101 protein-coding genes are annotated in these 114258 nt (G+C 64.3%); 81 read left to right on the plus strand and 20 right to left on the minus strand.

Translation table 11 applies throughout. The features are described 5' to 3' along the window. The first annotated feature begins 16 nt into the window (after positions 1 to 16). Together AC5WNJ_RS03940 and AC5WNJ_RS03945 are read left to right on the plus strand one after the other, a co-directional pair. The gene (locus tag AC5WNJ_RS03940) at positions 17 to 1744 is read left to right on the plus strand and encodes a bifunctional protein-serine/threonine kinase/phosphatase (protein ID WP_175088252.1); all 1728 of its coding nucleotides are present in this window, start codon (positions 17 to 19) and stop codon (positions 1742 to 1744) included. A 47-nt stretch (positions 1745 to 1791) separates the two neighbouring features. After that, the gene (locus tag AC5WNJ_RS03945; RefSeq protein WP_495930437.1) at positions 1792 to 2454 is read left to right on the plus strand and encodes an NAD-dependent epimerase/dehydratase family protein; all 663 of its coding nucleotides are present in this window, start codon (positions 1792 to 1794) and stop codon (positions 2452 to 2454) included. 98 nt (positions 2455 to 2552) lie between these two features. Here AC5WNJ_RS03945 and AC5WNJ_RS03950 read toward each other — a convergent pair whose 3' ends face one another. Further along, a complete protein-coding gene (locus AC5WNJ_RS03950) occupies positions 2553 to 3815 on the minus strand; it encodes a 6-phosphofructokinase (protein ID WP_176676376.1) in 1263 nt (420 codons plus the stop codon). Between the two features lie 194 nt (positions 3816 to 4009). Here AC5WNJ_RS03950 and mpl point away from each other — a divergent pair, with 194 nt between their 5' ends. The 3 genes from mpl (at position 4010) to AC5WNJ_RS03965 (ending at position 6817) form a co-directional block, all read left to right on the plus strand. Then, positions 4010 to 5452: a UDP-N-acetylmuramate:L-alanyl-gamma-D-glutamyl-meso-diaminopimelate ligase gene (mpl, locus tag AC5WNJ_RS03955; protein WP_495930438.1), complete on the plus strand. Its 1443-nt coding sequence runs from the start codon at positions 4010 to 4012 to the stop codon at positions 5450 to 5452. Then, the gene (locus tag AC5WNJ_RS03960; protein WP_495930439.1) at positions 5449 to 6102 is read left to right on the plus strand and encodes a flavin prenyltransferase UbiX; all 654 of its coding nucleotides are present in this window, start codon (positions 5449 to 5451) and stop codon (positions 6100 to 6102) included. The genes mpl and AC5WNJ_RS03960 overlap by 4 nt, the downstream gene beginning before the upstream one ends. An 85-nt stretch (positions 6103 to 6187) precedes the next feature. Further along, on the plus strand, positions 6188 to 6817 hold the full coding sequence (locus AC5WNJ_RS03965) for a LysE family translocator (protein ID WP_495930440.1): 630 nt from the start codon (positions 6188 to 6190) through the stop codon (positions 6815 to 6817). Between the two features lie 96 nt (positions 6818 to 6913). On the opposite strand, the gene AC5WNJ_RS03970 is transcribed toward AC5WNJ_RS03965, so the two are convergent. From AC5WNJ_RS03970 to AC5WNJ_RS03985, 4 genes are all read right to left on the minus strand, one after another. After that, entirely contained in the window at positions 6914 to 7792 is an 879-nt protein-coding gene (locus tag AC5WNJ_RS03970; RefSeq protein WP_495930441.1) for a DMT family transporter, read from the minus strand. Between the two features lie 123 nt (positions 7793 to 7915). Then, complete coding sequence (locus tag AC5WNJ_RS03975; protein ID WP_495930442.1) at positions 7916 to 9388, minus strand: bifunctional DedA family/phosphatase PAP2 family protein; 1473 nt, start codon at positions 9386 to 9388, stop codon at positions 7916 to 7918. Next, positions 9385 to 10344 carry a diguanylate cyclase domain-containing protein gene (locus AC5WNJ_RS03980; RefSeq protein ID WP_253062456.1) on the minus strand — a complete coding sequence of 320 codons (960 nt, stop codon included), beginning with the start codon at positions 10342 to 10344 and terminating at the stop codon, positions 9385 to 9387. Before AC5WNJ_RS03980 ends, AC5WNJ_RS03975 begins: the two co-directional genes overlap by 4 nt. Further along, positions 10344 to 11360, minus strand: a complete 1017-nt coding sequence (locus AC5WNJ_RS03985) for a hypothetical protein (RefSeq protein ID WP_253062458.1) — start codon at positions 11358 to 11360, stop codon at positions 10344 to 10346. The genes AC5WNJ_RS03980 and AC5WNJ_RS03985 overlap by 1 nt, the downstream gene beginning before the upstream one ends. A gap of 310 nt (positions 11361 to 11670) precedes the next feature. Here AC5WNJ_RS03985 and AC5WNJ_RS03990 point away from each other — a divergent pair, with 310 nt between their 5' ends. The 12 genes from AC5WNJ_RS03990 (at position 11671) to lipA (ending at position 23838) form a co-directional block, all read left to right on the plus strand. Beyond that, complete coding sequence (locus AC5WNJ_RS03990) at positions 11671 to 12954, plus strand: glutamate-5-semialdehyde dehydrogenase (RefSeq protein WP_495930443.1); 1284 nt, start codon at positions 11671 to 11673, stop codon at positions 12952 to 12954. Between the two features lie 239 nt (positions 12955 to 13193). Further along, positions 13194 to 13829 (plus strand): nicotinate-nucleotide adenylyltransferase, encoded by a 636-nt coding sequence (gene nadD, locus AC5WNJ_RS03995; RefSeq protein ID WP_107336631.1) that lies wholly within the window; start codon positions 13194 to 13196, stop codon positions 13827 to 13829. Positions 13830 to 14031: 202 nt separating this feature from the next. Beyond that, positions 14032 to 14391: a ribosome silencing factor gene (gene rsfS / locus AC5WNJ_RS04000; protein WP_176676385.1), complete on the plus strand. Its 360-nt coding sequence runs from the start codon at positions 14032 to 14034 to the stop codon at positions 14389 to 14391. A 145-nt stretch (positions 14392 to 14536) separates the two neighbouring features. Then, on the plus strand, positions 14537 to 15004 hold the full coding sequence (gene rlmH, locus AC5WNJ_RS04005) for a 23S rRNA (pseudouridine(1915)-N(3))-methyltransferase RlmH (protein ID WP_253062462.1): 468 nt from the start codon (positions 14537 to 14539) through the stop codon (positions 15002 to 15004). A gap of 42 nt (positions 15005 to 15046) precedes the next feature. Next, the gene (mrdA, locus tag AC5WNJ_RS04010; protein WP_176676386.1) at positions 15047 to 16993 is read left to right on the plus strand and encodes a penicillin-binding protein 2; all 1947 of its coding nucleotides are present in this window, start codon (positions 15047 to 15049) and stop codon (positions 16991 to 16993) included. Next, positions 16983 to 18131 carry a rod shape-determining protein RodA gene (gene rodA, locus AC5WNJ_RS04015; protein ID WP_175088240.1) on the plus strand — a complete coding sequence of 383 codons (1149 nt, stop codon included), beginning with the start codon at positions 16983 to 16985 and terminating at the stop codon, positions 18129 to 18131. Before mrdA ends, rodA begins: the two co-directional genes overlap by 11 nt. A gap of 71 nt (positions 18132 to 18202) precedes the next feature. Continuing rightward, positions 18203 to 19246 carry a lytic murein transglycosylase B gene (gene mltB / locus AC5WNJ_RS04020; protein ID WP_176676387.1) on the plus strand — a complete coding sequence of 348 codons (1044 nt, stop codon included), beginning with the start codon at positions 18203 to 18205 and terminating at the stop codon, positions 19244 to 19246. Continuing rightward, a complete protein-coding gene (locus AC5WNJ_RS04025; protein ID WP_253062466.1) occupies positions 19243 to 20274 on the plus strand; it encodes a septal ring lytic transglycosylase RlpA family protein in 1032 nt (343 codons plus the stop codon). Before mltB ends, AC5WNJ_RS04025 begins: the two co-directional genes overlap by 4 nt. A 102-nt stretch (positions 20275 to 20376) precedes the next feature. After that, positions 20377 to 21579, plus strand: a complete 1203-nt coding sequence (locus AC5WNJ_RS04030; RefSeq protein WP_253062468.1) for a D-alanyl-D-alanine carboxypeptidase family protein — start codon at positions 20377 to 20379, stop codon at positions 21577 to 21579. A gap of 196 nt (positions 21580 to 21775) precedes the next feature. Beyond that, on the plus strand, positions 21776 to 22063 hold the full coding sequence (locus AC5WNJ_RS04035) for an HP0495 family protein (RefSeq protein WP_043331948.1): 288 nt from the start codon (positions 21776 to 21778) through the stop codon (positions 22061 to 22063). A gap of 57 nt (positions 22064 to 22120) precedes the next feature. Continuing rightward, positions 22121 to 22846 (plus strand): lipoyl(octanoyl) transferase LipB, encoded by a 726-nt coding sequence (gene lipB, locus AC5WNJ_RS04040; RefSeq protein ID WP_253062470.1) that lies wholly within the window; start codon positions 22121 to 22123, stop codon positions 22844 to 22846. Further along, entirely contained in the window at positions 22846 to 23838 is a 993-nt protein-coding gene (gene lipA / locus AC5WNJ_RS04045) for a lipoyl synthase (RefSeq protein ID WP_052384342.1), read from the plus strand. The genes lipB and lipA overlap by 1 nt, the downstream gene beginning before the upstream one ends. Before the next feature lie 112 nt (positions 23839 to 23950). On the opposite strand, the gene AC5WNJ_RS04050 is transcribed toward lipA, so the two are convergent. Beyond that, entirely contained in the window at positions 23951 to 24940 is a 990-nt protein-coding gene (locus AC5WNJ_RS04050; RefSeq protein WP_043331946.1) for a LysR family transcriptional regulator, read from the minus strand. Positions 24941 to 25133: 193 nt separating this feature from the next. Between AC5WNJ_RS04050 and AC5WNJ_RS04055 the strand changes: the two genes are divergently transcribed. The 6 genes from AC5WNJ_RS04055 (at position 25134) to AC5WNJ_RS04080 (ending at position 31796) form a co-directional block, all read left to right on the plus strand. Further along, positions 25134 to 26549 (plus strand): acetyl-CoA carboxylase biotin carboxylase subunit, encoded by a 1416-nt coding sequence (locus AC5WNJ_RS04055; protein WP_253062472.1) that lies wholly within the window; start codon positions 25134 to 25136, stop codon positions 26547 to 26549. 83 nt (positions 26550 to 26632) lie between these two features. Beyond that, a complete protein-coding gene (gene oadA / locus AC5WNJ_RS04060) occupies positions 26633 to 28465 on the plus strand; it encodes a sodium-extruding oxaloacetate decarboxylase subunit alpha (RefSeq protein WP_495930444.1) in 1833 nt (610 codons plus the stop codon). Positions 28466 to 28583: 118 nt separating this feature from the next. Continuing rightward, positions 28584 to 29135 (plus strand): lactoylglutathione lyase, encoded by a 552-nt coding sequence (gene gloA / locus AC5WNJ_RS04065; RefSeq protein WP_176676392.1) that lies wholly within the window; start codon positions 28584 to 28586, stop codon positions 29133 to 29135. A 196-nt stretch (positions 29136 to 29331) separates the two neighbouring features. Continuing rightward, entirely contained in the window at positions 29332 to 30084 is a 753-nt protein-coding gene (locus AC5WNJ_RS04070; RefSeq protein WP_495930445.1) for an SDR family oxidoreductase, read from the plus strand. A 95-nt stretch (positions 30085 to 30179) separates the two neighbouring features. Then, entirely contained in the window at positions 30180 to 30887 is a 708-nt protein-coding gene (locus AC5WNJ_RS04075) for a prephenate dehydratase domain-containing protein (RefSeq protein WP_495930446.1), read from the plus strand. 150 nt (positions 30888 to 31037) lie between these two features. Then, entirely contained in the window at positions 31038 to 31796 is a 759-nt protein-coding gene (locus AC5WNJ_RS04080) for an isochorismatase family protein (RefSeq protein WP_495930447.1), read from the plus strand. Between the two features lie 200 nt (positions 31797 to 31996). Here AC5WNJ_RS04080 and AC5WNJ_RS04085 read toward each other — a convergent pair whose 3' ends face one another. Next, positions 31997 to 32470 carry a methylglyoxal synthase gene (locus tag AC5WNJ_RS04085; protein WP_495930448.1) on the minus strand — a complete coding sequence of 158 codons (474 nt, stop codon included), beginning with the start codon at positions 32468 to 32470 and terminating at the stop codon, positions 31997 to 31999. 79 nt (positions 32471 to 32549) lie between these two features. Then, on the minus strand, positions 32550 to 34019 hold the full coding sequence (pyk, locus tag AC5WNJ_RS04090) for a pyruvate kinase (RefSeq protein WP_495930449.1): 1470 nt from the start codon (positions 34017 to 34019) through the stop codon (positions 32550 to 32552). A gap of 773 nt (positions 34020 to 34792) precedes the next feature. On the opposite strand from pyk, the gene topA reads away from it, so the two are divergent. The 3 genes from topA (at position 34793) to AC5WNJ_RS04105 (ending at position 38406) form a co-directional block, all read left to right on the plus strand. Further along, on the plus strand, positions 34793 to 37435 hold the full coding sequence (gene topA, locus AC5WNJ_RS04095; protein WP_176676397.1) for a type I DNA topoisomerase: 2643 nt from the start codon (positions 34793 to 34795) through the stop codon (positions 37433 to 37435). Continuing rightward, positions 37435 to 37914 (plus strand): DUF6586 family protein, encoded by a 480-nt coding sequence (locus AC5WNJ_RS04100; RefSeq protein ID WP_176676398.1) that lies wholly within the window; start codon positions 37435 to 37437, stop codon positions 37912 to 37914. The genes topA and AC5WNJ_RS04100 overlap by 1 nt, the downstream gene beginning before the upstream one ends. 252 nt (positions 37915 to 38166) lie before the next feature. Next, positions 38167 to 38406 carry a hypothetical protein gene (locus AC5WNJ_RS04105; RefSeq protein WP_052384340.1) on the plus strand — a complete coding sequence of 80 codons (240 nt, stop codon included), beginning with the start codon at positions 38167 to 38169 and terminating at the stop codon, positions 38404 to 38406. Positions 38407 to 38581: 175 nt separating this feature from the next. Here AC5WNJ_RS04105 and lexA read toward each other — a convergent pair whose 3' ends face one another. Beyond that, complete coding sequence (gene lexA, locus AC5WNJ_RS04110; protein WP_495930450.1) at positions 38582 to 39211, minus strand: transcriptional repressor LexA; 630 nt, start codon at positions 39209 to 39211, stop codon at positions 38582 to 38584. A 558-nt stretch (positions 39212 to 39769) separates the two neighbouring features. On the opposite strand from lexA, the gene AC5WNJ_RS04115 reads away from it, so the two are divergent. From AC5WNJ_RS04115 to AC5WNJ_RS04140, 6 genes are all read left to right on the plus strand, one after another. Then, on the plus strand, positions 39770 to 40447 hold the full coding sequence (locus AC5WNJ_RS04115; RefSeq protein ID WP_495930451.1) for a TetR/AcrR family transcriptional regulator: 678 nt from the start codon (positions 39770 to 39772) through the stop codon (positions 40445 to 40447). Next, a complete protein-coding gene (locus AC5WNJ_RS04120; RefSeq protein ID WP_495930452.1) occupies positions 40447 to 40989 on the plus strand; it encodes a L,D-transpeptidase family protein in 543 nt (180 codons plus the stop codon). Before AC5WNJ_RS04115 ends, AC5WNJ_RS04120 begins: the two co-directional genes overlap by 1 nt. A gap of 259 nt (positions 40990 to 41248) precedes the next feature. Next, positions 41249 to 42403, plus strand: coding sequence for a beta-N-acetylhexosaminidase (gene nagZ, locus AC5WNJ_RS04125; protein ID WP_495930453.1), 1155 nt, complete (start codon positions 41249 to 41251; stop codon positions 42401 to 42403). 48 nt (positions 42404 to 42451) lie between these two features. After that, entirely contained in the window at positions 42452 to 43798 is a 1347-nt protein-coding gene (locus tag AC5WNJ_RS04130; protein ID WP_253062496.1) for a mechanosensitive ion channel family protein, read from the plus strand. Beyond that, positions 43779 to 44360 (plus strand): hypoxanthine-guanine phosphoribosyltransferase, encoded by a 582-nt coding sequence (locus AC5WNJ_RS04135; RefSeq protein ID WP_253062498.1) that lies wholly within the window; start codon positions 43779 to 43781, stop codon positions 44358 to 44360. Before AC5WNJ_RS04130 ends, AC5WNJ_RS04135 begins: the two co-directional genes overlap by 20 nt. Positions 44361 to 44581: 221 nt before the next feature. Further along, entirely contained in the window at positions 44582 to 45340 is a 759-nt protein-coding gene (locus tag AC5WNJ_RS04140; RefSeq protein WP_495930454.1) for an S-methyl-5'-thioinosine phosphorylase, read from the plus strand. Between the two features lie 117 nt (positions 45341 to 45457). Here AC5WNJ_RS04140 and mfd read toward each other — a convergent pair whose 3' ends face one another. Then, a complete protein-coding gene (gene mfd / locus AC5WNJ_RS04145; RefSeq protein ID WP_495930455.1) occupies positions 45458 to 48985 on the minus strand; it encodes a transcription-repair coupling factor in 3528 nt (1175 codons plus the stop codon). 594 nt (positions 48986 to 49579) lie between these two features. On the opposite strand from mfd, the gene AC5WNJ_RS04150 reads away from it, so the two are divergent. From AC5WNJ_RS04150 to AC5WNJ_RS04200, 11 genes are all read left to right on the plus strand, one after another. After that, positions 49580 to 51028 carry a glyceraldehyde-3-phosphate dehydrogenase gene (locus tag AC5WNJ_RS04150; protein ID WP_043331922.1) on the plus strand — a complete coding sequence of 483 codons (1449 nt, stop codon included), beginning with the start codon at positions 49580 to 49582 and terminating at the stop codon, positions 51026 to 51028. A 341-nt stretch (positions 51029 to 51369) separates the two neighbouring features. Beyond that, positions 51370 to 52719, plus strand: a complete 1350-nt coding sequence (locus AC5WNJ_RS04155) for a Na(+)-translocating NADH-quinone reductase subunit A (RefSeq protein WP_495930456.1) — start codon at positions 51370 to 51372, stop codon at positions 52717 to 52719. Beyond that, positions 52719 to 53951: an NADH:ubiquinone reductase (Na(+)-transporting) subunit B gene (locus AC5WNJ_RS04160; protein ID WP_176676407.1), complete on the plus strand. Its 1233-nt coding sequence runs from the start codon at positions 52719 to 52721 to the stop codon at positions 53949 to 53951. Before AC5WNJ_RS04155 ends, AC5WNJ_RS04160 begins: the two co-directional genes overlap by 1 nt. A gap of 1 nt (position 53952) precedes the next feature. Then, complete coding sequence (locus AC5WNJ_RS04165) at positions 53953 to 54735, plus strand: Na(+)-translocating NADH-quinone reductase subunit C (RefSeq protein ID WP_176676408.1); 783 nt, start codon at positions 53953 to 53955, stop codon at positions 54733 to 54735. A 2-nt stretch (positions 54736 to 54737) separates the two neighbouring features. Beyond that, positions 54738 to 55406 carry an NADH:ubiquinone reductase (Na(+)-transporting) subunit D gene (locus AC5WNJ_RS04170; protein ID WP_043331917.1) on the plus strand — a complete coding sequence of 223 codons (669 nt, stop codon included), beginning with the start codon at positions 54738 to 54740 and terminating at the stop codon, positions 55404 to 55406. Position 55407: 1 nt separating this feature from the next. Next, positions 55408 to 56028 carry an NADH:ubiquinone reductase (Na(+)-transporting) subunit E gene (gene nqrE / locus AC5WNJ_RS04175; protein ID WP_043331916.1) on the plus strand — a complete coding sequence of 207 codons (621 nt, stop codon included), beginning with the start codon at positions 55408 to 55410 and terminating at the stop codon, positions 56026 to 56028. A 25-nt stretch (positions 56029 to 56053) separates the two neighbouring features. Next, positions 56054 to 57286, plus strand: coding sequence for an NADH:ubiquinone reductase (Na(+)-transporting) subunit F (nqrF, locus tag AC5WNJ_RS04180; RefSeq protein ID WP_043331915.1), 1233 nt, complete (start codon positions 56054 to 56056; stop codon positions 57284 to 57286). Positions 57287 to 57289: 3 nt separating this feature from the next. Beyond that, a complete protein-coding gene (locus AC5WNJ_RS04185) occupies positions 57290 to 58363 on the plus strand; it encodes an FAD:protein FMN transferase (protein WP_495930457.1) in 1074 nt (357 codons plus the stop codon). Positions 58364 to 58596: 233 nt separating this feature from the next. Beyond that, positions 58597 to 58848 carry a (Na+)-NQR maturation NqrM gene (nqrM, locus tag AC5WNJ_RS04190; RefSeq protein ID WP_495930458.1) on the plus strand — a complete coding sequence of 84 codons (252 nt, stop codon included), beginning with the start codon at positions 58597 to 58599 and terminating at the stop codon, positions 58846 to 58848. A gap of 132 nt (positions 58849 to 58980) precedes the next feature. Continuing rightward, positions 58981 to 60372, plus strand: coding sequence for a Si-specific NAD(P)(+) transhydrogenase (gene sthA / locus AC5WNJ_RS04195; RefSeq protein WP_495930459.1), 1392 nt, complete (start codon positions 58981 to 58983; stop codon positions 60370 to 60372). Positions 60373 to 60501: 129 nt separating this feature from the next. Further along, complete coding sequence (locus AC5WNJ_RS04200) at positions 60502 to 60834, plus strand: YrhK family protein (RefSeq protein WP_495930460.1); 333 nt, start codon at positions 60502 to 60504, stop codon at positions 60832 to 60834. A gap of 57 nt (positions 60835 to 60891) precedes the next feature. On the opposite strand, the gene AC5WNJ_RS04205 is transcribed toward AC5WNJ_RS04200, so the two are convergent. The 3 genes from AC5WNJ_RS04205 to AC5WNJ_RS04215 form a co-directional block, all read right to left on the minus strand. Continuing rightward, a complete protein-coding gene (locus AC5WNJ_RS04205; protein WP_495930461.1) occupies positions 60892 to 61761 on the minus strand; it encodes a DNA replication terminus site-binding protein in 870 nt (289 codons plus the stop codon). 284 nt (positions 61762 to 62045) lie between these two features. Continuing rightward, positions 62046 to 62966 carry a carbon-nitrogen hydrolase gene (locus AC5WNJ_RS04210; RefSeq protein WP_253062521.1) on the minus strand — a complete coding sequence of 307 codons (921 nt, stop codon included), beginning with the start codon at positions 62964 to 62966 and terminating at the stop codon, positions 62046 to 62048. Beyond that, the gene (locus tag AC5WNJ_RS04215; RefSeq protein ID WP_495930462.1) at positions 62966 to 64027 is read right to left on the minus strand and encodes an agmatine deiminase family protein; all 1062 of its coding nucleotides are present in this window, start codon (positions 64025 to 64027) and stop codon (positions 62966 to 62968) included. The genes AC5WNJ_RS04210 and AC5WNJ_RS04215 overlap by 1 nt, the downstream gene beginning before the upstream one ends. A gap of 253 nt (positions 64028 to 64280) precedes the next feature. Here AC5WNJ_RS04215 and AC5WNJ_RS04220 point away from each other — a divergent pair, with 253 nt between their 5' ends. Continuing rightward, positions 64281 to 65525 carry a lipoprotein-releasing ABC transporter permease subunit gene (locus AC5WNJ_RS04220; RefSeq protein ID WP_175088376.1) on the plus strand — a complete coding sequence of 415 codons (1245 nt, stop codon included), beginning with the start codon at positions 64281 to 64283 and terminating at the stop codon, positions 65523 to 65525. Between the two features lie 52 nt (positions 65526 to 65577). Continuing rightward, entirely contained in the window at positions 65578 to 66300 is a 723-nt protein-coding gene (locus AC5WNJ_RS04225; protein WP_253062525.1) for an ABC transporter ATP-binding protein, read from the plus strand. A 95-nt stretch (positions 66301 to 66395) separates the two neighbouring features. On the opposite strand, the gene AC5WNJ_RS04230 is transcribed toward AC5WNJ_RS04225, so the two are convergent. After that, a complete protein-coding gene (locus tag AC5WNJ_RS04230) occupies positions 66396 to 66977 on the minus strand; it encodes a DUF2062 domain-containing protein (protein ID WP_253062527.1) in 582 nt (193 codons plus the stop codon). 201 nt (positions 66978 to 67178) lie between these two features. On the opposite strand from AC5WNJ_RS04230, the gene AC5WNJ_RS04235 reads away from it, so the two are divergent. From AC5WNJ_RS04235 to murB, 9 genes are all read left to right on the plus strand, one after another. Next, positions 67179 to 70067 (plus strand): ComEC/Rec2 family competence protein, encoded by a 2889-nt coding sequence (locus AC5WNJ_RS04235; protein ID WP_495930463.1) that lies wholly within the window; start codon positions 67179 to 67181, stop codon positions 70065 to 70067. Between the two features lie 107 nt (positions 70068 to 70174). Beyond that, complete coding sequence (locus AC5WNJ_RS04240) at positions 70175 to 70954, plus strand: MotA/TolQ/ExbB proton channel family protein (protein ID WP_306424383.1); 780 nt, start codon at positions 70175 to 70177, stop codon at positions 70952 to 70954. Further along, positions 70951 to 71376, plus strand: a complete 426-nt coding sequence (locus tag AC5WNJ_RS04245) for an ExbD/TolR family protein (protein WP_253062531.1) — start codon at positions 70951 to 70953, stop codon at positions 71374 to 71376. The genes AC5WNJ_RS04240 and AC5WNJ_RS04245 overlap by 4 nt, the downstream gene beginning before the upstream one ends. A gap of 28 nt (positions 71377 to 71404) precedes the next feature. Then, complete coding sequence (msbA, locus tag AC5WNJ_RS04250) at positions 71405 to 73153, plus strand: lipid A export permease/ATP-binding protein MsbA (RefSeq protein ID WP_495930464.1); 1749 nt, start codon at positions 71405 to 71407, stop codon at positions 73151 to 73153. Further along, the gene (gene lpxK / locus AC5WNJ_RS04255; protein WP_176676420.1) at positions 73150 to 74139 is read left to right on the plus strand and encodes a tetraacyldisaccharide 4'-kinase; all 990 of its coding nucleotides are present in this window, start codon (positions 73150 to 73152) and stop codon (positions 74137 to 74139) included. Before msbA ends, lpxK begins: the two co-directional genes overlap by 4 nt. 54 nt (positions 74140 to 74193) lie before the next feature. After that, positions 74194 to 74388, plus strand: a complete 195-nt coding sequence (locus AC5WNJ_RS04260) for a Trm112 family protein (RefSeq protein ID WP_043331901.1) — start codon at positions 74194 to 74196, stop codon at positions 74386 to 74388. Then, complete coding sequence (gene kdsB, locus AC5WNJ_RS04265) at positions 74388 to 75227, plus strand: 3-deoxy-manno-octulosonate cytidylyltransferase (RefSeq protein WP_495930465.1); 840 nt, start codon at positions 74388 to 74390, stop codon at positions 75225 to 75227. Before AC5WNJ_RS04260 ends, kdsB begins: the two co-directional genes overlap by 1 nt. Further along, a complete protein-coding gene (locus AC5WNJ_RS04270; protein WP_253062537.1) occupies positions 75227 to 75784 on the plus strand; it encodes a low molecular weight protein-tyrosine-phosphatase in 558 nt (185 codons plus the stop codon). Before kdsB ends, AC5WNJ_RS04270 begins: the two co-directional genes overlap by 1 nt. Continuing rightward, positions 75781 to 76860, plus strand: coding sequence for a UDP-N-acetylmuramate dehydrogenase (gene murB, locus AC5WNJ_RS04275; protein WP_495930466.1), 1080 nt, complete (start codon positions 75781 to 75783; stop codon positions 76858 to 76860). Before AC5WNJ_RS04270 ends, murB begins: the two co-directional genes overlap by 4 nt. Before the next feature lie 226 nt (positions 76861 to 77086). On the opposite strand, the gene rne is transcribed toward murB, so the two are convergent. After that, the gene (rne, locus tag AC5WNJ_RS04280) at positions 77087 to 81103 is read right to left on the minus strand and encodes a ribonuclease E (protein ID WP_495930467.1); all 4017 of its coding nucleotides are present in this window, start codon (positions 81101 to 81103) and stop codon (positions 77087 to 77089) included. A gap of 1036 nt (positions 81104 to 82139) precedes the next feature. Here rne and AC5WNJ_RS04285 point away from each other — a divergent pair. Genes AC5WNJ_RS04285 through AC5WNJ_RS04295 form a run of 3 tightly spaced genes read left to right on the plus strand, consistent with a single transcriptional unit; the run spans position 82140 to position 84901 of the window. After that, positions 82140 to 83099 (plus strand): RluA family pseudouridine synthase, encoded by a 960-nt coding sequence (locus AC5WNJ_RS04285; protein ID WP_495930468.1) that lies wholly within the window; start codon positions 82140 to 82142, stop codon positions 83097 to 83099. Then, positions 83092 to 83778 (plus strand): HAD-IA family hydrolase, encoded by a 687-nt coding sequence (locus AC5WNJ_RS04290; RefSeq protein ID WP_166019280.1) that lies wholly within the window; start codon positions 83092 to 83094, stop codon positions 83776 to 83778. The genes AC5WNJ_RS04285 and AC5WNJ_RS04290 overlap by 8 nt, the downstream gene beginning before the upstream one ends. Before the next feature lie 34 nt (positions 83779 to 83812). Beyond that, complete coding sequence (locus AC5WNJ_RS04295) at positions 83813 to 84901, plus strand: S49 family peptidase (RefSeq protein WP_495930469.1); 1089 nt, start codon at positions 83813 to 83815, stop codon at positions 84899 to 84901. Between the two features lie 81 nt (positions 84902 to 84982). Here AC5WNJ_RS04295 and AC5WNJ_RS04300 read toward each other — a convergent pair whose 3' ends face one another. Next, positions 84983 to 85579 carry a Maf family protein gene (locus AC5WNJ_RS04300; RefSeq protein WP_200019186.1) on the minus strand — a complete coding sequence of 199 codons (597 nt, stop codon included), beginning with the start codon at positions 85577 to 85579 and terminating at the stop codon, positions 84983 to 84985. A gap of 257 nt (positions 85580 to 85836) precedes the next feature. Here AC5WNJ_RS04300 and AC5WNJ_RS04305 point away from each other — a divergent pair, with 257 nt between their 5' ends. The 16 genes from AC5WNJ_RS04305 (at position 85837) to AC5WNJ_RS04380 (ending at position 101518) form a co-directional block, all read left to right on the plus strand. Continuing rightward, positions 85837 to 86367, plus strand: a complete 531-nt coding sequence (locus AC5WNJ_RS04305; protein ID WP_107335333.1) for a YceD family protein — start codon at positions 85837 to 85839, stop codon at positions 86365 to 86367. 33 nt (positions 86368 to 86400) lie between these two features. Then, complete coding sequence (gene rpmF, locus AC5WNJ_RS04310) at positions 86401 to 86571, plus strand: 50S ribosomal protein L32 (protein WP_065392644.1); 171 nt, start codon at positions 86401 to 86403, stop codon at positions 86569 to 86571. Between the two features lie 29 nt (positions 86572 to 86600). Further along, positions 86601 to 87623: a phosphate acyltransferase PlsX gene (plsX, locus tag AC5WNJ_RS04315; RefSeq protein ID WP_495930470.1), complete on the plus strand. Its 1023-nt coding sequence runs from the start codon at positions 86601 to 86603 to the stop codon at positions 87621 to 87623. A gap of 286 nt (positions 87624 to 87909) precedes the next feature. Continuing rightward, positions 87910 to 88872, plus strand: coding sequence for an ACP S-malonyltransferase (fabD, locus tag AC5WNJ_RS04320; protein ID WP_043331894.1), 963 nt, complete (start codon positions 87910 to 87912; stop codon positions 88870 to 88872). Between the two features lie 60 nt (positions 88873 to 88932). Beyond that, positions 88933 to 89676 (plus strand): 3-oxoacyl-ACP reductase FabG, encoded by a 744-nt coding sequence (gene fabG / locus AC5WNJ_RS04325; RefSeq protein WP_043331893.1) that lies wholly within the window; start codon positions 88933 to 88935, stop codon positions 89674 to 89676. Between the two features lie 100 nt (positions 89677 to 89776). Continuing rightward, the gene (gene acpP, locus AC5WNJ_RS04330; RefSeq protein WP_024950601.1) at positions 89777 to 90010 is read left to right on the plus strand and encodes an acyl carrier protein; all 234 of its coding nucleotides are present in this window, start codon (positions 89777 to 89779) and stop codon (positions 90008 to 90010) included. A gap of 339 nt (positions 90011 to 90349) precedes the next feature. Next, positions 90350 to 91594 carry a beta-ketoacyl-ACP synthase II gene (gene fabF / locus AC5WNJ_RS04335; protein WP_175088199.1) on the plus strand — a complete coding sequence of 415 codons (1245 nt, stop codon included), beginning with the start codon at positions 90350 to 90352 and terminating at the stop codon, positions 91592 to 91594. A gap of 119 nt (positions 91595 to 91713) precedes the next feature. After that, entirely contained in the window at positions 91714 to 92604 is an 891-nt protein-coding gene (pabC, locus tag AC5WNJ_RS04340) for an aminodeoxychorismate lyase (protein ID WP_495930471.1), read from the plus strand. Positions 92605 to 92676: 72 nt separating this feature from the next. Further along, entirely contained in the window at positions 92677 to 93678 is a 1002-nt protein-coding gene (gene mltG, locus AC5WNJ_RS04345) for an endolytic transglycosylase MltG (protein WP_495930472.1), read from the plus strand. Positions 93679 to 93864: 186 nt separating this feature from the next. Beyond that, positions 93865 to 94554: a dTMP kinase gene (gene tmk / locus AC5WNJ_RS04350; protein WP_495931019.1), complete on the plus strand. Its 690-nt coding sequence runs from the start codon at positions 93865 to 93867 to the stop codon at positions 94552 to 94554. Continuing rightward, positions 94551 to 95576 carry a DNA polymerase III subunit delta' gene (locus tag AC5WNJ_RS04355; RefSeq protein ID WP_175088195.1) on the plus strand — a complete coding sequence of 342 codons (1026 nt, stop codon included), beginning with the start codon at positions 94551 to 94553 and terminating at the stop codon, positions 95574 to 95576. The genes tmk and AC5WNJ_RS04355 overlap by 4 nt, the downstream gene beginning before the upstream one ends. Positions 95577 to 95852: 276 nt before the next feature. Continuing rightward, positions 95853 to 96203, plus strand: a complete 351-nt coding sequence (locus AC5WNJ_RS04360) for a PilZ domain-containing protein (RefSeq protein WP_175088194.1) — start codon at positions 95853 to 95855, stop codon at positions 96201 to 96203. Between the two features lie 110 nt (positions 96204 to 96313). After that, a complete protein-coding gene (locus AC5WNJ_RS04365; protein ID WP_043331890.1) occupies positions 96314 to 97147 on the plus strand; it encodes a TatD family hydrolase in 834 nt (277 codons plus the stop codon). Between the two features lie 42 nt (positions 97148 to 97189). Next, a complete protein-coding gene (locus AC5WNJ_RS04370; RefSeq protein WP_495930473.1) occupies positions 97190 to 97789 on the plus strand; it encodes a DUF1285 domain-containing protein in 600 nt (199 codons plus the stop codon). A 106-nt stretch (positions 97790 to 97895) separates the two neighbouring features. Further along, positions 97896 to 100427, plus strand: a complete 2532-nt coding sequence (locus tag AC5WNJ_RS04375) for an ATP-dependent helicase (protein WP_495930474.1) — start codon at positions 97896 to 97898, stop codon at positions 100425 to 100427. Positions 100428 to 100558: 131 nt separating this feature from the next. Continuing rightward, positions 100559 to 101518, plus strand: coding sequence for a sulfurtransferase (locus AC5WNJ_RS04380; RefSeq protein ID WP_495930475.1), 960 nt, complete (start codon positions 100559 to 100561; stop codon positions 101516 to 101518). Positions 101519 to 101628: 110 nt separating this feature from the next. Here the strand turns inward: AC5WNJ_RS04380 and AC5WNJ_RS04385 are convergent, their stop codons facing one another. Together AC5WNJ_RS04385 and AC5WNJ_RS04390 are read right to left on the minus strand one after the other, a co-directional pair. Continuing rightward, on the minus strand, positions 101629 to 102864 hold the full coding sequence (locus tag AC5WNJ_RS04385; protein ID WP_495930476.1) for a dicarboxylate/amino acid:cation symporter: 1236 nt from the start codon (positions 102862 to 102864) through the stop codon (positions 101629 to 101631). 227 nt (positions 102865 to 103091) lie between these two features. Then, positions 103092 to 104735: an electron transfer flavoprotein-ubiquinone oxidoreductase gene (locus AC5WNJ_RS04390; protein WP_495930477.1), complete on the minus strand. Its 1644-nt coding sequence runs from the start codon at positions 104733 to 104735 to the stop codon at positions 103092 to 103094. Positions 104736 to 105328: 593 nt separating this feature from the next. Here AC5WNJ_RS04390 and AC5WNJ_RS04395 point away from each other — a divergent pair. From AC5WNJ_RS04395 to AC5WNJ_RS04430, 8 genes are all read left to right on the plus strand, one after another. Next, positions 105329 to 106081: an electron transfer flavoprotein subunit beta/FixA family protein gene (locus tag AC5WNJ_RS04395; RefSeq protein WP_495930478.1), complete on the plus strand. Its 753-nt coding sequence runs from the start codon at positions 105329 to 105331 to the stop codon at positions 106079 to 106081. Next, positions 106078 to 107004 (plus strand): electron transfer flavoprotein subunit alpha/FixB family protein, encoded by a 927-nt coding sequence (locus AC5WNJ_RS04400; protein WP_495930479.1) that lies wholly within the window; start codon positions 106078 to 106080, stop codon positions 107002 to 107004. The genes AC5WNJ_RS04395 and AC5WNJ_RS04400 overlap by 4 nt, the downstream gene beginning before the upstream one ends. Before the next feature lie 330 nt (positions 107005 to 107334). Further along, positions 107335 to 108246 (plus strand): DUF3450 domain-containing protein, encoded by a 912-nt coding sequence (locus AC5WNJ_RS04405; RefSeq protein ID WP_495930480.1) that lies wholly within the window; start codon positions 107335 to 107337, stop codon positions 108244 to 108246. Next, entirely contained in the window at positions 108246 to 109697 is a 1452-nt protein-coding gene (locus AC5WNJ_RS04410) for a MotA/TolQ/ExbB proton channel family protein (protein ID WP_495930481.1), read from the plus strand. Before AC5WNJ_RS04405 ends, AC5WNJ_RS04410 begins: the two co-directional genes overlap by 1 nt. Beyond that, positions 109690 to 110313, plus strand: coding sequence for a MotA/TolQ/ExbB proton channel family protein (locus AC5WNJ_RS04415; RefSeq protein WP_082388107.1), 624 nt, complete (start codon positions 109690 to 109692; stop codon positions 110311 to 110313). Before AC5WNJ_RS04410 ends, AC5WNJ_RS04415 begins: the two co-directional genes overlap by 8 nt. Beyond that, on the plus strand, positions 110306 to 110704 hold the full coding sequence (locus AC5WNJ_RS04420; RefSeq protein WP_495930482.1) for an ExbD/TolR family protein: 399 nt from the start codon (positions 110306 to 110308) through the stop codon (positions 110702 to 110704). Before AC5WNJ_RS04415 ends, AC5WNJ_RS04420 begins: the two co-directional genes overlap by 8 nt. 1 nt (position 110705) lies before the next feature. Next, positions 110706 to 111500, plus strand: coding sequence for an energy transducer TonB (locus AC5WNJ_RS04425; RefSeq protein WP_495930483.1), 795 nt, complete (start codon positions 110706 to 110708; stop codon positions 111498 to 111500). Positions 111501 to 111633: 133 nt separating this feature from the next. Then, entirely contained in the window at positions 111634 to 112929 is a 1296-nt protein-coding gene (locus AC5WNJ_RS04430) for a tetratricopeptide repeat protein (protein ID WP_495930484.1), read from the plus strand. Positions 112930 to 113066: 137 nt separating this feature from the next. On the opposite strand, the gene xthA is transcribed toward AC5WNJ_RS04430, so the two are convergent. Further along, positions 113067 to 113879: an exodeoxyribonuclease III gene (gene xthA / locus AC5WNJ_RS04435; RefSeq protein WP_176676441.1), complete on the minus strand. Its 813-nt coding sequence runs from the start codon at positions 113877 to 113879 to the stop codon at positions 113067 to 113069. Further along, the gene (locus AC5WNJ_RS04440) at positions 113879 to 114145 is read right to left on the minus strand and encodes a hypothetical protein (protein WP_495930485.1); all 267 of its coding nucleotides are present in this window, start codon (positions 114143 to 114145) and stop codon (positions 113879 to 113881) included. The genes xthA and AC5WNJ_RS04440 overlap by 1 nt, the downstream gene beginning before the upstream one ends. Positions 114146 to 114258: the final 113 nt, after the last annotated feature.

A 114258-nucleotide genomic window follows, 5' to 3' on the forward strand; every position in this document is an offset into this window, starting at 1 on the left:
ACGCAAGGAGACCGCCTTGGCGGATGCAGAGCTTTCACTCAGTTACGGTCAGGCCTTCGTGGCTCCCGACCGCAAGCGTCATCGCAGCTCGATGTCGCTGGAGATACCGCTGGAGCGCGGCCCGCTGGCGGCCAAGGGTGGCTGCGCGCTGATCGCCGACACCACCAGCAAGAATGCGATTGCCAAGCAGGCCGGCGACCTTGCCGTGCGTGGCTTTCTGGCCGACTACTTCGCCACGCCTGACAACTGGAGCGTCAAGTATTCCGCGACCCGCGTGCTGCGGGCATTGAACAGCTGGTGTTACAGCCAGAGTCGCTTCGTGCGGGGCGGCAGTTACGTGACCTCGATTTCCGCGGTCGTCTTCCGGGGCCAGTCGGCGCATCTGTTCCATGCCGGTGACACGGTGGTCTTCCGGCTGCGTGGCGGCGAATTCGAGCAGATCTCGCGTGATCATGTCACCGATCTCGGCGGCTATCGTTATCCGTCGCGGGCGCTGGGCATGGATGTCAGCCTCGACATCGACTACATCGAGCTGCCGCTCAAGCAGGGCGATATCTTCCTGTTCACCACCCAGGCGGTTCGCGGCACTCTGCTGCCTTCCGATTTCGTGTCACTGATCCGTGATGACGTCTCGGATCTCGACGCCGCCAGTGAGCGCCTGGCCCATGCCGCGGCGGACCGCGCCGATGAGCGCGGCTACACGGCCGATCAGTTCTGCTTCCAGCTGGTGCGCATTGACCGCCTGGCGACTGCCTCTGACGATACGCCGGGGCGCGTCTATGGCGACCTTCCGGTACCGCGTGAGCTGGAGCCGGGCGACCGCATCGATGGTCTGGAAGTGCTGGAAGTCATGTCACGCAGCGCGCGGGTACGCGTCTACAAGGTGCGTGACCTCAAGAGCCGACGCGTGATGGTGATGAAGGCGCCCAGCCCGGAGTTGTCGCTCAAGAACGCCTATCTGGAGCACTTCCTGCTCCAGCAGTGGGTGGTGGACCGTGTCAGCTCGCCCTTCGTGGTCAAGGTGGTGGAGCCGTCACGTCCGCGTGATCACCTCTACTACCTGCTCGAGCACCTTGAGGCGCAGACATTGACCGAATGGGCGCGCATGCACCCGCAGGCCAATCTCGAGCAGCGCCTCGACATCGCGCGCCAGCTCGGCAAGGCCGTGCATGCTCTCAATCGTCGTGAGGTGCTGCACCAGCTGATTCACCCCGACAACGTGATGATCGACCGGCATGGCAAGGTGGTGCTGGTCGATTTCGGCGCCTGCCATCTGCGTGAGGGGGATGGCCATGAGAGCGCCGGTCCGCTGGCGCGTCAGGTCGGCCTGACCGAGCACAGCGCGCCGGAATATGCCCTTGGCGCCGATGTCAGTCGGCGCAGCGATCAATACGGCCTGGCTTCGGTGATCTACTGGTTGCTGACTGGCATGCAGCCCTACGCCCAGTCGATGGAACAGCTGCGCACCCATACCGACCTCGAACTGCTGGAATATCAGCCAGCCCGCATGCGCAATCCCCAGGTGCCACAGATACTGGACGATGCCCTCAGGCGCGCCCTGGACCCGCAACGTACCCTGCGCTATCGCCGCCTGTCTGAACTGCTCTACGCGCTGCGGCTGCCGCAGCAGGACCCCGGCAAGGCGCTGACGCCCTCGGAGGCGATACGTGAACCGGCCAATTTCTGGCAGGGCGTCGCCGGCATCCTGTTGTTGCTGCTGGTGCTGTCCTGGCTGCTCAAATGAGCGCGGAGACTGATGGGGGGCAAGGCCATGGTAGGAGGAATAGGTGCATGGGCCAGACCGCGATCGTGATCGGGGCGACCGGCGTGGTCGGGCGCGAGGTGGTGACTGAACTCATCGCGTGCGAGGCCGTCGCCCGAGTCGTCACGCTGACGCGCCGGGCGGCGCCTTGCGACTCTGACAAGGTCGAGAACCATGTGGTCGACTTCGCGCGACTGGAAGACTGGGCCGATTGCTTCCAGGCTGACCTGCTGTTCTCGTGCCTGGGCACCACGCTCAAGCAGGCGGGGTCGCTCGAGGCGCAGCGGCGTGTCGACATCGATCATCAACTGAGTGCCGCCCGGCTGGCGGCCGCCCGGGGAGTGGCGTACTACCTGCTGGTCTCCTCCAGCGGCGCCAATCACGCGAGCCGCAATGACTATCTCAGGATGAAGGGCGAGCTGGAAGTGGCCATCAAGGCGCTGCCCTTTGCGCGTATCAGTGTCTTCCAGCCGTCATTGCTGGTGGGGGAGCGCAGCGAGTTCCGTCTGGGCGAGACGCTGGCACGCCATCTGTTGCCGGCGCTCACCCGCTTGCCGGGCCTGCAGCGCTATCGACCGATCCGTGGCGCTCAGGTGGCGGCGCGTATGGTCGAGGTCAGCCAGCGTCAGCAGCAGGCGCATGCGGTGTACCGGCTGGAGGAGGTGTTCCCCCGACTCCCGCATGACAACTGACAGTCATCAAAAAGCCCCGAACAGTCGCCTGTGCGGGGCTTTTTTACACTCGCTTCACTGTCAGCGACGGATCGCTCAGACGCGTCAACGCCAGGCGATCAGACCGTGAACGGTGTCAGCTTCTTCTCGACCTTGGCCAGCGTGAGCCTGGCGACCGCCGGCAGGCCATTGACGAACGGCGGGAAGTCCTCGCCCTGGATCAGCGGCGACAGATATTCGCGGCAGGCGTCGGTGATGTAGAAGCCATCTTCGCTGATGAACTCCAGCGGCATGAACTTCTCATGGTTGGCGATCTTCTCCAGCGGCGCCTCGATGATATCCCAGGCGTAGTCAGCGCCATCGCCGAGGCGACGGATCGCCGGCATCACGGCGTTCTTGCCGGCCAGGGCCATCTCGACGGCGGCACGACCCGTGGCGTAGGCCTGCTCGACGTCGGTCTTCGAGGCGATGTGACGCGCTGCGCGCTGCAGGTAATCGGCCACCGCCCAGTGGTACTTGTAGCCCAGGTCCTGCTTGACCATGCCGGCCAGTGTCGGCGCGACGCCGCCCAGCTGACGGTGGCCGAAGGCGTCGGTGTTGCCGGCATCGGCCAGGAAGGTGCCATCTTCGTAACGCGCACCTTCGGAGACCACCACCACGCAGTAGCCGTGTTCCTTGACGCAGGCATCGACGCGCGCCATGAATTCCTTGCGGTGGAAGGCGACTTCCGGGAAGACGACGATGTGCGGCGGCTGGGTGGCATCTTCACCGGCCAGAGCACCGGCAGCGGCGATCCAGCCGGCGTGACGGCCCATGACTTCAAGAATGAACACCTTGGTGGAGGTGGCGCACATCGAGGCGATGTCGAGGCCGGCCTCGCGGGTGGAGGTAGCGATGTACTTGGCCACGCTGCCGAAGCCCGGCGAGTTGTCGGTGATCGGCAGGTCGTTGTCCACGGTCTTCGGCACGTGGATGGCCTGGATCGGGTAGCCCATGGTCTCGGCCAGCTGGGAGACCTTCAGGCAGGTATCGGCGCTGTCGCCGCCACCGTTGTAGAAGAAGTAACGGATGTCGTGGGCCTTGAACACTTCGATCAGACGCTCGTACTGGGTACGGTGGTCCTCGATGCTCTTGAGCTTGTAGCGGCAGGAGCCGAAGGCACCGCCCGGCGTGTGGCGCAGCGCGGCGATGTTCTCGTCGCTTTCCTGGCTGACGTCGATCAGGTCTTCGGTCAGGGCACCGATGATGCCGTTGTGACCGGCATACAGCTTGCCGATCTGGTCGCCGTTTTCACGAGCGGCTTCAATGACGCCACAGGCACTGGCGTTGATGACGGCGGTAACGCCACCGGACTGGGCGTAGAAGGCATTGTGCTGGGGCATGGGCTTCTCGTCTCTGCTTCCTTGTCATGGTCTTGAACGGGCTGGCGCTTACCCGCCGCATCATATCCGAAAGACATGACCCCTGCACGACGCCCGAATGCCACCGGGGGTGTCGTCCATCCCTGACAGGTCGCGTGCTACTCGCCGCCTGACGGGCATGCTAGGCTGCTCGGGCTTCCGGATTGGAGAAACAGATGCACCTTCACGTCATCGGTATTTGCGGTACCTTCATGGGCTCTCTGGCGCTTCTGGCGCGCGCGCGCGGTCATCGCGTCACGGGGAGCGATGCCAACGTCTATCCGCCCATGAGCACACAGCTGGCCGAGGCCGGTATCACTTTGATGGAAGGCTATGCGGCCGACAATCTCGTCCCCGCGCCTGATCTTACGGTGGTCGGCAATGCCGTCTCGCGCGGCAACCCCGAAGTCGAGGCGCTGCTCGAGCGCGGCCTGGCCTATACCTCCGGCCCGCAATGGCTATGTGACGAGATGCTGACCGGCCGTCCGGTGATCGCCATCGCCGGCACCCACGGCAAGACCACCACCGCGACCATGACCGCCTGGATTCTCGAATGTGCGGGCCTCTCGCCGGGCTACCTGATCGGGGGAGTGCCGCCGCAGCTGGGGGATTCCGCGCGGATCGGCGACCCCGGCGCGCCCTTCGTGGTCGAAGCCGATGAGTACGATACGGCCTTCTTCGACAAGCGCTCCAAGTTCGTGCATTACCGCCCACGCATCGCCGTGCTCAACAATCTCGAATTCGATCATGCCGATATCTTCCCGGACCTCGCGGCCATCGAGCGTCAGTTCCATCATCTCGTGCGTACCGTGCCGGCGGGCGGCAAGCTGGTGGTCGCGGCGGACGCCGTCGCCGGTGCCGAGGCGCTGGAGCGCGTGCTGGAGCAGGGCTGCTGGACGCCGGTCACACGCTTCGGTGATGAAAGTGGCATCGAGAACGCCGGTGGCGACTGGCGCTACCGCCTGATCAGTGCCGACGGCAGCCACTTCGCGCTGGCAGCACCGGGTGAGGATTCAGGTGAGGCGGATCGCTTCGTCGAGTGCCAGTGGGCGATGCGCGGACGTCACAACGTGGCCAATGCCTGCGCCGCGGTGGCCGCAGCCGTCGAATGCGGCGTGAGCCTCGCGGTGGCGCTGGAGGCGCTGTCGCGCTTCGCGCCGCCCAGGCGTCGCCAGGAGCTGCGCGGTGAGGTGGCCGGCGTCAAGGTCATCGATGATTTCGCACACCACCCGACCGCCATCGCCACCACGCTCGAGGGGCTGGCGCCGGGCGTGGCGGCCGAGGGGCAGGGTGGCCGTCTGTGGGCGGTGATCGAGCCGCGCTCCAATACCATGAAACTTGGCACGATGAAGGCGCGTCTGCCGGCCTCGGTGACGGCGGCGGATCGCGTCAGCTGGTTCGCGGGCCCCAGCCTCGGCTGGTCATTGGAGGAAACGGTCAGCGAGTGCCGTGCGCTCGGTGTGGAAGCGGAGGTCGAGCAGGACCTCGACGCCCTGATCGCGAAGATCGCCCATCAATCCCGCGCCGGCGACTGGGTGGTGGTGATGTCCAATGGCGGCTTCGGCGGTATCCACGAGCGCCTTCTGGCGGCGCTGGCAGCACGTGAAGGTGAAGCATGAAAACGCAAGCGACAGCCCCGGAGGGCGAGTTCAAGTCGGCGGTCACCGTCGCGCTGACCGGGGCCTCCGGCGCCCAGTACGGTCTGCGTCTGATCGAGTGCCTGGTCGCGGCCGGTCATGAAGTGATGGTGATGGTCTCCAAGGCGGCGCACATGGTGATCGTCACCGAGACGGACGAGGAGCTGCCGGCGCGCCCGGCGCGTCTCACCGAGGTGCTCACGCAGCGCTACGCCGCCAGGTCCGGCCAGATTCGCTGCTTCGGGCGCGAGGACTGGATGGCCCCGGTGGCCTCCGGCTCCGGCGCGCCGAGCGCCATGGTGGTGTGCCCGTGTTCCACGGGCTCACTGTCCGCGATCGCGACCGGGGCCAGCAACAACCTGATCGAACGCGCGGCCGACGTGGCCCTCAAGGAACGCCGCACGCTGATTCTGGTACCGCGCGAGACGCCGTTCTCGGCCATCCATCTCGAACACATGCTGAGTCTGACGCGCATGGGCGCCGTCATCCTGCCCGCCGCACCCGGCTTCTATCATCGCCCGCAGTCCCTCGATGACATGATCGATTTCATCGTCGCGCGCATTCTCAACCAGCTGGGCATCACGCATGCGCTGATGCCGCGCTGGGGCGAGGGGCATGTCAGCGGCGATTGAAGGGCCGTCAGTCGATCCGTTCGGGTGAGAGCTTGTCAGAGGCACCCCTCTGGCACTGCATCAGACTGTGCAAGGAGAGCAGGGAATGCTGAATTGGTCATTGTTGTCGGTGTTCGTACCGACGTTCTTTCTGGTCTCGCTGACGCCGGGCATGTGCATGACGCTGGCGATGACTCTGGGCATGACCCAGGGCGTCAAGCGCACGCTGTGGATGATGGTGGGCGAACTGCTGGGCGTCGGGCTGGTGGCGGTGTCGGCGGTGATCGGCGTCGCGACCATCATGCTGCGCTATCCGATGGTGTTCTCGGCCTTCAAGCTGGCGGGTGGTGCTTACCTGGCCTGGCTGGGGATCCAGATGTGGCGCTCACGTGGTCGCCTGGCCCTGGGGGTAGCAGGGGAGGATGCGGAGGCACCGCGCGCCTCGCGCCGCGCGCTGGCGGCACAGGGCTTCGTTACCGCGATCGCCAACCCCAAGGGATGGGCGTTCTTCATTGCGCTGTTGCCGCCGTTTCTGGATGCCAGCCTGCCGCTGGCGCCGCAGCTGATCGCGCTGGTCGGCATCATCCTGACGCTGGAATTCACCTGCCTGCTGCTCTATGCCGGCGGTGGCAGCAGCCTGGCGCGTTGGCTGGGGCGTGGCTCGCGTGTGCGCCTGATGAACCGCGTGGCGGGCACGCTGATGATCGGCGTGGGAATCTGGCTCGCAACCGGTTGATGTCGGCTTGACCGAGCGAAGAATTTCATCTTGTGAACACACCAATAAGGCCCGCCATTGGCGGGCCTTATTGGTGTGTTCAGGGGTGGCGCTGATTCAGCTGCGGCGCAGGGTCTCAAGTGCTGCCGCCGCCACGATGAAGCTGCCGCCGACCAGTGTCAGCCAGGTGGGCACCTCACCGAGAATCAACCACGCCAGCAGCACGCCGTAGACGGGTTGCAGGCAGCCGATCATGCCGACGGTCTTGGCCTTGAGGCCACCGAGGGCGAAGGTCATCAGCGCATGCGGCGCAGCCGTGAAGACTATGGCCAGCACCAGCATGGCGATCCCCGTCGAGGGGCTGGCATCCATGATCTCACCGGAGACGAATGGCAGCGTCAGCACCACGACGCCCATCGCCTGCAGGCTCATCGACAGCGCCGGATTGAGGTGGCTGAGACGGTAGCGCACCAGCAGATTGCGCGCCGCGAACAACAGGCCCGAGAACACGCCCCATAGCACTCCCGCCAAACTGTCACCCTGCGCGCTGCTGTCGCCGCCGGGGACGAGCAGCCAGACGCCTACGCAGACCAGCCCCGCTGCCGCCAGGTCCTTCGCTTTCAGGCGCGTGCCTTCCACCCAGGGCTCCAGCAGCACGATGAAGATGGGATAGGTGAACAGCGCCAGCATGCCGGTGGCCACGGAAGACACCTGCATCGAGTGAAAGTAGCTCACCCAGTGTGCGGCCATCAGCGCGGCGGCGATGCCCAGCAAGGCCCAGTCGCGCCCGCTCAGGCGCAGCGAGACATGCCACTTCAGGCGCGCCAGCCACAGCAGGAACAGCCCCGCCAGCAGGCTGCGCCAGGTAGTGATGTCGAGCGCCGAGAGAGGCACGCCTTTCGAGAACAGCGCCGTACCGCCGAGCAGCGCGATGCCGAGATGAATCGACATCAGTGCCTGGGGCTGGTTGGCGGGAGGGGCAGCAGGGCCGGGCATGTGGTTCCTCGTCATCAGGGGGGGAGTGATAAAGCCGCCATCGCGGGCGGCTCATCGGTTTACCGCGTTATCACGGCAACGTTATCGCGACGGCCTGAGCGGCAGCAGTCTGATCGCGACAGCCTAGAGCGGCAGCCAGACGAAGCGTGCCGCCAACAGCAACAGGCTCGCCATACTCAACCACAGCAGCGGGGCCGGCGAGTCTAGGGGGGGCGAGGGCTGGCGCACGAAGGCGGGGTAGCTGATGCGCACCAGCGCACAGACCAGCAGACCCAGGCAGGCGCCGCCCAGCACATCGCTGAGGTAATGGACGCCAAGCGTGATGCGCGACAGGCCGATCAGCGTACAGGCGGCGATGGCTGCCCAGTAGATCCAACGGCGTCGCGAGGAGGGCTGGCGCTCGGCGATGAAGGCGGCGGCCAGTCCGAACACCGCTACGCTGCCGGCGGCGTGGGCGCTTGGGAATGACATCGACCCTTCCAGGAAGGCGGGGGTGTCCGGACGCGGGCGCTGAATCAGGTGCTTGAGCACGGTATTGGCGCTGGCGATGCCCAGCCAGGCCGCCGTCAGATGCAACCATACCGCGTGGCGACCCTTGAGCAGCAGCCATACCAGCCACGGAGCCACGAGCGCCGCCAGGCCGGTACCATCGGCGAGGCGAGACAGCCCGAGGCTTGCCTCGCGCAGCCAGTCCTGGGGCAACAGTGAGGAGAGGCTAGCGGCCAGCGAGGCGGCCACGCGGTCGATCCACCACGGCTCGGGATGGGCCAGCACCGCCAGACTCATGGCGGGCACGCTGATCACCGCGAAGATCAGCAGTGCCATCGAGGCGAGCGGGAATTCGCCCTCGGGGTCGGGATGGCGCAGCTGCCACCACAGACGCCGCCCGGAGGGGCTGCGACGCATGCGACGCGCCAGCCAATGATAGAGGCGGCCCTCACGGCCCAGCTGGCGGCGCAGGAAGGAGAAGGCGAAGGCACAGGCGATCAGGCCGCTGGCCAGTCCGACCAGCAGGCCGTCGGCCCCTTCCGGCAGGGTGAACAGTGACTGCCAGGTCTGGCCCAGCAGATAGCCCGGCAGCAGGTAGGCCGGTGCCCAGGCCAGCGCCGAGAGGCCATTGACCAAGAAGAAGCGCGCCGGCGGCATGTCGAGCATGCCGGCGACCAGCGGGATGATCGGGCGTACCGGGCCGACGAAGCGCCCGAAGGCGATCGACCAGCTGCCGTGGCGATGAAAGAACTGCTGACCATGCTCGATCCACTCGGGATGTCGCGAGAAGGGCCAGCGGCCGGGCAGTTGATCGCGATAGCGGATGCCCAGCCAGAAGCTCACGCCATCGCCGATGATGGCGCCCAGCGCACCGACAGCCAGCAATACCGGCAGCGATAGTTCGAGGTGGCCGGCCAGTGAGGCGCCGGCGGTGAGAATGACCACGCCCGGCACCAGCAGGCCGATGATGGCGAGCGATTCAAGCAGTGAGACCAGGCCGATGACGGCGACAAGGGCTGCCGGGTGATCGCTCAGCGTGGTCATCAGGATATCGATCATCACACTGGGGTTCAGCCAATGCAGCAGTGACGCAAGGGTGTCGCTCATTCATTGAGATCCATCAGGGCAAGCTGGCTGGCCAGCAGGCGTTGCTCGAGTTTCTGGGTGGTGTCATCGGCCTTGTACGTCACCAGGCGCGCGCGGGCAATGATGGAGCCGGTTTCCGGCTGCGTGGCCGCTGCCAGCGCCGCGGTCAGGCGCTCGCGCATGATCAGTGCTCCCGCCTCGCCGGTATTGGGCAGCATCAGCCAGAAGGAGGACTTGTCGCTGCGGCACAGCAGGTCGCCCTGGCGCGAGACCTCCTGCATCACGTTGCAGGCCATCGCCAGGCATTCGACGCGCCTGTCTTCGCCGAACTGCTCGCCAAGCATGTCCAGTTGCGGCAGATAGACGACCAGAATGCTGAACGGTTGGTCCAACGCCCGCGCACGTGCCGCCTCACTGATCAGTCGCTGCTGGCCGGTGCGGGCATTGAAGGCATTGCACTCGGTTTCCTCGCTGGCGGTCAGGCTCATGATCCCCGCCTGCAGGCTGTTGATGACGAACGGCTGGCTGGCCACCAGCAGCAGACACAGGTAGCGCAGTATCTCGCCGAAGTTGTCTTCCTGCTGACCCAATAGCCATAGCCACAGCGGTGCCAGCACCAGATTGAGCAGCATCGCCGGTGCCAGGGGCAGCAGCAGCAGCGTCAGCACGCTGGGCAGCCCCAGCCACAGCGACATGCCCGGATAGGTGCCCGGCGCTTCGAGTGCCAGCATCAGATAGCTGGCGATCAGCGTCAGGTAGGAAGGCAGCGGCTGCTCATCATCGAGGTGATTGAGGCCGGCGGCAATCGCCATCAGCAGGGTGGCCAGCACCGGCGTCAGGATATGCTCGAAATCGCCCACCAGGTAGCGCCACAGGGCGTAGGTGGCGATCACCGCGGCGGCCAGCAGCATGATCAGTGTCTTGCGATTGGCGAGTTCCCGACGCTCGCTGTGCGCCAGACTGTGCAGAGGAGACATCAGTGATCATTCCCCCGCGATGGTGCCACGGCGACCTTGTCTGCCGCGCTGGCCTGTTTCAGGGTGTCTCGTCCGTCGTCTGACCGGGCTTCGTCTGAAAAAGCATCAGCATCGGCAGGCTTGCGAGGCAGTGGCGGCAGCAAGGTGATCGGATGAGGTTCATCGCTCAAGTGGGCACTGAGGCGCTTGAGGTCCAGCGCGCCGGGATCACTGTCGTTGAGAGGCTGCACACGGGCGCGGACCGGCATCGCGAGATGCTCGATCAACTGGCGACGACGCAGGCTGGCCATGCGCTCGCCGCGGGTGACCAGCAAGACGGCCAGTGCCCCGTCATCGAGCTGGTAGCGGGTTTCATGCGGCAATGCGGCGCTGTCGAGGGTATTCATCAGGCGACGGTTGGCCAGGCGGCCGGTCTTGACCGGTGCGAGCAGGATCAATTCGATATGGATGTCCTCGCGATCGGCACGGGCAATTTCCCGCGGCAGGTCTCGCATCAGCTGGTACTGTGACCAGATCGCGCGGCTGGAATCACGCCGACCACGACGCTCCAGCTGCATCCAGACCTGCTGCTGGCGTCGCCCACCGATGGCACCGAGCGCCATCAGGGTCGCGGTGATACCGATGCCCAGGCTCAGCCAGTCACTGCCCAGCTGGCTGAGCGCCAGCCAGGTGGTGACCAGCCCGATCAGTGCGCAGGCCGGTGCCAGCCAGCGTGGGCGCGGATAAAGCAGCAGGACGGCAAAGCCCCACAGCCACATCAGGTGCTGTTGCGGGGCCAGCAGCACCAGTGCACTCATGATCAGCGCGACGCTGAGCATCACCAGCGTACGGAACCAGCGCAGGGTGAACAGCTCGTGGGCGAGAGAGACCACCAGCAACATCGTGCCGCCCACCGCCAGCAACAGGGCAGTGAGCGTCAGGCCGATACTGATCTGTCGTGCCGCTTCCAGCAGCAGCAATACAGAGCCGAGCAGACAGACGAACTGACTGAGACGGACTTTGAACTTGATCTCCATGGTGACTTATATTGGCACCTTTGCCGTGGATGGCGCGAAATCGGCCGAATTCCCTGGCCGAACGGTCTGTGACGTGGGTATTGCCTGCACGCTTGCAGGATGCGACGGTGCTCCGATCATGCAACGTCGTCTGCAATAATGGCAGCATACCCCAAACGGCGAGTGACAAAAGTGTCTACGCCTCTCGGGTCTTCACATAAGACCTTCACATCAGGTCTTCACGTCAGGGCTTCTCTGGGGAATGCCCTCGCGGGGCCCGGGCGATGATGAAATGAGTGCGTGGACACTGACAACCAGCGAGATTAGGCACATGAGTGAGCAGGGCAAGCACGACACCACGGACGTCGTGGCGTACATGAATCGTCTGGGGCACGCAGCGCGCGCGGCAAGCGTCGTGATGCGTCGCGTCGACAGCGGCATCAAGAATCGTGCTCTGCAGACCATGGCGCGTCTGATTGATGAGCGTCGCGAGGCACTGGCAGAGGCCAACGCCGAGGACCTGACGCGTGCACGCGCCAATGGGCTCTCGGAGGCGATGGTCGATCGTCTCGCGCTGACACCGGCGCGTATCGACGCCATGATCGAAGGGCTCGAGCAGGTCGCGGCGCTGCCGGACCCGGTCGGCGAGGTCGATGGTCTGCGCTCGCGTCCGAGCGGCATTCAGGTCGGCCACATGCGCGTGCCGCTGGGCGTGATCGGCATCATCTTCGAGTCACGCCCCAATGTAACCATCGAGGCGGCCAGTCTGTGCCTGAAGTCCGGCAATGCCTGCATTCTGCGCGGTGGCTCCGAGGCCGCGTCCAGCAACCGTGCGTTGAGCGAGATCATCAGCGAGGCGTTGGTGCTCTCCGAGCTGCCGGCCACGGCGGTGCAGGTCGTCGCCACCACCGACCGTGCCGCGGTCGGTGAGCTGATCGCGATGCCGGAATTCGTCGATGTGATCATCCCGCGTGGTGGCAAGAGCCTCATCTCGCGTATCTCGCGTGATGCGCGCGTGCCGGTCATCAAGCACCTCGATGGCATCTGCCACGTCTATATCGATGCCACGGCTGACCTGGCGATGGCGGTCCGGATCGCCGAGAACGCCAAGACCCATCGCTACGGCACCTGCAACACCATGGAGACCCTGCTGGTCGATGCGCCGGTTGCTGCCGAGGTCCTGCCGCGTATCGCCGAGCGTCTGGCGGCACATGAGGTCGAGATTCGCGGTTGCGAGCGTACCTGCGAAGTGCTGCCGCAGGCCGTGGCTGCCAGCGCGGAAGACTGGGATACCGAATACCTGGCGCCGATTCTGGCGATTCGCGTCGTGGATGGCGTCGATGAGGCGATGTCGCATATCGAGCGTCACAGCTCCGGGCACACCGAGGCCATCATCACCGAGAACTATGCGCTGGCGCGTCGCTTCATGGCGGAGGTCGATTCCAGCTCGGTGATGGTCAACGCCTCCACCCGCTTCGCCGATGGCTTCGAATATGGCCTGGGTGCCGAGATCGGCATCTCCACCGACAAGCTGCATGCGCGTGGCCCGGTCGGGCTTGAGGGCCTGACGACCCGCAAGTACATCGTGTTCGGTGATGGGCAGATTCGCCAGTGAAGGATCAGGTCTCACCCGCCGAGGATCAGGCCGCGCCCGCGCAGACCTTGACGAACGAGAAGGCCCTGTCGCCCGAGGCGCTGGAGGACACCCAGTGCCCCTTGAATGCCGATGGTCTCGCGCAGGAGCGTGAGGCCGTGCATCACGGCGCCGAGTCGGCACATGATTCGCGCTCAAGGACTGACACGGCAGCGGAGCCGAGTTTCGAGGGCTGCCTCGGCCCGGTACCGCGTGTCGCCATGCTCGGTGGTACCTTCGATCCCATCCATCACGGCCATCTGCGCAGTGCCATCGAGCTGCGCGAAGCGCTGGGGCTGGATCATGTGCTGCTGGTGCCTTCGCATCAGCCGCCGCATCGCGCCGCGCCCGGCGTCAGCAGTGACCAGCGGCTGGCGATGCTGGAAGCCGCGATAGAGGCAGAGCCGGGCCTCAAGGCCGATGGGCGTGAGCTGCTGCGCGATGGGCCTTCCTACAGTGCCGACACCTTGGCCAGTCTGCGCGCCGAATACGGCCCGCAGGCGCGGCTGGTGATGGCCATCGGCCATGACGCCTTCCTCAAGCTCGGGGAGTGGCATGCCGCCGATCGTCTGTTCGATGACGCCCATGTGGTGGTGATCGAGCGACCGGACCATGATGCACCGCTGCCCCGGGCGCTCGAAGCGTTGATCCAGGGGCGCGAGGTCGACTCGGTGGCGGCCTTGATGGCGCGCCCGGGTGGCCACCTGTTGCGCCTGTCGCTGCCGACACGCATGGCCATCAGCGCCACCTTCGTGCGTGAGCGTCTCGCGCTGGGCGACAGCGTGCGCTACCTGCTGCCGGAAGCGGTGATCCGTCATATCGAGGCGCATGGCCTCTACTGTCCGTCATCGACCTGAGCCCGAGCCCACTATCGAGCCGAGCGTTGTGGCTCTGAACGTCCTGTCGCGTGCGAGCGTGGCACCATGAGAGGGGCGTCACTGCCGCGATCCCTCATCGCCGTGCGTGGCGCTCCTTTGGCGAGTAAATGACGATGCCCATAGGCGCGCGCATCGCCAACGGGTAGAATGCGCCCCCTGCCGAACAAACTCCCGAGGAATCATGCAGACCGAAGCTCTTAAAAACCTGGTTGTCGACGCCCTTGAAGAACTCAAGGCCCAGGAAATCAGCGAGATCAATGTCTCCAAGCTGACCAGCGTCACCGATGTGATGGTGATCGCGACCGGTACGTCCAGCCGCCATATCTCCGCGCTGGCCAACAACGTGCAGGTCACCGTGAAAGAAGCCGGCGTCAAGCCGCTGGGCTGTGAAGGCGAAAACGGCTCCGACTGGGTGCTGCTGGATCTGGGCGATGTCGTCGTCCACGTCATGCTGGCCGAAACCCGTGCCCTGTACGACCTCGAGCGCCTGTGGAGCGATCTGCCCCGCGAGACGCGTGAAGAGTACGAGCAGAGCCATTGATCCTGCCAGCCTGACCCGACGGGTTGCTCGTCGGGGCATGCCAGGTGCGCGTTGCGACCTTGCCGGTCGCGATGTCGCGGGCAGGGAGTATCCGATGGAAGGACTGCGGGCTTGCCCGTCGTTCTGGCACAGCACGGGACAGGATATGAAGATCCGAGTTTTGGCGGTCGGGCAGAAGATGCCGGACTGGGTGGAGAAGGGTAGCCGGGAATATCTCAAGCGCATGCCGCGGGATTTTTCGCTTGAGTTCATCGAACTGGCGCCCGGCAATCGCGGCAAGAATGCGGACATCGCCCGTGCCATGGCCAGTGAAGGCGACCGGATGCTTGAAAAACTCAAGGGAAATGAACATGTTGTCGCCCTTGATGTCCTAGGTAAGGCTTGGAGTACCGAGCAGCTTGCCCAGCATGCCGATGATTGGCGGCAGGGAGGGCGAGACGTGGCCATCCTCATCGGTGGCCCGGATGGGCTCGACCCACGCCTGCTGGCACGTGCCGATCAGCGCTGGTCGCTCTCGGCACTGACGCTGCCGCACCCCCTGGTGCGCATCGTGCTGGCGGAACAGCTTTACCGCGCCTGGACATTGCTGGTCGGGCACCCCTATCACCGGTAAGCGCCTGCCGCTTGCGACACGACACTGGTTGCGAGACCCGCCATGCGCCAACGCCGGGCGACGATAAAGAATCCTCAACAGGAAGTGCGGATCTTTCGCCTTCGCAGCATCGTGGCTGCCGGCCTCGTGCTGGTGCTGGCCGGATGTCTGCTGGCGCGACTGCTCTTTCTGCAGGTCGTGGAACACGACATCTACACCACGCGCTCGGACAAGAACCGTGTGCGTGTCGAGCCCTTGCCGCCTACTCGCGGCCTGATATATGACCGCAACGGTCAGCTGCTCGCCGAGAATCGTCCCAACTACAATCTCACCATCGTGCGCGAACGCGCCGGTGATCTCGAGACGACGCTGGAACGCCTGGTCGAGATTCTCGATCTGCCGCCCGATGAAGTCGAAGACTTCAAGGAGCGCTCGCGTCAGCGTCAACGCCCCTATCAGCCCGCCCTGTTGATGAGTGAATTGAGCCAGGAGCAGATTGCGCGTCTGGCCGTCAATCGCTATCGCCTGCCCGGCGTCGAGGTCGAGGCGCAGCTGCTGCGCTATTACCCGGATGCCAAGCCGCTCTCGCACACCCTGGGCTATGTGGGGCGCATCAATCAGGCCGAGCTCAAGACCCTCGACAAGGGCAACTATTCGGGCACCCACTTCATCGGCAAGACCGGCATCGAGCGCTTCTATGAAGAGGAGCTGCACGGCCAGGCCGGCCTGCGCAAGGTGGAAACCAATGCGCGGGGTCGCGTGCTGCGTGAGCTGTCGCGGATCGACCCGGTGCCGGGCAAGGACCTGACGCTGACCATCGACCGCGGCCTGCAGGATCTCGCCTATCGGCTGCTCAAGGGGCGGCGTGGTGCCATCGTGGCCATCGAGCCCGAGACGGGTGACATCCTGGCGATGGCCTCCGTGCCGGGCTTCAACTCCAATGAGTTCGTCACCGGCATCAGTGTCAAGAGTTATCGCGCGCTGCAGAATGATATCGACCTGCCGCTGTTCAACCGTGCCATTCGCGGCCAGTACCCGCCGGCCTCGACCGTGAAGCCCTTCATGTCGCTGGCGGGGCTGGAGAACGGTGTCATCACCACCAGCACTTCCTTCTACGATCCCGGCTATTTCCAGCTGCCCAATGACAGCCACAAGTACCGCAACTGGCTGCGCTGGGGGCATGGGCGCGTCAACATGCGGCGTGGCATCGCGGTCTCCAATGACACCTTCTTCTACAACGTTGCCTATCGCCTGGGGATCGACCGCATCAGCGAGTACATGCACAAGTTCGGTTTCGGTGAGCAGACGGCGCTGGACGTGCAGGGCGCGCTGCCCGGTCTGATGCCGTCCAAGGAATGGAAGCGCAATCGCTACGACAAGCCCTGGTACCCCGGCGAGACCATCTCCATCGGTATCGGTCAGGGCTACTGGCTTGCCACACCGTTGCAGCTCGCCTCGGCGGAGGCCGTGCTGGCCAATCGCGGCAGGCACGTGACGCCTCACCTAGCCAAGCGCATCGGCGACGAGACGGTATTGCTGCCCAGAAGCGAGGAAAAACCGGATGTGGTGCTGGACAATCCGGCGTGGTGGGACGATGTCATCGCCGCGCTCGAGGACGTGGTCAGCGGGCGAGAAGGGACGGCGCGCAAGTATGTCGGGCCTGGCCTCAAGTACCGCATGGCCGGCAAGTCCGGTACCGCGCAGGTCTTCACCCTCGGACAGGACCAGAAATACAACGGCGAGGAGCTTGCGGAGCGTCTGCGTGACCACGCCCTGTTCGCCGCCTTTGCGCCGGTCGAGCACCCGGAGATAGCCGTCTCCGTGGTAATCGAGAACGGCCAGGGCGGCAGCTCCGTGGCGGGCCCGATGGCACGCGCCGTCACCGATTACTGGCTGTTGCCGCGCATTGACCCCGAAGCGCGTGAGGCGGCGCTCACGCTGGCTGCCGCTCTGGCACCGCCGGAGGCACCGGCGGGCGAGAGTGAGCAAGGAGAGAACGATGCCGACTGATTATCAGCGCTCGATGCGTGGTGTAGGTGGGGATCTCAGTCATCGCCGCCGCACCAGTCTATGGGAGCGTATCCACCTCGACCCCTGGCTGCTGCTGCTGTTGTTGGCCGTGCTCGGCTGCGGGCTGATCGTGCTCTATAGCGCCAGCGGTCAGGATATCGATTTCACGCTGCGCCAGGCCTCACGCCAGGCGCTGGCGCTGGTGATCATGATCGGGCTCGCCCAGTTGTCACCCGCGACGCTTTACCGTTGGGCGCCGGTCGCCTATGGCGCTGGCTTCCTGATGCTGGTGGCAGTGGAGGTGCTGGGGGATGTCGGCATGGGCGCCCAGCGCTGGCTGGTCATCCCCGGGGTGGTGCGCTTTCAGCCCTCTGAGCTGATGAAGCTGGCGATGCCGATGATGGTCGCCTGCTGGCTCGGGCAGCGCCCGTTGCCCCCTCGCTGGCGAGATCTGGTCATCTGCGCCGTGATCATCGTCGCGCCGGTGCTGCTGATCGCGCGCCAGCCGGACCTCGGCACCTCGTTGCTGGTCGCTGCGGCGGGCGTGTTCGTGATCCTGCTGGCAGGGCTTTCCTGGAAGCTGATCGCCTTCTTCGGTGCCTTGATCGCCTCGGCATTGCCGCTTCTGTGGATGGTGATGCACGACTATCAACGCCGCCGTGTGCTGACATTCCTCAACCCGGAGTCTGACCCGCTAGGCGCGGGCTGGAACATCATCCAGTCCAAGACGGCCATCGGCTCGGGCGGCATCTTCGGCAAGGGCTATACCCTGGGGACCCAGTCCCAGCTCGAGTTTCTGCCGGAACGCCATACCGACTTCATCGTCGCGGTCATCGGGGAGGAATTCGGCCTGATCGGCATGAGCTTCTTCCTGGGGCTCTACGTGTTGATCGTGCTGCGCGGGCTGGTGATGTCCAACAATGGCCAGGACAGTTTTGCACGGCTGACGGGGGGCGCGATCATCCTGACGTTCTTCGTCTACGTCTTCGTCAACATCGGCATGGTATCGGGTATCTTGCCGGTCGTTGGCGTCCCGTTGCCGCTGGTCAGTTATGGTGGGACCTCCAGCGTGACCTTGCTGGCAGGCTTCGGTATTCTCATGAGCATTCATACCCACCGGCGCCTATTGTCGCGATGACGTGGCGGCCAGTTGCCGAGTGGCAAGGACATTCGCGAGCCCAAGCTCGCAGACAGGCAAGGAGAGAGTCGATGACGGTGATCAATGCGTGTGGGCGACGTCTCAAGCACTGGGGCGCAGCCCTGGTAATGGTGGCACCGCTGCTGGGAATGTCAGGCGTGGCCAAGGCGGCGCCTGATGGCTTCGCCCCGGCGACTCACCCGGAAACGGCCAGGCTGGTCGACGAGCTGGTGGCCAAGGGGTTGGATCGCGATCGCGTGACCGAGCTGATGAATCAGGCCGATTACAGCCAGAAAGTGCTGGATGCCATGTCGCGTCCGGCGGAAGGTCATCTGCGCTGGGACCAGTACCGCGCCATCTTCATGAAGCAATCACGCATCGAGGCTGGGGTGAAATTCATCGCCGAGCATCGTGAGACCTTCGATCGCGCCCAGGCCGAGTATGGCGTGCCGCCGGAAGTCATCGCCGCCATCATCGGTGTCGAGACCTTCTTCGGCAAGCACACCGGGACTCACCGCGTGATCGATTCACTGTCCACGCTGGCCTTCGATCACCCGCGTCGCGGCAAGTTCTTCCGTGGTGAGCTGGCAGCCTTCCTGCAGCTGACGATAGAGCAGGGCATCGACCCGCTCTCCATCAAGGGCTCCTACGCCGGCGCGATGGGCTATCCGCAGTTCATCCCGACCAGCTATCAGGCCTATGCGGTCGATTTCGATGGCGATGGCGTGCGTGATCTGTGGCACAACCCGGTCGATGCCATCGGCAGCGTCGGCAACTACTTCGCGCGTCATGGCTGGAAGGCCGGTGCGCCGGTGGTCAGCGCCGCAGATGGTCCCGGGACGCCGCCGTCGTCCGTCACCTTCAACAAGACGAAAAAGCCGTACATGAGCGTTTCCGCGCTTGAGGCGGCCGGTGTCCAGGTGGCAGACGACGTGGCCGGCAATACCCAGGTGATTCCGTTGGCGCTGGACCTGAAACAGGGCTACCGCTATGCCGTCGGCTACGACAATTTCTACGTCATCACGCGCTACAACCACAGTCACATGTATGCGATGGCCGTGGATGAGCTTTCCCGTGCGATCAAGCGTCGTCTCGAGGACGGAGGTGCGGGTTGAACTGGTCACGCGCGCTACCGCTGACCCTCGCGCTTGCCCTGCTGGCTGGCTGTGCCAGCAGTGGGGGCGGCACCCAGGTCAGTGATGGTGCCTCGGCGAGCACCGGCAAGAAGGCGGGCAAGAACAGCCGCTACGAGTTGGACAGCGATGCCTATCCCGATGATGCGCCGGATGTCTCGGCGGTGCCCGATGAGGTACCACGTGTCGAACCCTATACCCGCAGCGGCAATCGCAGCGAGTATGAGGTATGGGGCAAGACCTATCGCGTAATGGATGATCCGCGCGGTTACGTGGCCGAGGGCACTGCTTCCTGGTATGGCAAGAAGTTTCATGGCTACGCCACCGCCAGTGGCGAGATCTATGACATGTACACCATGACGGCGGCTCACAAGTCGCTGCCATTGCCGACCTATGCGCGTGTCACCAATCTGGACAACGGCAAGCAGGTCATCGTCAAGGTCAACGACCGTGGCCCCTTCCATGAAGATCGCCTGATCGACCTGTCCTACAGCGCGGCGTGGCGCCTGGACATGCTGGACCACGGCACTGGGCACGTGCGTGTCGAGGCCCTCGATGCCACGACCTGGAAGCCGGGCCCGAGCCCGACCCAGGGCACGGCAGAGTCCGAGCGTCTGCTGGTGCGCAGTCAGGCGGTACGTCGCGAACAGGGCATTGCCGGACTCGACGCGATGCAGGCAACCGGCGGTTCCGTGGCCTCGAGCGCTTCCGGCGCGAGCGTTGCCGCCAAGCCCGTGGTAGCCTCTGCTGCGCCGAGCAGCACGCCCTCAGTGGCGAGCGGGGAAGCTACCTTCCTGCAGGTCGCGGCGGTCAGTGATCTGAGCAAGGCCGACAGCATTCGTGCCAGTGTCAGCTCCCGTCTTGGGAGACCGACTCGCGTGCTGGGTAGCGGCGACCTCTACAAGGTTCAGGTCGGTCCGCTGGAAGACAGTGTCCGTATTGAATCGCTCAAGTCGGCGCTGGCCGATGCTGGCTATGCCGGGGCTTTCAGTGTCACGGCAGAGCGATAAGGGCCGCAGGCCCGTTTTCATCCATCATGCGCTTCGTGAAGAGGCGCAACCTGGCCGAGGCGCAAGCCTCGGCTTATGCATGAGTGTCAAAGAGATTCCAACATGTCCCTGAAAGCCCGACTTCTTCCTCTTCGGCGTCGATTCTCCGCGCTGATGGCGGCCAGCGGCATTGCGCTGTTCGCAGGCGTTGCCGCCACCCCGGCCCATGCCATCGAGACGGATACCCTGATTCCGGCCGCGCCGCAGCTGGCGGCGTCTTCCTGGATCCTGATGGACGCCAATTCCGGGCGCATCCTGGTCGAGCACAACGCCGACAAGCGCCTGCCGCCGGCCAGCCTGACCAAGATGATGACGGCCTACCTGGTCGAGAGCGAGATCGACGACGGCAAGCTGAGTCCGGACGAAGACGTACGCATCAGCGTCAATGCCTGGAAGACGGGTGGCTCGCGCATGTTCATCCGCGAAGGCACCAGCGTCAGTGTCGATGACCTGCTGCACGGTGTCATCATCCAGTCCGGCAACGACGCCAGCGTCGCGCTGGCAGAGCGTATCGGCGGCAGCGAGGGCTCCTTTGCCGACCTGATGAACCAGCACGCCAAGCGTCTGGGCATGAAGAACACCCACTACATGAACGCCACTGGCCTGCCGCACGCGGAGCATTACTCCACGGCGCACGACCTGGCGATTCTGGCGCGTCGCATCATCAAGGATTACCCGGATCACTACGAGATCTATTCCCAGAAGTACTTCACCTGGAACGGTATCAAGCAGCCGAACCGCAACAAGCTGCTGTGGCGTGACAAGGACGTCGATGGCCTGAAGACCGGCCACACCGAAGAAGCCGGCTACTGCCTGGTGGCATCCGCCAGGAAGGAAGATACCCGCCTGATCAGTGTCGTGATGGGTACCAAGTCCGAAGAGGCGCGTGCGCAGGAATCCCAGAAGCTTCTGACCTACGGCTTCCGCTACTTCGAGAGCAAGAAGCTCTATGACAAGGGCGCGGTACTCAATCAGGCGCGTGTCTGGGGTGGCGAGAAGGACCAGGTACGTCTGGGCATGGCCCAGGACGTCTTCCTGACCGTACCGAGTGGCCAGGCTGACAAGCTGACCGCGCGTCTTGATCTCAAGGACACCATCAAGGCCCCGGTTCAGGCCGGCGAGCAGTACGGTACCCTGCAGATCAAGCTGGACGACAAGGTGCTGGCCGAAGAACCACTGGTCGCACTGGAACCGGTGGAGCAGGGCGGCCTGTTCAAGCGTCTGTGGGATGCCCTGATGCTGTTCTTCCACGGCCTGTTCAACTGAGACAGTCGTCTGGCTGTGTGACGTGACGCGGCCGATGACATGATTCAGTGATGGCAGTGGGGTGCGCGTGCTGGCGGTGCCAGGCGCGCGCCCCTGAATATCGCGGTCGTGTACTCAACAAAGGGCGATCCGGCTGACGGATCGCCCTTTGTTGAGTAGAATGGTCGGAAATAGAGTTACCTGAAGGGCTATCCCCATGGCCAAGACGCCAGCAGCTGGTGGGCAGACGCCCCCGAAGATTGAATTCCCGTGTGATTTCTCCCTCAAGATCGTCGGCACCGCCGCAGAAGATCTCGTCGAGGTGGTTTGCAATATCCTGGAAGTGCATGCGCCGGGCTTCGATGCGACGGCCATTACCTGGCAGGACAGCAAGAACGGCAACTACCGCAGTATCCGTGTGGTGATCCGTGCCACCGGTACCGATCAGCTGGATGCGCTGCACCGTGACCTCAAGGCCACCGGTCGCATCCACATGGTGCTGTGATCCAGGCATGAAACGCTGGATTTCCTTGTCTTGCGCCTTGATGACAGGAGCGCATGCATGAACACGATTCACGTCTACCACCTCGGCCTCAAGGCCTATGATGAGGTGTGGTCGGCCATGCGCCACTTCACCGATATGCGTGCGGCCGATGCGCCGGACGAGCTATGGGTGGTGGAGCACCCGCCGGTCTTTACCCAGGGCCAGGCGGGCAAGCCGGAGCATCTGTTGATGCCGGGCGACATTCCGGTGGTTCAGACCGACCGTGGCGGCCAGGTGACCTATCATGGGCCCGGCCAGCTGGTGCTCTACCCGCTGCTCAACGTCAAGCGAGGCAGCATCGGCGTTCGCCAGCTGGTGACGGCGCTGGAAGAGACGGTGGTGGCAGCGATGGCCGAGCACGGCATCGAGGCCTATCCGCGCCCGGACGCGCCAGGCGTCTATGTGAAGAAGGCGGCGCAGCGTGGTGATGACCCGCGTCGTTCGATGGAAGAGGCCAAGATCGCCTCGCTGGGACTGCGCATCCGGCGTGGTTGCAGCTTTCACGGCGTGGCGATCAATCTGGACATGGACCTCGCGCCCTTCGGGCGCATCAATCCCTGCGGCTATGCCGGCATGGCGATGACCCAGCTGCGCGATCTCGTTCGCGCACCGGTGGATCTCGCCAGCGAGCGTGACCGCCTGGTGCGTTGTCTGGGCGCAAGCCTGGGCGATGTGACCCTGACTCCGGTGAGCGGCCTGCCCGCGGCACTGGCTGACATTTCTCGAACAGCAGGACAGAACTGATGACCGAGACCATCGCTACCACGAAGCCCGCTCCCTCCGCTGCTCCTGCCCGCAAGGAGCGTGGCGTGAAGCTGCGCGGCGCCGAGAAGGTTGCCCGCATTCCGGTCAAGGTGATTCCCACCGAGACCTTGCCCAAGAAGCCGGACTGGCTGCGTGTGCGCATGCCGGCCTCGCCGGAAGTCACGCGCATCAAGCAGACGCTGCGCAAGCACGGTCTGCACACGGTCTGTGAGGAAGCCTCCTGCCCGAACCTGGGTGAGTGCTTCAGCGGCGGCACCGCCACCTTCATGATCATGGGGGATATCTGCACCCGTCGTTGCCCGTTCTGTGACGTGGCGCACGGTCGTCCCAATGCATTGAACGCCGACGAGCCGCGCGAGCTGGCCGAAGCCATCGCCGAGATGCGCCTGAATTACGTCGTCGTGACCTCCGTCGACCGTGACGACCTGCGCGATGGTGGCTCCAACCACATCGCCGAGTGCATCCGCGAGATTCGCGAGAAGTGCGACGGCACCGAGATCGAAGTGCTGGTGCCCGACTTCCGTGGCCGCATGCAGGTCGCGCTGGACGTGCTCGAGCAGACACCGCCGGATGTCTTCAACCACAACCTGGAAACCGTGCCGAGCCTTTACCGTCGCGTGCGCCCGGGTGCCGACTACCAGTGGTCACTTGATCTGCTCAAGGGCTACAAGGAGCGTCGTCCGGAAGTGAAGACCAAGTCCGGTCTGATGCTGGGGGTCGGCGAGACTGACGAGCAGGTGCTCGAGGTCATGCAGGACCTGCGCAACCACGGCGTCGACATGCTGACTCTGGGTCAGTACATGCAGCCGTCGCGCAACCACCTGCCCATCGATCGCTGGGTGCATCCGGACACCTTCGATTGGCTCGGCCAGAAGGCGCGCGAGATGGGCTTCTCGCATGTTGCCTCCGGCCCGCTGGTGCGCTCTTCCTACCACGCCGACAAACAGGCGCACGGTGTGGAAGTGAAGTAAGCCGCACTGCTGACATGCCGTCAGTAGCCTGAACGAAAAACCGCCATGGAGCTTGTTTCCATGGCGGTTTTTTCATGTTTTTCATGTGGTCTGTGTCATCAGGACGCTATGTTCATTGCTCGGTCGCCAGCGGCAGGCAGGCCACGCTGTGCCCGGGGATGGGCTCCATCGGCGCGCTGAAGTGCGCATTGAGCTCCGGCAGCAGCTCGCGCACGAAGCGCAGGAACAGCTCGGTGACCGGCGTGGGGTAGCGGTCCTTGGGGTAGACGGTGCACCAGCTGCGTCTGAGCGGGAAGCCCGGCAGCGATGGCGAGGCCAGCAGGCCTGAGGCCAGCTCGAGCTGAACCGACAGTCGCGGCAGGATCGCCACGCCCAGGTGTGCCATCACGCCTTGCTTGATGGCCTCATTGGAGCCCAACTCCAGCGTATGGCGCAGCGAGACACGCTCGCGTGCGGCGAACTCCTCGAAGGCGGTGCGCGTGCCCGAACCGGGTTCACGCATCAGCATGTAGTACTGCGCGAGGTCTTCCAGGGTGATGCCCTTGACCTCCAGCAGCGGATGACCGGGCCAGACGACGGGGATCAGCTCGTTGTCGAGAATCGGCATGAAGGCCAGATTGGCGTCATCCGGCACCATGCCCATGATCACGAGATCATCGCGCCGCTCGGCGAGGCGTTCGAGCGCCTGGCCGCGATTGCAGACGCGCAGGCGTACCGACACTTCCGGATACCGTGCCCGAAAGCGCGCCAGAATATGCGGCACCACGTACTGTGCGGTGGACACGGCCGCCAGGTTGAGCTCGCCGCGGATGGTGCCGGCGATCTCCGACAGCTCCATCTGCAGGCTCGAGACCTCGCCGAAGATCGACTGCACCGAGTTTGCCAGGGCATCAGCCGCCGGCAGGATATGTAGCGTCTTGCCGGCATATTTGAACAGCGATTGCTCGAGTGCCTGCTCCAATTGACGAATCTGGGCACTGACGGCGGGTTGCGTCAGGCCAAGTTGCTCGGCCGCACGGGAGTAGGACTGCTGGCGATGAACCGCTTGGAACACCTGTAACTGTCTGAAAGTTAAGCGATTCAACAAGTTTGGACGCGACATGACACACCCAGTCATAAGGTTTTACTTATAGATTGGCAAAAAAATATCAACTTTTCTATTGGTCTCTCGCTGGGTAGCGTGGAACGCATGCTACCTCGTGTCTTTCAGCGCCGTTGTCGCGTCTGGCGGTCAATGACAAGCGCACGACCGGAGCACCACAACAAGATCACGCGTCACGTCCGGGAGAGTCACCATGTTTCGCAAGTTGCTGATTGCCAACCGAGGGGAAATCGCAGTGCGCATTGTACGCGCCTGTGCCGAGATGGACATCCGCTCAGTCGCTGTCTACACCGAACCGGATCGTTTCTCCTTGCACGTCAAACGCGCCGATGAAGCGCATTTCATCGGCGAAGACCCGCTGGCCGGTTATCTGGACGCCCGCCGCCTGGTCGATCTCGCGCGCGAGACCGGCTGTGATGCCATCCATCCGGGCTACGGATTCCTGTCGGAGAACGCCGAATTCGCGGCCATCTGTGAAGCGGCGGGCATCGCCTTCGTGGGGCCGGCCAGCAGTGTCATCGCCCGCATGGGCGACAAGACCCAGGCCCGCGATGCCATGAAGGCGGCCGGCGTGCCGGTGACGCCGGGCTCGGCCGGCAATCTGGCCGATGTCGAGGAGGCGCTGAGTGTCGCCGAGCAGGTAGGCTACCCCGTCATGCTCAAGGCTACCTCAGGCGGTGGGGGGCGCGGTATCCGGCGTTGTGATGATGCTCATCAGCTCGAGCAGGCCTGGGAGCGCGTGATCTCGGAAGCTACCAAGGCCTTCGGCAGTGCCGATGTGTTCCTCGAGCGTTGCGTGGTCGACCCGCTGCATATCGAGGTGCAGATCTTGGCGGACCATCACGACAACGTGATTCATCTGTTCGAGCGTGACTGCTCCATCCAGCGTCGCAACCAGAAGCTGATCGAGATCGCCCCCAGTCCGCAGCTCACACCGGAGCAGCGCTCCTACGTCGGCGAGATGGCAGTGCGTGCCGCACGCGCCGTCGGCTATCGCAACGCCGGTACCGTGGAGTTTCTGGTCAAGGGCAACGAGATCTACTTCATGGAGATGAACACTCGCGTGCAGGTGGAGCACACCATCAGTGAGGCCATCACCGGCGTGGATATCGTGCGCGAGCAGATCCGCATCGCCTGGGGCCACAAGCTGGCCTTCCGCCAGGAAGACATCCGCCATCACGGCTATGCGATCCAGTTTCGCATCAACGCCGAGGACCCCAAGAACGACTTCCTGCCAAGCTTCGGGCGCATCACGCGCTACTATGCGCCGGGCGGGCCTGGCGTGCGCACCGATACCGCGATCTATACCGGCTACACCATCCCGCCGTATTTCGATTCCATGTGTCTGAAGCTCATCGTGTGGGGGCTGACCTGGGAAGAGGTCATCAATCGTGGTTCGCGGGCCCTCAGTGACATGCGCCTGCAGGGCGTCAAGACCACGGCGCCTTACTATCAGGAAATCCTCAAGCACCCTGATTTTCGCAATGCGCACTTCGATACCGGCTTCGTGGCCGCTCACCCGGAATTGACTCAGTACTCGGTCAAGCGTCTGCCGGAACAGACCGCGCTGGCGATCGCGGCGGCCATCGCGGCCCACGCCGGACTCTGATGCGCACCTGATGCCCCTGATGTCGTGAATCTCCCCTGATCTTCACCCGGTTCACGTAGCCAACAATGAGAAGGACCCCAGACATGACAGCTGCAACTCCCAACATCCCCGCCGTCGATCACTTTGATCGCGTCAAGGTCACCGAAGTCGTGCTGCGCGATGGCCACCAGTCGTTGATCGCGACCCGCATGCGCACCGAGGACATGCTGCCGATCGCCGCGCGCCTTGATCAAGCCGGTTTCTACAGTCTCGAAGTGTGGGGCGGTGCGACCTTCGATGCCTGCGTGCGTTTCTTGAAGGAAGACCCCTGGGCGCGTCTGAAGGCGCTCAAGGAAGCCATGCCCAACACTCCGCTGCAGATGCTGCTGCGCGGCCAGAATCTGCTCGGCTATCGCCACTACGCCGATGATGTGGTGGAGGCCTTCGTCGAGCGCGCTGCGGCAGGTGGCATCGATATCTTCCGTGTCTTCGATGCCTTGAATGACCTGCGCAACATGGAAACCGCCATGCGCGCGGTCAAGAAGGCCGGCAAGCACGCCCAGGGCACCATCTGCTACACCGTGAGCCCGGTGCATACGCTGGAAATGTACGTCGAGCAGGCGCGCAAGCTGGTCGCGATGGGGGCCGATTCCATCGCCATCAAGGACATGGCCGGCCTGCTGACGCCGTACGCCACCTATGATCTGGTCAGCGCGCTGGTCGAGGCGGTCGAGGTGCCGGTCCACCTGCACAGCCACGCCACGGCGGGCCTGGCGCCGCAATGCCAGCTCAAGGCCGTCGAGGCGGGCTGTCGCCATATCGACACCTGCATCTCGGCCTTCGCCGGCGGCACCAGCCATCCGGCCACCGAATCCTTCGTGGCCTCGCTGCGCGGCACCCAGTGGGATACCGGCCTTGAGCTGGAGTCGCTGCGTGAGATCGGCGATTACTTCCAGGAAGTGCGCAGCAAGTATGCGGCCTTCGAGAGCGAATTCACCCGCGAGGATGTCTCGGTCCAGATCAGTCAGATCCCCGGCGGCATGATGTCCAATCTGGCCAGCCAGCTGAAGGAGCAGAATGCCCTGGAGCGCATCCGCGAGGTGTTCGATGAGATTCCGCGTGTGCGTGCCGATCTCGGCTATCCGCCGCTGGTCACCCCGACTTCGCAGATCGTCGGCACCCAGGCGGTACTCAACGTGCTGACCGGCGAGCGCTACAAGAGCATCACCAACGAGGTGAAGCGCTATCTGCAGGGCGGCTATGGTCAGGCGCCGGCACCGGTCAACGAAGAGGTCCGCTCGCGTGCCATCGGTAACGCGCCTGTGGAAGTCGGGCGCCCAGCCGATCTGCTCGCGCCGGAGATGACGCGCCTCACCGAGGAGCTGGGCGAGCTGGCCGAGTCCCCAGAGGACGTGCTGACCTTCGCCATGTTCCCGGATCTGGGACGTGACTTCCTCAACGAACGCCGCGCCGGCACGCTCACACCGGAAATCATCCCCCAAGGCGAGGCGGAACGCCCGGTGACCTCTGGCGTGCCGACCGAGTTCGTCATCGACGTGCACGGCGAGTCCTACGCGGTGCAGATCACCGGCGTCGGCGGTGCCAAGGGCAGCAAGCGTCACGTCTACCTGACCCTGGACGGCATGCCGGAAGAGGTGGTGTTCGAGGCCAAGGACGATTACGTGGCGGGCGGCCAGAGCGGCGGACGTGCCAGCGCCTCGGCGCCGGGCCATGTCACCACCGCGATGCCGGGCAACATCGTCGAGGTGCTGGTCGCGGTCGGTGACAGCGTCACCGCGGGCCAGTCAGTGTTGATCAGTGAAGCGATGAAGATGGAGACCGAGATCGCCGCGCGTGTCGACGGTACCGTCAAGGCCATTCATGTCGCGCGTGGCGATCGCGTCACGCCGGGCGAAGTGCTGATCGAGATCGCATGAGGCCAGCGGCGGCGAGGTTGTAAAAACCGGCCGCCGTCACCATCTGCTAGGCATGAAATCACCAGGGGCGGCAGGGTATCTTCGATGTCTCGCCGCCCCTTCCTTGAAAGGGACTGACATGACAGCACATTTCGAACAGGCACCCGGCCTGAGTGAACAGATCGACCCGGCGACCCGTGGCTACGTCTTCAACCAGACCATGCTGCGCATCAAGGACCCCGAGCGCAGCCTTGATTTCTACACCCGCGTGATGGGCATGCGTCTGGTGCGCAAGCTCGACTTCCCGGAAATGCAGTTCAGTCTTTATTTCCTCGCCTATCTGGATGATGACCAAGCCAGTCAGGTGCCTGGTGATGATCTCAAGCGCACCACCTATACCTTCGGGCGTGAGGCGATGCTTGAACTGACCCATAACTGGGGCACCGAGAATGACCCGGACTTCGCTTATCATGACGGCAACGCCCAGCCGCAGGGCTTCGGTCATATCGGAGTGAGTGTGCCAGATGTCTACGCGGCCGCCGAACGCTTCGAGTCGCTGGGCGTCGAGTTCGTCAAGCGTCCTGATGATGGCAAGATGAAGGGACTGGCCTTCGTGAAGGACCCCGATGGCTACTGGATCGAGATCCTGCGCGCCGATACCTTCGAGCGTCAGGCCAACGGCGAAGCCTGAAGCAGGCCGCTGCCGTAAGAGAACCGCCACCATCGGCATGCCCGGGGTGGCGGTTTTTCGTTCATCCGAAACTCCGCGTTGCAGGGGTGTCAGCGGCATTCGCTTGCTGCAATGATGATGTCTGACTGACACTCGCAAGGCGCTCATTATTGATCGCCCTTGAGATCGATCGCCCATGATGAAAGAGGAGATAGCCATGTCTGAGAATGCACAGCGGTTGAGCGGCAAGGTGGCGGTAGTCAGTGGGGCTTCACGCGGGATCGGTGCCGGGATCGCGCAGCGCCTGGCGGCTGACGGCGCTCACGTCATCGTCAATTATCGCAGCGACAGTGATGGCGCCTTGCAGGTCGTGACGGATATCGAGTCGCGGGGCGGCAAGGCGATCGCCGTTCAGGCCGATGTCGGTGTCAGCAGCGACGCGGCACAATTGTTCACCGAAGCCCGGCGCGTGTACGGCGGCGTGGATATCCTGGTCAACAATGCCGGCATGAGCCTCTACAAGCTCATCGCCGATTTCACGGATGACGACTTCGCCAACCTGATGCAGGCCAATCTGACCGGTTCCTTCAATCTGATGCGTGAGGCGGCGCGGCATCTGCGTGATGGCGGACGCGTGATCAATATGTCCACCTCGGTGACGCGGCAGATGTTCGCGACCTATGGGCCCTATGCGGCTTCCAAGGCCGCGGTGGACCAGCTGACGCGGGTGCTGGCCAAGGAAGTCGGTGAGCGAGGCATCACGGTCAATGCCGTGGCGCCGGGCCCGACGGACACCGGCCTGTTTCGTCATGGCAAGAGTGAAGAGACCATCGAGCGTCTCAAGGGGATGGCGGCGCTGGGACGCATTGCAGATCCGCAGGATGTCGCGGCGGTGGTGGCCTGGCTTGCCAGCGAAGATGCCGGCTGGGTAAGTGGGCAGGTCATTGGCGCCAATGGCGGCTTTGCGTGAGATCACCGAGGTGGGTTTTGCCTAACACCGCCTCTGTTTACGGCTATGCTGTTGTCAGGATGAGGTTTGTTCAGACATCGGCATGAGGGGCTGGTATGAAGGTGACAGCTAGCGAAGTCCACGGCGATATCTCGCCGCAGGGCGTGATCCCGGATTCCGATGGTTCGTGCGTGGGTTATCCCGGGCGCCTTGGGGGGTACTCGCGCGAGTGTGCGCTCAAGCTCTATGCCAACGACGCCCAGCTCAAGGCCTACGCAGGTATCGAGGAGGTCATCAGGGCACTGGCGGAAGGCGAGATCGATACCGCCGTGGTGCCCTGGTCGCGTGGGCATCAGCGTCCAGTGCGTACCACGCATCAGGCCCTGGCCTTCTGGACGGGCATCTGCGTCGAGCGGCGGGTCTTCCGTGCCATCAGTCTCAGTCTACTCGGCCCCCCCGGGGCTTCGCCGTCGGCGGTGAGGCGTATCGTGGCACGGGAGGCTCTGTTCGAAGAGTGCGATGCCTGGCTGCAGCAGAACCTGCCGGAGGTCGAGCGGGTAGAGTGTCTGCACATGGCGGATGCACTGGACATGGCAGAGAGTCGCGGTGATACGCTGGCCATCGCGCCGCCATCACTGGCACGCCGTCCGGGGCTTGTGTGCCTCGCCCAGCGCATCGAGGATGACCCCGGTCGTGTGGCGCAATTCGCGGTGCTGAGGCGTGATCACGCGCGGGTGCGCGGCCAGTGCTTTTCCTGTGACGCCACGGTGGATGAAGGGCAGGGCAACGCCGTGCTGTCCGGTGCCAGCGAGCCCACCGTGTGAGGGTCGCCGCTCGGTCCTGGGTTCCGTTATGCTGAAGGCCATTCGTCATCAGAGGCCTTTTGCATGGTGTCTTCCGACCAGCGCTCATCCGCATCCTTTACACTAGAGACGCAAGACCCCGCGACTTCATCCGATGTCGCGGCGTCTTGCGTGGTGCAACGCATTCCTGCCACTCCCGCCGAGTGGAAGACCCCCGGCGAGCTTGATGCCCGCCTGCCGGTGCGGCCGGCCGTGGTGCCGGTCTCGCTGCCGACGGCCGGGCTGATCATCGTCGATGAGATCAATGGCTTCTGTCAGGTCGCAGGCGGTGCGCTGGCGCCTCAGGCGCCCAATGCTCAGGTCAGCAGGATGATCGCCCTCAGCGATACGCTGGCGCGGACCTTCAGTGAGCGCAGGCGCCCCTTGCTGGCCTTCATTGATTCCCACGCGCCGGGCAAGCCGGAGCCGCCTTATCCCGCCCATTGTGAGCAGGGCAGCGGCGAGGATGAGCTGGTGGCGGAACTTGCCTGGCTGGAAGAGGAGCCGCAGGCCACGCTGGTGCGCAAGGACTGCATCAATGGCTATGTCGGCGCGATTGATCCCCATACCCAGGTCAATGCGCTGCAGGAGTGGGTGAGCGACGAAGAGCTGGAAACCCTGGTCGTGGTCGGCATCTGCACCGATATCTGCGTGATGGACCTGGTATTGACGTTGCTGTCGGCGCGCAATCACGACCTGCTGAGCGAGGTGCGTGACATCGTGGTACTGGAGCCCGGCTGTGCCACCTACGACCTGCCGGCTGAAGTGGTTGAGCAGCTGGGGCTTCCCGTTACGGCGACGCATCCCCAGGCAGACAGTCATCACATCGGGCTTTACTGCATGGCGGCGCGCGGTGCGGTCATCGCCAGTCAGCTTGAGCTGATGTCCTGATCTGACGTTATGCAATGACGGCCCGTGACAAGCCCCCTGTGCGAGGTCGGCGCAAGAGTGTCACCAGAGGTTCGCAAGGCAGGTCGCTGGGTGCGCGCAAAAGGTAGTTTGATTACAACATCCGGTCATGAAAAGGAAAACGCCGCCTCTCTTGTGAGCAGGCGGCGTTTTCCTTTTCATGGGGCAACAGCCAGCGCCATTCAGGCGCGGGTGCTGACCCAGTCATTGGCATCCGGCACGGCCACTTCGACTTCCTCGGAGATCAACTTCGAGTGGAAGAGGAAGTCCGCGCTGGCCGCATTGCTGGCGACCGGCACGTTCCACAATGCCGCCAGGCGCAGCAACGCCTTGACGTCAGGATCATGCGGCATCGGCGCGAAGGGGTCCCACAGGAAGACCAGCAGGTCCAGATTGCCTTCGGCGATGCGCGTGCCGATCTGCTGATCACCGCCCAGCGGGCCGCTCAGCAAGCCCTCGACCTCGAGCCCCAGCTCCTTGCTGATGCGGCGGGCAGTCGTGCCCGTGCCCAGCAGCTGGTGGCGGGATAGTTCATCGCGCCAGCGATTGGCCCACGCCAGCATTTCATCCTTCTTGCCATCGTGCGCCACCAGCGCAATGCGCTTGCGTGCTGGCAGGGTGCGCCGTGCCTGGCGCCTGGGTCGTTGTTCGCTCATTCCCTGACCTCCTGAGGATGGGGCAATGTCGCTGGCCTCCCGCCTCGAGAGACCCGAGACGGGAGGCCAGCGAGGCCGATCAGTCGATGGTGCTGCCGACAGTGACGATCTTCATGGTGTTGGTGCCGCCATGTGCGTTCATCTGATCGCCACGGGTCAGGATCACCAGGTCACCGCGAGTCGCGATGCCGCGAGCTTCCAGCTCCGCGATGGCTCGGCGGTTGATTTCCGCCGCCGGCAATTCGCTGGAATCGAAGGGCAGTGACACCACGCCACGGTAGAGCGCCATGCGACGCTGGGTCTTCTGGTCCTGTGCCAGGCCGACGATGGGCAGGCCGGAGCGGATGCGTGAGGCGATCAGTGGGGTATAGCCGGATTCCGTCATGCACACGATGGCCACGACACCGGTCAGGTGGTTGGCGGCATACATCGCGGACAGCGCGATGGTCTCGTCGGTCTTGCTGAAGCCTTCGTGGATGCGGTGCTGGGATTCCTGCGCGGCACGCTCACGTTCGGCGCCCAGGCAGACGCGATCCATGGTCTCGATTGTCTCGACCGGGAAGTCGCCGGCGGCGGTCTCGGCCGACAGCATCACGGCGTCGGTGCCGTCGAGCACGGCATTGGCGACGTCGAAGACTTCGGCGCGGGTCGGCAGCGGCGCGCTGATCATGGATTCCATCATCTGGGTGGCTGTGATGACCACGCGGTTGAGGCTGCGCGCGCGGCGGATCATGCGCTTCTGCACACCGATCAGCTGAGCATCGCCAATCTCGACGCCCAGATCGCCACGCGCCACCATCACGCCTTCACTGGCGAGGATGATGCCATCCAGCACGGCGTCGTCGGCCACGGCTTCGGCGCGCTCGACCTTGGCGATCAGGCCGATGTCACGACCTTCCTCGCCCAGCAGCTCACGGGCCAGCTGCATGTCGGTGCCGCTGCGCGGGAAGGACACGGCCAGATAGTCGACGCCGATATCGATGGCGGTCTTCAGGTCAGCCTTGTCCTTGTCGGTCAGGGCTTCGGCAGACAGGCCGCCGCCTTGCTTGTTGATGCCCTTGTTGTTGGACAGCTTGCCGCCGACCTTGACGGTGGTGTGGATCTCGTTGCCCTTGAGCTCCTTGACCTCAAGCACCACGCGGCCATCGTCGAGCAGCAGCACGTCGCCCGCGGCCACGTCATCGGCCAGTTCCTGGTAGTCACAGCCGACACGCTCGGCGGTACCTTCATCGCGGCCCAGGCCGACATCGAGGATGAACGGCTGGCCTTCGCTCAGCTTGACGGCGGTATCCTTGAAGCGCGCGATGCGGATCTTCGGGCCCTGCAGGTCGCCCAGCACGGCGACGCTGCGGCCCTGGGCGGCTGCGGCCTGGCGTACGGCCTCGGCGCGCATGCGGTGATCTTCGGGGCTACCGTGGGAGAAGTTGAGGCGTACCACATCGACTCCGGCACGAATCATCGCGTCGAGCACACCCGGCTTGTCACTGGCAGGGCCGAGAGTGGCGACAATCTTGGTGCGGCGGATCGGGCCGTTGAACGCGTGCGGCATGAAAGCATACTCCTTGAACACTGGCGTGATGGACTGGCTGAAAACGCAAACCAGGTTGTTGTCATTTTACTACATTGAAGGCTGAAAGGGAGCCTGTCGAGTATCGTCGGCTGTCGTTGTCCATTCTCGTGATCACGATCGGGACTGCAAGGGGTGACGTGAAGTCTGCCGAGCGATTGTTGCGAATACGTTGTCGCGGGTACGCGGACATGGGCGGGGGCGTGAGGGTATGCAGCGCTGCGCCATGCGGGCGCGGCCCGTCATTTCGACGCCTGACGGCCAGGCATCGCATGTCCTTTGCATCAGTGTCGTGGTGACCGCCCCGTCACGCCAATGTCCGCCGGCTGGCTTTCACTGACAGCCATTCCAGTGCTACCTATATAGTGGCAATACCCTGCTGAGCGAAATTTCCGCTCATCGGTCCAGCTCAGCCCCTGCACCGGCCCCGTATACCGGGCCCGTTGATCGCTGCCATACGTCGATGACCTATGCTCAAACCCGGCTCGAAGGCCGGATTGCCCACGATCACACGCCTGGCGGCTGTCGATGTCATTCGGCGCATGCTGCATGCTGACGTGGCGGGTGGCAGGGCATGTCTCGAGGCTGTCGCAGAGGCGCCCTGTCGAGCCGCCCTGACGAGGCGTCATTCTCAACATTGCTGGTCAGCGCTGAAATGCTGGGGTAGGGTAGGCGCATTTTTCGGCTGGGACAAAACCCAGCGCGACGAGTCATTCGCCGGCGCAATCAGCGCTGGCCAGGAGATGCGAGCAACCATGGGCAAGTCACTGGTGATCGTCGAGTCGCCCGCCAAGGCCAAGACCATCAACAAGTATCTCGGCAACGATTTCGTGGTGAAGTCGAGTGTCGGGCACATCCGCGACCTTCCGACCAGCGGGAGCGGCAAGCAGGCCACCGACCCCAAGGAACGTGCCCGTCAGGCGGCGGAGACTCGCAAGATGTCGCCCGAGGCCAAGGCGGCTCACAAGGCACAGAAGGCCAAGATCCAGTTGATCCGCCGCATGGGGGTCGACCCGGAGAATGGCTGGGAGGCGCATTATGAGATCCTGCCCGGCAAGGAGAAGGTTGTCTCCGAACTGACGCGTCTGGCCGAGAAGGCCGACACCATCTATCTCGCGACGGATCTGGACCGCGAAGGTGAGGCGATTGCCTGGCACCTGCGCGAGACCATCGGTGGCGACGATTCGCGTTACAAGCGCGTGGTGTTCAACGAGATCACCAAGAAGGCGATCACGGCAGCCTTCGATGAGCCGGGTGAGCTGAAGATGGACCGCGTGCATGCCCAGCAGGCGCGCCGCTATCTGGATCGCGTCGTGGGTTTCATGGTCTCGCCGCTGCTGTGGGCCAAGGTCGCCCGTGGTCTGTCCGCCGGTCGTGTGCAGTCGGTCGCCGTGCGTCTGATCGTCGAGCGCGAGCGCGAGATCCGCGCCTTCATCCCCGAAGAGTTCTGGGATGTCCACGCCGAGCTGGCCGCCGCCAGTGGTGAGGCGATCCGTTTCGAGCTGGCACGTCAGGATGGCAAGGCCTTCCGTCCTACCAGCGAGAAGGAGACGATGGATCGTATCGCGGCGCTGCGCACGGCCAGACTCGCGATCACCAATCGTGAAGACAAGCCGACACGCTCCAAGCCGAATGCGCCGTTCATTACCTCGACCCTGCAGCAGGCGGCCAGTGGTCGTCTCGGCTTCTCGGTCAAGAAGACCATGATGATGGCCCAGCGTCTCTACGAAGCGGGTTACATCACCTACATGCGTACCGACTCGACCAACCTGTCGGCGGACGCGGTCGCCACGGCGCGTGACTTCATCAGCGAGGAATACGGCAGCAACTATCTGCCGGAAGCGGCCAACGTCTACTCCAGCAAGGAGGGCGCCCAGGAGGCGCACGAGGCGATTCGTCCTTCCGAGGTGACGCGTCGTGCCACCGACCTCGCCGGCATGGAGCGTGATGCCGAGCGTTTGTATGAGCTGATCTGGCGCCAATTCGTGGCCTGTCAGATGCTGCCGGCCGAATACCTGTCGTCCACGCTGACCATCGAAGTGGATGGCTATGAGCTGCGCGCCAAGGGCCGTGTGCTCAAGTTCGACGGCTACACGCGTGTCATGAAACCGATGGGCAAGAAGGAAGAGGACCAGTCGCTGCCGGATCTTGCCATCGGCGAGACGCTGGACCTGGTCGAGCTGCAGCCGCTGCAGCACTTCACCAAGCCCACGGCGCGTTACACCGAGGCCAGCCTGGTCAAGGAGCTGGAAAAGCGTGGTATCGGTCGTCCGTCCACCTATGCCGCCATCATCTCCACCATCCAGGACCGTGGCTACGTGGCGCTGGAAAACCGTCGCTTCTATGCCGAGAAATTGGGCGACATCGTCACCGATCGCCTCAGTGAGTCCTTCAAGGATTTGATGGACTTCGGCTTCACGGCGCGCATGGAAGACTACCTCGATGAGGTGGCCAACGGCGGGCGCAACTGGCGCGAGCTGCTGGACACCTTCTACGCCGAGTTCAAGGCCGAGCTGGACCACGCCCAGTCCGAAGAGGGCATGCGTCCGAACCAGCCGGTGCCGACGGACATCGCCTGCCCGACCTGCGGGCGTGAGATGCAGATTCGTACCGCCTCGACCGGGGTCTTCCTGGGCTGTTCCGGCTACAACCTTCCGCCCAAGGAGCGCTGCAAGACCACCATCGATCTGCTGCCGGGCGATGAAGCCGTGGCGGCCGATGCCGGTGAAGATGCCGAGACGGATGCGCTGCGCGCCAAGCGTCGCTGCCCGATCTGCGCCACCGCGATGGACAGCTACCTGATCGATGAGCAGCGCAAGCTGCACGTCTGCGGCAATAGCCCGGACTGTGTCGGTCACGAGGTCGAGGAAGGTCAGTTCCGCATCAAGGGCTACGATGGCCCGGTGATCGAGTGCGACAAGTGCGGCTCCGACATGCAGCTCAAGACCGGGCGTTTCGGCAAGTACTTCGGCTGCACCAACGAGAATTGCAAGAACACCCGCAAGCTGCTCAAGTCCGGTGAAGTGGCGCCGCCGAAGATGGACCCGATTCCGATGCCGGAACTTGCCTGCGTCAAGGTCGAGGACCACTACGTGCTGCGCGATGGCGCCAGTGGTCTGTTCCTGGCGGCCAGCCAGTTCCCCAAGAATCGCGAGACGCGTCCGCCGCTGGTCAAGGAGCTCAAGGCGCACGCCGACGAGTTGCCGGAGAAGTATCACTTCATTCTCGAGGCCCCGGATCAGGACCCGGATGGACGTCCGGCACAGATTCGCTTCTCGCGCAAGGTCAAGGCTCAGTACGTCATGACCGATGAGGAAGGCAAGGCGACCGGCTGGAAGGCGACCTACGACAACGGCCGCTGGGTCGTCGAGGACAAGCGCAAGGGAGCCAAGAGCTGATGAGCCAGCGTGCCCGTACCAATCAGCTGCTGTATCAGGCCGAGTTGCTGCTGGCCCAATCAGCGGTCTCTGGCGACGATGAGCATGCCGTGGCGCGTCGCATGGCCGGTGAAGAGGGCGCGCTCGCCCTGCTGGAGCTGGCGCTGGCGTCATTGCTGGAAGAGTGTGCCGTGACGGCGCGCTGGCCAGAGGGTAGCTGGCGCGAGCGCCTGGCCACACCACCGACGCCCATTGCCGAGGTCGAGCAGCTGCGCAGCCTGCTTGAGCGTCCTGACAGCTGGTTGTCTGAGCTGATCGCGGATGTGACCCGTCTGCATGAAGAGGGTGGCGTCGCTCGCCGCGAGGAATCGCGTTCGCGGGGTGATGGTCTGATCATCGCGGCAGCCTCGAGCGCCTCGCTGGCCGAGCGTCTCAGCGCCGCCATCACGGCATTCAAGGCGCTGCTGCCGCAGCTGCGCGAGTCGAGTGTCGAGTGGTAGGTCAAGGCGTTGATCTGGTGCTGCACGCTGGTGGTGACTGGCGCATGGCAATCGGGTGACGTTTCGCCTTCACGGGTGCTAGACTGATTGCATTGTGGCAAGCCCTGCATTCTCCGGTACGACCATGGCTCTGGCTGTGGTCGTACTTTTTTCTGCGTCGCTGATGGCAACGCGGTGACGGGCTTGCCAGCCGTCGCGCTGACGATTACAACGACGCCGGTATCTCGCGAGATGCCGTGCAGGAGGAATGACGTGTCCGATCCCGCCGTACTTGAAATTGTGCAAATGGAAGATGGTGAAGTGATTCTGCGCGCCGCGGAAAGCGAAGGTGAGCCGCTGCTCAGCATTCGCATTTCGGACGAGGCCGCTGATCTGCTGCGTGACAATCGTTTCGAGGTCGCGCGTGAGATGATCGACCACGCCATCACCCGGACTCGACTCTGGGATGGGGAAGAAGACGAGGATGAGCAGTCAGAAGGCATCGTGCACTGATTCATCGCTCGTGCTTCACGCACAAAAAAACCCGCCTTGAGGCGGGTTTTTTTGTGCGATGCGTGCGGCTTTTCCGTTGCTCAGGGCTCTGCGAGAAAAGCTCTGCGAGAAAAGCCCTGATGGAAAAGTGCTGCTGGGCAACGCTAGGTTGCTCAAGGCGCAGCTGGTCAAGGCCTCAGTGCAGGCCACCATCGCGGATGACGCCTACCCCGAGACCCTCGATCTCCAGGCTGTCCGTGCGCAGATCGACCTTGATCGGCGAGAAGTCCTCGTTCTCGGCTTCCAGCCACACGTAGTGCCCGTCACGGCGGAAGCGCTTGACGGTGACTTCATCTCCCAGGCGTGCCACCACGATCTGTCCGTCACGCACGCTGGTGGTGCGATGCACGGCCAGCAGGTCGCCTTCCAGAATTCCCACATCCTTCATCGACACGCCGCGCACACGCAGCAGGTAGTCGGCAGCCGGCGAGAAGTAGTCGCTCGGCAGCGGGCAGTGACGGTCGATATGCTCGCTGGCAAGAATCGGGCTGCCGGCGGCCACTTCCCCGATCACCGGCAGACCATCGTTGGCGCTGTCGTCGACTTCAGCCAGCGACGGCACGCGAATGCCGCGTGAGGTGCCCGGCACCATCTCGATGGCGCCCTTGCGCTTGAGGGCACGCAGATGCTCCTCGGCGGCATTCGGCGAGCGGAAGCCCAGCGCCTGGGCGATTTCGGCCCGCGTCGGCGGGTAGCCAGAGGACTTGATGGTCTTGATGATGAAGTCGAAGACATCCTGCTGGCGCGGAGTAAGCGGCTGGGTCATGGCATTGCCTTTGGCCTGGGCGGCATCTTGAGCTGACGGCACGGGGTGTGCATCCATACAACTGTCATTGTATCCAGTCATGGCAGTCATGCAAGGCATCCTGGCTTGTGTGGAGGCCTCAAAGGGCAGGTAGTCGTCGAGATATCGCCGTCTGCCGACTTGGCTTGTCGATATCCAAGGCAAGCTGTCGCGAGGTCAATCCGGTGTGGCCCTGCGGGGGGGGGGGCTGTCACCGAGCACGACGAGTCCTTGAATCGGCACGGTCTGCATTGAAGGAATATCAGGCTCAGCTAAACCTCTGGCGTTTGAAACGCGAGAGAATTGTCAGTCATGGCATGGCGCGCTAGAATCAAAGTGTTTCAAACGGATGTTCGCCGATGGCAGTGTTCGGATGTGTCGTACTCACTTGTGTCGTACTCACGTGTGTCGTGATCAAACGAGCCGATATCGTACGTGGCCTTCCGGTGAACCTGCACCACCTCATGAGAGAGTCGCCGCGCGGCGCTTGCGTCGTGACCTACGACTCCAGTCCTCTTCTACCTGACAAGGGTTCCGCCCATGGCCCAGACCGATACCGTTACCCGCATCCTCGATACTGCCGAGGTGCTGTTCGCCGAGCGTGGTTTCGCCGAGACCTCACTGCGCAACATCACCAGCAAGGCCAAGGTCAATCTGGCGGCGGTGAACTACCACTTCGGCTCCAAGAAATCGCTGATCCAGGCGGTCTTCGCGCGCTATCTCGATCCGTTCAGTGAGCGTTTCCACGCGGCACTCGACAGTGTCGAGAAGCAATACGCCGGGCGTCAGGTGCCGCTGGAGGTCCTGCTGGAGGTGATGGCGCGTACCGTGCTGGAGGTGCCGGCCGAGCGCAACAGCCTGCGTACCTTCATGCGCCTGCTCGGGCTTGCCTACACCCAGGGTCAGGGCCACATGCGGCGCTATATTCGCGAGCACTACGGCACGGTCTTCAGTCGCTTCGCCGAGCTTTTGAAGCTGGCGACGCCTGATCTGCCGGACAACGAGCGCTTCTGGCGCCTGCACTTCATGCTCGGCAGCGTGATCTTCACCTTCTCGGGCCTGGATGCACTGCGGGATATCGAGGAGGCCGAGTACGGCCATCACACCACGGTGCGTGAGCTGATCCAGCACATGCGTCCGGTGGTGGTAGCGGCGATGGCAGCGCCGTTGCCGGCCTCACTCGGGGATGGTGAGGCGGTCACCCAGGCGGCCAGCTGATGGCCTGCTGGGTAGCAGTGGATCTCGCGCGCCAGAGCCTTGAGATACGCAATGACGCGCCGAGTGGCAGTCGTGATGCGCCGCCCTCCGTGGCTGCCCCTGACGCGCTGGTATACGCCTGCGCGATCTCCAGCGGCCTCAACGGTATCGGCGAGCTCGATGGCAGCGGTTGCACGCCAAGCGGCTGGCATGTGATTCGTGCCGCCATCGGGGCAGGCAACCCGCGTGGCGCCGTCTATCGTGGACGGCGCTTCACGGGCGAGGTATTTACCCCCGAGCTTGCCTTGGAGCATCCAGAGCGTGACTGGATCCTGACGCGCATTCTATGGCTCAGTGGCCGCGAGCCGGGCATCAACCGCGGTCGCAATGCTCGCGGTGAGCGGGTCGATAGCCTGCGCCGTTATATCTATTTTCATGGCACGCCCAGCACGGAGCCCATGGGGGTAGCGGCGTCCCATGGCTGCATTCGCTTGCGCGATGATGACCTGCTGCGACTCTTTGCCGAGGCTGTGCCTGGCACTCCGGTGCTGCTGCATCCCTGAAGGCGCTGGGGCCCGAGTCTGATACCCTCCATGAGCTGTCACCGGAACTTGCGTGACAGCCCCTTGCCGGGGCGCAGCTGGCCGCGACTGTTCGATAGGGGTTCAGTCGGCTAGAATTGCGCCTTTCCTCGCGCTGGCAGCCTGATTCATCGCGTTTCTTCCAGGCTGCCGAGCCCCGTAAAAGACATGAAGTCCTGGCGGCCGTGATCTCTCTCTGCATGGGATATCACTGCCGCAGGCCATGGACAGGAAGGATGACATGACACAGCCACTGGGCTCCGTAATGGTCGATGTTGCGGGGCTGACTCTCGCCCGCGACGAACGTGAACTGCTGGCACGTCCTGCCGTCGGGGGCGTCATCCTGTTTGCGCGCAACTGTGCTTCTCCCGAGCAGGTGCTGGAGCTGAGCCGCGAGATTCGCAGCGTCAATCCCCACCTGCTGATCGCCATCGATCAGGAAGGCGGGCGCGTCCAGCGTCTGCGTGAGGGCGTGACACGCCTGCCGTCGATGCGCAGCCTGGCACAGTGCTGTCTCGGGCGTGACTGTGATGGCTGCGGCGAAGACGCCCAGGCCGCAGGCCTGGGGCTGGCACGCGATGCCGGCTGGCTGCTGGGCATGGAAATGGCAGCCATCGGCTGTGATATCACCTTTGCGCCGGTACTGGATATCGATGTGGCGGGCTCGACCATCATTGGCGATCGCAGCTTCGGCGCCACGCCGGAAGACGTCATCGCGGTGGGCGGCGCCTTCATCGACGGGCTGCAGGAGGCGGGCATGTCCGCCGTCGGCAAGCACTACCCGGGGCATGGTGGCATCTCGGCCGATACCCATCTGGAGCGCGTGGTCGATCCGCGTCCGTTCCGCGAGCTGCGCGAGCATGATCTCAAGCCCTTCGCGGCCCTCGCCGAGCGCCTGGGCGGCGTGATGCCGGCGCATGTGATCTATCCGGATTTTGATGCACGTCCCGCGGGCTTTTCGCCCAGCTGGTTGGGCCTGCTGCGCGAAGAGTTCGGCTTCAAGGGCGCCATCTTCTCCGATGATCTCGGCATGGCGGCGGCCGTCGCGGAAGGCAGCCCGGCAGAGCGTGCGCGCCTGGCGCTGGACGCCGGCTGCGACATGGCGCTGGTCTGCAATGACCCTGCCGCCGCGCGCGAAGTGCTCGACAGCCTCGATGACGATGAGCAGCGCCACCGTGGCAAGCGCCAGGCGCGTCTGCGCTATGCGCGGGCTCGCCCGACGCTTGATGGTCTGGTGGGGTTGGCACGCTGGCGGCGCACTCACGCGAGGCTCGAATCGATGGCGGCCAGTCAGGCATCACAGCAGGTCGCCATGCCTTCGGGCACGCCTGGTACCGCCGAGGCGTCTGACGCGTCTGATGCACGGTCGGCCTCTGAGTCCGGTAGCGCGCAATAATCAGGCACGCGGTGCCTTTTTCGAGTCGAAGACTGGCAAGGAATTCCCATGGCTGAGCAATCCGCCACCGAGGCTGCTGCCGACAAGCTGGCAGCGCCTGCCGAAGAGATGATCAATCAATGGGTCGAGCCGCTGCGCCAATGGGTCGAGCAGACCTTTGGCCTGCCGCTGTGGGGCATCAATCTCGCTCTGCTGCTGGTGGCGGTGCTGTTGCTGCATCTCATCGAGCGAGTGGTGCTCACCCGCCTGGCGACGCATGCCGAGAAGAGCCGCAACCTGTGGGATGACGCCCTGGTGCATGGTCTGCGTCATCCCGTGTCATTCTGGCTCTACAGCATGGGGGTGTTGCTGGCGCTCGGCATCATCGCCGGCCAGTTCAGCCTTGGCGGGGCCGAGAAATACCTCGGCACGGCGCGCCAGATCGTGACCCTGCTGGCGCTGGCCTGGGCGTTGATTCGCATGGTCAAGCGCTTCGAGGCGCTGCGCACCATGCCGCCGCCCGGCACCAATGTCAGTGCGATGGATGCCACCACGGCCTCGGCGATCAGCAAGTTGCTGCGTGCGGTCGTGGTCGTGCTGGTGGGGCTGGCCATCCTGCAGAATCTCGGCGTCTCGCTGTCCGGGGTGCTGGCCTTCGGCGGTGTCGGCGGTATCGCGGTCGGCTTTGCGGCGCGGGATCTGCTGGCCAACTTCTTCGGCGCCCTGATGATCCATCTCGATCGGCCCTTCAAGGTCGGCGACTGGATCCGATCACCGGACCGCGAGATCGAGGGCACCGTCGAGGATATCGGTTGGCGCCTGACGCGCATCCGCACCTTCGACATGCGGCCCCTCTACGTGCCGAACGCCATCTTCACCAGCATCTCGGTGGAGAATCCGTCACGCATGTACAATCGTCGCATCTTCGAGACCGTGGGGCTGCGCTATGAGGATGCCGCCCAGGTCGGCCCCATCGTTGCCGCGGTACGCGAGATGCTGGAAGGCCATGACGAGATCGACCAGACGCGCACCCAGATCGTGAACTTCACCACCTACGGTGAGCACTCGCTGAACTTCTTCGTCTATGTCTTCACGCGCACCACCGACTGGGTGAAGTACCACGCGATCAAGCAGGATGTCCTGCTCAAGGTGCACGACATCATTCGTGAGCATGATGCCCAGGTGGCACTGCCTGGTCAGCGTCTGCATTTTGCCGATGTGCTGTCCTTCGAAGGGCACAACCATGAACACGACGCCGAGGCAGAGCATGCCGCGGCGTCATCAGACACGCAGACGCGCGGGTCCCGCCGCCGTTCTGATTCAACCGCCGCTGCTACATCCTCCTCTGCGCCCGTCCGGCGTGGAGATGAGGCCAGTGACACCCAGGAAACTCCCGATGCTGACTCCGACGCCTGAGACTCTCACCGCCCTGCATGACGAAATGCGTGAGGTGATGGACAATGCCGATTGCCTGATCCCGCAAGCTGACCTTGAAGTGGCACTCGACCGCATGGCCGTTGAGCTGACGGAACGCCTCGGCGATCGCATGCCGATCTTCTATTGCGTGATGAACGGCGGCCTGATCACCGCCGGCCAGCTGTTGACCCGCCTCGACTTCCCGCTGGAAGTCGATTATCTGCACGCCACTCGCTACCGTGGCGCGATGCGTGGCGGCGAGCTGTTTTGGCGCGTCAATCCGGAGCTGCCGATGGCCGGTCGCGACGTGGTGATCGTCGATGACATTCTCGATGAGGGTGGCACCCTGGCCGCGATCCTCGAGTACTGTCGTGAAGCCGGTGCGCGCAGCGTGTCCAGCTGTGTGCTGGTCGACAAGAAGCACGATCGCAAGGCCTATCCGGGCTTCAAGGCCGATTTCTGTGGTCTCGATGTCGAAGACCGCTTCCTGTTCGGCTTCGGCATGGACTACAAGGGCTACTGGCGTAACGCGCCGGGCATCTTCGCGCCCAAGGGGCTTTAAGATCTGCGGATGGCAGCCGCCATCGCTCGATATGGTCGCCATTCACCACCCGCCCGGGCAACCGCGGCGGGTGGTGTCGTTTTCGGGGCCTCTTCTGTTCTCCTGACGCAGAGCGTGACGATTTTTCTTGTCGTCGTCGGTCGGCTCGGAGTAGCGTTCGCTGAGGGCCGGGGTGTCCGGTCCCGGGAGGTTCCTGCACATGGATGGCAAGGAGGCGGGCGATGCTGGCGGTGATCGGTGGCACGGGGTTCGGCAGTTGGTCAGGCATGGAAGTGCTCAGGCGCGGCGGGCAGGAAACGCCCCTGGGGGCGGCCTCCTGTGGCGTCGTGGAGGGGCGACTGAATGGGCAGTCGCTGCTGTTTCTGGCCCGTCATGGTCAACCGCACAAGGTGCCGCCCCATCGCATCAACTATCGCGCCAATCTGTGGGCGCTCAAGCAGGCGGGCGCGAGCCATGTGGTGGGAGTCAACTGCGTGTCCGGCATCGACCCGACGCTGGCCCCGGGCACGCTGGTGGTGCCGGACCAGCTGATCGATTACACCACCGGCCGCGAGGGTTCGTTCTTCGATGGGCGTTTCAAGCCGTTCCAGCATGTGTCGTTCGCCTGGCCGTATCATCGGGTCTGGCGTGAGGAGTTGCATACGGCCGCCGCCGAGGCGGGGCTGCCCCTCACGGCCGGTGGGGTGCTGGGCGTGGTGCAGGGGCCGCGGCTGGAGACGGCCGCCGAGATCCGCCTGATGGCGCGTGATGGCAATACGCTGGTCGGCATGACGGGAATGCCCGAGGCCGTGCTGGCGCGCGAGCTCGAGATGGAATACGCCAGCCTGTGTCTGGTGATCAGCCATGCTGCGGGCGTCGGCGAAGAGGAGCCGACCCGCGCAGGCACGGAATCCGTGATCGAGGCCGGAATGCCCAGGGTGCAGCGCTTGCTGGCGGCGCTGTTGGGGCGCCATGTCTCAGGCACCAGTTGCTCGGGTTGAGCGCGATCCTGTCACGGCATATCAAAGACGGCCTGCATTGATGATGCAGGCCGTCTTCATGTTCCGCTCAAGTTTATGCCCAAGTTCGAGCCCAGGCGCCTGGCAGCCCAGGGCGCGTCAGGCGGCCTTTGTCTTGGCGTTGAGCAGGTCCAGCAAGCTCTCGCAGAAGCTGAAGCGCTTCTCGGCGTCATCCATGTCGGTGGCGAAGCGCAGGGTATCGGCGCCTTCCAGCTTGTAGACATCCGACTGGCGCTGGATCAGGTTGACCAGCGTCAGTGGATCGACCGGCGTCTGGGCGCCGAAGATGATGCGACCACGCCCAGCGCCGGCCTCCAGCTTGATGATGCCCAGCGCCTGGGCGCGCTGGCGCAGCTGGGTCTGGCGGAACAGCGTCTTGACCGGTTCCGGCAGCAGGCCGAAGCGGTCGATCATCTCGACCTGCAGTTCGCGCAGGTCGCTTGCGTTCTCGGCGTTGCTGATGCGCTTGTACATCATCAGGCGCTGCTGGACGTCGTGCAGATAATCGGCCGGAATCAGTGCCGGCAGGTTCAGGCTGACTTCGACGCCTTCATCCAGCGGCGACTCGATATTGGGCGTCTTGCCCGCCTTGATGGCCTTCACGGCGCGATCCAGCATTTCCATGTACAGCGAGTAGCCGATGGTTTCCATCTGGCCGGACTGCTCGTCACCCAACAGCTCGCCCGCGCCGCGGATTTCCATGTCATGGGAGGCCAGCGTGAAGCCGGCGCCGAGGTCCTGGGATTCGCTGATCGCCTCCAGGCGCTTGACCGCATCGCGGGTCATCGCCTTGGGGTGCGGGGTCAGCAGGTAGGCATAGGCCTGGTGATGCGAGCGCCCGACGCGCCCACGCAGCTGGTGCAGCTGGGCCAGACCGAACTTGTCGGCGCGCTCGATGATGATGGTGTTGGCGCTCGGGATGTCGATGCCGGTCTCGATGATGGTCGAGCACACCAGCACGTTGAAGCGCTTGTGGTAGAAGTCCGACATGCGCCGCTCCAGGCTGCGCTCCGGCAGCTGGCCGTGGGCGACGCCGACATTGGCCTCCGGCACCAGCTCCGCGATGCGCGCGGCGCTCTCCTCGATGGTCTTGACCTCATTGTGCAGCACGTAGACCTGTCCGCCGCGCAGCAGTTCGCGCAGGATGGCTTCCTTGACCACGCCGTCGTTGCGTTGCTGGACGAAGGTCTTCACCGACAGGCGGCGCGCCGGCGGCGTGGCGATGATGGACAGGTCGCGGATGCCGCTCATCGCCATGTTCAGCGTGCGTGGTATCGGCGTGGCGGTCAGGGTCAGGATGTCGACCTCGGCGCGCAGGCTCTTGAGGCGCTCCTTCTGGGAGACGCCGAAGCGATGCTCCTCATCGATGATCAGCAGTCCCATGTTGGGCAGCTCCAGCGACCTGGAGAGCAGCTTGTGAGTGCCGATCACGATATCGGCCTGGCCGTTCCTGATGCGCTCGAGCGAGGCTTCCTGGCCCTTGCCGCTGGTGAAACGCGACAGCAGGGCAATCTCCACCGCGGTGTCGGCGAAGCGATCGCGGAAGTTGTCGTAGTGCTGCTGGGCGAGCAGGGTGGTGGGCACCAGCACCACTACCTGACGGCCGGCGTTGACGGCCAGGAAGGCAGCGCGCATCGCGACTTCCGTCTTGCCGAAGCCGACATCGCCACATACCACGCGGTCCATCGGCTGGGGGGCGCACATGTCCTGGATCACCGCGCCGATGGTCTGGGCCTGGTCAGGGGTTTCCTCAAAGGGGAAGCTGGCTGCGAAGCGTGCGTAGTCCTCGGCGGGGAAGTCACAGGCATGCCCGACACGCGCTTCGCGGCGTGCATAGACATCCAGCAGCTCGGCAGCGGTATCGCGAATCTTCTCGGCCGCCTTGCGCTTGGCCTTCTCCCACTGCTCGGAGCCCAGCTTGTGCAGCGGCGCCAGCTCGTCACTGGCCCCGGAATAGCGCGAGATCAGATGCAGGCTGTCCACCGGCACGTAGAGCTTGGCGCCATCGGCGTATTCGAGGGCGAGGAACTCGGTCTCCTGACCGCCGGCGTTGATGGTCTCCAGCCCCAGGTAGCGGCCGACGCCATGGGTGTGGTGCACTACCGGCGCGCCTTCACGCAGCTCCGAGAGATGGCGCACGGCCAGCTCGTTGTCATCGGTGGCGCGCGCCTGGCGGCGGCTCTGCCGTACCACCTCGCCGTAGAGCTCGGTCTCGGTGATGACCACCAGCCCCTTGTGGCTGTCGGTGTCATTGCTGGACAGCGCATCTTCTGCCTGCGCGCTGGCCACCCAGGTGCCATGCGTCAGGCCACCGACGGTCAGGCCGACGGCGGCTGGACTGTCCACGAAGTGCTCGAAACTTGCGAAGTCATCCAGGCTACGCAGCCCGAAGCCACGCAGCAGCGAGGTGAGCTGCTCCTCGACGACTTCGCGGCGACCCTGGGTCTCGGCGACGAACAGTACGCGCTGGGCATGTTCGCCGTTCAGGCGTTGCTTCAGGAAGCTGGCCAGGGCCTGAGTCGGGTCGGCGCTGCGCGCATCGATGGCCAGGCTCGGCAGTGTCTGGTGGCCGAATTCGATGGCGTGGGCATTGGGCTCGCGTAGCAGCTCGATGCGTTCGTGCTGCTTGAACTGGCCCAGCAGCTCATTGACCGGCACGAAGGCGCGGTGCGGTGGCAGCAGCGGGCGTGTCGGATCGACGCCCAGATTGGCATAGCGGGTGGTGATGGCATCCCAGTGGCTCTCGGCCGCCTCGCGGACGCCGGGCAGCATGGCGATGCGCAGTTCATCGCCCATGTGATCGAACAGCGTCGCGGTCTCGTCGAAGAACAGTGGCAGATACTGCTCGAGCCCCGGCGAAGGGATGCCCTTGATGGCGTCGTTGTAGAGAATGCACTGGCGCGGGTCGACATCGAACAGCGTCTCGAAGCCCTCGCGGAAGCAGGCGATGGCGCCACGCGTCAGCGGGTATTCATGCGCGGGCAGAATCTCGATCGCCTCGACCTTGTCGCCACTGCGCTGGGTGTCAGGATCGAAGGCACGCAGGGTGTCGATCTCGTCATCGAACAGGTCGATGCGCAGTGGTTGCTCGCTGCCCATGGGATACAGGTCGATCAGCGCGCCGCGCAGGGCGTATTCGCCTGGCTCGTAGACTGTCTCCACGGCACGATAACCGGCCCGCGACAGGCGTGAGCGGAAGTCTTCACGATCGAGGGTGTCCCCCTTGGCAAGACGGAAGACCTGGCCTGCGATGTAATCCACCGGTGCGAGGCGCTGCATCAATGTGTTGACCGGTACCGGCACGATGGCGCGGCGGCTGGTCTGCAGGGTGCGCAGGGTACGCAGCCGCTCCGAGACGATGTCCTGGTGCGGCGAGAAGCTGTCGTAGGGCAGCGTTTCCCAATCGGGGAAGGGCAGCAGGCGCTCGGGGTGGCGCGTATAGAAGCGCAGGTCGGCTTCCAGGCGCTGGGCGCTGGCAGTGTCCGGTGTGATGACCATCAGCGGCGCTTCATCGGCATCGGCCAGGCGCGCCAGCGCCAGCGCCGCTGCGCTTGGGTCATTGAGCATCCAGAAGGTGGTTTCGCGGCGTGAGCGCGGCAACGGGGGCGTCAGCGGGGTCTCGAACATGGGCTCTGGTGTCTTGTGTCCTGGGCTTGGGCGCAACGCCTTGTGGCGTTCACGGCACGGGATGACGTCACGGGCAGGACCCGAGTGAATAAGGTGCTGGGTCAGTCGCTCTCGGTGAGCGGCCCACGCAGGCAGATGACGCTGAGCGACGCATGGGTGCAAGGTAGTCTCTCGAGTGCTTGGCACACCGGTGAGCACACGGCGCGCACATGAGTGCACGACACGCTCAAGAGGGCGACAAGGCAGGCGCGATGCCTCGGCTTGCAGGCGAGCTTCACCGCAAGCTGTCGCAGCGCAAGGTGCTGAAGCGTCATTCCTCGCCATGAAAGGAGTTGTGCTTGATCATAGCAAGTCAGTCGCTACATGGGGGCAAGTGATCCTCTTTTCAGCACCGTGGACACCGATGGCCGAGCGCGGGATGGGGGAGGGCTTTTGTAGTCAAATCGTTGATTCTGTAGCACTACTACCCTGCGTGCGACCATCCTTTCATTGTGGTGCATAGCCGCGTTACGCATACTCAGCTGGCCTTGTCCGGCGTCGCCAGACGATCGGTGACGACCATCATCATTTGCCCGCACGTGAGAGGATGCACCCGTGAGCCAAGAGAATCTCGAAGCCTGTTTCAAGCAGTGGCAGGACAATGAAGCCCTCGCGGAGCAGATGATCCCGCTGTTGGGAGATCTCTACCGCCGCTTCAACGTCGTGCCCTCCATCTACGGGCGTTCGCTGATCAATCGTTCGATGGTGCGCATCCTCAAGAACCACCGTTGGGTGCGCAAGGCCGAAGGCGTCGAGCTGTCAGTGGAAGACACCTTCCCGCTGGTGCGCGCGATGATCGAGCTCAACCTGGGCCCGGCCCACGTCGATATCGGCAAGCTGGCCGTCGCCTTCAAGCGCTCTGACGAGACGGACATCACCGCCTTCCTCAAGCGTGAGCTGGCCGACATCGTCGGTGGCTATGTCGAGGGCGGCATGGGCGGCGATCCGAAGGACGTCGTTCTGTATGGCTTCGGGCGCATCGGTCGTCTGTTGGCGCGCATCATGATCGAGAAGGCCGGCGGCGGTAACCTGCTGCGTCTGCGCGCCATCGTGGTGCGTGGCAGCAAGGATGATCTGGAGAAGCGGGCCAGCCTGCTGCGTCGCGACTCGGTGCACGGGCCCTTCGAGGGCAGCATCACCGTCGATGAGGAAAACTCGGCGCTGATCGTCAACGGCAACTACATCAAGATCATCTACGCCAATTCGCCCACCGAGATCGATTACACCGCGCACGGCATCGACAACGCCATCGTGGTCGACAACACCGGCAAGTGGCGCGATGAAGCTGGCCTGGGTCAGCACCTGGAGTGCAAGGGCGTGGCCAAGGTGCTGCTGACGGCACCGGGCAAGGGCGATCTGAAAAACATCGTCTACGGCGTCAACCATACCGACATCAGCGATGATGACCGCATCATCTCCGCGGCTTCCTGTACCACCAACGCCATCGTGCCGGTGCTGAAGGTGCTGCACGACGAGTACGGCGTCAGCCAGGGCCACGTCGAGACGGTGCACTCCTACACCAACGACCAGAACCTGATCGACAACTTCCACAGTGGTGATCGTCGTGGCCGTGCCGCGGCCCTCAACATGGTGTTGACCGAGACCGGTGCCGCCAAGGCCGTCGCCAAGGCACTGCCGGAGCTTTCCGGCAAGCTGACCGGCAATGCGATCCGCGTGCCGACGCCCAATGTCTCGATGGCGATCCTCAACCTGACGCTGAACACCGCAAGCGACGCCGAGCGCATGAATGACTTCCTGCGCACCGCCTCGCTGCATTCCTCGCTGCAGAAGCAGATCGACTACGTCGATTCCTGTGAAGTGGTGTCCTCGGACTTCGTCGGCAACCGCCATTCCGGCATCGTCGACGGCCAGGCGACCATCGTCACCGACAAGCAGGCCGTCGTGTACGTGTGGTACGACAACGAGTTCGGATACAGCTGTCAGGTGGTGCGTATTCTGCAGCACATGTCCAACGTGCGTTTCAGCTACTTTCCGACGCGCTGAGTCAATGCGCCGCGTCTGTGGCGTGACTGACGGAAAATTGAAATAAATCCCTGCTGTTACAACGCCCCCGCCCTCAATGATGGCGGGGGCGTTGGCGTTTTCGGCGTGTGCACCACTTTAGTGTCGTATGGTCTTTCCGGCCTCGCATCTTTATAATGAGCCGGATTTTTTTGGGCCGGTCCAATCTCTGGGCTACACCTCCAACCGTCTGATAAGAAAAGCATTCACATTGCCTGATACGCGAAAATCGCGAGGTTGCCTGGTCAATTATCGGCCTCGAGGCGTATCTACGATGGGTGATCTTTGCTGAACAACATCAGATCCGACAATTGGGCGAGTCTATGATCGAAGTCAAACGTGGCCTGGATCTCCCCATCGCCGGGGCGCCGGAGCAGCGTATCGAGGATGCGCAGCCCGTTCGTCGCGTAGCGATCCTGGGTGTTGACTACGTCGGCATGAAGCCGACGATGGAAGTCCGCGAAGGGGACAAGGTGAAGCAGGGGCAACTCCTGTTCACCGACAAGAAGACCCCGGGCGTCCGTTACACCGCGCCGGCTGCCGGCACTGTGGTCGAGATCAATCGTGGCGAGAAGCGCAAGCTTCTGTCCGTGGTCATCGAGACCGACGCGCAGGGCGAAGCTGTGGAATTCACTGCACATGGCGATGCCGCCATTGCAGGTCTCGAACGTCAGGTCGTGGTCGACCAGCTGGTCGAGTCCGGTCTGTGGACGGCGCTGCGTACCCGCCCGTTCTCGCGCGTGCCGGCGCTGGATGCCAAGCCGGCAGCCATCTTCGTCACCGCCATCGATACCCATCCGCTGTCCGCGGATCCGGCCGTGGTGCTCAAGGGCCAGGAAGCCGCTTTCCGTCAGGGTCTCGTCGCACTGACGCGTCTGACCGAAGGCAAGGTGTTCCTGTGCCAGGCACCGGGTGCTGATATTCCGGGTGGCGACGTTTCCGGTGTGGTCAGCGAGTCCTTCAAGGGCCCGCACCCGGCAGGCCTGCCGGGCACGCACATCCACCACCTCGCACCGGTCAGCCTGCAACGTCAGGTCTGGCATGTCGGTTATCAGGATGTGGTTGCCATCGGTACGCTGCTGGCGGAAGGTCGCCTGGACACCACACGCGTCATCGCCGTCGGTGGCCCGCGTGCCACCAAGCCGCGTCTGCTGCGCACCCGTCTGGGCGCCAGCACCGAAGAGCTGCTCAAGGGCGAAGTCGAGCAGCCGGAAGACACGCGTGTCATCTCCGGTTCGGTGTTCTCCGGCCTGACCTGCGAAGGGGCGCTGCGTTTCGTCAGCCGCTACCACAATCAGGTGAGCCTGCTCGAGGAAGGCAACAAGCGTGCCTTCATGGGCTGGCTGTCGATGGGCGCCAAGCGTCACTCGGTGCTGGGTATCTACCTGTCGAAGCTGACCGGTCTGACCGACTACCGTCCGAATACCTCCACCAATGGCTCCGAGCGTGCCATGGTGCCGGTGGGCGCGTACGAGAAGGTCATGCCGCTGGACATTCTGCCGACGCAGCTGCTGCGTTCGCTGATCGTGGGTGATATCGAGACCGGCATGCAGCTTGGCTGCCTGGAGCTTGATGAAGAGGACCTCGCGCTGTGCACCTACGTGTGCCCGGGCAAGTACGAATACGGTCCCATCCTGCGTGACAACCTCACCACGATCGAGAAAGAGGTCTGATGATGGGCATTCGACAGACTCTGGATAACCTGGAGCCGCACTTCCACAAAGGTGGCAAGTACGAGAAGTTCTACGCGCTCTACGAAGCCGTGGACACCATTTTCTATGCGCCGGCGAGCGTCACGCGCAGTACCACCCACGTGCGTGATGGCATCGATTTGAAGCGCATCATGATCACGGTCTGGATGTGTACCTTCCCGGCCATGTTCTTTGGCATGTACAACGCCGGTCTGCAGGCCAACGAGGCCATCGCTGGCGGTTACAGCGCACTGGGCGGCTGGCGTGAAGCCATCGTCATGCTGCTGGCGGGTAGCCACGATGCCGGCAGCGTGTGGGCCAACTTCATCCTGGGCGCCACCTACTTCCTGCCCATCTATCTGGTGACCTTCGCGGTCGGCGGCTTCTGGGAAGTGCTGTTCGCGATGCGTCGCGGCCATGAGGTCAACGAAGGTTTCTTCGTCACCTCCGTGCTGTTCGCCCTGACACTGCCGGCGACCATTCCGCTGTGGCAGGTCGCGCTCGGTATCACCTTCGGTGTGGTGATCGGCAAGGAAGTCTTCGGCGGTACCGGCAAGAACTTCCTCAACCCGGCTCTGTCCGGTCGTGCCTTCCTGTACTTCGCGTATCCGGCCAGCATTTCCGGCGACGCGGTATGGGTGCCGGCCGACGGTTATACCGGTGCCACCGCACTGTCCACCGCGGCACAGGACGGCATGAACGCCCTGATGCAGCAGATGAGCTGGACCGACGCCTTCCTCGGCTTCATTCCGGGCTCGATGGGTGAGGTGTCGACACTCGCCATCTTCCTGGGGGCTGCAGTATTGCTGTGGACGCGCATCGCCTCGTGGAGAATCATGCTGGGCGTCCTGCTGGGCATGATCGCGACCTCGGCGCTGTTCAATGCCATCGGCAGCGACACCAATGCCATGTTCGCGATGCCGTGGTACTGGCATCTGGTCATCGGCGGCTTCGCCTTCGGTATGGTCTTCATGGCTACCGATCCGGTTTCCGCCTCCATGACCAACAAGGGCAAGCTGATATTCGGTGCGTTGATCGGTGTGATGACCGTGCTGATCCGCGTCGCCAACCCGGCCTTCCCGGAGGGCATCATGCTGGCGATCCTGTTCGCCAATCTGTTCGCTCCGCTGATCGACCACTTCGTCGTGCAGGCCAACATCAAGCGCCGCGTCAAGCGCGAGACTGCCGGCATCGCGAACGAGGAGACCGTCTGACATGGCCAGCAACAACTCCATCAAGAAAACCCTCGGCGTCGCGCTCGGGCTGTGCATCGTCTGCTCGGTGGTGGTTTCCACCGCAGCGGTCGTGCTGCGCCCGATGCAGATGACCAATGCCGAGCTGGACCGCAAGAGCAACATCCTCGCGGTCGCCGAGCTGCTGCAGCCGGGTGAGGACATCGGTCAGCAGTTCCGTGACAAGGTCACCGCCAAGGTGGTGGACCTGGATTCCGGTGAATACGTCGACGACATCGACCCGGAGAAGTACGACCAGGCCAAGATGTCCAAGGACCCGGCCACCTCACGCACCCTGTCTGGCGAGGAAGACCTGCCGGGCATCAAGCGTCGTGAGCAGTATTCCGTGGTCTATCTGGTCGGTGATGTCGAGCAGCCGGACGAGATCATCGTCCCGGTGCGCGGCAACGGCCTGTGGTCAATGATGTACGGCTATCTGGCACTGAAGGGTGACGGCAACACCGTGGTCGGTCTCTCCTTCTACCAGCAGGGTGAAACTCCGGGGCTTGGCGGCGAAGTCGACAATCCGAAGTGGAAGGCCCAGTGGGATGGCAAGAAGATCTATCCCGAAGGCAGCATGGACCCGGAAGTGCACCTGAAGAAGGGTGGCGTGAATCCGTCTTCTCCGGATGCCAAGTACCAGGTCGATGCGCTGTCAGGGGCTACCCTGACCAGCAACGGCGTGACCAACCTGTTGCAGTTCTGGATGGGTGAGAATGGCTTCGCCAAGTACCTGACCCAGTTCCGTGACGTCAAAGGAGCGTAATGATGGCAGCCGAAACTCCTAAAGGTGTCCTGACGACGCCGATCTTCAAGAACAATCCCATCGCGCTGCAGATCCTCGGTATCTGCTCCGCGCTGGCGGTGACCAACTCGATGAACACCGCCCTGATCATGGGTATCGCGGTGTGCCTGGTGACAGCGTTCTCCAGCATGTTCATCTCGTTGATCCGCAATCACATCCCGTCGTCCATCCGTATTATCGTGCAGATGACGATCATCGCCTCGCTGGTCATCGTGGTCGACCAGTCGCTGAAGGCCTTCGCCTTCGAGACGTCCAAGCAGCTGTCGGTCTTCGTCGGCCTGATCATCACCAACTGCATCGTGATGGGTCGCGCTGAAGCCTACGCCATGCAGAATGGCCCGACGATGAGCTTCATCGACGGTATCGGCAACGGTCTCGGCTACACCGTGATCCTGCTGGTGGTCGGCTTCGTGCGTGAGCTGTTCGGTTCCGGCTCCCTGTTCGGTGTGACCATCCTGCAGACCGTCAACGACGGTGGCTGGTACATCCCGAACGGCCTGATGCTGCTGCCGCCGTCCGCGTTCTTCGTCATCGGTCTGTTCATCTGGGTGCTGCGCAGCATCTACCCGGAGCAGGTCGAGAAGGCGGAGTACAAGATTACCGCCAACACCAAGATCAAGGAGGCTGTGTAACATGTTCGAACACTATCTGAGCCTGTTCATCAAGGCCGTGTTCGTCGAGAACATGGCACTGGCCTTCTTCCTGGGCATGTGTACCTTCCTGGCGGTGTCCAAGAAGATCCAGTCCGCGATCGGTCTGGGCGTGGCCGTCATCGTCGTGCTGGCGGTGACCGTTCCGGTCAACAACCTGATCCTGAACTACCTGCTGCGTGAAGGCGCGCTGACCTGGACGGGTCTGGAAGGGGCGGAGAGCATCGACCTGTCCTTCCTGGGCTACCTGTCCTACATCGGTGTCATCGCGGCGATCGTCCAGATCCTCGAGATGTTCCTCGACAAGTTCGTGCCGGCGCTCTACAACGCGCTGGGCGTGTTCCTGCCGTTGATTACGGTCAACTGCGCAATCCTCGGTGCGGCCCTGTTCATGGTACAGCGTGACTACACCTTCGGTGAGTCCGTCATCTATGGCGTGGGTGCCGGCTTCGGTTGGGCACTGGCCATCGCTGCACTGGCCGGTATTCGCGAGAAGCTGAAGTACTCTGACGTACCGGCTGGCCTGCAGGGCCTGGGCATCACCTTCATCACCGTTGGCCTGATGTCGCTGGGCTTCATGTCCTTCTCCGGCGTCCAGCTGTAACGCAACCGAGCATAAGGAAATCGAAATGGTAGATACCTCCATCATCGTGCTCGGCGTCGTCATGTTCACCGTGGTCGTTATCGGCCTGGTGCTCGTGATTCTCGCGGCACGCAGCAAGCTGGTCTCGAGTGGTGACGTCCAGATCGAGATCAACAACGACCCCGCCAACACCCTGACGACCCAGGCCGGCGGCAAGTTGCTGCAGACCCTGGCCGCCAATGGCATCTTCCTGTCCTCCGCCTGTGGTGGCGGTGGTTCCTGTGCCCAGTGCAAGTGCCGGATCTCGGAAGGCGGCGGCTCCATCCTGCCGACTGAAGAATCCCACTTCACCATGGGTGAGAAGAAGGAAGGCTGGCGCCTGTCGTGCCAGGTCCCGGTCAAGCAGGACATGAAGATCGAAGTGCCGGAAGAGATCTTCGGCGTGAAGAAGTGGGAGACCACCGTCACCGCCAACCCGAACGTCGCGACCTTCATCAAGGAGCTGAATTTGCAGCTGCCGGAAGGCGAGGAAGTCAACTTCCGCGCCGGTGGTTACGTGCAGCTGGAAGCGCCGGCCTACGACATCAAGTTCTCCGACTTCGACATCGAAGAAGAGTATCGTGGTGACTGGGAGAAGTTCGGTCTGTTCAACGTTCAGCACAAGAACGAAGAGCCGGTCATCCGCGCTTACTCCATGGCGAACTATCCGGAAGAGTACGGCATCCTGAAGTTCAACATCCGTATCGCCACTCCGCCGCCGAATTCCCAGCATCCGCCGGGTCTGATGTCCACCTACGTCTTCTCGCTGAAGCCGGGTGACAAGGTGACCGTGATGGGGCCGTTCGGTGAGTTCTTCGCCAAGGACACCGACGCCGAGATGGTCTTCATCGGTGGTGGTGCCGGCATGGCGCCGATGCGTAGCCATATCTTCGATCAGCTCAAGCGCCTGAATTCCAAGCGCAAGATGTCGTTCTGGTACGGTGCGCGCTCCATGCGCGAGTCGTTCTACAACGAGGAATACGACAAGCTGGCCGAAGAGAACGAGAACTTCGAATGGCACCTGGCGCTGTCCGATCCGCAACCTGAGGACAACTGGGAAGGCCCGACAGGCTTCATCCACAACGTCCTGTACGAAAACTACCTCAAGGACCATCCGGCGCCTGAGGATTGCGAGTACTACATGTGCGGGCCGCCCATGATGAACGCCGCCGTCGTCAAGATGCTCACCGACATGGGTGTGGAGCCGGAGAACATCCTGCTCGATGACTTCGGTGGTTGATCGATGATGTCACGCGTCGCAAGACGACTGGCAGGGCCGGCCCTCATGGGGCTGGCCCTGCTGGTTGCAGGCTGTGAAAATTCCAGCAACCCTGAGTTGCATCGCTTCGCCGGCCCCATCTTCGGCACCGGGTTCCATGTCACGGTGGCGGCGGACCTGGATGCCGATGAGGTGGCGTCGCTCAAGCAGGCGAGCCTCGAGGCGCTCGACAAGGTCGACTGGCAGATGTCGACCTACAAGGACGCCTCGGAGCTCTCGAAGCTGAATCAGGCGCCGCTGGATACGCCGGTCACGCTATCGGATGGCCTGGCGCAGGTGCTGGCCGAGTCGCAGGATATCGGCAAGCGCTCCGACGGGGCCTTCGATATCACCGTCGGCCCGGCCGTCAATCTGTGGGGCTTCGGTCCGGATGAGCGTCTGGACAAGGCACCGAGCGATGAACAGATCGCGCAGGCGCTCGAGAAGGTCGATCATCTGGCGCTGGAGCTCGATGGCAATACGGTGATCAAGCGCAAGCCGGTGTATGCCGACCTGTCGGGCATCGCCAAGGGCTATGGAGTAGACCGGGTCGCCGATGTGCTCGAGGCCAATGGCATCGAGAACTATCTGGTCGAAGTCGGGGGCGAGATCCGCGTCAAGGGTGAGAAACCCGGCCACAAGCCGTGGCGAATCGCCATCGAAGCACCGAAGTCCTTCGAGCGCTCGGTGCAGCGGATCATTGATCCCGGTAACGCTGCGGTTGCCACCTCCGGTGATTACCGCAACTATTTCGAGCAGGACGGCGTACGTTACTCGCACACGATCGATCCACGTACCGGGCGACCGATCCAGCACAGTCTGGCCTCGGTCACCGTGATCACGCCGGATTGCGCGAGTGCGGACGCCTGGGCCACGGCACTCAACGTGCTGGGTGCCGAGAAGGCAATGACGATCGCAGATCGCGAGAACATTGCCGCCTATTTCATTGTCAAAACGGATGATGGCTTCAAACAGTCCTGGAGTCCGGCATTCGCGCCCTACCTGAAGGACGCGCCGGCGACAGGCGATACGAAGCCCGCAGAGGAAGCCGGTGCCTGACTCCGGTCTACCGAGAGCCGGTCTACCGAGAGCCGGCCTGCCGAAAGGCAGCCGGCTGGGCTTTCTTGTCTGCCATCTGTCGAGACACGCCTCCGACAGGGTCGGGCGTTCAGATTGCATGGCATCTTCTGGATGCCGTCCTGGATGATCCACTGGATCGACAGGGGGCAAGCTGCGCTGAAGCCGATCCGCTCGAGAGGTTTACAATGGGGCCATGCCCCGGGAGGAATGACATGACGATCTGGTTACTGGTGTTCGCCGCGATGTTACTGCTGATTGGCGTGATGGCCGTCGGTGTCCTGATGGGCCGCAAGCCGATCGCCGGCTCCTGTGGTGGTCTCAACAACCTCGGGCTCAAGGATGGCTGTGACATCTGTGGCGGCAAGGATGAGGAGTGCGAGAAGGAGCAGGATCGCCAGCGTCTGATGGCAGAGAGTGGCAGCAAGCCGGCCAGCGATCTGGCCTACGACGCCGCACGTCGCTGATTTCTGCTCTGATGGCTCAGAGCCCGCCGGCCGCAAGGCCTGCTACCGGCCCTGACATGGCAGTGTCACCGCGAGGTGAGACCGTACGTGTCAGGGCCGGTCTACGAACAATCAAGGAGCAAAGCGAGTCTCATGGCAGTCTATAACTACGATGTCGTCGTGATCGGTACCGGTCCGGCAGGGGAAAGCGCGGCAGTCAACGCGGCCAAGCATGGCAAGCGTGTCGCCGTGATCGAGGCTCAGTCTTCCGTGGGCGGCAACTGTACCCACAAGGGCACCATCCCTTCCAAGGCGCTGCGCCACGCGGTCAAGCAGATCATCGAGTTCAACACCAATCGCATGTTCCGCGATATCGGCGAGCCGCGCTGGTTCTCCTTCCCCAAGGTGCTGGAGCGTTCACGCCGCACCATCGAGCAGCAGGTCGAGATGCGTACGCGCTTCTACGCCCGCAATCGCATCGATGTGTTCTTCGGTACCGCCCGCTTCAAGGACGAGCACACCGTCGTGGTGCGCGATGCCCATGAAAGGGTCGAGGAGCTGCATGCGGAGAAGGTCGTGATCGCCACCGGCTCACGTCCTTACCGCCCGGCGGACGTCAACTTCCGCCACCCGCGCATCTACTGCTCCGATACCATCCTGGGCCTGTCGCACACACCGCGCACGCTGATCATCTACGGCGCCGGTGTCATCGGCTCCGAATACGCCTCGATCTTCTCCGGCCTTGGCGTCAAGGTCGACCTGATCGATACGCGTGATCGTCTGCTGTCCTTCCTGGATAACGAGATTTCCGACGCGTTGTCCTATCACCTGCGCAACAATGGCGTGCTGGTGCGTCACAACGAGGAATACGATCGCATCGAGGGCGACGAGTCCGGCGTGGTCGTACACCTCAAGTCCGGCAAGAAGCTGCGTGCAGACGCCTTCCTGTGGGCCAACGGTCGTACCGGCAACACCGACAGCCTCGGTCTCGAGAATGTCGGTCTACAGGCCAACGGCCGCGGTCAGCTGACCGTCGATGATCAGTACCGCACCGAGCTGGACCACGTCTATGCGGTAGGCGATGTGATCGGCTGGCCGAGCCTGGCATCTGCCGCCTACGATCAGGGCCGCTTCGCGTCGGCCAACCTGCTGGGGGAAGAGTTCAAGTTCGTCAATGAGGTGCCGACCGGCATCTACACCATCCCCGAGATCAGCTCGGTGGGGCGTGGCGAGTCCGAACTGACCGAGGCGCGCATCCCCTACGAAGTGGGGCAGGCGTTCTTCAAGGACACCGCCCGCGCCCAGATCACCGGCGATACCGTCGGCATGCTCAAGATTCTGTTCCATCGCGATACGCTGGAAATTCTCGGCATCCACTGCTTCGGGGACCAGGCGTCCGAGATCGTGCACATCGGTCAGGCCATCATGCAGCAGAAGGGGGAGGCGAATACGCTCAAGTACTTCGTCAACACCACCTTCAACTACCCGACCATGGCGGAAGCCTACCGGGTCGCGGCCATGAACGGACTCAACCGTCTGTTCTGAGCGGCGCGGGCCTCGTGCCCGCTGACTTGAAGGCATACCACAAGGCCCCGACATCATTGATGTCGGGGCCTTGTGGTTGTCGGGCTCCCAGCCGGGAAACCTTGTCGATGAACCTTGAGGAAATCACGCATGCAGGATGATCCACGGCAACACGATACTCGCCAGTCGGGCACGCAGTCACGCGAGACACTGCAGGATGATCCAGCCTCGGACCTCACGCTGCGGCTTGGCCATGAGGAGCTGATCATCCACCGCCGCTATGAGCTGGCCAGCATCATCAATGAGCTGGTGCTGGGCCTGCTGTTCACGATCGGCAGCGTGTGCTTCTTCTGGGAAGAGTGGATGACGCTGGGCATCTGGCTGTTCGTGATCGGCTCGCTGCAGTTGACGCTCAAGCCGATGATTCGACTGGCGCGCCGTATTCACCTCAAGCGGATGCCCGAATCGGCGCTTGACCTCTAGCAGGCGGCTTCACGGCCGGTGTGTCTCTTCGGCTCACCGGCTCTCTTGCTCCAGGGATCAGCGATAGCGATGCACGCGCAGACTCCTGAGGAAAGGCGTGTCCTCGATGCGCACGTCACCGCGGCGGGCGCGTGTGCGCTCGGTGGGCGGCGTCGGGCTTGGCTGATTGAGTGCAGGCAGACGCAGGTCATCATGCGGCAGGAACAGCGGCAGGGAGACATTCAGCGCGCGGCGCGTACGTAGCTCGCCGTCTTCGCGCATCACCGGCTCACGATAGAACAGGTTGGCGCGCATCAGCGGTGCCTGGGGCTGGATGCGGGCCAGAATCTCATCCGATGGCAAGCCAGCGAGCAGCTTGAGCTGCAGGCGTACGTGCTCGGCCTCGGTATCCAGTTTCATCAGCAAGGCTTCACACTCCGCCACGCTGACGCGCTGGATAGAGCGTCCGGAGCTGTACCAGGCAAAGCGCACTCGCGCGACTGGCGCCTCTGCCACCGGCACCCGCCGCCAGCACTGCTTGAGATGCAGTCGCGCCAAGCCATCGCCCCTCAGGTGCTGATTCAGCCCCGGATGGCGGAAGGGCAGAATCGCCTTCAGTTCGGCCAGTTGGTCGGGATACTGTTCGCGCAGCTCGGCGAAGAGCTCCGCCAGTTGCTCCTTGGCCGCGTTGAGTGCCGCGACGCGCTCGATCACCTTCGGGCCTGCGGCGACCACGCCCAGATAGGGGCGGGTGACCCGGCCATCCTGGCCATCCTGATACCACACATCCTGCAACGCCTGACTGAGCCATTCACTATCGGCACTGACGCCATCCAGCCGCCAGAGTGGCGAATTCTCTTCTCTGACCGCGGTGATGACCTGATCGGCGGCACTGATCTGCGTATCGAAGGCCGCTTCTATTCTGGCCATCAACTGGTATTCGGGCATGCTCTGCGTCCTGATTGCAGCAAGGGAGACGTGATTTTTTATCGCGTTATCTTGTTTAGCCTAGCGTGACCGGGATGGCAAGACAGACCATGGCGGCATGCGCGGACAGAAGAGGGGCTCCGAGAGGCTGAATCACCCGACGGGAGAGGCCGACGGCGCCGGCACCGACAGACGGAAACAGAAGAGGGCGCCACGCTGGGCGCCCTCCTGTCTCTGCGGGGGGAGGCTGTATGATCTCGATAGGGGGCTGTTATCGGGCCGGCACCTGCAAAAGCCCGATGGGCTCAGCGGTCGCGATAGCGCTCGGTGAGATCACCATAGGCATCGATGCGACGATCGCGCAGGTAAGGCCAGATGCGGCGCACGTCCTCGCCGCGCGCCAGGTCCACCTCGACCAGCAGCTCCTCGGGCTCGGTGCCGCCATGCGCCAGCAGCTCGCCCTGGGGGCCGCAGATGAAGCTGCCGCCCCAGAAGTGGATGCCTTCGCTGGCGGGCGTCGGGTCCGCTTCATGACCGACGCGGTTGGCGACGATCACCGGCACGCCATTGGCGACGCCGTGGCTGCGCTGGATCAGGGTCCAGGCATCCTTCTGGCGTGTCTGCTCGGCTTCATCGTCGCGCGGGTCCCAGCCGATGGCGGTGGGGTAGAGCAGCATCTCGGCACCGGCCAGCGCCATCAGGCGTGCGCCTTCGGGATACCACTGGTCCCAGCAGACCTGAACGCCCAGACGCCCGACCGAGGTGTCGATGGGCTCGAAGCCGCGGCGCGGGGCCTGTGCGCTGGGCGCATCGCCCGGCGTGAAGTAGAACTTCTCGTAGAAGCCGGGATCATCCGGGATGTGCATCTTGCGGAAGGTGCCGACCAGGCCAGCGGCCTTGTCGAGCACCACGGCGGTATTGTGATACACGCCCGCCGCGCGGCGCTCGAAGATGGAGCCGACGATCACCAGGCCGAGTTCGGCGGCCAGCCCGGCCAGACGCTGGGTGGTCGGGCCGTCGAGGGGCTCGGCGAGATCGAAGATCTCGGTGTCTTCGGTCTGGCAGAAGTAGTGGCTGGCATGCAGCTCCTGCAGCATCACCAGCTCAGCGCCATCGGCGGCAAGGCGACGAATGGCGGCTTCGCTGGCCGCCAGGCTTGTGTCCTTGTCGGGCCAGCCCTGTTGCTGGACGACACCGACCTTGAGTGTACGGCGGGAAGCAGTCATCACAGTGCTCCTTGAGAGGTGTTCGAGATGGCCAGCGTGCCCTTGGGCAGTTGCATGGTCATGCAGTGCAGGCTGCCATGCTGGCGAATCACGGCGCGGCAATCGACCGGAATGATGTCACGCTTGGGGAAGGCGCTGGCGAGGGCCTTGAGAGCGATCATGTCGTGACGATCGGCGTAGGTCGGCACCAGCACGGCCCCATTGATGATCAGGAAGTTGGCGTAGGTCGCCGGCAGACGATGGCCGTCGTCCGGATCGAAGCAGGCATCCGGCCACGGCAGCGGTACCAGGAAGTACGGGTCGCCATTGGCATCGCGCAGTGCTTCAAGTTCGGCTTCCATCGCCTTGAGTGCAGGGTAATGCGGGTCGTCGCGATCATCGCAGCGGACATAGGCGATGGTGCGCGGGTCGCAGAAGCGCGCCAGGGTGTCGACATGGCTGTCGGTGTCATCGCCTTCCAGGTGACCATTGGCGAGCCACAGCACGCGTTCGACCCCGAAATCGGCCTTGAGTTGCGCCTCGACCTGGGCGCGGCTCAGGCCGGTATTGCGGTTGTCGTTGAGCAGGCAGGCTTCGGTGGTCAGCAGGGTGCCCTGGCCGTCGCTCTCGATGCCGCCGCCTTCCAGAATGAAGTCGCGGCTTTCCATCGGGCTTGCGTAAGCCCCTTGGGCGGCGAGGGTGCGGGTCAGGGCGTTGTCGCGGGCGGCCTCGAACTTGCCGCCCCAGCCGGTGAAGGTGTAGTCGAGCAGCACCGGCTGGCCATCACGTTCGACGGTGATGGGGCCATGGTCGCGCGTCCAGGTGTCATCCAGCGGCGCCACGTAAAGATGCAGGCGCTCGGCGGGCACGCCGAAACCGGCGAAGCGTGCGGCAAGGCGCTCGCGGGTGGCGTCATCGCTGACGCTGATCAGCACGTGCTGATAGCGGCTGATGGCGATCACCATGGCCTCGCAGGTGGCTTCGATGCTCTCGAGCATCTCGCTCCAGTCACTGTGCGGGCTGGGCCAGCTGAGCTGGATGGCGTCCTGCGGGTGCCATTCGGCGAGCAGACGGGTGGCCATGGGCATCTCCCTGATGAAGAGGTAACGATAAAGGCGCAAGCCGCAATGCCGCGGACTCGGCGCGCGATGATAGCAGAGCCATGCGCCGACGCTAGCCCTGTGGTGCCTGACGTGCACATGTCTTGCCATGATGGCGGTTCATGTTGGCCACAGACGAAGGCTGGCAAACTGCGTTCGAATATGGCTCCATGCGCCGAGCCTGCGGAATGCGTATCATGGCCCGCGACCCTGACCCAAGGAATCGACTTCGATGCTGCTGGATCGCCTACCCTTTCTGATCGGCCTGCGCTATACCCGCGCCAAGCGCCGTAACCATTTCATTTCCTTCATTTCCTTGACCTCGATGCTGGGGCTGTCGCTGGGCGTCGCCGTGCTGATTCTGGTGCTGTCGGTGATGAACGGCTTCGACCATGAGCTGCGAACCCGCGTGCTGGGCATGGTGCCGCATGTGCGCGTCGAGGCGCGTGACAGCGTCACCGACTGGGAGACGCTGGCCGGCAAGCTGCGCGAGAAGCCACATGTCGTCGGTGCGGCGCCCTATATCGAGCAGCAGGGCATGTTCACCACCAACGGTCGCAACAAGGGTGCGTTGGTCACCGGTATCGATCCGTCCGCGGAGGATCAGGTCTCGATCATCAGCGAGCACATGGTGCAGGGCAGTCTGGCGGATCTCACGCCCGGCAGCTGGGGCATCGTGATGGGCGAGCTGCTGGCGCGCAATCTGGGCGTCGGCGTGGGGGACCGCGTCACGCTCTTGGTGCCCGAGGCCTCCATCACGCCGGGAGGCATCTTCCCGCGCCTCAAGCGCTTCACGGTGACCGGTATCTTCAAGGTCGGCGCGGACGTCGATGCCAGCCTTGCCTACACCGATATCTCGGACATGGCCAAGCTGGCACGCTTCAATGAGGGGGACGTCCAGGGGGTGCGCCTGAAGCTCGATGACCTGTTCAGCGCCGATCAGGTCACGCGTGACATCGTCAGCCAGCTGGGGCCGCAGTATCGCGGCATGGACTGGAAGCGCACCCACGGCAACCTGTTCGCCGCCATCCAGATGGAGAAGAACATGATCGGCCTGCTGCTGATGGTGATCGTCGCCGTCGCGGCCTTCAACATCGTCTCGACGCTGGTGATGATGGTGACGGATAAGCACGCCGACATCGCCATTCTGCGTACTCTCGGGGCCAGGCCCGGTTCCATCATGGGCATCTTCATCGTGCAGGGGCTGACCATCGGCGTGTTGGGCATCATCATCGGTGCCATCGCCGGGGTGGCGCTGGCGCTGAGCGTCTCCGACATCATCGCCTGGGTGCAGTCGACCTTCGGTATCCAGTTCCTGGACCCCAACGTCTACTTCATCAGCTATCTGCCATCGCGCCTCGAGATGAGCGACATGGGCATCATCATCGGCTCCGCGCTGGTGCTGAGCTTCCTGTCGACGCTGTATCCGGCCTGGCGCGCCTCGCGCATCCAGCCGGCGGAGGTGCTGCGCTATGAGTAATCCGTCGACATCGTCTGATGCATCCACCCGTTCCGCTGCTGGAGACACCGCCATGCCGACGCCGGCTTCTGACACTCACGCGCCGGGTCAGGCCCACGGCAAGCCGATGCTGATCTGTGAGCGCCTGAGCCGCAGTTACGATGAGGGCCCGCAAGAGGTGCAGGTGCTCGACGAGCTGGAACTGCGCGTGCATGCCGGTGAACGGGTCGCCGTGGTCGGCAGCTCCGGCTCCGGCAAGACCACGCTGCTCAATCTGCTCGGTGGGCTGGACCATCCCACCCAGGGCATCGTGAAGGTGGCCGGCCAGCGCCTGTCCGAACTCAGCGAGTCGGCGCTGGGCAGCTTCCGCAATCAGCACATCGGCTTCGTGTATCAGTTCCACCACCTGCTGGCGGAATTCAGTGCCGAAGAGAATGTGGCGATGCCGTTGATCATCCGTGGCCACAAGCGTTCCGAGGCTGCCGTCAAGGCGCGCAAGCTGCTGGAGCGGGTCGGCATGGCGCCGCGCGCCGATCACAAGCCGGGCGAGCTGTCCGGGGGTGAGCGCCAGCGCGTCGCCATCGCGCGTGCGCTGGTGACGGACCCGAGTCTGGTGCTGATGGATGAGCCGACCGGCAACCTGGATCAGACCACGGCGGCGCGCATTCTCGAGCTGATGGATGACATCGCGCGCGAAGCGCAGGCGGCCTTCATCATCGTGACCCACGACAACGGTCTGGCCGCGCACCAGCACCGTGTGCTGCGTCTGGACGGCGGCAAGCTGCACGAGGATTGAGTCGAGCCGCTGACTGATTCACGCTAGCCAGAAAGCCAAACGCCCCGCCATCTCTCGATGGCGGGGCGTTTTTCATGCGTGTCTGTCGGCAGTGTTCAGAGCTTGTCGGTGTCCTGCTCAGCGGTCGGGCGTGATGACTGCTCCTTGCTGCAACGTCTGGCGGCCAGGCGCGCCTTGCGGCGGCTGCGCCAGTTGCGCACTACCTGATAGCGCCACAAGAGGCGGACAAGCATGTTGCCCAGCAGTGCCAGGACGACGGCGCTGACCAGCGAACCCAGCGCCAGAGCGGGCAGGATGTCTTCCAGCTGATTGGCGAACCAGGCCGCGGAGACCTGCTCCGGCATCACGCGTGCGGGCGTGTCGAGCATCCAGGCGCCCACGCGGTAGGTCGCGTAGTAGACCACCGGCATGGTCAGCGGGTTGGTCACCCACACCAGACCCACCGACAGCGCGAGGTTGCAGCGCAGTGCCCAGGCACCGAGGGCGGCCACCACCATCTGGAAGGGAATCGGCAGCAGCGCACAGAACAGCCCCACCATGCAGGCATTGGCCACAGTGCGTCGCGACAACGCCCACAGTGCGGGATCGGCGATCAGGTGATGCATGAAGCGCAGCGACTTCTTGCGCTTGAGGGCATCCGGTTCCGGCATGAGCCGCTTGAGTAGACGACGAGGCATGACTTGGCCATTTGGCATTCAACGCCGGCCATTATCCATACATGGCTGCAGGACTGCCATGCTGACTGCGCAGTTATCCGGTTAGTGATCTGCAACCCGCGTGTCTCGATTCGGCACTGAGTACAGCAAAGCCCGCGCGATGCCTGACGGACTGCGCCATGGGTGACCTTGCAAGAGGCCAGCAACATGCCAGGTGCCACCGTGAACAAATCTTCCCATCCCGCTCGATTCTGGCTGTCACCGGCCTCGCTGGCCCAGCTGCTGACGGGGCTGGTGGCGGGCATCTGGCTGTCACGCCAGGGCGAGTGGGGCGCGGATTGGCAGTCACGCTCATCGGCAGGGCTCGGCGCGCAGGAGGGTGGGACGCATGGTTGGGCCGCCTTCATGACGCTGAGCGACAACCTGTTGCTGGCCGCCTTGCTGCTCTGCTGGCTCATGGTGGCAGGGGCCTTGGCAGTCACTCCCACCCGTTCTTGCCCGCATTCTGCTTCCGGCGCCGGGTCACGCCGCTCTCGGCTCGGAGCCTTGAGCCTTCGGTTCTCGGCAGCGCTGGGGGGCGGGCTGGTGATCAGTCTTCTGCAGCAGCCGATCGTGATGGCGGAGGCGCTGACGCGCCAAGAGCTGTGGCTGGAAGGCCGGGTCGAGCAGGTCAATCGCGCGCTGCCGACACCTGATGAATCGGTGCGCCTGGTGCTGCGTGTCTCGCGCTGTGATCTCTTCCAGCCGACGGAGTCACCCAACGCGGATGCCGGGCGTCTGGCCGCCTGTCATCGCCTGCTGGATCAGCGAGTGCAGCTTCGGCGCTACTGGCCACACAAGCCACCCCGCGATATCGCGACACGCGAGGCGCTGGCGACTCCCTGGCAGGCCGGTGAGCGCTGGCGCATGGTCGTGCGTCTGGTGCCGCCTCATGGCGCCAGCAACCCGGCATTCGGGCGCTCAGCGAGCCCGGCGGAGTTTGATCGTGTCGCCTGGCTATGGCGCGAAGGTATCGTCGCCACGGGGTATGTGCGCCAACTGTCTCTTGCGCAGCGCCTGGCGCCACCAGGCGGGCTGGCAGCGCTGCGCCTTCATGCCGAGCAGGCGCTATGGCAGCGCTGTGGCACGGGCGAAGGCGGGGCACTGGTCGACTGGCCGGGGTCGCCCTGTCGCTGGCTGGCGGCACTGACGCTGGGCAAGGCCGCGGCACTGACCCACGACGACTGGGACGCCCTGAACGCCACGGGACTGACGCATCTGGCGGTGGTGTCGGGGCTGCATGTCGGATTGATGGCCAGCCTGGTGCTGGGGCTGAGTTTCGGCGTGCTGCGCCTCTGGCGACCGGGCGGGTGGCGATTCAGCGTGGCGCCCTGGTGGCTTGCCTGTCTGGCGGCCTGGAGTTTCGCCTTGCTGGCAGGCCTGGCGCCGCCGGCCCTGCGCGCCGCCTTGATGGTGACGGTCGGGCTCTGGATGGCGAGTGGCCGTAGCGGCCTAGGTGTCTGGCAGGTCTGGATGCTGGCGCTGATTCTGGTGCTGGGGCTGGACCCGCTGGCACTGTGGCGCCCGGGTACCTGGCTATCATTCCTCGCCGTGGCGGTGTTGTTGCTGGCCTGGCAGGGCCGCTCGCGACCGCGGGGAGTGCGCGGATGGTGTCTGGCCACGTTGCGCAGCCAGTGGTTGCTGACGCTGGTCATGGGTGCGGCCCTGCTGCTTTCGCGCGGCCAGCTGTCCTGGCTGTCGCTGCCGATGAATCTGCTGATGGCGCCCCTGGTGACGTTATTGATCGTGCCGCTTGGCATGCTGGGCTGGGGGGTTGCGGGACTCGAGCAGCTGTTGCTGTTCACGGGACTCGTCCCGTCACGGCTCACAGGCATGCTCGCTGACGGTGTGTTCAGTGGCGGTCTATGGCAGCTGCTGGCACAGGGCATGGCGCAGGCGATGGAGATATTGTCTTCGCTTGCGTCGACGCAGGGGCGCTGGCCGCAGGTGCCAATGGCGGCGGGGGTGTCTGGCGCCACTCCCTCGGCCTTGATCCTGATGCTCGTGGTCATGGCCCTTCTATGTGCCTGGCTGGCGGAGGGTGTGCCGGGCCTCGATGGCCGTCTGAAGCGCCTGTGTGGCAGCGTGGCACTCTGCTGGGGGCTGTCACTGGCGGCGCTGACCTTGCCGTGGTCACCGACTGCGCTGGCCACCGCCGGGCGGGACGCCGGCACGCGCGCGACAGAGGTCGCCTCGTTCTCGCCCGGGGCGCCCGCGCTCAGTCTGACGGTGCATGATGTCGGGCAGGGGCTGGCGATTTCGCTGCGCAGTCATCTTGCTGCGAGCATCGGCATCGGTACTTCACGCCAGACGCCGAGACACTGGCGATATGATCTGGGCGTGGCATCACGCCATGCCGGCGCTCGCTTGCCGGGGCCAATGCCCGTGGCGGGAGAGCCGATCGGCGTGATCGTGAGTCACGGGGATGGTGACCATGCCGGCGGCCTGCAGGCGCTGTCTGCCGAGGAGATCGCTTCCTTGTGGGTGCCGGCCGGGCAGCGAGCGAGACTGGCGCATCAGGTAAGCTGGCTCGAGGAGGTGGCGATGCGAGAGTGTGTCGCCGGGCGCAGCATCATCCTTGGTCAGTTACAGGGCGAGCCGGTGCGCCTTGAGATGCTGTGGCCGCCAGCAGGGTTGACAACTCGACGTGACAACGCGCACTCCTGTGTGGTCTTGATAGCACATGGCGCACGCCCACTGGCGTTGCTGACCGGCGATATCGGCCTGCAGGAGGAGCGCGAGTTGCAAGCGACGCTGGGCAGACGACTGGCCGGACGCAGCTTGCCATTGCTGGTGGTCGCACATCACGGCAGCCGCACCAGCAGTGGTGATGGCTGGCTTGAGAGCCTGGCGGCGCGTCACGCGATTGTCAGCGCCGGTCGCTACAATCCGCATGGTCATCCGCATCCGGACGTGGTGGAGCGTCTGGCGCGTCATGTCGAGTGTCTCTGGCATGTCGGGCTGGATGGCGCCTTGCACTGGGAGTGGTGGCCGCAGGGGGAGCGGCTGCAACCAGCACGCAGGGCTGGCGGTATCGGAGTGAGGTGCCTTGGGGTAAAATCCGCTGGATGATCAGATGCATGGCGGATTCATGCGGCCTGCGCGACAGGGACGGCGCGTGACATCTGACACGACAAAAATGGTGCCCGCAGAGGCATCGAGACCAAGGGAGAGGTCACATGCTGGAAGCCTTGTACGCAGGGGGAGTCTTGATGCTCCCCATCCTCGGATGTTCCGTCGTGGCACTGGCCATCGTTCTCGAGCGCCTGTGGACACTGCGCACGCGTCGCATCGCGCCGAAGGGACTGGGGCAGCAGGTGTGTGAACTGATCAGCCAGGGACAGGTCAATGTGTACTGGCTGGAGAGTCATTCGCCGCTGGGCAACGTGCTGGCGGCGGGACTGCGCAATGCGCGCCTGGGCAATGAGCAGGTACGCGCGCGCATGCAGGAATCGGCCGTGGCCGTGATTCATGACATGGAGCGCTTCCTGAGTCCGCTGGGCACCATCGCCGCCATCACGCCGCTTTTGGGGCTGCTGGGCACGGTGGTGGGCATGATCGACGTCTTTGCCGTGATCGTCGATGCGGGCAGCGCCGAGCGAGCCCAGGAGCTGGCCGGCGGGATTTCCCGGGCGCTGGTGACGACGGCCTCCGGATTGACGGTGGCGATTCCGGCACTGATGTTCCATCGCTATTTCCAGCGCTGTGTCGAGGACATCACCGTCAACATGGAGGAGCAGGCAGGGCAGGTGGTGGAGTATATCTCGCACCATCAGGGCGAGCTCGGGCTGGCCGAGAGCCACGACGGCATCGACCGTCGCCCGGGCCAGCGCCGCGGCCAGGTGCCGGAGCCCCATGAGCGTCTGCCGGAAGACCTGCCGGCTTACATGCGTCGTGACGCCGATGATCCCTATGGTGGCGATGATGGCAAGGGGGCAGGTGCCGGGAGGCCGTCATGAGGTTTCCGCGTCGCCGGCGTGAGTCGGTGGAGGTCAACCTCACCCCGCTGATCGACGTGGTGTTTCTGCTGCTGATCTTCTTCATGGTCTCGACCACCTTCGATAGCCGTCGAGCGCTGGACCTCATTCTGCCGCAGTCCAGTCAGGCCAGCGCGGTAGAGCAGGCGCCCTTGATTTTGAGCATCGGAGCAGCAGGTGATTTTACGCTCGGCGAGGCAAGCCTCGGCGAGGATGAACTGGGAGCGCAACTTGCGCAGTACAAGGACCAGGCAGATCGCTTCGGGTTGATCCTCGAAGCCGATGGCCGCACGCCCCACGCCAAGGTGGTCACGGCGCTGGACGCCGCCGCTGAAGTGGGTATCACCCGTGTGCGCATCAGTACGCGTATCGGGACGGAATCATCATCACCGGATGCCCCATGAGGGCGCCGCCCAAGTCTATGGAGACCCCGTGAGTCGCGACTCCACCTGGATTCATTACCGCCGCTTGCTCGGCTATGTTCGCCCGCACTGGAAGATGTTTCTTGCCGCCGTCATCGGCTACATCATCTACGGTGCCTCGAGTACGGCGCTGGCCGAGATGATGAAGCGCCTGATCGACGGCATTCAGAATCCTGACGCCCAGTTCAGACTGTTCCTGCCGCTGTTCGTGATCGGCATGTTCGCCGTGCGCGGCGTCGGCACCTTCCTGGGCACCTATTGCATGAGTGATGTGGCGCGCAACGTGGTGCACACCCTGCGCACCACGGTGTTCAACCACATGCTGCATCTGCCGGGGCGCTATTTCGACGAGAACTCCACCGGCCATCTCATCACCCGTGTCACCTATCATGTCGAACAGATCACCGGCGCGGCCACCAAGGCGCTGACCATCATCCTGCGCGAAGGTTTCTTCGTGCTCGGCCTGCTGGGCTATCTGTTCTGGACCAACTGGAAGCTGACGCTGGTCTTCATCGCGGTCACGCCGCTGATCGGCTGGGTGGTCAGCTATGCCAGCAAGCGCTTCCGCAAGCTCTCCAAGCGCATTCAGGGCTCGATGGGCGAGGTGACCCACGTGGCCTCCGAGGCGCTGTCCGGCCACCGGATCGTGCGTACTCACGGTGCCGAGGATTACGAGAAGGCACGCTTTGCGGCGGTCAGTGAGTACAACCGCGAGCAGAAGATGAAGGAAGCGCTGACCAAGGCCACCGCCACGCCGGTCATCCAGCTGTTGATCGCCGTGGCGCTGGCCACGCTGGTGTGGCTGGCGATGGCGCCGGAACTGATGGCCGGCATGAGCGCTGGGGAGTTCGTCGGCTTCATCACCGCTGCTTCGATGATGGCCAAGCCGGTGCGTCAGTTGACCGAAGTCAACGGCGAGATCCAGAAGGGCATGGCGGCCTCGGAAGAACTGTTCGGTCTGCTGGATATGCCGGCAGAGCCGGACAACGGCACCCTGGTGCCCGAGGGTCGTCTCGAGGGGCGTGTGCGCTTCGACAATGTCCACTTCCGCTATGCAGATCATCAGCAGGAGGTGCTCAAGGGTATCGATCTGGAGGTGAAGCCAGGGCAGATGGTCGCCATCGTCGGGCGTTCGGGATCGGGCAAGTCGACGTTGATGAGCCTGTTGCCGCGCTTCTACGCACCGACCACCGGCCGCATCCTGATCGACGATGTCGCCATCGAGGACTACAAGCTGCGACCGATGCGTCAGCAGATCGCGCTGGTCTCGCAGAATGTCACCCTGTTCAATGCCGACCTGACCGCCAACATTGCCTACGGCACCGGCGAAGTCGACAAGGCGCGGGTGGAAGAGGCGGCGCATGCGGCCTATGCCCACGAATTCATCGAGCGCATGAGTGAAGGCTACGACACCATCGTCGGCGACAATGGCGTGATGCTCTCCGGTGGTCAGCGCCAGCGTATCGCCATCGCGCGCGCCATCTACAAGGACTCGCCGATTCTGGTGCTGGATGAGGCCACCTCGGCGCTGGATACCGAATCAGAACGCTATATCCAGCGCGCGCTGGAAGAAGTGTGTCAGGGCCGGACGACCTTCGTGATCGCCCACCGTCTGTCCACCATCGAGAAGGCGGACCGCATTCTGGTGATGGATGATGGCGAGATCATCGAAGACGGCACCCACGAATCATTGATTGCTCAGGAAGGTGCTTATGCCGCGCTGCATCGCATCCAGTTCCGGGAGACGGCAGACGCATGAGTGAACGACTGGTAGACGCCTGGTATCGTGGCGCCGGCTGGCTGCACCTGCTGCGCCCGCTGGAACATGTCTACAGGAATGTGGTGGCGCGCAAGCGCAATGCCTATCTCACCGGCAAGCGTGAGGTCTGGAAGGCGCCGGTGCCGGTGATCGTGATCGGCAACATCACCGTCGGTGGCACCGGCAAGTCGCCGCTGGTCGCCTGGCTGGGGCGCTGGTTGAGCGAGCAGGGCTGGCGCCCGGGCATCATCTCGCGCGGCTACGGTGGGCATTCGCCGCGCTACCCCCTCTACGTGCAGGCCGATACCGATCCCCAGCATGCCGGCGATGAGCCGGTGATGCTGGCCCAGCAGACCGGCCTGCCTGTGGCGGTCGACCCGGATCGTCCGAGTGCGGCGCGGCGCCTGATTGCCGCGGGCTGCGACATCCTGCTCTCCGATGACGGCCTGCAGCACCATGCGCTGGGGCGCGATATCGAGCTGGTGGTCGTGGACGGTGAGCGTGCCTTCGGCAATCAGCGTTGCCTGCCCGCCGGGCCGCTGCGCGAGCCGTTGTCGCGCCTTGCCAGTGTCGATGCGGTGATCTCCAACGGTGTCATCGACTGCTCGCGCCTTCCGGTGGAATCGCATTGCATGACGCTGACGCCGGTTCACTGGCGCCATCTGATCGACGACGTGCGCTATCCTGCCCACCAGCTGCCGTTCAGTGGTCAGGTGCATGCGTTAGCCGGTATCGGCAATCCGCAGCGCTTCTTCCGCACCCTGACCAATCTCGGGGTCGATCATCTGCCGTGTCCGCTGGCGGACCACCATCGTTTCACGCCGACGGATCTGCGCTTTTCCGACAATCTGCCCGTGGTGATGACCGCCAAGGACGCCGTCAAGTGTCGCAGCTTCGCCAATGAGCGCTGCTGGGCGCTGGATGTCGAGGCGCGTCCGGATCAGGCGCTGGTGGACTGGCTCGCCAAACGCCTTGAGGCGCTCTGAGGGCTTGATCGCTGAATTTTCTTTCTTTTCTGCTGTTATTCCGGAGATGTCTCGATGGACAAGGAACTGCTCGCGCTGCTGGTCTGCCCGCTGTGTCAGGCCAAGCTGACCTATGATGCGGCGAATGCCGAGCTCAAGTGCTTCTACGATGGCCTTGCCTATCCGGTACGCGACGGCATTCCCGTCATGCTGGAAGAAGAAGCGCGCCAGATGGATGCCGACGAGAAGCTCAAGGGGAGCCGCGGCTGATGAGTGACCTTCTGCAGCAGGGGCAGGCAGACGACAGCCGTTCAGAGAGCGAGGCCGGTTTCGTGGTCGTGATTCCGGCGCGCTTCAACTCCTCACGCCTGCCGGGCAAGCCCTTGGCGGACATTCATGGCCAGCCGATGATCAAGCATGTCTGGCGCAATGCCTGCGCCAGTCAGGCCAGTCGGGTCGTGATCGCCACCGATGACGAGCGCATCCGTGAGGTCTGTGAAGGCTTCGGGGCCGAGGTGGTAATGACGCGTGCCGATCATCCCAGCGGGACGGACCGCCTTGCCGAGGTGGTCACGCTGCTGGCGCTGGCCCCCGAGACCCTGGTGGTCAACGTCCAGGGCGATGAGCCGTTGCTGCCGGCGGCGTTGATCGATCAGGTGGCGGTACGCCTCGAGGAAGACGCGGGGGCCTCGATCGCCACGCTGGCGGAGTTGATCGCCAGCGTCGACAGCCTGTTCAACCCCAATGTGGTCAAGGTGGTGCGTGACCTGCGTGGGCGTGCCCTGTACTTCTCGCGCGCGCCTATCCCGTGGGACCGCGAGCACTTCACCACGCCGCCGGACATGCTGGCCACCGATTCCTGGCTGCGTCATATCGGCCTTTACGCCTACCGTGCCAGCTTCCTGACCGATTACGTCGATTGGCTGCCGGCCCCGCTGGAGCAGCTTGAACAGCTCGAACAGCTGCGCGCGCTGCATCATGGTCATGCCATCCAGGTAGCCATTGCCTGCACGGCGCATCCGGCAGGTGTCGACACGCCGGAGGACCTCGAGCGCGTGCGCGACTGGCTGGCGCAAGCAGTGGCAGGCAGCGAGAGCGGAGAGGCCTGATGAGCGAGCTTCTTGAGCAGCTGGCCCAGCGTCAGGCGCCATTGGAGCGCATCCTGATGGTGTGCCTGGGCAATATCTGTCGCTCACCGAGTGCCGAAGGCGTGTTGCGCGCGGCGCTGACGCGCCATGGCCTGGATCAGGTCGTCACGGTGGACAGCTGCGGCACCAGTGACTGGCATGTCGGCGGTCAGCCTGATTCGCGGGCCATCGCGCATGCGGCCAGGCGCGGCCATGACATCAGCACGCTGCGTGCCCGTCAGTTGTGCGAGCAGGACTTTCACGACTTCGATCTGATTCTGGTGATGGACGACGCCAATCTTGCCGATACCCGTGCCTTGGCTGCGCGCAGCAACAGTGGCGATCAGGCGCTGATCGGTCGCCTGCTGGACCTGCTGCCGACCCCGCTGCCCGCGCTGGCAGCGGGCAGTCGTGAGGTGCCGGACCCCTACACCGGGGGCCCCGATGCCTTCGAGCGTGTGCTGGACCTGATCGATGTGGCCTGTGAGGCACTCATTGCGGCACTGCCTGCAGCGACCACGGCGCGGGCGCGCTCATGACTCAGGTATCCAGTGATCAGAACGCTGGCGACACCTCGCAACGAGAGGGTGTGGCGCTGGATAGCTGCAATACCCTGGGCTTCTCGGCGCGTGCCCGTGCCCTGAGCGAGCCACACACCGTCGAGGCGGCCAGGGCACAGGTGCTGGCCTCCCGGCAGACTGGAGAGCGTCTGGTGGTGATCGGCGGCGGCAGCAATCTGGTGTTGCTGCCGTGGCTGGATGCCCATGTCATGCGTCCGGCCTTTGACGAGGTCACCATCACGCCAGCAGAAGACGGCCTGACGGCCAAGGTCTCCGTCGAGGCCGGCAAGCGCTGGCATGCCCTGGTGATGGAGCTGGCCGCCGCCGGCTGGTGGGGCTACGAGAACCTGGCCTTGATTCCCGGTTGCTGCGGTGCGGCGCCTATCCAGAATATCGGCGCCTATGGCGTCGAGCTGGCAGACCACTTGCTGCGTCTGGAAGTCATGTCGCTGGAAGATGGCAGCTGCCGTTGGATGAATCGTGAGGAATGCGGTTTCGGCTATCGCGACAGCATCTTCAAGGGCGCGCTTGAGCATCGCGTGCTGATCACGCGCCTGGAGTTGCAGGTATCGCGCCAGGCGGCGCCCCGGCTCGGTTATGGTGATCTCGCCCAGCGCGTCAGTGCGGCGTTGCCGCAAGGGGGGGAGGTGACGCCGTTGCAGGTCGCCCAGGCGGTGATTGCCACGCGCAGTGAGAAGTTGCCCGACCCCGCGCGACTGGGCAATGCCGGCAGTTTCTTCAAGAATCCGCAGCTTCCCCGTGCCGAGGCCCAGGCGCTGCTGACCCGCTTCCCGAGCTTGCCGCAGTACCCGCAGGCCGATGGCAGCATCAAGCTGGCAGCAGGCTGGATGATCGATCAATGTGGCCTGAAAGGTGCGCGCAGAGGCCATGTTGGCGTGCATGCTCAGCAGGCGCTGGTGCTGGTGCACTTCGGCGAGGGTGCCGTCACCGAGCTGCTGGCACTGGCGCAGGAGGTACGTGAGGCCGTTCACGCCCGCTTCGGTGTCTGGCTCGAACAGGAGCCGCGGGAGCTTGGGATGATGCCTGAAGGGTGATGCCCGAGGGCTGAGGCCCAGCGTCGTGTACACTGAGCTATACGCTGAAAACAAGAACGCCCCGCAGGCAAGCCTGCGGGGCGTTCTTGTTTTCATCTGACTTGCTGCTCAGCGAGAGCGGCCGGCAGACGCTGGCAGGGTCCTCTGCCTTTCTGGCGCCCCCTTCAGCGCTTGTGGCTGAAAGGGGCAGCGAGTGACGGCAGGGGCAGGGCGCCAGCCTCAGGCCTCAGTGTGACGTGTTGCTGTCATCCTGAGCGGTCGTGTCCTGAGTCTCTGCGCTGGCCTGTTGTGCAGCAGCACGCTCGGCAGCTTCACGCTCACGACGACGCACTTCGCGCGGATCGTTGTAGGCGCGTTCGCCACGGCGACGGCGGGTCTCGGTGGCTGGCTGCGCGCTGTCCTGCTGCACGCCTTCTGCCGCTGCCGCCTCGCCTTGCTCGCTCGGTGCTTGCTTCTGCTCGCTGTCAGCGACTTCCACCGTGGAGGTGTCGTCGCTCACGGCTTGCGCCACGGCGACATTGTCGTGACGCTCGGCAGTCGCGAACGCTGCCTCGGCCGGGGCGTTCTCGACGCTGGCGCTAACGTTGACGGCGCTTTCGGCACCTTCAGCAGTAGCATCAGAGCCTTCAGCGTTTGTAGAGCCGTCAGCAGAATCGGAGCCTTCAGCTGATTGAGAGCTTTCAGCAGCATCAGCGACAGTATCTGCGGTGCGCTCCGTGCTGACGGCAGGCTCAATCTCAGTGCTGGCCACGTCAGCGTTTTGCGTCACCTTCGCCTCGCTGGTCTCAGTCTGCTGAGGAGCCTCTTCGTGCGCGGCCTTCTGTACAGGCTGTTCAGCGGCGACCGCTTCCTCTGCGTCAGCGGCAGGTGCTTGAGCTTCGGTCTGCTCGGCAGCTTGCGCTTCGGCGCCGTTCTCACTGACAGTGATTTCACCTTGCGGCGCTTCAGGCGCAGCGGCTTCGCTGATCACGCTTTCCTTCAGCGACTGCTCATCGGCCGCGGCTTCCGGTGCGACTTCTGCAGCGGTGATGGCCGGCGTGTCGACGGCGGCGTCAGCTTCGCTGGCCTGCGGCTGGTGAACGCTTGGCTGCTGGACGGCATGCTGCTCAGTGCGCTGGGCGGCGTGCTGCTCAGGCTTCTGCGCCTGGTGAGCGCCAGTGGCAGGCGCTTCTGACGCCTCTTCGTCAGGTGCGTCGATCGGCGCTTCGGCGACCGGCTCGGCCACTTCCGCTGGCTCAGACTCAGACGCTTGCGCGTCGGATGCCGCTGACTCAGGGGCTACCGTCTCTTTCAGCGTCTCGTTGCTCGGCTCGCTGACTTCCGCTGCGGCGACTGCCGTGAGGTCTGCGCTGGCAGACTGCTCAGCGGTGGTCGGTGCCTCCTGTGTCGCGGTACTGTTTTCATCCTGCGGAGCGCTGTCACTGCCTTGCGGGGCATTGGCTTCGCCCTGCGGAGCAGCGGTAGTGGCACTGACGGCTTTGGCACCTTCCTCGGCAATGGCCGGCACCGCAGCGGTTGCCGGAGCAGCGGTAGCCTGCGGGCCTGCCAGCGCCATGGCCTTGAGCGATTTCTGCTCTTCGACCGCCTGCGGATTCAGAGCGTGCTGGCGGCTGCGCACACGCGGGTTGTTGCGTGTCTGCTGGTCTTCACTGCTGACCTGCTGTTCCTCCTGCTCGGCCTGTTCGGCTGCCTTGATGGACTCGCGTGCCTGCTTGCTGTCGACCTGTTCGGCCTTGTCAGTCTTGCTCGGCTTTTCACCACGTGCCGGCTTGTCGCTGCGCTTGCCGGAATCGCGCTTGCTGGCGTTGTCGGCCTTCGAGCTGTTGTCGGCCTGCGCCTTCGGCTCGGCTTGAGGCTTGCTGTCGTTGGTGACGATTTCCTGCTGGCTGTCCTGACGCGACTCGTTGGACTTGCGACGGCTGCCACGGTCGTTGCGCTGACGGCGCTTGTTGCTGTTACGGCCATCGTTCTGGCTGTTGCTGTCAGCATCGTTGTCGCGTGACGCGTTGTCATTGCGACGACGGGAGTCCTTGCGGTTGTCATCGCGCTCGTTGCCACGGCCGTCATTGCTGCGGTCGTTGTTGCGATCGTTTTTGCGATCGTCGCTACGTTCAGCGTTACGGCCATTGTGGGAATCGTTGCGAGCCGCTGCCGGAGCACTGGCTTCACTGACGGTCTCGCGACGCTCGCGGGCCTTTTCCAGTGCCTTGCGCGCTTCGCTGGACTTGGCCGGTGCTGCGCTGTCGCTGTCATTGCCCAGCAGGCGGCTGAAGCCTCGCGCCAGGCGCGACAGCAGGCCGCCACCGGCGACGGGGGCTGCTGTGCTGGCGTGAGACTGGGCGGGCGCCTGGGTGACGACTGCCTGCTTGCTGGCCTGAGCGCGGCTGTCGTTGCTCTGGTTCGAACGATTACTCTGACGGCTGTCATTGCGCGAGCTCTGACGACTGTCGTTGCGGCCTTCGCTGCGAGTGTCGTTACGAGACTCGTTGCGCGACTCCTGGCGGTTGCGGCCGTTGCTGCCGTTGCGACGACGATTGCCGTTGTTCTTGCCGTTGCCGTTGCGGCTATCGCTGTCATTGCTGCTGTCAGCAGTCTCGGCCACTGCGGCAGGCGCTTCCGGTGCGGCAACCGGGGCAGGCGTTGTGTGGGACACGCTCTTGACAGCGGCTTCGGTGCGCGCCGGCGGCTTGTCGAAGTTCGGGTCCGGTTCCTTGCCGACTTCGGTCTCGACGGACAGTTCGAAGCTGGACTTGTCGGCACCGTCTTCATCGACGTGGTCATCACGCAGACGCACGACTTCGTAGTGCGGGGTGTCGAGTTCCGGGTTCGGCAGCAGCACGACATTCACGCCCTGACGACGTTCGATGTCGAACAGCGTGGCGCGCTTCTCGTTGAGCAGGTAGGTCGCGACCGGCACCGGCAGAATGGCGCGGATCTGCGAGCTGCGCTCCTTCATGGCCTCTTCTTCGATCAGGCGCATGATCGAGAGCGCCATGGAGCGCACGTCACGGATGGTGCCTTGGCCGTCACAGCGCGGGCAGACCACGCCGCTGGTCTCGCCCAGTGACGGACGCAGACGCTGACGTGACATTTCCATCAGGCCAAAGCGTGAGATGCGACCGATCTGGACACGAGCGCGGTCGATCTTGAGTGCGTCGCGCACACGGTTCTCGACTTCACGCTGGTTGCGTGCCGGCGTCATGTCGATGAAGTCGATCACCACCAGGCCGCCGATATCGCGCAGGCGCAGCTGGCGGGCGATCTCGTCGGAGGCCTCCAGGTTGGTCTGCAGCGCGGTTTCCTCGATATCACTGCCGCGGGTGGCGCGCGCGGAGTTGATATCGATGGAGACAAGGGCTTCAGTGTGGTCGATGACGATGGCGCCACCGGAGGGCAGCTTCACTTCACGCTGGTAGGCGGTCTCGATCTGGGATTCGATCTGGAAGCGCGAGAACAGCGGCACGTCGTCTTCGTAGAGTTTGATCTTCTGCTGGTAGCTCGGCATCACCTGACGCACGAAGGACAGCGCTTCTTCCTGGACTTCCGGAGAGTCGATCAGCACTTCGCCGATGTCATTGCGCAGGTAGTCGCGCATGGCACGGATGATGACGTTGGATTCACGGTAGATCAGGAAGGGGGCAGGGCGGCTGGAAGCGGCCTTGGTCACCGCGTCCCACACCTGTGCCAGGTAGTCGAGGTCCCACTGCAGTTCTTCGGCGCTCTTGCCGATACCGGCGGTGCGCACGATGACGCCCATCTTGTCCGGCAGGGTCAAGCTGTTCATCGCTTCCTTCAGCTGAGCGCGCTCTTCGCCCTCGATGCGGCGGGAGATACCACCGGCACGTGGGTTGTTGGGCATCAGCACGAGGAAGCGGCCAGCCAGACTGATGAAGGTGGTCAGGGCGGCACCCTTGTTGCCACGCTCTTCCTTGTCGACCTGGACGATGACTTCCTGGCCTTCCTTGAGCACTTCACGAATGTTGGGACGGCCCTGGCCGGGGTCCTTGGAGAAGTACTCGCGGGAGATTTCCTTGAGCGGTAGGAAGCCGTGGCGTTCGACGCCGAAGTCGACGAAGCAGGCTTCGAGGCTGGGCTCGATGCGGGTGATCTTGCCGCGGTAGATATTGGCTTTCTTCTGTTCGCGGGCGCCGGACTCGATGTCGAGATCGTAAAGGCGTTGTCCGTCGACCAGTGCGACGCGCAGCTCTTCCGGCTGGGTCGCGTTGATGAGCATCCGTTTCATGTCGTCTCGCTAGACTGGGCGTGCCGAAGGGCAGCCGCATTGTGCGTCGGCGACGAGGAACCGTTTTCCGCTTCGTGTTGTGCTCAGCGCATGTCGTGGAATGCGTTTTTCGCATGCAGGCAAGTCCGTGGACGGGCCACATGCGGCATGATCATGTTGAGTACTTGGAAGAGGCAGGACGTGTTGCGGGGATTGGTACTCCTCCGGCCCTGCGGTCTCTTCCCTAACACCTGGCATTTGCCGATTCATCGACGCCGGCCTTCGGCACGGATATCGAATGATTGCCCGGGCTTCATGCCCGGGCGGTCTTGTGTCGTTGGCCCATGAATGACTGGGCATCTTGCTGTCTTGCCTGCGCAGGCGGCTTTCGGGCTCCCGCGACAGCATCTCGTGGAGTCTGCAACGAAGGCTCGAAGGGCGATTGCGCTGCGGCGCGCGGCGTAATGCGTTCCGCGCCCGCTGATATCGTCACCAGGTCCTGTGGGGCCTGCGCGACATCGATGTTTTGCGTCAGCTTCTGGTCAGGCCACTGGCCGCGAATGACTGTCCTTGGGGCGGCCTTCGCTGCCTGTGATTGACAGGTGCGATGCGCGGGACAGCACGCTACCGACAGGGTAGATGACAACAGGGTGCTTGCGTGACCTGCACGGTGCTGATGTCGGTGCGCGTTGCTTCATTGCGGGCCATCTGACCCTCTCCGCCGGCGTGAAGCACCTTGTTGAAGTGCCGGGTGCGCCGTTTTTCCGGCCGCTGTGACAGGGCTGCGGAGACGATGATCGGGCATATAGAGAAGGCCCATCTCACTGCGCTCGAATATACCAGTAAAGGTATGTACCAGCAATTCAGCTGCCAGATCAAACGCTTCGCTACATCGCCCGAGATACGAGGCCCGGTGAGCCGCTCATGAGAGCGGCATGTGGCACGATGATTCCCCATTGGTCGCATGACACCGTAGAATGGCCGGTCTGAGTGCGCCTAGGTGCACGGCAACAAGATGAGCAGGCCGCGCGAAGGCGGGGCCGGAAAGGAGTGCGACATGGCCGAAGGCCAATCAGTCCAGTGGATCGAGGTTGCCCCGGAATTGGCCGGGCAGCGCATCGACAACTTTCTGCGTACCCGCCTCAAGGGCGCACCCAAGGCGTTGATCTATCGCATCGTGCGCAAGGGGGAAGTGCGCGTGAACAAGAAGCGCATCAAGGTCGATTATCGCCTGCAGGCGGGCGATCTGGTGCGGGTGCCGCCACTGCGCCTCTCGCCGGAAGCCGCCGTGCAGGAAGTCAGTGACAACCTGCGCGAGGTGCTGGCGGGCTGCATCGTGCGCGAGACGGATGACTTCATGGTCATCAACAAGCCCTCGGGGCTTGCCGTGCACGGTGGCAGTGGCGTCAAGATCGGTCTGATCGAGGCCATGCGCCAGATTCGCGCCGACCTGCCGTTCCTGGAGCTGGTGCATCGCCTGGACCGTGATACCTCCGGCTGCATTCTGCTGGCCAAGACGCGGGCTGCGCTGTTGCAGCTCAATGCCGACCTCAAGGCCCACAAGATGACCAAGCTGTATCTGGCCCTGGTCGAGGGGCGCTGGGATTCACGTCGCGATTACGTCAATGCACCGCTGGAGCGCTACGACGGTGGCAATGGTGAGCGTCGGGTGCGCGTCGATGAGGCCGGCAAGACGGCCAGCACGCGTTACGCGGTGCGTGAGGCCTATCCGAGCATGACGCTGGTCGAGGCCGAGCCGATTACCGGGCGTACTCACCAGATCCGCGTGCACTCGGTGCATGCCGGACATCCGCTGCTCGGCGATACCAAGTACGGCACCGAGCGCGGCAATGCCCTGGCGAAGAAGGTCGGACTGGAGCGTCTGTTCCTGCATGCCGCCCAGCTCAGCTTCCCTGATCCGATCGACGGGCGAACCGTCACCGTGCGCGCGCCGCTGGACAAGCGAATGAAGCGCGTTCTCGCCACTGCCAGAGAGCTGGGAGCTCGTCATGACTGATCTCGTTGCAGGACTGCCGCAACCGCGCTATCGCCTGGTCATCTTCGACTGGGATGGCACCCTGATGGATTCCGAGGCGCGTATCGTCGACTGCCTGCAGGCGGCCTCGCTGGCGACGGGCATGGGCGAGCTGCCTGCCCATGCGGCTCGCGACATCATCGGGCTCGGGCTGCCCGAAGCCATGGAGCGCCTCTTCCCGGGGGCGACGGCCGAGCAATGCGAGGCGCTGGTCGCGGCCTACAAGGCGCATTTCGTCGCGGTCGATACCACGCCGCTGGACTTCTTCCCCGGTGTCGAGGCCGGTATTCAGCGTCTGCGTCGCCATCCCGAGCAGCTGCTGGCCGTCGCGACGGGCAAGAGCCGCCGCGGGCTGGACCGCATGTTCAGGGCCCATGATTGCGGTGACTGGTTCCATGCTTCGCGCACTGCGGACCTGACGCTGTCCAAGCCGCACCCCCGCATGCTCGAGGAGCTGTTGGCCGAGCTGAACGTTGAGGCGCATGAGGCGCTGATGGTCGGCGATACCGAATATGATCTGGAAATGGCGCGTGCCCTGGGCATGCACAGTGTCGGTGTCGACTACGGCGTACACAGTGTGCCGCGTCTTGAGGCCTGTGCGCCGCAGCGCATCGTCTCGCATTTCGATGAATTGATGGAGTGGCTGTACGTGGCCAGATAACGGCCGCGATCGCCCAGCACAGGAGCAGCAATCGATGAGTGACAGGCCGCAGGATCCCTGGCGTGAAGGCGCGGGTGGCAAGGACGAGAGCGAAGCGGGCTTGAGCGGGCCGGGCATGAGTGGGCAGGGCGCGGCTACCGTCTCCGAGCGAGAGGTGGACTGGCAGGCGCGCGAGCGTACCGCGCAGCTCGAGATGATGGACCGCTGGGTGCAAGGCGTGGTCACCGAGCAGCGTCGTTCGCGGCGCTGGAAGCTGTTCTTCCGCTTCCTGTTCGCCTTGCTGTTCATTGCCTCGATCGCGACCTCGGTGACCCTGTTCACGCTCGGCAGCCAGCCAGCGGCGCTGCCCGGCGAGCAGCATCTGGGCGTGGTGCGCGTGAAGGGCGTGATCGAAGCGGATGGCGAAGCCAACGCCGAGCGCATCATTAAGGGGCTGCGCGCGGCCTGGGAGTCACCGGCCTCCGTGGCGGTGGTGCTCGACATCAACTCGCCCGGTGGCAGCCCGGTGCAGTCCCAGCGCGTCTATGACGAGCTGATGCGGCTGCGCGAGCGGGGCGACAAGCCGGTGATCGCGGTGATTGAAGACCTGGGCGCCAGTGGTGCCTATTACATGGCGGCCGGCGCCGGCGAGATCATCGCGGCACCCTCGAGCCTGGTGGGCTCCATCGGCGTGATCTCCTCAAGCTTCGGGCTCAAGGGGCCGATGGAGAAGCTGGATATCGAGCGTCGCGTGTTCACGGCGGGAGACAACAAGGCGTTTCTTGATCCGTTCTCGGAAATCTCGCCGGACCAGCGTGCCTTCTGGCAGAGCGTGCTGGCCACGACGCACCAGCAGTTCATCGCGGCGGTCAAGGCCGGGCGCGGTGAACGCCTCAAGGACGATCCCGAGCTGTTCTCGGGGCTGATCTGGACCGGCGAGCAGGCCCGGGGGCTGGGGCTGGTCGATCGTACCGGCACGCTGGAGGAACTGGCGGCTGAGCTGACGCCAGAAGCGGAGCTGCACGATTACACGCCGCGTCAGGACCCCTTCGAGCGCTTCACGCGGCGCTTCGCCGGTGTAATGGCCAGTGCGATGGGGCTCGAGACGACGGTATCGCCTGTCAGCTACCGCCTGCCCTGGTAGGCGAGTCAGGGCCGCAGCTCTCGTCGCTCAGGGCTGCGGTATCTCTCAGGGCTACGGTGTCTCTCGGGGGCGCGGCGCCACTCAGGAGCGCGGTGCATCCAGCAGAGGGTCGACGCCTGCCTCGCGCAGCAGTTCGCACAGGCGAATCAGCGGCAGGCCGATCAGGCTGTTGGGGTCACGCCCCTCGAGGCGCTCGAAGAGCGTGATGCCCAGCCCTTCCATGCGGAAGCTGCCGGCGCTGTCGAGGGGGCGCTCGCGCTCGACGTAGCGCGCGATCTCGGCGCGGCTCAGAGGGCGGAAGACGACCTCGTAGTCTTCATGACAGACCCAGTGACGCGCAGACTGGGTGTCGATCAGCGCCAGGCCGGTCACGAAGCGCACGCGACGTCCGGAAAAGCGCGCCAGCTGGCCGCATGCGGCTGACAGATCCGCCGGCTTGCCCAGTATCTCGCCCTCGAAGACGGCGACCTGATCGCTGCCGATGATCAGGTGGTGGGAATAGGCATCCGCCACGGCATTGGCCTTGCCGAGTGCCAGACGATGGACCAGTGTCTCGGGGCTTTCTTCGCGGCGCGGCGTTTCATCGATGCTGGGGGCTGTCCAGGTGAAGGGCAGCCCGAGGCGTTCAAGCAGTTCACGACGCCAGCGTGAGCTGGACGCCAGGACCAGTGGAGTCATCATGGCTCTCCGTCGGGGCGCGTTGCGGGCATTGGCTGGGCGGCGCGCGGCAAGTATTTGAAAAACAAGGGCTGCAGGATGCCGTAAATCCTCTCGGCATTGAAGCGTCAGGCGCGTACAATCGCGCGCTGGACGTGTAGCCCAGTGTCAGTTGCCGCATATCGACGTGAAAGCGTGATGGTGAGGGGGCTGGCAAAAGCAACAAGTTGCTCATGCATTTTGACACCGGGAGGGGGAATCCCTATTATGGCGCGCCTATGTTGACCACAAGACTGCCGACCAAGGTCGAGCCCTACCGGCTGGCGTCAGCGGGTAAACGCCTTGAAGGCGTGATTCCACTGGCGAACATGCCCCGTGTTGTTGAGGCCATCGGTGCTCAGGAAGGGGACGTCAGCGTCTCCATGACCTTTGACATCGACACTCAACGTCGCAGCTTCATCGAAGGCTCCATCGCCTTCGAGGCAAGTCTGTTATGTCAGCGTTGCCTGGGACCCACCGAGCCGGAGCCGCTTTCCAGCGAGTTCCTGTTGGGGCTGGTGACCAGCGATGCACTGGCGGCGCAGCTGCCCGGTGAGTACGAGCCGGTAGTGGTGGAAAACGAACAGCTGGATCTCCTGACAGTGATCGAGGATGAAGTGCTCCTGGTCCTGCCGCAGGTGGTCTACCACGAGGAGGCCGATTGTGCCGTCTCTCGCGACCAGCTGGCCAGCGGTGTGGAACCCGAGGCCTCGGACGCACCCGCTGTGAATCCATTCAGTGTGCTTCGCACCCTGAAGGACAAGCACTGAACTCAATTTGTCGACAAGATTGGAGTAATCCCCATGGCAGTTCAGCAGAACCGCAAAACTCGTTCCAAGCGTGGCATGCGTCGTAGCCACGATGCCCTGACTGCACCGACCCTGTCCCAGGACAAGGAAACCGGTACAGTTCACCTGCGTCACCACGTCTCTGCCGACGGTTTCTACCGTGGCCGCAAAGTCGTTGATGCATAAGGCATTGATGCAGCGCGCGGCGTAACGCCGTGCGTATCGCCATCGATACGATGGGCGGGGACTTCGGTCCCCGCGCTACGTTACGGGGCACGGCCAGTGCGCTGTTGCGAGACTCGCAACTCAGCGCCATCCTGGTTGGCCCGCAGCATCTATTGGATGCCGAGTTAGACTCCCTCCCTGCTTCACTCTCCCGTGTTCGTGATCGCCTTCAGACACTCGCTGTCGACGGCATTGTCGCGTCTGATGCTCGCCCGTCCCGCGTCTTGCGCAGTCGCGAGCCCAGCAGCATGTCTCAGGCCCTGGGTCTGGTGGCGAAGGGCCAGGCGGATGCCTGTGTCAGTGCCGGCAATACCGGCGCCTTGATGGCGCTGGGCATGCGCGAAGTGGGAAGAGTGAAAGGGGTGGAGCGACCTGCCATCTGTGCCGCGGTGCCCACGCGTGGCGTGCGAGCCTGCAGTTTGCTGGATCTCGGCGCCAACGTCGATGTCGCACCGCATCACCTGCTGGCGTTCGCCCGCATGGGCGCGATGCGCAGTCGCCTCATCGACGCGGTCGAGCGTCCGCGAGTGGGGCTGCTCAACGTGGGGGTCGAGTCGGTCAAGGGGACTGCGCAGGTGCAGGAAGCGCACGCCCTGCTGGCTGGCAGCGAGTCGGACTTCGACTACCTTGGCTTTGTCGAGGGCGGCGACCTCTTCTCCGGCAAGGTAGATGTGGTGATCTGTGACGGCTTCGTCGGCAATGTCGTGCTCAAGAGCAGTGAAGGGCTTGCGCAGATGCTGTCGGCGCAGCTGGGGGCGACCCTGGCGGCCAGCTGGCGCACGCGCCTGATGGCCTGGCTGGCGCGCCCGGCGCTGACGCGACTCTCGCGTGAGCTGGACCCGGTGCGCTACAACGGTGCCAGCCTGCTGGGCCTGGCGAACGTGGTGGTGAAGAGCCACGGCGGCGCGGCGGCGGAAGGCTTTGCCTTTGCCGTCACGCGGGCGGCCAGCGAGGCTCGCGAGCAATTGCCTTCGCGCCTGGCGCAGGCCCTGGAAGGCACATACTCACGCTGAATGAGTAAATTGGTCTGATTTGTTCCTGTTGGGGTCGAGCTTCGGCGCACACGGTGCGACAATGCCAGCGCTTCGCGGCCGGGCGGTGAAGGCGGACGGGAATCAGGGGCAGGCAGCCCCCGCAAGAAGCCCCGCAGGGCAGCAGCATGACGTAAATGACAGGAAGCAGGCTTTCCCCTGGCAGAAGCGTGAGACACGACAGTGGTCGTCTCGCTTGCGAGCCAGCGGAAATCGGGTTTCTTGACCCGTGTCAGTCCCACCTGAACAGATGGAAATGGTGACAGCAATGACAGATTCCCTGGCCCTCATCTTCCCGGGACAGGGCTCCCAGCAGGTCGGCATGCTGCGGGAGCTGGCGGAGCGCTATAGCGTGGTCCGCACTACCTTCGAGGAAGCCTCTGACGCGCTGGGGCGCGATCTCTGGCACCTGACACAGGAAGGTCCGGCGGAGGAGCTCAATCGTACCGAGCTGACCCAGCCGGCGCTTCTGACCGCCAGTGTCGCCATCTGGCGCGTCTGGCAGGAGCTGGAAGGCCCGCGCCCGGCGCGCATGGCAGGTCACTCCCTGGGTGAATACAGCGCCATGGTCTGCGCTGGCGTGATCGGTTTCGCCGAGGGCGTCAAGCTGGTCAATCTGCGCGGCGAAGCCATGCAGACTGCCGTGCCGCAGGGCCAGGGCGCGATGGCGGCCATTCTCGGTCTCGAGAATGCCCAGGTCGAAGCCGCCTGTGCCAGTGCAGCGCAGGGTGAAGTGGTCGCGGCAGTCAACTACAATGCGCCGGGACAGGTCGTCATCGCCGGCGGTACTGCTGCCGTCGAGCGTGCCATCGCGGCATGTCAGGAAGCGGGAGCCAAGCGCGCCATGCCGTTGCCGGTGTCAGTGCCGTCGCATTGTGATCTGATGCGTCCGGCGGCCGACAAGCTGGCCGAGGCGATGAATGCCATCGATTTCCGTGCGCCGCGCTATACCGTCATCCAGAACGTCGATGCCAAGGCGCATGACGATGTCGAGACACTGCGTCAGCGTCTGATCGAGCAGCTCTATCAGCCGGTGCGCTGGACCGACTGCGTCAATGCCATGTTCGACAGTGGCGCGCGCAGCTTCATCGAATGCGGCCCGGGCAAGGTGTTGACCGGCCTTGGCAAGCGCATTCAGCGTCAGGCACGTGGCCTGGCCGTGAATGATCCGGATAGCCTGGAAGCGGCGCTGGAACTTGCCCGCGAGACCGCTGCCGAACAGAATCAGTAAGCTCGTGGCTGGCCCATCCGGCCGGCCATGTGACTTGGATCAGCCAACTCAGGACTCAAGATGACGAGCGAACGCAGAATCGCACTGGTGACCGGTGCCAGTCGTGGCATCGGCCAAGCCATCTCCCGTGAACTCGGCCGTCAGGGCCGTATCGTGATCGGTACTGCCACCAGCGAGAAAGGCGCAGCGGCCATCGGCGCTGACCTCGAGGCGCACGGTATCGAAGGCGCGGGCATGCTGCTCAACGTCACCGATCAGGCCAGCGTCGACGCCGTGCTCAAGGAAATCGGCGAGCGCTTCGGCGCCCCGACCATTCTGGTCAACAATGCCGGCATCACGCGTGACAACCTGTTGATGCGCTTGAAGGAAGACGATTGGGACGCGGTGCTCGACACCAATCTCAAGTCGGTCTTCCGTGTCAGCAAGAGCTGCCTGCGCGGCATGACCAAGGCGCGCTTCGGCCGCATCGTCAACATCTCGTCCGTGGTCGCGACCATGGGCAACCTCGGTCAGGTCAACTATGCTGCCGCCAAGGCAGGCATGGAAGGCTTTGCCCGCTCGCTGGCGCGCGAAGTCGCGTCACGCAATATTACCGTCAACTCAGTGGCGCCGGGCTTCATTGCCACTGACATGACTGAAGCATTGCCGGAAGCGCAGCACGAAGCGTTGCTCGGCAACATCCCGCTGGCGCGCCTTGGCCAGCCGGAAGAGATTGCTGCGGCAGTCGGCTTCCTGACCAGTGATGCGGCAGGCTACATTACCGGTGAGACGTTGCAGGTGAACGGTGGCATGAACATGCGCTGAACCCCACGCAGGGACGTGGTTGCGTCCTTTTGGGGTGGCCTATAAACTACGCCCAGCTTTTTCGAGCTGCGGATTCCGTACCACTAGGAGTGATTGTTAAATGAGCACCATTGAAGAACGCGTCAAGAAGGTTGTGGCTGAGCGCCTGAACGCCAAAGAAGAAGAAATCCAGAACTCTTCCTCTTTCACTGAAGACCTGGGCGCCGATTCCCTGGACACCGTCGAGCTGGTGATGGCTCTTGAAGAGGAATTCGATACTGAAATTCCTGACGAAGAAGCAGAGAAGATCACCACCGTGCAGGAAGCTATCGATTACATCGTCAACCACCAGTAAGGTGTGTTGAAGCGATCACGGAGCAACCTGTTGCTCATGGTCGTGATGCAATTGTCTGTACGTTCAAGAGCCGCACTGTTCCTCAGTGCGGCTCTTGTCGTTCAGGGATGTGCTGCGCAATGCCGCGCCGACAGGGCGCGAATTGCCTGGTGGTAGACGGCGGGCTTCGTGACAAATGCCCTCTTGTGGCAAGTGTCGGAATTCCTTCGTGAAAGTGGCCAGAAAAGCGCTTGAAAACCGACTGCCCACGCATGGCCTGGTTTCTGTATAATGCGCTCAATTACCGTCCGGGCGTCTATGGCCCTGGCGTGCCAATTCGATAGTTTTGGAGGAGACACGATGCCTCGCAGAAGGGTAGTGGTAACAGGTCTTGGCCTGGTAACCCCGGTCGGGAATACCGTCGAGGAAAGCTGGAGCAACATCAAGGCGGGCAAGAGTGGCATCGCGGCCATCGAGCATTTCGATGTCAGCGGTTTCAATACCCGTTTCGGTGGCTCCATCAAGGACTTCGATGTGAGTCAGTACCTGAACCCGAAAGAGGCCCGCAAGATGGACCTCTTCATCCAATACGGTATCGCGGCGGCCCACCAGGCCATCACCGACTCCGGCATTGAATGTACCGAAGACAACGCCGAGCGTATCGGTGTCGCCATCGGTTCCGGTATCGGCGGCCTGCCGATGATCGAGCACAACCACAAGGCGCTGGAGAAGGGCGGTGCGCGTCGCATCTCGCCGTTCTTCGTGCCGGGCTCCATCATCAACATGATCTCCGGCAATCTGGCGATCCAGTTCGGTTATCGTGGTCCGAACATCGCGATCACCACCGCCTGTACCACCGGGACGCACAACATCGGTTACAGCGCACGCACCATCGCCTATGGTGATGCCGACGTGATGGTGGCCGGTGGTGCCGAGATGGCGACCACGCCGCTGGGCCTGGGTGGCTTCTCCGCGGCGCGTGCGCTGTCGACCCGCAACGATGATCCGCAGGCGGCCAGCCGTCCGTGGGACCGCGACCGCGATGGCTTCGTGCTGTCCGACGGCGCCGGTGTCGTCGTGCTGGAAGAGTACGAGCACGCCAAGGCGCGTGGCGCGACCATCTACGCCGAGGTGCTCGGGTTCGGCATGTCCGACGACGCTCACCACATGACGGCGCCGCCCGAAGACGGCCGTGGTGCGGCCGCGTCGATGCGCAACGCCATCCGTGACGCCAAGCTCGAGCCGAGCCAGATCGACTACATCAATGCCCATGGCACCTCCACCAATGCCGGCGACAAGGCAGAAAGTCTCGCCGTCGAATCGGTACTGGGTGATGCGGCACGTGATGTGGCGGTCAGCTCCACCAAGTCGATGATCGGTCACCTGCTGGGTGCTGCCGGTGCGGTCGAGGCCGTGTTCTGCGTGCTGGCGATGCGTGACCAGATCGCGCCGCCGACCATCAACCTGGACAACCCGGCCGAGGGCTGCAATCTCGATTACGTGCCGAACGTCGCACGTGACATGAAGATCGAGTACACCCTGTCCAACTCGTTCGGCTTCGGTGGCACCAACGGCTCGCTGGTGTTCGGCAAGCTCAAGGACTGATCACACGCTTTCGTGTTCTCTCTCCTCAGACGCGCTCCCATCCGGGGGCGCGTTTGTCTGTGGGGCGTCACCTCTTCATTGCGTGTCGTGTCGCAACCGTTCTCTGGAGGGCTGTATCGATGACGACTGATGCCTCTGGCAACGAGAGCTCAGATGACCGGGCCTCTGATGAAAAAAGCGCTGACGACAAGCACTCCCTTGCGGCGCTCGCTGCCGATCTGCCCAGTGATGACCGTGGCCTCGCCTATGGCGAGGGCGTGTTCGAGACGATTCTGGTGCGTGATGGCCAACCGCAGCTGTGGTCCTGGCATGAGGCGCGCCTGACGCGCGGTTGTCAGCGTCTGGGAATTGCGGCGCCTTCGTCAGCTGAACTGGCGAGCTGCCTGGCGGTCTGTCAGGGCGAGGGGCTGGAAGTGCTCAAGCTGATCGTCACCGGCGGCTCCGGCGGGCGGGGATACAGGGCGCCGGAGTCACCGCAGGCGCGCTTGCGGGCACGCGCGACGCCTTTTGCGGTCAATCAGCAGGCGCGGCGTGGTATCACGGCACGGGTCTGCGAGCTGCGTGTGGCCGAGCAACCGGCACTGGCCGGGCTCAAGCACCTCAACCGGCTCGAGAACGTGCTGGCGCGCCGTGAGTGGAGCGACACGGCCATCAGCGAGGGCCTGTTGCTCAATGCGCAGGGCGAGCTGGTTGAAGCCACCAGCATGAATCTGGCCTGGTATCGTGATGGGCGCTGGTTCACGCCGTGTCTTGATCGTGCCGGTGTCGAGGGCACGCTGCTGGCGGCGCTTGAGGCCGAGATGACCTTCGAGCGAGTCCGTGAGGGGCTTGAGTCACTCGCGTGGGCCGAGCAGGTCGTCGTCGTGAATTCCGTGCAGGGCGTCTGGCCGCTGCGCACCTTGCTCAAGCCCGATGGCGCGATTCTGGCTGAGTGGAAGGATGAGGCGCATCCGGCGCTGGACGAGTTGAATCACACTGTCGCGCGCTTGCTGGGCGAGCCCGCGAACTGACGGAAGACGACGAGCGTCAGCAGGCATGCCTGTGCGGTCGTCGCCTTCGCCATGAAGACTGGAAACCTGATTATGCGAGTGTTCAAGATCCTCCTGATGCTGGTAGTGCTGGCCGTGGCTGCGGGTGTGGTGGGCTTTCGTTACTGGCAGGCGCAGTTGCTGTCACCGTTGGCGATCGAGAAGGAACAGCTGTTCGAGGTGCCCAAGGGCGCCAGTCTGACCAGGGTCGTGGGCGAGCTCGAGTCACAGGGCATCATCGAAGCGAGCTGGCCGTACAGGGTGTGGTCGCGCCTCGAGCCTGAGGCCGTCAATGGCCTGCGCGCCGGTGAATTCCGTCTCACGCCGGGCTTGAACGGTCGTGAGCTGGTGGCGCTGCTGTCCAGTGACGATGTGGTCAGCTATACCTTGACCGTGCCGGAGGGCTGGACCTTCGCCCAGATGCGCACTGCCATGGATGCCTCGCCCAAGCTTGAGCACACGACTCGCGACATGAGTGATGAAGAGCTGATGGCGGCTGTCGGTGCAGAGGGCGAGAAGCCGGAAGGGCGCTTCTTCCCGGACACCTACCGCTATCACAAGGGCGTCAGCGACCTCTCGCTCTACAAGCAGGCCTTTGCCCGCATGAACAGGACGCTGGAGGAAGTCTGGGCCGGGCGAGACGACGACCTGCCGATCACCAGCGCCTACGAGGCGCTGATCATGGCGTCACTGATCGAGCGCGAGACCGGCGCGCCGGAAGAGCGCGGCGAGATCGCCGGCGTCTTCAAGCGTCGCATGGAGCGCGGCATGCGCCTGCAGACCGACCCGACCGTCATCTATGGTCTGGGCAAGGACTATGACGGCTCGTTGTCGCGCGCCGACCTGCGCAAGCCGACGCCCTGGAATACCTATGTGATCACCGGTCTGCCGCCGACGCCGATCGCGATGCCCGGGCGCGCCGCGCTGGAAGCGGCGGTGCATCCCAAGGAGGGCGATACCTACTACTTCGTCGCCAAGGGTGAGGGCAAGCATCATTTCTCGCGCACGCTGCGCGAGCACAACAATGCCGTGCGCCGTTATATTCTCAATCGGTAATGCGTGGCGAATGAGCTGAAACCCGTGTGGCAAACAGAGTCTGCCATGCTGCACGGGGCTGTCGTCGCGAGTCATCTGCTGTCTGAATCAGGAAACATCATGTCTTCACGTCCGAGCGCATCAAGCACGACGTCTTCTCGTCACGCCGCCAGCGCGGCGGCCACCCAGTCCGTGTCTGCCGAGGCCGTGCCCAGTGGTCGCTTCATCACGCTGGAAGGCGGTGAAGGCGTCGGCAAGAGCACCAATGTCGCCTTCGTGGTCGCCGAGCTAGAGGCGCATGGCCTCGAGGTCGTGCGCACGCGTGAGCCGGGTGGCAGCGAGCGAGCGGAAGCCATTCGCCAGTTGCTGCTGGACCCGGCGCCGGCCGAGTCGCTGAGTGATGATGCCGAACTGCTGTTGATGTTCGCCGCGCGTGCCCAGCATCTGGCCGCGACCATTCGCCCGGCGTTGGCGCGCGGAGCCTGGGTGGTGTGTGATCGTTTCACCGACGCGACCTTTGCCTACCAGGGCGGTGGCCGCAGCCTGCCGCTGGCGGATATCTCGACGTTGGAATCCCTGGTGCAGAAAGGCTTGCAGCCGGACCTGACCCTGCTGCTGGACATGCCGGTCGAGGCGGCACGTGGCCGTCTGGCCGCTCGCCGCGCCGAGACCGGCGAAGGCGCCGACCGCATCGAGCAGGAAGCCGAGCAGTTCTTCGAGGCGGTGCGTGTCGGCTATCACATGCGTCGTGACGCCGACCCCGAGCGCTTTGCCACCATCGATGCCGGTCAGTCGCTTGAAGCCGTGCAGGCCGATATCGCGGCGGTGCTGGCGGCTCGCGTGGCGGCCTGGCAGGCGGACATTCCCAAGGACATTCCCAAGGATGTGCAGCCATGAGTGCTTCAGACGTCAGCAATGGTGTCACGCTGTCGAGCTTCTCGCCGCTGCCGTGGCAGCACTCGCTGTGGCAACACTTCACCGCGGTGCACGACAACGGTCGCCTGCCGCATGCGGTGATGCTCAGCGGACCGTCGGGGCTTGGCAAGCATGAGCTGGCCGATGCGATGATCGCCCGCGTGCTGTGTCGCACCGCCCAGGGCAAGCCCGGCGCGGCGGCCTGTGGTGAATGTCATGGCTGTCATATGCTGGCGGCGGGGCATCACCCTGATCTGATGGCGGTCGCGCCGCAGGATGTCGGCAAGATGATCCGCATCGACCCGATCCGTGAGGTCAACCGCTTCGTCTCCCAGACGGCCCAGCAGGGCGGCTACCGCGTCATTCGTCTGCAACCGGCGGAGTCGATGAACATCGCCTCGGCCAACGCCTTGCTCAAGAGCCTCGAGGAGCCCGGCGCCAATACGCTGTTCATTCTGCTCAGCGACATGCCGTCACGGGTGTTGCCGACCATTCGCTCGCGCTGTCAGCAATGGCCGCTGGTGATTCCGCCGGCCGAAGAGAGCCTACCGTGGCTCACGCAGCAGCTGGGCGAGGATGCTCAGGCCCTGCTGCGCATGGCAGGCGGTCTGCCGCAGCTGGCGGTGCGTCTTGGCGAGGCGGAGCAGCGTCAGCTGCGTCAGGCCTTGCGTGAGCTGTTCGATGCGCTGGTGCGCGGCGGCGAGCCGGTGGCCGAGGCGTGGCGACTGGAGCGCCAACCGCTGGCGCAGGTGCTGTGGTACGGTATTGCCTGGCTGGAAGACCTTATTCGCATGGGCCTGTCCGGCAATGCCGGCGACCTGCGTGACCCAAGTCTCGAGCCGCTGCTGAGACAGGCGGTCAAGAACGGGCGCACCCAGGACTGGTTCAAGCTGCTGGATTTCGCGCGCGAGCAGCGCCGCCTGCTGGCCGCGGGCGGCAACCCCAACCCTCAGCTGGTGCTGGAGGCCTGGCTGGTGCGTTGGGCCGCCTTGCTGCGCTCCTGAACGCGCAGCTGGCTTTTTCCGGCGTAAAGGCCCGAGTGAAGGTCGGAGCGAAGAGCTGAGGAAGGGGCTGAGCAAAGGCCCGTGTGGAAAACCACGCGGCTGCGCGAGGCAAGGAGGGCAGGCTAGACTGAAGCCGGCAGGCCGCTTGCTCGCCTTGCGTCAGATAAAACAGGCAATGGCCGAAGAATACGCATTGATTCGCAGCGTGAGCCCTCATGTGAGCGCTGACGCTCGTCACGGGACTGCATGTGCCGGGAGACCGGCCGGAGGTGAAGGATGAATACCGCTCCACAGCAAGGCCAGAAGGCGCTCTCGCTGACCATTCGTGATCAGAAGACCCTGTTGGCTGCCTACATGTCGACCCTCGTGCGCGGCGGCATCTTCGTGCCGACCACCGAGCGCTATACCATGGGCCAGGAAGTCTATCTGCTGCTGACCCTGCCTGAGGAATCCGAGCGCATCCCGGTCACCGGGCGCGTGGTATGGATCTCCCCGCAGGGCGTCAGTGGCCGGCGCACTGCCGGGATCGGCATCCACTTCAGTGAAGAGGACCGCCAGGTGCGCGATCATATCGAGAACCACCTGGCCGGCATGCTCGGCAAGGGGCACGCGACCTATACGCTGTAGCGCGAGCGCAGCGTCGCTTCATCATCTCGACCGGCAGTGCCATGGGCGCCCGCCGGTCGAGCACGTTTTTCGCCGCGCTCCGCGTGGCCATCAGTAGTGAGAGTTTCCGGATGTTTGTCGATTCGCATTGCCACCTTGATCGTCTGAAACTGGAAGAGCACGGCGGCAGCCTCGAGGCCGTGCTGGACGCCGCGCGCGCCCGTCACGTGCACCAGTTTCTCGCCATTGCCGTCACGCTCGACGATGTGCCCGAGATCTCGGCCATCGCCCAGCAGCATGAGGATGTGGTGATTTCCGCCGGTGTGCATCCGCTGCATCAGGTCGACCCGGAACCCACGGTCGAGGACATCAAGAAGTGCGCCGAGCGCTTCGGCGCGGTGGCCATCGGCGAGACCGGCCTCGACTATCACTACGAGAGCGTCAGCCGCGAGCTGCAGTACGAGCGCTTCACGCGCCATCTGATCGCCGCGCGTGAGCTCGAGCTGCCGGTGATCATCCACACCCGTGAGGCGCGCGAAGACACCCTGGCGCTGATCAAGCAGCACACGGACCCCGCTGTCGGTGGCGTGCTGCACTGCTTCACCGAAGATCTCGACATGGCGCGCATCGCGGTGGGCCACGGCTTCATGGTCTCCATCTCCGGTATCGTCACCTTTCGCAACGCCGAACATGTCCGCGAGCTGGCACGCGCCATCCCGCTGGACCGCCTGCTGATCGAGACCGACAGCCCCTATCTGGCGCCGGTGCCGTACCGTGGCACCTCCAATGTGCCGGGCAATGTGGTCGAGGTCGCCGAATGCATCGCCGCCGAGCGCGGCATCACCGTCGATGAGCTGGCGATGCAGACCACCGCCAACTTCTATCGCCTGTTCCGTGCCGCCGCGCCGGAAGCGCCGGACAACGTTCGCGAAGCGCTGGCCAGCAGCGGTATGCTCATCGATTGAGCGTGGTACCCCGCATGATCTGACCACCAGGGAGGGAACGTCATGAATCCAGCCGCCATCCTCACCCAGCTGGGCGACAAGGCCACCAGCGGCAAGGCATTGCCGCCGGTGGATCAATGGCACCCGGCGCATTGTGGCGAAATGGACCTCGTCATCTGTGCCGACGGGCGCTGGATGCACGAGGGCACGCCCATCGGCCGTGCGCGACTGGTGCACATGCTGTCGCGTGTCCTGCGCCGCGAGCCCGATGGCAGCTACTGCCTGGTCACGCCGGCGGAAAAGGTCACCATCCAGGTCGAGGACCGCCCCTTCCTGGCGGTGGACTGCTCCCGGGCCGAGAGTGATTCTGCGCAGACAGAGCCTCAGCCGGACGTCTGGCAGCTGGTCACCGATCAGGGCGATGTCGTGCGACTGGAAGGGGAGACCTGCCTGACGCTGAGCGAGACGCCGGACGGCCTGTGGCTACCGGAAGTGCCGGTGCGCTTCGGCCTTGCCGCGCGCCTGCACCGCAATCTCTACTATCGGCTGCTCGAGAGCGCCGAGACGCATGAGCAGGAAGATGGCAGCCTGACACTCGGCTTCATGAGCGGCGGGCGCTTCCAGATTCTGGGACAGCTGGCGGCCGATGAGGTCGAGGTCTGAACTTGTCTGAACTTGTTTGAGCCTGCCACCTTCCGCTCTCTCTTTCGTATGCCCCTCGCGTTCTGCTTCGCTCCTTTTCCCTCGCCGTCAGCCATTGCAGGTCTTCATGTCGTCACCACTTCCTCCCATCGAGCCCGACAGCACCGCAACCTCCGGGCCAGACGTTGCAGCATCGCCACTGGCGCTGGCCGTCGATCAGCTGACGCAACGGCTGACGGATCAGCAGCGCGCCGTGGTGGCGCATCGTGGGAGGCATGCGCGGGTAGCGGCGGTGGCGGGCTCCGGCAAGACCACGACGCTGGTGGCGCGGGTGCTGAGCCTGCTGGCGGAAGGCATTCCGGCGCAGCGGATTCTGGTGCTGATGTTCAACCGATCGGCGCGCGAGGACTTCGTCGCCAAGCTGGCGCAGTCGGCCCCGCCGGGCACACGGCTGCCCGACATCCGCACCTTCCACTCCATCGGCCATCGCCTGACCACCACCCTGGTGCGCTGGGGCAGCCTCGAGCCGCGTGAACTCATCCAGCAGGACTGGGCGCTGGAGCGTCTGCTCAAGCAGGCCGCCCAGCGTGCGCTGGGCGATGCCGATCGCGCCGATCGTGAGGCAGCGCTGGAAGGCGAGCGCCTCGAAGCGCTCGCCCAGTTCTGTGATCTGGTCAAGGCCGAGATGTGTGAGCCGACGCTGCTGTACGAGCGCATGAACCTCGGCGAGCACACCGGCCACTTCGTCGAGTCCTTTACCCAGCTTGAGCAGCTGCTCGAGCAGTACGGCCAGATGACCTACGCCGATCTGCTCTACCGTCCGCTGCGTCAGCTGGAGAGGGAGCCCGAGACCCGCGCGCGCATCCAGGGGCACCTGCAGCACGTGATCATCGATGAGTATCAGGACATCAATGAGGCGCAGCAGCGCATGCTGGCGCTGCTGGCGGGTGCACCGTCCAGCAAGTCGTCGCCTGGCGAGGCGTCGCCCGCAGCCTCCGGCGCCATGGCAGAAGTCATGGTCGTGGGGGATGCCAACCAGTGCATCTACGAGTGGCGTGGCGCGCGGCCTGACTACATGCTGACGCGCTTTGCCGAGAGCTTTGCCGCGCCGCTGGATTTCCCGCTCAGCTACACCTTCCGTCACGGGCATCGTCTGGCGCTGGCGGCCAATCACGCCATCGCGGCCAATGCGCGCCGTCCGGACCAGCTGTGTCTGGCCGCGCCCGGCACGCCGGCGACGCGCTTGTTCGAAGGCCAGGGCGCCGCCAGTCTGGTCGCGGCGCTCACGGCCTGGCGAGAGTCGGGTCGCAGTGGCGCCGAGGCCGCCGTGCTGGTGCGCAGCTGGGCGCTGTCGGTGCCGGTGCAGTTGCAGCTGCTCAAGGCCGGCATTCCCTTCCGATTGGGGCAGGGGGATCGCTTCGTGTTCCGTCTGCCGCTGGTGCAGGCGCTGGCGGGCTATCTGGAGCTGGCGCGTGATGCCACGCGTCTGCGCGACCCGGCGCACCTGCTGCTGCTGTTCACCCAGCCCACCGCCTTCGTCGCGCGCGAACGCCTCGAGCGCCTGTGTCAGCAGCTGGCCGACAGCCAGCGCTGGCCACGCAAGGAAGACCCGATTCTCGAGGGCCTCAAGCCGCTGCAACGCCGCAACCTGCACAAGCGCTGGAAGCTGTTGTGCGATCTGCCCGCGCTGGGCGATTGGGCGCCCGCGCGGCTGCTGCGCCATGTGGTCGATGAGCTGGAGGCCGACAAGGTGCTGCGCCGCGCCGCGGCCCGGCGTGACAAGGGCGAGGAGGATGTGCGCCTGCTGGATGTGCTGATCGAGCAGGCGGGGGAGCTGGCCAATGATCCCGACGCCTTTATCAATCTTTTGCGCAATCCGGTCGAGGACGCCGCCGATGGCGTGCTGATCACCACGGTGCATGGGGCCAAGGGACTGGAGTGGCCGCTGGTGGGGCTGTGGGGCATGAACGAGGAAGACTTCCCGGCCTACTCGCGTGACAACCCGCTGTCGCCGGAGCGCCTCGAGGAGGAGCGTCGGCTGTGCTACGTCGGGGTGACGCGTGCCCGCGAGCAGCTGCACCTGTGGCGCGACGGTGGCACGCATACGCCAAGCCGCTTCCTCGCGGAGCTGTGCGTGGAGGACTGCACGCGCCTCGGCGACTGGATTCACGGTGCCGGCAAGCGCGCCAGGCTTGCCCGTCTGCAGGCCGAGGACGGCGATGAGGCCGCCCGTGAGTCAGCGGACGGAAGCGACGAGCGCCTGCGTGTGGCGGCACCGGCGCTTGGCGAGGCCTATCTGGCGCGGCTGCCTCTGGCACGTCACGGCATCACGCCGCCGACGCTGGAAGCGCTGCCGAAGAAGGTCGCCAGGTCCCCGGGCAGGTCGGCCAGCAAGTCGACTGCGCAAGGCCAGTCCAGCTCGGCCGGCACCCATGCTCGCGGCGCTCGACAGGGCAATCGCACTCCACGCGGCGAGCCGGCGGTGCTGCGACGCGTCGGTGATTGGGAAGTCGGTCAGCGCTTGCGTCACGAGAGCTTCGGGGAGGGGGTGATCGAAGAGGTCTCCGGCAATGAAGCCAATCCGCTGATCGAGGTGCGCTTTGCCGATGGCAACAAGCGCCGGCTGATCGCCACGCGTGCCCCGCTGACAGCCTTGTGACCCTTGTGTCCCTCGTGTCCCTTGTGACAATGGACTTGAGACTCGGGCGACAAGGTCGCGCGATTGCCAAGCCTTGCGCCGAGCACCATCATGCCTGCAGCGCATCTTCGTCTGCCCGAAAAGGAGTTCCCATGGCTCAGTATCCTGATCCTGCCGCATTGGCGGCAGCCTCCGTCTCCGCCTCATCGCTGCTGGTGCCGGACCAGCGCCAGGCGCCCCTGATCGATGCCAGTCAGCTGGTGACCCAGCTGGCGATGGCGGGCCTCAAGTCGCCCGTGGTGCTGGATTGCCGTGCACGTCTCGACGATGGGGAAGCCGGCGAGCGTCTGTGGCGTGAAGGCCATCTGCCCGGGGCCATCCATATCGATATGGACCGCGATCTCTCGGCCGCCGTGCGCGAGGACGGCGTGGGCGGGCGGCATCCGCTGCCGTCACATCAGGCGACGGCCGAGCTGTTCCGCCGCCTCGGCATCACGCCCGAGCAGCAGGTGGTGGTCTATGACGACATGGGCGGGCAGATGGCGGCGGCGCGGCTGTGGTGGATGCTGACCTGGGCCGGGCATCCGGATGTGCGGGTGCTGGATGGCGGCATCCAGGCCTGGAATCAGGCCATGGGCGAGCTCAAACGTGCACTTGCCCAACCGGTGGCCCCCACACCCAGCGACTGGCAGCCGAGTTTTGATGACAGCCTGCTGGTCAGTGCCCAGGAGGTGGCCGCCACGGATGACAGCTTGCTGGATGCCCGCGGCGAGGCGCGTTTTCGCGGTGAGCAGGAGCCGGTCGATCCGGTGGCAGGCCATATCCCCGGCGCATTCTGCCGGCCGACCCCCAGCAATCTGGAAGCCAATGGTCGCTTCAAGGACCGCATGAGCCTGATTCGTGAGCTGCGCAGCCTGTTGCCGGCGCAGGGTGAGGTGATCGCCTATTGCGGTTCCGGCATCAGTGCCTGCCAGAACATCCTGGCCTTCGCGATCGCGGGGCTGCCGCTGCCGCGCCTGTATGCCGGCTCCTGGAGCGACTGGATCAGTGATCCCGCACGTCCGGTCGCCACCGGTGAGGCCAGCGAGAAGTCGTCGCAAGCGCCAGCGTGATGAGGGCTGCTCAGACATGACAACGCCCGCCAGAGGTTTCTCTGGCGGGCGTTGTCGTTCGTGGGGCGCTTTGTCTGACTCTTCGCGTGCGTGCGTGCGTGCGTGCGTGCTTACGCTTGCGTCTTGGGCTCGGCGGCGGGCTTGCGGGAATCGAAGCGTTCCAGCAGGGCGGCGTTGGCGCAGTTGCCCATCACGTTGAGGGCGGTGCGCAGGCCATCGGTGAAGCGGTCCACCCCGGCGACCACGGCCACACCTTCCAGCGGCAGACCTGCCGCGCCCAGCACGGTGGTCATCGCGACCAGCCCCGCACCCGGTACGCCAGCCGTCGAGAAGCTGACCAGCAGGCCGGTGGTGAACACGGTGATCACCAGCGAGGTGGTGACATCGATGCCGAACAGCTGCGCCACGAACAGCGCATTGAAGCCCTGCAGCACGGCGGCGCCGTCACGCTTGAGCGCCGTGCCGAAGGGCAGCGCGAAGCTGGCCAGGGAGTCATTCATGCCGTAGTCGCGGGCATTGCCCAGCGCCAGTGGTAGGGTCGCGCCGGAGCTTGCGGTACCGAAGGCGAAGCCCAGGCTCTGGCCGAAGTGGCGCACGAAGGCCAGCGGGCGGGCACCGGTGACGGCCAGCAGCACCAGATAGAGCAGCGCCATCAGCGCCAGCGCGATGATCAGGCCGATCACGTACATGCCCAGGCGCATCAGCAAATCCAGCCCCTGGGTGGCGATCACCGAGGTGATCAGCGCGAAGACCCCCACCGGCGCCAGCTTGAGCACGAAGGACAGCACCTTGAGGCTGACGGTGTAACCGCTCTCGATCACACGATGCAGCGGCGCGCTTTCCTCCGGCAGGGCGCGCATTGCCAGCCCGATCAAAGCGGCCGCGAAGATGACCTGCAGCAGTCCGCCGCCACCCAGTGCGGTGAAGGGATTGTTGGGCACCAGGCCCACCAGCCACTGGGCGATGCTGTCGGCGTTGTGGCCTTCAGGCGCTGAATCCACCAGGCTCTCTGCGCCAACGCCCGGCGTCAGCCAGTGAGCGACCAGCATGCCCAGCGTCAGCGCCACGGCACTGGTGACCACGTAACTGCCCAGCAGGCGCCCGGCGTGGCGACCGACGTCGGCGCCGCCTTCGCGGTTGGTCAGGCTCATGATCAGGGCGCCGAACACCATCGGCACCACCACGAATTGCAGCAGGCGCAGGAAGATCTGGCCCACCGGCGTCAGCAGGTGGCTGTCGAGCCAGGCAACGCTGCCCTCGGGCAGAGCGCCTGCCCCGGCGTTCAGGGCAAGGCCGCTGAGAATGCCCAGCCCCAGGGCGAGCAGTATCTGGCGTGTGACGGACATGGTGGCTCCGAAGCGATGGCGTGAGTCTGAATTCGAGGGAGGCTAATGTGCTACCGAGAAGCTGTTATATCAACAATCGCTTTGAGATTGTTTTGGAATAACACAAGAAGCACTTACGGGGCGCAAGGCTTCCGCGCCTGCGGCGCTGAGGAATGAGGAGGGGCAGACACGACAACGCCGCCACGGCAGAGCCGCGGCGGCGTTGTCAGCTGGCGGGCAGCAGGGGCTTACATGTTGGGGTAGTTGGGGCCACCGCCGCCTTCCGGCGCGACCCAGGTGATGTTCTGCGCCGGGTCCTTGATGTCACAGGTCTTGCAGTGCACGCAGTTCTGGAAGTTGATCTGGAACTGCGGCTCACCGGCCTCCTCGACGATCTCGTAGACACCGGCCGGGCAGTAGCGCTGGGCGGGCTCGGCGTAGCGCGGCAGGTTGTCACGCACCGGAAGCTCCGGGTCGGACAGGCGCAGGTGGCACGGCTGGTCTTCCTCGTGATTGGTGTTGGAGAGGAACACCGAGGACAGCTTGTCGAAGGACAGCTTGCCGTCCGGCTTGGGGTACTCGATCTTCGTGCACTCAGCCGCCGGGCGCATGCGCGCGTAGTCTGGCGTGGTGTCATGCAGGGTCGGCAGGCGGCCGCCCGTCAGCTGGTCGAGGAAGTTGTAGGCGCCGCCGAGGAAGGTGCCGTACTTGTGCATGGCCGGGCCGAAGCTGCGCGAGGCGTCCAGCTCCTCATAGGCCCAGCTGTCCTTGAAGCGCTTGCCGAAGTCGACCAGGTCTTCACCGCCTTCGTCGCCGCCCTTGATGGCGTCGAACACGCTTTCCGCTGCCAGCATGCCGGATTTCATGGCGGTATGCAGGCCCTTGATCTTGGCGAAGTTGAGGGTGCCGGCGTCGCAGCCGATCAGCAGACCGCCCGGGAAGCTCATCTTGGGCAGGCAGTTGAGGCCGCCCTTGGCGATGGCGCGCGCCCCGTAGGAGACCCGCTTGCCGCCCTCGAGATGGCGGGCCAGGGTCGGGTGCTGCTTCATGCGCTGGAATTCATCGAAGGGCGACAGGTACGGATTGTCGTAGGCCAGATCGACGATCAGCCCCACTACCACCTGCTGGTCATCGGTGTGATAGAGGAAGAAGCCGCCTTCGGCGTTGCCCTTGAGCGGCCAGCCGCTGCCATGCACCACCAGCCCCGGCTGGTGTTGTTCGGCGGGCACATCCCACAGCTCCTTCAAGCCGATGCCGTAGTGCTGGGCATCCGCTTCGCTGTCTAGCGAGAAGCGCGAGATCAGCTGCTTGCCCAGGTGGCCACGGCAGCCCTCGGCGAACAGGGTGTACTTGCCGCGCAGTTCCATGCCCGGCATGTGGCCATCCTTTTCGCTGCCATCGGCGGCCACGCCCATGTCACCGACCACGATGCCGCGTACCGTGCCGTCTTCGCCGTGCAGCACTTCCTGGGCGGCGAAGCCCGGGAAGATCTCGACGCCAAGCTCCTCGGCCTGCTCGCCCAGCCAGCGGGTCAGATTGCCGGCGCTGATGATGTAGTTGCCGTCGTTGTGCATGGTCCTGGGAACCAGTGCATTGGGGATGATCTGCGCTTTCTGGTCATCCTTGAGCAGCACGACTTCGTCACGGGTGACGGCCGTCTTGAGCGGTGCGCCGCGCTCGGCCCAGTCGGGGAACAGCTCGGTCAGTGCACGCGGCTCGAGCACGGCGCCGGACAGGATGTGCGCGCCGACTTCAGAACCTTTCTCGACCACGCAGACCGTCAGCTCCTTCTCGGCCGCGTTGGCCTGCTGCATCAGTCGGCAGGCCGCCGCCAGGCCGGAAGGGCCGGCACCGACGATGACCACGTCGAAATCCATGAATTCGCGTTCCATGACCCGTCTCCTCAATCTTTGCGCCGTCAGGGCCCCGCGGATCCGGCGGGGCGGGCGTGTCACGAACGGCCATGGCCGTTCGCTGGGCAGTGAACCTCCGACGTGGCGTGCGTCAGGGCACGACTCGTCGGAGTGAAAATAGGGGTGCGACTCACGCTGGCTCGCCATGTCCTGCACGGACGACTGGCCGCTCGACACAAGGCGCTGGCGAGAAGCAGCCGCATAGCATGCCGCAACAGTAGCATTTAAAACGACCGTTTGTTTATTATGCTTGGGTCTGACGTAATAGCTACCGGGGGTGTTGCAGGAAATCGCCCGATGGGTTTCACGCTCGGGCGTGTTGAGAGTGATTGTCAGGTTTGACCCCGGCAACCAATTCTGCGCAAGATGCCCGCATGAGAATGGCGGCGCCCGGACAGTGAAAACCACGCCGGTCTGGCTGACTTCATCCGTCGGGTGCCAGCGGATATCGTGGCGAGACACTTGTCATCACGGTCATCTTTGGAAGATATTCACCTATCAAACGCTTGCATGAATCGAGCGCTGGCGACCTCACGGTCACTGGTACTCCATGAGAAATCAGCGAGGACACCATGAAAGTACTCGTCGCGGTGAAACGCGTCATCGATTACAACGTCAAGATTCGCGTCAAGGCGGACCAGTCTGACGTCGATCTGACCAACGTCAAGATGGCCATGAATCCCTTCTGCGAGATCGCCGTGGAAGAAGCGGTGCGCCTGAAGGAAAAGGGCGTGGCGACCGAAGTCGTGGCCGTGACCATCGGCCCGAAGGCCGCCCAGGAACAGCTGCGTACCGCGCTGGCGCTGGGCGCCGATCGCGCCGTACAGGTGATGACCGATGACGCCGTCGACTCGCTGGCCGTGGCCAAGCTGCTGGCCAAGGTGGTCGAGGAAGAACAGCCCGGCCTGGTGATTCTCGGCAAGCAGTCCATCGATGCCGACAACAACCAGACTGGCCAGATGCTGGCGGCACTCACCGGCATGGGGCAGGGTACCTTCGCCTCCGAGGTGGTGGTCGATGGCGAGAGCGTCAACGTCACCCGCGAGATCGATGGCGGCCTGCAGACCGTCAAGCTGAACCTGCCGGCGGTGGTCACCACTGACCTGCGCCTCAACGAGCCGCGCTACGCCAAGCTGCCGGACATCATGAAGGCCAAGAAGAAGCCGCTGGACGTCAAGACGCCGGAAGAAATGGGTGTCTCCACGGCCTCCAAGGTGTCGCTGGTCAAGGTCACGCCGCCGGCCGAGCGTCAGGGCGGCATCAAGGTCGGCTCCGTCGATGAGCTGGTGGACAAACTCAAGAACGAAGCAAAGGTGATCTCATGAGCATTCTCGTCATTGCCGATCATCATGATGGCCAGCTGACTAGCAGCACCGCGAGTGTCGTGGCAGCCGCAAGCGCCATCGGAGGCGATATCGACGTGCTGGTCGCCGGTGAGGGCGTAGGCGCCGTCGCCGAGCAGGCCGCCAAGCTTGCCGGCATCGCGCGTGTGCGTGTCGCCGACAATGCCGTCTACGCCCATCAGCTGGCCGAGAACCTGTCGGCACTGGTCGTGGCGCTGGCCGATGACTACAGCCACGTGCTGTCCAGCGCCTCCACCACCGCCAAGAACTTCATGCCGCGTGTCGCGGCACTGAAGGACGTGGCGCAGATCTCCGAGATCACCGCCGTCGAGAGCGCCGATACCTTTCAACGCCCGATCTACGCCGGCAACGCCATCGCCACCGTCAAGAGCGACGATGTGCTCAAGGTCATCACCGTGCGTGCCACCGGCTTCGATCCGGTCGCGCTCGACGGACAGGCGGCCATCGAGGCCGTGGATTTGGTCGAGGATGCCGGTGTCTCGAGCTTCGTCGAGGAAACCCTGGCGGAAAGCGAGCGCCCTGAGCTTGGCTCCGCCAAGGTGGTGATCTCCGGTGGCCGCGGCATGGGCAACGGTGAGAACTTCGCGCTGCTCAACGGTATCGCCGACAAGCTGGGCGCCGCCATCGGTGCCTCACGCGCTGCCGTCGATGCCGGTTTCGTGCCCAACGACATGCAGGTCGGCCAGACCGGCAAGATCGTCGCGCCGGATCTCTACATCGCCGTCGGCATCTCCGGGGCGATCCAGCACCTGGCGGGCATGAAGGACTCCAAGGTCATCGTCGCGATCAACAAGGACGACGAAGCGCCGATCTTCCAGGTCGCGGATTACGGCCTGGTCGGGGATCTGTTCGAGGTACTGCCGGAGCTGGAAGGCAAGCTCTGAGCAACGCCCCGCAAGGCTGAGGCCGAGACACCGCAAGGTGCCCTGGCCAATCAACGCGACCCGCTTTGGCGGGTCGCGTTTTTTGTGTCTGCGGGCAAGGGTAGAGGCAAGGGTTGGGGCGAGGGCAGGGGAGAGCGTCAGGAGAAAAGTGCAACGCTGCATTGCAGGTTTCAGGGCCTGCTGATGGGGCAGAGCGAGGCAAGATCAATTGATAATTGTTCTTGTTTGTAATACCGTCCATGCCAGTGATTTGCATTTCCACTCGGAAGCCACTAGCGGCCTGGCAGGCGACCGAGGATGCAACCAAGCCTAGTTCTTCAGGAGATGTCCGTGCGGCGTTCGACTTCTTTCCCCTTCCCGTGCGTGCGAGCCCTTGGCGGCCTGCTCCCGGCGCTGGTGCTGCTTGCACCGCTGACAGCCACGGCATTGCCCGCGCATGCCGAGACACTGCGTGACAGTGCCGCCACTCATCAGGAAGCCCAGCGTAAGCTGCAGGCGCGTATCGACGCCGCCGATGACGAGACGCGTGCGCTGCTGGTGCGCCTGCGCGAAGCGCGTCAGGAAGCCGCGCGTCTGGAAAGCTATACCGCGGAGCTGACGCCGCTGAATGCTGATCGCGCGGCGCGTATCGAGCGCCAGCGCACGGCGCTGGAGAATCTCGAGGCCACGCGTGAGTCGCTGCCGGGCCTGCTGCGTCAGCAGGTCGAGGAGCTTGAGGACTTCATCGAGCAGGATCTGCCATTTCTCAAGGACGAGCGCCTCGCGCGCGTCCAGCGTCTGCGTGACAACCTCTCCAATGCCAGCTTGAGTAATGACGAGCGCCTCGATCAGCTGCTCAATGCCTGGCAGCAGGAGCTGAGCTACGGTCAGGGCTTCGATACCTGGCGCGCAGGGCTTGTCGGTGGGGAAGACACCGAGGTGCAGTATCTGCGTGTCGGCCGCGTCGGCCTCTATTACCTGACGCTGGATGGTCAGCATGGTGGCGCCTGGCAGGCCAGAAATGGCAGCTGGCAGGTACTGGATGACAGCGGCCTGGAAGCGCTGCGCAAGGGCATCAGCATGGCGCGTGACCAGCAGGCACCGTCACTGGTGACCCTGCCGCTGTCGGTGCCGGTCGAGGATGTCGAGCTGGCTCCGAAGGGGCGCCTGTCGAAGTCCGCGCTCGAGAGCGCCGATCAGGCTGCCGCGGCAGTCACCAGCACACGCACCACCACACCCCGTACCGCGCAGGAGTCCAGCTGATGGCGATGAATTCACAAGCGCCACGTGAGTCTCTGTCACGCCTGTTGCTGACGGCCGGCACCCTGGGGCTGCTGACGTTGTCGTCTCCTGCCGTGTTGGCGGCGACCGGCAGTGCCGAGCAGTCATTGAGCGTCGAGCAGTTCGAACAGGCCGCCAGTCAGGCCGAAGGCCGCGATCAGGCGCGTCTCGACACCCTGTTGTCGGATCGCGAGGCACTGCAAGCGGCGGTCAGCGAGGCCGAGGCGCGGCGTGACAGCCTGCGCGAGACGCGCGCGACCCTCGAGGCCGAAGCGCAGGAGCAACAGGAGACTCTCAGCGGTCTGGACGAAGAGCGCCAGGCCCAGCAGGGCGATCTCGGCCAGGTGTTCGAGGTGGCGCGCAAGCATGCCCGCGAGACGCGTGAAGCGCTGGCGGGCAACTGGCTGCTGGTCGGCGGCCAGGCGCGTCTGCCGGACTTGGGGCCGCGCGATGAGGTGCCGGGCCGCGAGCGACTCGCCGCCCTGACCGCGGACATCCGCAGCATCGCCACCGAAAGCGGTCGCGCACTGCGCTTCCAGGCACCGCTGGCCGGGCCGGATGGCAGCATCAAGCCGCGTGAGATCGTGCGCGTCGGCGAGCAGATGGCTTTCAGCGGTCGTCACCTGCTGGCGCCGCTGTCGGAAGACAAGGCCGTGGATGGCCCCTCGGCGCTGGACACCCTCGGCCTTGCGGGTACCACGCCGCTGCGCATTCGCAAGCAGCTGGCGGCCTTCGATGCCGGCGATAGTGATCGTCTGAGCTTCGACCCCACCGGTGGTGATGTCACCCAGGCACTGGCGCGGGCGCCGCGTCTCGGTGAGCGCCTCAAGCAGGGCGGCGCCGTCGGTTATGTCATCGTCGGCCTGGGCGTGCTGGGCCTGATCATCGCGCTGATCCAGCTGGTGCGTCTGTCGCTGACCCGTCGGGCGGTCAAGCGTCAGGAAGCCGACCTGAGCCAGCTCAGTGACGACAATCCGCTGGGTCGTGTGCTGCATCGCTTTGAAGGCATGCGCCACGATCACGAGCCGGAAGCGCTCGAAGCCCGTCTCGACGAGGCGTTGCTGGCCGAGCAGCCCAGGCTCGAACGTGGCCAGGCGCTGGTCAAGCTGTTGGCTGCCATCGCGCCGCTGCTGGGTCTGCTGGGTACCGTGACCGGCATGATCGGCACCTTCCAGTCGATCACCGTCTTCGGTACCGGCGACCCGAAATTGATGGCCGGCGGTATCTCCCAGGCGCTGGTGACCACCGTGCTGGGTCTGGTGACCGCCGTGCCGCTGCTGTTCGCCCAGACCGGGCTTTCCAGCCTGTCCAAGGGCCTGATGGGCCGCCTCGAGGGCCGCGCCAGTGCACGTCTGGCCGACCACCTCGAGAAGCGCGCTCCGAGCAAGGCTGCCAGCGCGGCGGCGCGTCAGCGGGATATCGAGCATGCCTGATTCGTTGGCCGCCTCTTCCTTGCTGAGCGGTGGCTTCGCGCCAGTGATGCGGCTGGTGGAAAGCGGTGGCCCGCTGATCGTGGTGATCTGCCTGATCGCCATGGTGCTGTTCGGGCTGGCGCTGGAGCGCGGCCTCTACTGGCGGCTCGTGCATCGTCCGGCGCGTCAGCAGTTGATCCACGACTGGGTGGCGCGCAGCGAACACCACAGCTGGTCGGCGCTCACCCATCGCGAAGTGCTGACCCGTGAGCTGCTGTCACGTCTGCGCGCGCCGCTGCCGTGGCTCAAGCTGCTGGTGCTGATCTGCCCGCTGGCCGGCCTGTTGGGCACCGTGACCGGCATGATCCATGTCTTCGATTCGTTGGCGATCGCCGGCACCGGCCAGGCGCGTGCCATGGCCGATGGTGTGGCACGTGCCACGCTGCCGACGCTGGCCGGCATGGCGGTCGCGGTGGTGGGCCTGATGTTCGTCACGCGCTTCGAGCGCGTGGTGCGTCGTGAAGACCAGCGTCTGCACGACCGTCTGGCGCGCGCCGTCGACGATGCACGTTCCGGCATGTCCGCTGCGAACGGCTTTGATTCCTCCTCTGATACAAGCGAGACACCACATGCGTAGACGTCGCATGGAGGCCGCGGAAGACAGCGGCGAGATCAATCTGACGCCGATGCTGGATGTCGTCTTCATCATGCTGATCTTCTTCATCGTCACCACCAGCTTCGTCAAGGAGTCCGGGGTCGAGATCCAGCGTCCGGAAGCCTCCAATGCCACGGCGCGCCCTGACGCGGCGGTCATGGTCGCCATCACCGCCGAGGACGCGGTGTGGGTCGACGGCAAGCCGGTGGATGCCCATCGCGTCGGCGACGCCGTGGTCGATCTTGCCGATGGTCAGCCGGTGGTGATCCAGGCCGACAGTCGCTCACAGACCGGCCTGCTGGTCGAGACGATGGATGCGCTGCGCAACGCGGGTGTGCAGGACATCGCGGTCGCCGCCTCGAAGGGCGAATGACATGACGCGACGCCTGTATGCCAATCGACTCGTCGGGCTTGTCGGCGGCGCCTTGCTGGCGCTGGTGCTGTTCTATGCGCTGGCGCTGCTGGTCGCGCCGCCGGTGAACGACACGCCGCCACCGGAGCCGCTGTCGGTCTCTACCGTTCAGGCGCCTGAAGAGGCACCGGAGCCCGCGCCGGCGGCGAGTGAAAGTCTGCCCACGCCGCCGGCCGAGCCACCGCCGCCACCCAAGGCAGCGCCGATGCCGGCACCCAAAGCGACAAGCCCGGTGGCGATCCCCGAGGTCAAGACGCCATTGCCGCCGACGCCGGAGCTGACCATGGATGACAGCCTGCCGCCGCTGGAAGTCGAGCGTCCGCCCAAACCGACCCCCAAGCCGAAACCGACGCCCAAGCCAGCACCCAAGGCCAAGCCGGAACCCAAGGCGGTCGCCAGGCAGGCCGAGGTCGCATCATCGGCGCAGTCGGCGTCTGACGCGTCATCACAGGCCGCGGCGAAGCCGTCAAAGCCCAAGGCAGCCCCGGCGGCGCAGGGTGGTTCACCGCGGCCCACCGTACGCACCGCTCCCGAATATCCGAGTCGTGCGCGTCGCCGCGGCATCGAGGGCTTCGTCGAGGTGGCCTTCGTGATTCGTCCGGATGGCAATGTCGATGGCGGCTCGCTGCGGGTGGTGCGTGCCGAGCCGTCGGGCGTGTTTGACCGCGCGGCGATGAAGGCGATCGCGCGCTGGGAATTCCCGGCCGCGGGCAATGCGCGCCAGGCGCGCCAGCGGCTCGAGTTCCAGTTGCGTTGAGGCAACCCATGACCCCATGGCGCGGGCTTTCATCGGGTGTCTGATGTGTGTCATATGTCGTCATCTCTGATGCCGTGGACTTGTCGGCAATGCGCCGAGTCATGGCAGCGGATGAACGCAAGAGGAAAGACTCATGGTAGCGAAATCCACACCGCCGCAGGACGCCGACAGTGCTGAGCGATCACGGGGCCTGATGGCGCGGGCGCGCCAGCTGCTGACACACGGCGGGCGCCGACTCACCCGCGTGACGCTGGTCTCGACCTGCCTGATGCTGATGATGGAAGTCGGTGGCATCAGTGCGGCCCATGCGGCGACGCGCGTTTCCGCCGAAGTAGCGGGGCAGTTGCGCACGCTGCAGTCACGGCTGGATGAAGGCGATTATGACGCGGTCGGTGAGCGCGCTGAGCGTGAGGCCAGGCGCCAGCGTGGTGAAGTGCGTGCGCTGTATCTGTCATTGGCGGCCAGTGCGCGAGCGCGCCAGGGCGATCAGGCCCAGGCGGCACGTCTGTATGCCGAGGCGCGTCGCCTGCCGGGCGTCAATGCCTCCCAGGCTCGCGAGTGGCTGCGTCGTGAAGCGATGCTGCGCCTGCGCGCCGGTGAGCGCGACAGCGGTATCGCTCGCCTGGCGGAATATCTGCACGGCGGCTCGGCGAGTGCCGATGACCTGTGGCTGGCGGTCAGTCTGGAAGCCAATCGAGGTGACTGGGCGCGCGCCGAGGACTGGCTTGAGCGTGCCAGCAAGGCGAGTGCGCCGAGCGGCGATCGCCTGAAACTGGCCGTCAGCGTCTATCAGCAGACCGGCCGCCATGGCGCGGCGGTGGCGCTGGTCGAGCAGGGATTGGGCGAGTCACGCGACCCGCAGGACTGGCAGCGTGCCGTGGCGCTCTATCAGCGCCTCAACCAGAACACCCGCGCCGCCAGTACCTGGGAAGCGGCGTGGGCAGCGGGGGTCGTCAGCGGCAGTGATGCCTACCAGCAGCGAGTCGACCTGCAGCTGGCGGCCGGTGCGCCGGCGCGGGCGGCGGAGCTGATCGAGGCGGGGCTCTCGAAATCCGCGACACCTGAGGGGCAGCCGCTGCTTGACGATACCCCGGCGCTGCGTCGCCAGCTGGCGCAGGCCTGGACGGCGGCGCGCGATGTCGAGCATGCGCTCAAGGCATGGGCAGTCGTCTCGCAGCAGAGTCAGTCACTCGAGGGTGCCCGGCAGTATGCCGAGCTTGCCTATGACTGGGGCCGCTGGGAAACGGCGCAGCAGGCGCTGGCCGCGGCCGGTGAGCGTGGCGATGACTCGGCGCGTCATTGGCTGCTCTCCGGCGTGGTCGCCAGTCAGCTGGAGCAGTTCGACCCTGCGCGTGAAGCCTTCAAGAAGGCTCAGGCGCGTGGCGCCGAAGGAGCCGATGCCTGGCTGAAGTCCGTCGCGCAGCGCTGATGACGTGAGACGCTGGCGATCCAGCGCTGTCTGAGCATCACTGCAACGCAAACGCCGCCTTTCCTGATTGTCCTGAGACGGGAAAGGCGGCGTTTGCGTGTCTGGCGATCGTGTTCGCGCTGGTGCTGCTCAGCGTATCAGCCGATATCGGTCCACACCGGGGCGTGATCCGACGGCTTTTCCATGCCGCGCAGCGCGTAGTCGATACCGGAATCCTTGATCAGCGGAGTCAGGCCGGGGCTGGTCATGATCAGGTCGATGCGCAGGCCTCGCCTGGGCTCACGCTCGAAGCCGCGTGAGCGGTAGTCGAACCAGCTGAACTGATCATCGACTTCCGGGTGCACGTGGCGGAAGCTGTCGGTCAGCCCCCAGGCGTAGAGGCGCTCCATCCACTCGCGCTCGATGGGCTGGAAGCTGGTCTTGCCTTCACGCAGCCAGCGCTTGCGGTTGGGCTCGCCGATGCCGATGTCGCGGTCAGTGGCCGAGATGTTGTAGTCGCCCATCACCACCACGTGCTGCTCGGGCTGGTGGTCTTCTTCCAGCAGGCGGAACAGCTGCTGGTAGAAGCGCGTCTTGTAGGGGAACTTCACCGGGTGCTCGATATTCTCGCCCTGGGGGAAGTAGCCGTTGTAGACGATCAGCGGCTCGCCGTTCGGGCCGTCGATCTCGACGCCGATCATGCGCTTCTGGGCATCCTCGTCGTCATCCGGCATGCCGTAGTGCACCCTCTTCGGCACCTGACGGGTCAGCATCGCGACGCCGTAGTGACCCTTCTGGCCGTGCCACACCACGTGATAGCCCAGCGCCTCGATGTGCGCGTGGGGGAATTCACTGTCCTGCACCTTGGTTTCCTGCAGGCCAATGACTTCCGGCTGATGCGTCTCGATCAGTGCTTCCAGCTGATGCGGACGCGCACGGATGCCGTTGATGTTGAAGGAAATCAGGCGCATCACGCTTGGCCTCCACCATCATCCTTGGAGGAGCTGTCTTCCTTTGCCGGCGCATCAGGGTGCAGCGGCAACAGCGGCGCGGCGTTCATGCGCTCGAGCTTGGCGGCCGCTTGGGACTTGCGCTGGTCCTTCTTCTTGGCCACGTAACGCGGGCCGGAATGCACCTGGTCCGGGTTCTCGGCGCGCCACTTCTTGAAGTCCTTGCGGCGGCCGGTACGAATCTGCACCTTGTCGGCGATGGAGCGGCTCTTCTTTCTACGTGTCATCTTCGGGCTTTCCTGTTCGGTGTCGGCAGTCGCCAGCCTCGAGTCGCACGGCAAGACCGCGGCACGCGGGCAACCGCATCAGTTGTCGGGCATTCTACCAGCCTGCATGGGGC

This window comes from Cobetia sp. PDI-23MA (genome assembly GCF_059507735.1).

Bases quoted from the DNA above. Each gene is read 5' to 3' on its own strand.
- AC5WNJ_RS03945 (WP_495930437.1), top strand. From the start codon at position 1,792: ATGGGCCAGACCGCGATCGTGATCGGGGCGACCGGCGTGGTCGGGCGC.
- AC5WNJ_RS03950 (WP_176676376.1), bottom strand. From the start codon at position 3,815: ATGCCCCAGCACAATGCCTTCTACGCCCAGTCCGGTGGCGTTACCGCC.
- mpl (WP_495930438.1), top strand. From the start codon at position 4,010: ATGCACCTTCACGTCATCGGTATTTGCGGTACCTTCATGGGCTCTCTG.
- AC5WNJ_RS03960 (WP_495930439.1), top strand. From the start codon at position 5,449: ATGAAAACGCAAGCGACAGCCCCGGAGGGCGAGTTCAAGTCGGCGGTC.
- AC5WNJ_RS03965 (WP_495930440.1), top strand. From the start codon at position 6,188: ATGCTGAATTGGTCATTGTTGTCGGTGTTCGTACCGACGTTCTTTCTG.
- AC5WNJ_RS03970 (WP_495930441.1), bottom strand. From the start codon at position 7,792: ATGCCCGGCCCTGCTGCCCCTCCCGCCAACCAGCCCCAGGCACTGATG.
- AC5WNJ_RS03975 (WP_495930442.1), bottom strand. From the start codon at position 9,388: ATGAGCGACACCCTTGCGTCACTGCTGCATTGGCTGAACCCCAGTGTG.
- AC5WNJ_RS03980 (WP_253062456.1), bottom strand. From the start codon at position 10,344: ATGTCTCCTCTGCACAGTCTGGCGCACAGCGAGCGTCGGGAACTCGCC.
- AC5WNJ_RS03985 (WP_253062458.1), bottom strand. From the start codon at position 11,360: ATGGAGATCAAGTTCAAAGTCCGTCTCAGTCAGTTCGTCTGTCTGCTC.
- AC5WNJ_RS03990 (WP_495930443.1), top strand. From the start codon at position 11,671: ATGAGTGAGCAGGGCAAGCACGACACCACGGACGTCGTGGCGTACATG.
- nadD (WP_107336631.1), top strand. From the start codon at position 13,194: ATGCTCGGTGGTACCTTCGATCCCATCCATCACGGCCATCTGCGCAGT.
- rsfS (WP_176676385.1), top strand. From the start codon at position 14,032: ATGCAGACCGAAGCTCTTAAAAACCTGGTTGTCGACGCCCTTGAAGAA.
- rlmH (WP_253062462.1), top strand. From the start codon at position 14,537: ATGAAGATCCGAGTTTTGGCGGTCGGGCAGAAGATGCCGGACTGGGTG.
- mrdA (WP_176676386.1), top strand. From the start codon at position 15,047: ATGCGCCAACGCCGGGCGACGATAAAGAATCCTCAACAGGAAGTGCGG.
- rodA (WP_175088240.1), top strand. From the start codon at position 16,983: ATGCCGACTGATTATCAGCGCTCGATGCGTGGTGTAGGTGGGGATCTC.
- mltB (WP_176676387.1), top strand. From the start codon at position 18,203: ATGACGGTGATCAATGCGTGTGGGCGACGTCTCAAGCACTGGGGCGCA.
- AC5WNJ_RS04030 (WP_253062468.1), top strand. From the start codon at position 20,377: ATGTCCCTGAAAGCCCGACTTCTTCCTCTTCGGCGTCGATTCTCCGCG.
- AC5WNJ_RS04035 (WP_043331948.1), top strand. From the start codon at position 21,776: ATGGCCAAGACGCCAGCAGCTGGTGGGCAGACGCCCCCGAAGATTGAA.
- lipB (WP_253062470.1), top strand. From the start codon at position 22,121: ATGAACACGATTCACGTCTACCACCTCGGCCTCAAGGCCTATGATGAG.
- lipA (WP_052384342.1), top strand. From the start codon at position 22,846: ATGACCGAGACCATCGCTACCACGAAGCCCGCTCCCTCCGCTGCTCCT.
- AC5WNJ_RS04050 (WP_043331946.1), bottom strand. From the start codon at position 24,940: ATGTCGCGTCCAAACTTGTTGAATCGCTTAACTTTCAGACAGTTACAG.
- AC5WNJ_RS04055 (WP_253062472.1), top strand. From the start codon at position 25,134: ATGTTTCGCAAGTTGCTGATTGCCAACCGAGGGGAAATCGCAGTGCGC.
- oadA (WP_495930444.1), top strand. From the start codon at position 26,633: ATGACAGCTGCAACTCCCAACATCCCCGCCGTCGATCACTTTGATCGC.
- gloA (WP_176676392.1), top strand. From the start codon at position 28,584: ATGACAGCACATTTCGAACAGGCACCCGGCCTGAGTGAACAGATCGAC.
- AC5WNJ_RS04070 (WP_495930445.1), top strand. From the start codon at position 29,332: ATGTCTGAGAATGCACAGCGGTTGAGCGGCAAGGTGGCGGTAGTCAGT.
- AC5WNJ_RS04075 (WP_495930446.1), top strand. From the start codon at position 30,180: ATGAAGGTGACAGCTAGCGAAGTCCACGGCGATATCTCGCCGCAGGGC.
- AC5WNJ_RS04085 (WP_495930448.1), bottom strand. From the start codon at position 32,470: ATGAGCGAACAACGACCCAGGCGCCAGGCACGGCGCACCCTGCCAGCA.
- pyk (WP_495930449.1), bottom strand. From the start codon at position 34,019: ATGCCGCACGCGTTCAACGGCCCGATCCGCCGCACCAAGATTGTCGCC.
- topA (WP_176676397.1), top strand. From the start codon at position 34,793: ATGGGCAAGTCACTGGTGATCGTCGAGTCGCCCGCCAAGGCCAAGACC.
- AC5WNJ_RS04100 (WP_176676398.1), top strand. From the start codon at position 37,435: ATGAGCCAGCGTGCCCGTACCAATCAGCTGCTGTATCAGGCCGAGTTG.
- lexA (WP_495930450.1), bottom strand. From the start codon at position 39,211: ATGACCCAGCCGCTTACTCCGCGCCAGCAGGATGTCTTCGACTTCATC.
- AC5WNJ_RS04115 (WP_495930451.1), top strand. From the start codon at position 39,770: ATGGCCCAGACCGATACCGTTACCCGCATCCTCGATACTGCCGAGGTG.
- AC5WNJ_RS04120 (WP_495930452.1), top strand. From the start codon at position 40,447: ATGGCCTGCTGGGTAGCAGTGGATCTCGCGCGCCAGAGCCTTGAGATA.
- nagZ (WP_495930453.1), top strand. From the start codon at position 41,249: ATGACACAGCCACTGGGCTCCGTAATGGTCGATGTTGCGGGGCTGACT.
- AC5WNJ_RS04130 (WP_253062496.1), top strand. From the start codon at position 42,452: ATGGCTGAGCAATCCGCCACCGAGGCTGCTGCCGACAAGCTGGCAGCG.
- AC5WNJ_RS04135 (WP_253062498.1), top strand. From the start codon at position 43,779: ATGCTGACTCCGACGCCTGAGACTCTCACCGCCCTGCATGACGAAATG.
- AC5WNJ_RS04140 (WP_495930454.1), top strand. From the start codon at position 44,582: ATGCTGGCGGTGATCGGTGGCACGGGGTTCGGCAGTTGGTCAGGCATG.
- mfd (WP_495930455.1), bottom strand. From the start codon at position 48,985: ATGTTCGAGACCCCGCTGACGCCCCCGTTGCCGCGCTCACGCCGCGAA.
- AC5WNJ_RS04155 (WP_495930456.1), top strand. From the start codon at position 51,370: ATGATCGAAGTCAAACGTGGCCTGGATCTCCCCATCGCCGGGGCGCCG.
- AC5WNJ_RS04160 (WP_176676407.1), top strand. From the start codon at position 52,719: ATGATGGGCATTCGACAGACTCTGGATAACCTGGAGCCGCACTTCCAC.
- AC5WNJ_RS04165 (WP_176676408.1), top strand. From the start codon at position 53,953: ATGGCCAGCAACAACTCCATCAAGAAAACCCTCGGCGTCGCGCTCGGG.
- AC5WNJ_RS04170 (WP_043331917.1), top strand. From the start codon at position 54,738: ATGGCAGCCGAAACTCCTAAAGGTGTCCTGACGACGCCGATCTTCAAG.
- nqrE (WP_043331916.1), top strand. From the start codon at position 55,408: ATGTTCGAACACTATCTGAGCCTGTTCATCAAGGCCGTGTTCGTCGAG.
- nqrF (WP_043331915.1), top strand. From the start codon at position 56,054: ATGGTAGATACCTCCATCATCGTGCTCGGCGTCGTCATGTTCACCGTG.
- AC5WNJ_RS04185 (WP_495930457.1), top strand. From the start codon at position 57,290: ATGATGTCACGCGTCGCAAGACGACTGGCAGGGCCGGCCCTCATGGGG.
- nqrM (WP_495930458.1), top strand. From the start codon at position 58,597: ATGACGATCTGGTTACTGGTGTTCGCCGCGATGTTACTGCTGATTGGC.
- sthA (WP_495930459.1), top strand. From the start codon at position 58,981: ATGGCAGTCTATAACTACGATGTCGTCGTGATCGGTACCGGTCCGGCA.
- AC5WNJ_RS04200 (WP_495930460.1), top strand. From the start codon at position 60,502: ATGCAGGATGATCCACGGCAACACGATACTCGCCAGTCGGGCACGCAG.
- AC5WNJ_RS04205 (WP_495930461.1), bottom strand. From the start codon at position 61,761: ATGCCCGAATACCAGTTGATGGCCAGAATAGAAGCGGCCTTCGATACG.
- AC5WNJ_RS04210 (WP_253062521.1), bottom strand. From the start codon at position 62,966: ATGACTGCTTCCCGCCGTACACTCAAGGTCGGTGTCGTCCAGCAACAG.
- AC5WNJ_RS04215 (WP_495930462.1), bottom strand. From the start codon at position 64,027: ATGGCCACCCGTCTGCTCGCCGAATGGCACCCGCAGGACGCCATCCAG.
- AC5WNJ_RS04225 (WP_253062525.1), top strand. From the start codon at position 65,578: ATGCCGACGCCGGCTTCTGACACTCACGCGCCGGGTCAGGCCCACGGC.
- AC5WNJ_RS04230 (WP_253062527.1), bottom strand. From the start codon at position 66,977: ATGCCTCGTCGTCTACTCAAGCGGCTCATGCCGGAACCGGATGCCCTC.
- AC5WNJ_RS04240 (WP_306424383.1), top strand. From the start codon at position 70,175: ATGCTGGAAGCCTTGTACGCAGGGGGAGTCTTGATGCTCCCCATCCTC.
- AC5WNJ_RS04245 (WP_253062531.1), top strand. From the start codon at position 70,951: ATGAGGTTTCCGCGTCGCCGGCGTGAGTCGGTGGAGGTCAACCTCACC.
- lpxK (WP_176676420.1), top strand. From the start codon at position 73,150: ATGAGTGAACGACTGGTAGACGCCTGGTATCGTGGCGCCGGCTGGCTG.
- AC5WNJ_RS04260 (WP_043331901.1), top strand. From the start codon at position 74,194: ATGGACAAGGAACTGCTCGCGCTGCTGGTCTGCCCGCTGTGTCAGGCC.
- kdsB (WP_495930465.1), top strand. From the start codon at position 74,388: ATGAGTGACCTTCTGCAGCAGGGGCAGGCAGACGACAGCCGTTCAGAG.
- AC5WNJ_RS04270 (WP_253062537.1), top strand. From the start codon at position 75,227: ATGAGCGAGCTTCTTGAGCAGCTGGCCCAGCGTCAGGCGCCATTGGAG.
- murB (WP_495930466.1), top strand. From the start codon at position 75,781: ATGACTCAGGTATCCAGTGATCAGAACGCTGGCGACACCTCGCAACGA.
- rne (WP_495930467.1), bottom strand. From the start codon at position 81,103: ATGAAACGGATGCTCATCAACGCGACCCAGCCGGAAGAGCTGCGCGTC.
- AC5WNJ_RS04285 (WP_495930468.1), top strand. From the start codon at position 82,140: ATGGCCGAAGGCCAATCAGTCCAGTGGATCGAGGTTGCCCCGGAATTG.
- AC5WNJ_RS04290 (WP_166019280.1), top strand. From the start codon at position 83,092: ATGACTGATCTCGTTGCAGGACTGCCGCAACCGCGCTATCGCCTGGTC.
- AC5WNJ_RS04295 (WP_495930469.1), top strand. From the start codon at position 83,813: ATGAGTGACAGGCCGCAGGATCCCTGGCGTGAAGGCGCGGGTGGCAAG.
- AC5WNJ_RS04300 (WP_200019186.1), bottom strand. From the start codon at position 85,579: ATGACTCCACTGGTCCTGGCGTCCAGCTCACGCTGGCGTCGTGAACTG.
- AC5WNJ_RS04305 (WP_107335333.1), top strand. From the start codon at position 85,837: ATGTTGACCACAAGACTGCCGACCAAGGTCGAGCCCTACCGGCTGGCG.
- rpmF (WP_065392644.1), top strand. From the start codon at position 86,401: ATGGCAGTTCAGCAGAACCGCAAAACTCGTTCCAAGCGTGGCATGCGT.
- fabD (WP_043331894.1), top strand. From the start codon at position 87,910: ATGACAGATTCCCTGGCCCTCATCTTCCCGGGACAGGGCTCCCAGCAG.
- fabG (WP_043331893.1), top strand. From the start codon at position 88,933: ATGACGAGCGAACGCAGAATCGCACTGGTGACCGGTGCCAGTCGTGGC.
- acpP (WP_024950601.1), top strand. From the start codon at position 89,777: ATGAGCACCATTGAAGAACGCGTCAAGAAGGTTGTGGCTGAGCGCCTG.
- fabF (WP_175088199.1), top strand. From the start codon at position 90,350: ATGCCTCGCAGAAGGGTAGTGGTAACAGGTCTTGGCCTGGTAACCCCG.
- pabC (WP_495930471.1), top strand. From the start codon at position 91,714: ATGACGACTGATGCCTCTGGCAACGAGAGCTCAGATGACCGGGCCTCT.
- mltG (WP_495930472.1), top strand. From the start codon at position 92,677: ATGCGAGTGTTCAAGATCCTCCTGATGCTGGTAGTGCTGGCCGTGGCT.
- AC5WNJ_RS04355 (WP_175088195.1), top strand. From the start codon at position 94,551: ATGAGTGCTTCAGACGTCAGCAATGGTGTCACGCTGTCGAGCTTCTCG.
- AC5WNJ_RS04360 (WP_175088194.1), top strand. From the start codon at position 95,853: ATGAATACCGCTCCACAGCAAGGCCAGAAGGCGCTCTCGCTGACCATT.
- AC5WNJ_RS04365 (WP_043331890.1), top strand. From the start codon at position 96,314: ATGTTTGTCGATTCGCATTGCCACCTTGATCGTCTGAAACTGGAAGAG.
- AC5WNJ_RS04370 (WP_495930473.1), top strand. From the start codon at position 97,190: ATGAATCCAGCCGCCATCCTCACCCAGCTGGGCGACAAGGCCACCAGC.
- AC5WNJ_RS04375 (WP_495930474.1), top strand. From the start codon at position 97,896: ATGTCGTCACCACTTCCTCCCATCGAGCCCGACAGCACCGCAACCTCC.
- AC5WNJ_RS04380 (WP_495930475.1), top strand. From the start codon at position 100,559: ATGGCTCAGTATCCTGATCCTGCCGCATTGGCGGCAGCCTCCGTCTCC.
- AC5WNJ_RS04385 (WP_495930476.1), bottom strand. From the start codon at position 102,864: ATGTCCGTCACACGCCAGATACTGCTCGCCCTGGGGCTGGGCATTCTC.
- AC5WNJ_RS04390 (WP_495930477.1), bottom strand. From the start codon at position 104,735: ATGGAACGCGAATTCATGGATTTCGACGTGGTCATCGTCGGTGCCGGC.
- AC5WNJ_RS04395 (WP_495930478.1), top strand. From the start codon at position 105,329: ATGAAAGTACTCGTCGCGGTGAAACGCGTCATCGATTACAACGTCAAG.
- AC5WNJ_RS04400 (WP_495930479.1), top strand. From the start codon at position 106,078: ATGAGCATTCTCGTCATTGCCGATCATCATGATGGCCAGCTGACTAGC.
- AC5WNJ_RS04410 (WP_495930481.1), top strand. From the start codon at position 108,246: ATGGCGATGAATTCACAAGCGCCACGTGAGTCTCTGTCACGCCTGTTG.
- AC5WNJ_RS04415 (WP_082388107.1), top strand. From the start codon at position 109,690: ATGCCTGATTCGTTGGCCGCCTCTTCCTTGCTGAGCGGTGGCTTCGCG.
- AC5WNJ_RS04420 (WP_495930482.1), top strand. From the start codon at position 110,306: ATGCGTAGACGTCGCATGGAGGCCGCGGAAGACAGCGGCGAGATCAAT.
- AC5WNJ_RS04425 (WP_495930483.1), top strand. From the start codon at position 110,706: ATGACGCGACGCCTGTATGCCAATCGACTCGTCGGGCTTGTCGGCGGC.
- AC5WNJ_RS04430 (WP_495930484.1), top strand. From the start codon at position 111,634: ATGGTAGCGAAATCCACACCGCCGCAGGACGCCGACAGTGCTGAGCGA.
- xthA (WP_176676441.1), bottom strand. From the start codon at position 113,879: ATGCGCCTGATTTCCTTCAACATCAACGGCATCCGTGCGCGTCCGCAT.
- AC5WNJ_RS04440 (WP_495930485.1), bottom strand. From the start codon at position 114,145: ATGACACGTAGAAAGAAGAGCCGCTCCATCGCCGACAAGGTGCAGATT.